Below are 115343 nucleotides of genomic sequence, written 5' to 3' on the forward strand. Positions count from 1 at the left end.
TATAATGGCGTTGGATAGTCACCATTAAAATACGCCATACAAAGTCCTGAATATGGAGCGTCATATTGTAAACCAATCGAATCTATCAATCCCTGCTCACTTAAAAAACTTAACGAATCTGCTTTAATGAGCTGTTCAATTTCAGAAACTGAATGATTGGCAGCAATTAATTCTTTTCTCGTTTGGATATCGATACCATAAAAACATGGAAATCTTAATGGTGGTGATGCAATTCTTACGTGCACTTCTTTTGCACCAGCATCTTTCAATAATCGGACGATTCGGCGACTTGTTGTCCCTCGAACAATTGAATCGTCGACCATAACTACTCGTTTTCCTTCTACCACACCACGTACTGCGGAAAGCTTCATCTTAACCCCTTGTTCTCTTAATTCTTGAGTAGGCTGAATAAAAGTTCGAGCAATATATTGATTCTTCACCAAACCCATTTCGTAAGGAATTCCACTAGCTTCTGCATAACCACTAGCCGCAGAAAGAGAAGAATTTGGTACACCCACCACTATATCTGCTTCAATCGGAGCTTCCTCAGCCAATCGTTTTCCCATATTCTTTCGGGCTGTATGCACATTTACTCCAGCTATATTTGAATCCGGTCTTGCAAAATAAATATATTCCATTGAACAAATCGAGTATTGCGTATCCTCAGTGTATTTTTCTACTGTATAGCCAGTATCATCAATTATGATTACTTCTCCAGGTGCTACGTCTCGAACAAATTCTGCTCCGATCACTTCTAATGCACATGTTTCACTGGCAATTACATACGCACCATTTTTCATTTGACCGATCGATAATGGTCGAAATGCGTTTGGATCAAGTGCTGCGATCATTGCTGTTTCTGTCATTAACAAATAGGCAAAACCACCCTTGATTGTCCGTAGACTTTCTTTTAATTGTTCTATAAAGGTCGGTTGCTTACTGCGTCGAATTAAATGCATCAAGATTTCCGTATCAGAGTTTGAATGGAAAATTGCACCGCCTTGTTCTAATTTTTTTCTCAAACTTTTGGCATTTGTCAAATTACCATTATGAGCTAAACCACATGCGCCATCGTAAAATTTAAATAAAAACGGCTGAATATTATCTACACTGCCATTTCCAGCCGTTGCATAACGCACATGACCGATCGCAGAATTTCCACTCAAAGAAGCGAACGAACGATCATCTTTAAACACTTCTGAAAGTAATCCCAAACCTCTATAGCCATTTAATTGACCTGCGTTATTAGAAACGATTCCAGCACCTTCTTGCCCTCGATGTTGTAAACTGTGTAAACCAAAGTAAACCACACGAGCCGCATCAGGATGGCCCCAAATACCAAAAACACCACATTCTTCATTTAAACTTCTCACTTCATAAGACATGGAATAGCTTCCTCCCACAACTCTTTAGCTGTTTGTGTCAAAACCTTGATTGTTTGATCGTTTGTTTGGATGCTGATTATTTCAGTCTCAGTTACTTTCCCAATAAGTTGGGCTTTATCTCTCATTAGTTCTTCAAATTTAAGCTGATTTTCTGACTTGATCGATAAAACAAACCTAGACTGCGTTTCAGAAAAGAGCCAAGAAACAGGCATACTTACTGTAATATCCAAGCCAACCGTATTTTTAAAAGCAGATTCTGCTAATGCAATACCTAAACCACCTTCGGAACAATCATGGGCACTTTCTATCAATCCTTCTTTAATTGCAGCTAACACCAATTGTTGGTTCTCTTTTTCAACAGCTAAATCAAAATCCATCAATTTCCCTTCAATGACTCCTAGCATCATTTTTTGTAACTCACTGCCGTTGAAATCAGCTTTGGTTTCCCCTAAAACATAAATTAAATCACCTACATTTTTAAACTCTTGTGTTGTAATATCTGACAAATTTTCTATCAGCCCCACCATTCCGATCACCGGCGTCGGATAGATAGACTTGCCATTCGTCTCATTGTATAAAGAAACATTGCCAGAAATCACTGGTGTTTCTAAAACTTCACAGGCCTTAGCGATTCCATCTGCTGACGTCCAAAGTTCCCAAAAGCTTTCTGGTTTGTCTGGAGAGCCATAATTTAAGCAATCCGTAATTGCCAAAGGCTGTCCACCACTGGCAACAATATTTCGCGCAGCTTCTGCTACAGCAATTTGACCACCAATTTCTGGATTTAAATACAGATAACGAGCATTACAATCCGTGGTCATAGCTAACGCTTTTTTAGTTCCACGAACCCTCAAAACCGCAGCATCACTACCAGGCAAAACAACTGTATTAGTTCGCACCTGAGAGTCATAAGTTTCATAGATCATTTTTTTAGAGGCGATCGTGGGTTGTTGAAGTAAACGTAATAAAGTTGCTTCAGAATCTGTTATTTCCGGTTTAAAATCTGCTAATGATTCAAACTCTTTGATCCTTGCTGGTTCTTTCCGTTCTTTATTGTAAACAGGCGCATCTTCTGCCAATGCATCAACTGGCAAATTAGCCACTTCCACACCTCTATGATTTAGGCGATAGAGCCCATCATCTGTGACCTGCCCAATCGTAACCGCATCTAGTTCATACTTTTTAAAAAGTTCAATCACTTCTGCTTCGTGCCCTTTTTCTACACAAATCAACATCCGTTCTTGAGACTCAGACAACATCATTTCATAAGGAGTCATTCCTGTTTCACGTTGCGGCACATCATCTAAATCCAAAATCAACCCTGAACCTGCTTTTGATGCCATTTCTGCACTAGAAGAGACTAATCCCGCAGCCCCCATATCCTGAATTCCTATCAAGATATCTGAATGCTCTAAAATCAATTCTAAACAAGCTTCAAGTAATAATTTTTCCATGAAAGGATCACCGACTTGCACAGCTGAACGTTGTTGTTCTTCTCCTTCAACAAATTCCTCTGAAGCAAATGTTGCACCATGTATGCCGTCACGTCCTGTTTTCGCACCAACATACATAATTGCATTACCGACCCCTTTAGCTTGTCCTTTTTGAATATCTTTATGATCAATCAACCCCACGCACATCGCATTTACTAATGGATTTCCTTCGTAGCATGGATCAAAAGAAACTTCACCGCCAACCGTAGGAATACCGATGCAATTTCCGTAGCCACTAATGCCAGCCACCACTTCTTCTAAAAGATATTTTGTCCGATCATTCGTTAATTCACCAAAACGTAATGAATCTAAAATAGCGATAGGTCTAGCCCCCATACTAAAAATATCTCTGATAATCCCGCCAACTCCTGTCGCTGCGCCTTCATAAGGTTCAATAGCAGAAGGGTGGTTATGGCTTTCAGCTTTGAAAACCACCGCCTGATCATCACCGATATCAACAATTCCTGCACCTTCGCCAGGACCTTGTAATACTCTATCCCCTGTTGTAGGAAACTTTCTTAAAACAGGCTTTGAGTTTTTATAAGAACAATGTTCACTCCACATTACAGAAAATAATCCTGTTTCTGTATAGTTTGGCATACGGCCTAGGATGTCTTCTGCAATCAGTCGATATTCTTCATCCGTCAATCCCCATTCAGCGTAAATTCGTTGATGTTTGATTTCTTCAGGAGTTGGTTCTTTCAATTTCATCATGCATTTGCCCTAGCCTTCCCATAATTTTTTACAATTGATCGAAATAAACGCACCCCATCCTCTGAGCCTAATAAGGCTTCTACTGCACGTTCTGGATGAGGCATCATCCCTAATACATTCCCTTTTTCATTGATGATTCCAGCAATATTTTCCAGACTACCATTGGGATTTTCATCAGCATAAGTAAAGACAATTTGTTGATTTTCTTTTAACGTTTCAAGAGTTGCTTCATCACAATAATAATTTCCTTCTCCATGAGCAATCGGTAACCGAATTAGGTCGTCTTTTTGATAGTCAGAAGTAAAGTTCGTCTGGTTATTCTCTACTTTTAATCTGACTGTTTTACAAACAAAATGTAGTGATTCATTGCGAAGCAACACACCTGGCAAAAGTCCAGCTTCAGTTAAAATTTGAAATCCATTACAAGTCCCAAACACTGGCTTTCCTTCATCAGCAAAACGGACAATTTCATTAATTATTTTCGAAAAACGTGCGATTGCACCACATCTAAGATAATCTCCATATGAAAACCCTCCTGGAATTAAAACACCATCAAACCCATCTAAACTATCTGCATCGTGTCGCACATACTCAGCGTCTTCACCCAAAATGTCTTTGACCGCCCATAGTAAATCCATATCACAATTAGAGCCTGGAAAAACAATCACCGCAAACTTCATGTTAGACTTCCTCCTGAATCTCATATCGATAAGTTTCCATATTAACGTTAGCCAATAACTTATCACAAATTTCCTCAATCACTGTTTCAATTGGACGATTTGAGCCGCTCACTTTAATTTCAAAATATTTTCCGATCCGTATCTCATCAATCTCGCTAAAGCCAAGACGATGAACCGCTCCTTTTATCGCTTCACCTTGAGGATCTAAAACAGAGTCTTTATAGGTAACATATACTTTTACAACATACATCGTTAACAAATCTCCTTTATTTTTAGTTAAATTTTTGTTTTAGGCGATCAAGCACTTCCTGGTACACAGGAACGATTTCCCCTAAATTCTTGCGATAAACGTCTTTGTCTAGATGGCTACTTGTTTTTTCGTCCCATAATCGGCAAGTATCAGGAGTAATTTCGTCCGCTAATAAAATTGTTCCGTCAGGTCGCCGACCAAACTCTATTTTAAAGTCAATCAAACGAATACCGATTTGTTTAAATAGGTCTAACAGCACCCTATTTACCTTGTGAGCCTCATGTTTTATGGTTGCGATTTCTTCTTCTGTTGCAATTTTTAAAAACTTAACATGATCATCGTTAATCATTGGATCATCAAGATGATCATCTTTGTAATAAAATTCTAAAATAGGGAATTCAAGTTGCTGACCTTCTGATATAGATAAACGTTTTGAAAAACTACCAGCTGATACATTCCTAATGACTACCTCTAGTGGAATGATTTTAAGTGACTCCACCAATTGTTCGTCTTTTGATATTTTTTTAATAAAATGGTTGAGGAGTCCTTTTTGGTTAAAATACTCGAAAATAATTGCTGTTATCTGATTGTTTAGTTCGGCTTTCCCTTGTATCATATCTTTTCTGACACCATTCAGAGCAGTTGCTTGATCTAGATACACAACTCTCAGCACTTGAGGATCCTCTGTTTCAAACAATCTTTTAGCTTTTCCTTCATATAGCAAGTTACTCTTTCCCACTATTACGACACATCCTTTTTTCCGTACATTATAAATGAAATGGAACAAAATATTTCGTCTTTATTCATTTATAGTTTAACAAGGTAAAGTATTACCGTCAAACTTTTATTAACATTTCGATCAACAAAACGACATATCGTTCGTGTTTAATACATAAAATACCACATATTAAGAAAATCTTGTAAGCATTTACAACTAATAAAAAAAGTGTTATGCTAAATGTAGTAGATCTTTGGAAAATTCACATTATTTTTATAGTGATGGTTTTAGGAGGGAACGCATAAATGGCTAGTGATTATGACTATTTAGCAGAGGATTTTTTGACTGGATTAATCCCAGAAGAAAAAACAAGATTATATAATGATTTATTGGCATTAGAAGAAGTCCACAAATTAAATCAGGATAGCTCTTACTACACATTCAAAAATTTAAAACGAATCGTCCATCGCCATTCAGAGCGAAGAAAACGAACATTTCGTTATATAAATAGTTATGATAAGGAATTAGTTATACACCAAGTACATGAGCAGCATTTTTTTAAAAACAATTACTGCATACATGTTTATTTCAATTCAAAAGAATGTACGTATCTATTTATTGAACAGTTACTCACCATGTTAAAAGCACCAAGCTCGCCAAGAATTCGTAATTTTCAAGAAATTACAATTTAAAAAAATAGTAGAAATCCCTCAGATAACTGCGAGATTTCTACTATTTTTTATTATCTATCCTAATCCAACACGATCAAAAATAATATCAACATTTTTCAAATGATAGTTATAGTCAAACGCATCATCTAATTCTTCTTTGGATAAAACAGAGGTAATTTTTTCATCTGCCTCCAGCAACGGTCTAAATGCTGTTTGGTGATCCCAAGCATACGCTGTTTTTGGTTGAACTAAATCATAAGCCGCTTCTCTAGCCATACCATGATCAATCAACTTTAACAACACACGTTGGCTATAGATAAGACCGTATGTTGCATCCATATTTCGTTTCATATTATCAGGAAATACAGTTAGATTTTTTACAATATTGGAAAAACGATTCAGCATATAATCTAATAAAATCGTTGTATCAGGAATAATGATTCGTTCTGCTGATGAATGTGAGATATCACGTTCATGCCACAATGTAACATTCTCATAAGCCGTTACCATATGACCACGAATGACACGAGCAAGTCCTGTCATGTTTTCCGAACCAATAGGATTACGCTTGTGAGGCATTGCAGAAGACCCTTTTTGACCTTTAGCAAAGAACTCTTCAACTTCTCGAGTTTCTGACTTTTGCAGTCCGCGAATTTCTGTAGCAAATTTTTCGATACTGGTAGCAACTAGTGCCATTGCTGATAAATATTCTGCATGTAGATCACGAGGTAGAACTTGGGTAGATATTTCTTGGGCACGAATACCTAAATGCCCACAAACATACTCTTCAACAAAAGGAGAAATATTCGCAAATGTGCCCACGGCTCCACTGATTTTCCCCGCTTCCACAGCTTTAGCTGCATGTTCAAAACGTTCTACATTACGTTTCATTTCTGAATACCACAAAGCTAACTTCAATCCAAACGTTGTCGGTTCAGCGTGAACACCATGTGTACGCCCCATCATTACCGTATGTTTATGTTCTTTGGCTTTTTCACCAATAATTGCAGTAAAATTCTTTAAATCTTCTCGTAAAATATCATTTGCTTGCTTCAATAAATAACCATAAGCCGTATCAACCACATCAGTACTGGTTAAGCCATAGTGAACCCACTTACGTTCTTCCCCTAAGGTTTCTGATACAGCACGAGTGAATGCAACCACATCGTGTCTAGTTTCAGCTTCGATTTCTAGAATACGCGCCACATCAAAAGAGGCATTGTCACGTATTTTTTGTACATCTTCTTTAGGAATATCGCCTAATTCTGCCCAAGCTTCATCTGCTAAAATTTCGACTTCTAACCATGCTTTGTAGCGGTTTTCATCTGTCCAAATAGCGCCCATTTCTGGTCGTGTATAACGATCTATCATTCGTTTATGTGCTCCTTTTTAATCCCAAATATTGGTTTGATAAATATCTTCTAATGTATCGAAAATATCCTCTGTTAAAATGGTTATATGTCCCATTTTTCTACCTTTTTTCGCTTCCGCTTTACCGTAATAATGAAAATGCCATTCTGGTTTTTCAGAGATCACATCCATCGTTTCATAGATCTCATTCCCTAAGACGTTGACCATCACAGCTTCTGATAACAGTTTTACTTCTGGCAGCGGCCAACCGCAGATACCACGAATATGAGCCTCAAATTGACTCATAGAACAAGCTTCGATTGAGTAGTGCCCTGAATTATGCGGTCTTGGAGCCAATTCATTTACATAGATACCTCCATCGACTGTCAAAAACATCTCCACAGCCAAGGTACCAGCTAAATCAACAGCCTCTGCAATCACTTGAGCAATCCGTTGCGCTTCAATCACTACCTCTTCATCCACTCTAGCTGAGGCAATCGTCTCGTGTAAAATATTATTTCGATGAATATTTTCAACCACAGGAAAAACCTTGATATCTCCTCGTCCATTCCCGCTAACTAATACGGAAATTTCTTTCTCATAAGGAATCCATGCTTCTAAAACACAGGTGCCTTCTCTAAGTAAGTTCATTGAAGGAGCTAAATCGGATGTACTGTATAACACAAATTGACCTTTCCCATCGTAGCCGCCTCGAGTCGTTTTCAGCACACAAGGGTAACCAATACCGTCAATCGCTTCTTGGATATCAGTCGGGCTGACAATAGTTGCAAACGGTGCAATAACAATGTTATTCGCTTCTAAAAAAGATTTTTCTAGCAAACGATCTTGTGTGATAGCTAAAAGATCTGTTCCTTGAGGAATATCTACTAAATCTTGAACTTGCATCAATGCTTCAACATCCACATTCTCAAATTCATACGTTAAAACCTGAGAGCGTTTTGCTAGCTCTTTTAAAGCTTCTATATCATCGTAATCAGCCAATAAATGCCAATCAGCGACTTGAGCGGCTGGACAATCAACGGTTGGATCCAAAACGCCTACACGAAAACCCATTTCCCGTGCACTAAGCGCCATCATTCTACCAAGTTGTCCGCCACCAATAATACCAATCATTTGTCCTGGTAATAAAGGTTTATTCAAGTTCATCACTACTTTCCATCAAAGTTTCTTCAAGAATCTTACGTTTTGCGTCTAATTTCTCCGCTAAGTCTCCATCATACATGGAAAGCATTTGAACTGCAAGCAGACCGGCATTAACAGCGCCTGCTTTTCCAATTGCTGTAGTCGCCACAGGGACACCTCCTGGCATCTGAACAATCGATAATAACGAATCCAAACCATTTAAAGCCTTAGACTGTATCGGAACACCTATGACTGGTAAAGTGGTTTTAGCTGCTACCATCCCAGGTAAATGAGCCGCACCACCAGCTCCTGCAATAATCACTTTAATACCACGATCACGAGCATGTTCAGCAAATTCAAACATATAATCTGGCGTCCGATGAGCGGATACTACTTTTTTTTCATAAGAGATATTGAATTCATCTAAACAATCACAGGTATGCTTCATTGTTGCCCAATCAGATGTACTTCCCATAATCACAGAAACCACGACAGACATAACATTCCCCTTTCCTTCTCTATTCTTTTTCATTTTATCAATGGAAATCCTACGTGTCAAAATTAAATCGAATATTATAGTTTTTTTTAATCTTAACGTTCGTATTACGGATGAAAAAAAAGAAAAACCGGAAAAACGTCCGGTTTTTTCAAAATTAAAGTTCATTGTTTTGTTCGTCACCTTTTAATCCATTAAATAATAAATTCAAAATGATCGCTGTTAAACTACTCATAACGATCCCATTTCCAGTGAACATTCTTACTGTTTCTGGCATTTGTTGAAATAACGTCGGAATCATATTAAATCCCAAACCAAATCCGATTGAAATCGCAATAATCAATAAATTTTTATCATTATTATAATCGACTTTTGACAACATACGCATGCCTTGTACAGCTACCATCCCAAACATCACCAGCATTCCGCCACCTAATACAGGCTCGGGAATAATCTGAGCTACTGCCCCAACTTTCGGCAATAAACCTAATGCAATGAGGAAAAAAGCAGAATAATAAATAGGACGGCGTGTCTTGATTCCAGAAAGTTGAACCAAACCAACATTTTGAGAAAAACCAGTGTACGGGAATGTGTTGAAAATCCCACCTAAAACAACGGCTAATCCTTCTGCCCGATAGCCTTTTTTCAACTCTTCTTCACCTACATGCTTACCAGTAATATCTCCTAAAGCGAAGTAAACACCTGTTGATTCAACCATACTGACTATGGAAATAATAATCATTAAAACAATAGAAGAAATATCAAAGGTCGGCGTCCCAAAATAAAACGGCTGTGGAAAGTGAAACCACGTTGCTTCACCTACTGGCGCCAAATTTACTTGCCCTAGCAAAGCAGAAAGAATCGTACCACCTACCAAACCGACTAATACAGCAATCGATTTTATAAAGCCTCTACCCCAAACTTGAACGACAATAATCAGACCAATCGTCACAAAAGCCAAAAGCAAGTTCGTTCCATCACCAAAATCAGGAGCACTAGCTAGCCCACCACCCATTTTTTCAACTGCGACTGGAATCAAGGTCAATCCAATAACCGTAATAACAGTACCTGTCACTAAAGGTGGAAATAATTTCTTGATTTTCGAAAAAATTCCTGACACCAAAACAACAAAAACTCCTGAAGCGATGATCGAACCATAAATTGCCCCTACACCTTTATCACTGCCGATCATAATCAATGGTGCTACTGCTTGAATCGCACACCCTAAAACTACAGGCAATCCAATGCCGAAAAATTTATTTACAGTCAACTGCAGTAATGTTGCGATACCACACATAAAAATATCGATTGAAATCAAATACGTCATTTGTTCTGAAGTGAAGTTCAATCCAGTACCAATCAACAAAGGTACCGCTACAGCTCCAGCATACATAGCTAGCAAGTGCTGCAACCCTAAAACTGCTGCCTTACCATTTTCAGTTTCTCTTTGATTCACGAGTCCTTTTTGATTTTCTTTGCTGTCCAAGTTTACGCATCCCCCTCAAGAAATTCGACTTCTCCATTTTTCAAAGAAGCAATACGAGCCAGTGAAACAACACGCATTCCCATCTCTTCTAGTAAATCTCGACCATCTTGGAAAGATTTTTCAATCACAATACCGATTCCATCTACTTGGGCACCCGCTTGCTGACATAATTCAACTAATCCTTTTGCTGCTTGTCCATTCGCTAAAAAATCATCAATAATCAGCACTTTATCTTCACTAGATAGAAATTTTCTTGAAATAGATATTTGGCTTGTTACTTGTTTAGTAAACGAATAAACAGAAGATGTTAATAACTCTTCATCCATCGTTAAGCTTTTTGCTTTGCGAGCAAAGATCATCGGCACATTCAATTTTTTTGCTGCGAAAAGTGCAGGAGCGATTCCTGAAGCTTCAATCGTCACTACTTTCGTGATACTAGCCTCTGCAAATACTTCAGCAAAACGGTAGCCGATTGCCTCCATTAAATTAGGATCCACTTGATGGGTTACAAAACTATCGACTTTCAAGACACCTTCTCCTAAAACTCGCCCGTCCTCTTTGATTCGTTGTACTAATTCTTCCATTCCATTCGACTCCCTCACCAATTTTTTCTATGTGACATCTTTTATAAAAACAAAAAAACCTTTTCTGCGTAAGCAAAAAAGGGTCTAAGACACTTTTTCACTTATAGACCAACATTTACGGTGTTGGGTAGAAACGGCCATCCTTATTATGACCATATATAAGCTTCTTGTATTAGTATACAATAGTACAAAACTCTGAAAATTTCAATGAAAATTAATTTTTTCATTGAAATTTTCAGAGTCCCTAATCAAATCTAAAGATTATTTGTTCCCAGTGAAGATCTAGATATCCTTCAAATCTGAGATATTTAAATGTCACTCTTTTTTTCTAAGTTTCTATATTTATTCATTTTATGACTAAACAGTTCTCCATTACTAGGAGGTGTGTATGTAATTGCATTGGCGCCAGCTTCAATCGTTTCCAAAATGGATGTATCTGTTGGTCCACCTGTAGCAATAATTGGCAGTTCTGGATATTTTTTGCGGAAAAATTTAACTGTATCCGCTGTATCTTTCCCTGCACTAATATTAATCATCGTGACTCCTGCAGCAATTTTTTCATCAATTGGAGTATGAACAGAAGTTACTGTACTCACAACAGGAATATCTACGACTTCACAAACCATTTCAACCGTTTCAATCGGGGTAGGACCATTCAAAACAACACCAATTGAACCTTGGGCTTCCGCAAACAAACTCATATAAGCGGATCGCTGACCTTGTGTTAATCCTCCACCTACTCCTGAAAAAACAGGAATATCTGCTGCTTCAATAATACTTTTCGTTATTGCGGGATGAGGGGTAAAAGGATATACTGCAATAACTGCATTTGCATCTGTATTTCGGATAATAGCAATATCTGTTGTAAAAATAATTGATTTAATCTTTTTGCCGAAAATTCGGATTCCACTTGCTTGCGCAATAACTTTAGGTACTTGAACAATATCCTGTTTTAAAGGCGTAACGATTTCCGGAACCCACTTTTCACTCATCCAATACACTCCTTTTCAGTGTTGTTTCTTAACGATCATATTGATTAAGATCATAACTTTCGATTACATGAATCACCTTATCAGCATATGTTGGATCCGTTGCATACCCAGCATCTTGCAATGCTTGCGCAGCTTGTTTATAGTTCTTTGCTAAAAGAACACGTTCATATAAACGAGGATTCCATGATACACCATTAACAAACAAACGCGTGTGATCATCCATCGATTCTTCCCAAGTTCCATAGACTCTAAAGTCTCCTTGGATAACAATCCATTCTTCATTAACATATTCTTTTGTTTCAAGGTTAACTTTTTTTTGATCACCATACGCTTTGATTCCAAACAAATTATTATACTTGGATGCTAATGTACTCTGTCCCCAATTTGATTCTAAGATGCCTTGTCCAATAATAATACTTGGTAATACACCATACGACGCTTGTAATTCTTTTGCGTGCGGACTAATTCTGTCAATAAAACCTTCTTTTGATACATTTTCCGCTTGTTGAATGGGTTCTTCCTCTATTTTTGAACTGTCTGACAATACATTGATTGAAAAAATAAATGCTACTCCAACAATCAACAACCCCGCAAAAAGCATCGGTAGATTTGTCTTTCTATTTTTTTTATTTTTATACCTTTGACTATTCATACATTCCCTACTTTGTCTTGTATTCGTTCCACCACTAAAAAATAATTAGTTTAGGACAATGGCTGACTGATTATATCAGTTTTCTTTTATACAATCAATCAACAGCTGTTGTAGTCGTAGTTGTCGATATTTCTGTTTGTACTTCAGATGTTGTTGAAGAAGTTATACTCGTTTCTTTTGTATCTTTACTAATATTTGTTGTTTTTTCTTTTGATGTTGCATGACCAAAAAAAACAAATATCACAGCTCCTAATACTATGATGACGGATAAAATCCCTAAAATCTGTTTCAAAAAAAAACTCCCTTACTTACTTATTCACCAACGTAAGTACCCATCAAATTTTCATTTACCCAATCTAGCAATTCTACTTTGGAACCTTCCAGTTGTCCTTGTAACGTAGCGGGTAATCGGAAATTCACAATGTCATCAAATCCCCACTCACCATATGAAACAGTCACTTTTAAATCAATAAAAGATTGTTCTTCACGGTTTACTTTAGATGGAACCAACTCAGCAATACCCGCTCCTGATTGCAGCCATTTTTTAGCTATCAATGTTTTTAATCTTTTATACTCTGAGACCGCTATATTTCGTTTTTCAGGAAATAGAATCGTTTGGCGTAAAACTTTCTGTGTAAGCATCCACTCATAGTCAGAAAACAAATTTTTCACTTTTTGCATTTCTTCGCTTGTCAGATTGATTCTGCCATCTTTCCAGTTCTCCCAATTTTCTTTTGAGGTTTGGAGATAGTCGGTATAAAATTTTTCTTCCGTTTCAAACTGCTCTATAATTGCATCAATAAGAATATCTATATACATTTGGTGCATGACTTTCGCCTCCTTTCTTTATTTTACTGAAAATATCAAAAAAATGCATCTCTTTCTATCGCTTATTTCTGTATTTTTAAGAAACATTCAGCCTTTTCCCATAAATGATAAGACAATTAAGCACTTCTGTCCAAAATAATCCATCATTTTGATCTTCTCATGTATAATAAGGTTATGAGAAGTTGGATTTCATATGTTCTAGATTCATAGACTAATTAGCTTGTCCACCTCTTGTATTCTTAACTTTCTGGGCTAAATGAGCCCAACCAGCTTTTATACTAAGGAGGAATTATCATGAAACAATACCAATGGGGTATCATCGGACTTGGAGATATTGCCAAGAGTTTTACTGAAAGTTTTCAACAAGAAAATAGTCGAATAGCGGCTGTTGCGTCACGAACATTAGCTAAAGCTGAAACTTTTGCTAGAGAATATGATATTCCTAATGCTTACGGATCGTTCGAAGAATTATTGGCAGATGAAGTGATTGATATTATCTATATTTCTGTTCCCAATCGCCAACATATTGAGCATATCTTAAAAGCACTGGACGCTGGAAAACATGTCCTTTGCGAAAAAGCTATTACAATGAACAGTGAAGAATTAGCTGATGCCATGAAATTAGCCGAAGCAAAAGGTTTAATTTTAGCTGAAGCAATGACTATTTTCAATATGCCTTTGTATCAAGAGATACGAAGCCAAATTGATTCTAATCGATTTGGAAAATTAAAAATGATTCAAGCACCATTTGGTAGTTACAAAGAACCTGACCCAAAGAATCGTTTCTTTAATCCTGATCTTGCTGGCGGTGCTCTTTTAGATATTGGGACGTATGCAGTATCATTTGCCCGTTGGTTTCTTACTTCACAGCCTCAAGTTATTGCGTCAGTGATGCAGCCCTTTTCAACAGGAGTGGATGAACAATCTGCAACTATCCTTCAAAATGAGGCTCAGGAAATGGCTACTATCTCTTTAAGTTTCCAAGCAAAAATGCCGAAACAAGGTATCGTTGCTTTTGAAGATGCATACATTGTTATAAACGAATATCCTCGAGCAGATGAAGCAAAAATATTTTTTAATGATGGTACTGTAGAAACGATTGTTTCTGGCGATAGCAATCAAGCGTTAAACTACGAAATTACTAATATGATTGAAATGATCGAAGGAAATTTACCTAACCGGTCACTCTTTTTGACAAAAGATGTTATTGATATATTAGACCAAATGCAACAGGCATGGAAAATTTAACGTGTAAAAAAGCTGAGATCAAAAACATTAGCGTTTTGATCTCAGCTTTTTGTATATTACATTTCGTTTGGTGCATGAAGACCTAATAAACGTAAATCTTCTTTAATAATTGTGGCCATAGCATAAACTAATGCTAAACGTGATTCTTTTTGTTCGTCATCCGTTAAAATCTTGACATGAGCATAATATTTATTGAACGCTTGAGCAACTTGAATCGCATGTTTTGCAATAACTGAAGGTTCATACTTTTCAGCAGCTTGAATAACAACTTCTGGGAATTTTTGTAACAACTTAATTACTTCCCAGCTGTCTTTATCATCTAATGCATATTCTTTTGTTTCATCAATGACAAAGTCTGCTTTTCTTAGAATACTCATTGCACGAGCATGCGTGTATTGTACGTAAGGTCCCGTCTCACCTTCAAAACGAACAACTTCTTCTAAGACAAAGTCAAAATTATTCAAACGGTCATTTTTCAAATCGTGGAAAATAACTGATCCGATCCCAACTTGTCTCGCGACTTCTTCACGATTTGGCAGATCAGGATTTTTTTCCATAATTTGTTTGTTCGCTAATTCTACCGCTTCGTTCAACACTTCTTCCAGAAGTACAATTTTCCCTTTACGAGTTGACAGCTTTTTACCACCTTGAGTGATCAACCCAAACGGAATGTGGTGCATATCAGCTGACCAATCAAATCCAAGTTCTTTTAGCACCGCTTTTAATTGTTTAAAGTGATTACTTTGCTCATTTCCAACGACATATAATGATTTTGCAAAGTTAAATGTCCGTTTACGATAAAGAGCTGCTGCTAGGTCACGAGTGATATATAGGGTCGCACCATCTGATTTTTTGATCAAAGCAGGATTTAAATCATAAGCTGATAGATCAACAATCTCTGCACCATCATTTTCTTTTAACAAATGCTTTTCTTCTAACAACGTTACGATTTCATCCATCTTATCATTATAGAAAGCTTCCCCGTTATAAGAATCAAAAGATACTTCAAGCATTGAATAGATTTTATCAAACTCTTTTAATGATTCTGTACGGAACCATTGCCATAGTTTCGTTGCTTCCTCATCGCCTTCTTCAAGCTTCTTAAACCATGCACGTGCCTCATCTTCTAACTCAGGCTGGGTTTCTGCTTCTTCATGAAATTGCACGTATAAACGTAACAGTTCATTGATAGGCGCATTTCTAACCGACTCCTCTGAGCCCCATTTTTTATAGGCAACAATCAATTTTCCAAACTGGGTACCCCAGTCACCTAAATGATTGATACGAACAGGTGCATAACCAATTTTCTCTAAAATAAACGCAATTGAATTTCCGATTACTGTTGATCGAAGGTGACCCATTGAGATTGGTTTAGCGATATTCGGTGAAGACATATCAATTGGCACATTGCCTTTTTCTCCGATTGTGCTGTCTCCGTAATGTCCTTTTTCTTTAGCGATTTGACCGATCACCGCTTGGCTGACCATTTTTTTGTTCATGAAAAAGTTTAGATAAGGACCGACTACTTCAATTTTTTCAAAATCTTCACTAGCAATTTTTTCTGCTAAATCTGCAGCTATTTGTTGAGGCGCTTTACGGTATACTTTAGCCAATGAAAAAGCTGGAAAAGCGACATCACCATGATCGACAGATTTGGGATTTTCCAATAACTGTGTAATTACTTCTAAAGATAGATCATCTTTGACTACGTCAAAAATAGCCTTTGCTACGATTTCTTTGTTATTCATATTATATATCCTCCTAAGAAATAATGGTTCGTTTGATTTTTTTAGAGTTACTACACGTTTATTGTCTTAAGACGACGTGCAGTAATCCAAAACAAAAAAGTCCCTGATGTCAAAAACACCAGAGACGAGATTTTCCCGCGGTACCACTCTAATTGTCCATTCTAAAAAGATGAACCTACTTAATCTTATAACGGTAGATAGCCGTCTGCTTATGCAGATTCTCCAAAGTACGTTTCCTTCATTCGATTATTTTCGGCTTTCACCTTCCCGAAATCGCTTGGTTAATTCATAATGAAGTACTCTCTTTTTCAATGAATCACTATTAAACTCGGTTTATTATAGCAAATATTTCTCTCTCTGCCTAGTCTTGTCCATTGACTTTATGTTTACATTGTCATAAAAGTTAAACTAGGATCTGCATTTAAGTTATAATCAGCGATATGATTTTTTTCCGCTTCTACAAATGCCGCTGCACCGATCATTGCTGCATTATCTCCACATAATCTAAGTGGTGGAACAATGAATGTTACACCAGGCAATTCTTTGGAAGTTTGCTTACTTAAGCGCTCCCTTAGGCCTCTATTAGCCGCTACACCACCAGCCATTACTAATTGTTTGACTGGGTATTCTTTACATGCTCGAATTGTTTTATCCACTAATACATCAATGACACTTGCTTGAAAACTCGCAGCCAAATCTTTGACTACTAATTTTTCATCACGTTGTTCCGCATTATGCACAGTATTGATAAATGAACTTTTCAATCCGCTAAAACTAAAATCATAATTCTCTTCTTTGATCATTGCACGAGGAAAATGATACGTATCTTCGCCTTGATGCGCTAACTCATCTATCTCTTTACCACTGGGATAGGTTAAACCTAAAACTCTACCCACTTTATCGTAGGCCTCACCGGCTGCATCATCTCTTGTTTCACCAATAATTTCAAAGGATCCAGTTTCTTTCATGTAAACAAGCTCCGTATGACCCCCACTTACTAATAATGCCATTAAAGGAAACTCTAGAGGTTCCTCAAAATGCGCTGCATAAATATGGCCAGCCATATGATTAACTGGAATCAAAGGCAAATCGTGTGCCCAAGCAAACGTTTTAGCCGCAGAAATTCCGATCAACAAAGCTCCTACTAAGCCCGGCCCATAAGTAACAGCTACACCACTTAACTCATTAGGCTCTATCCTAGACTCTTTTAAAGCATCATCAATACACAAAGTAATTTCTTCCACATGGTGACGACTAGCTACTTCTGGTACAACTCCACCGAAGCGCTGGTGACTTTTCACTTGAGAAGCCACAATATTTGATAAAATTTTATCACCATCTTCAACAACCGCAACACTGGTTTCATCACAGCTGCTTTCAATTGCTAAGATTAATTTTCTTTCTTTATTAAAAAAAGTCATTGATTCACTTCCTTAACTTTTAAACACATAACAACTCCGTCTTCTTTGGGATGATTGTAGTAATTTTTCCGACGGTTGATTGTTTTGAATCCTTTTTTTTCATATAATTTTTGAGCATTTAAATTAGAGACACGAACTTCTAAAAACGCCTGACTAATTTTTTTCTCCCCAATCTGTTTGATGAGTTGATCTATCATTTTGCTACCATACCCTTGTTGCTGAAACTCTTTATGGATTACAACATGGGTAATATCAACTTCATCCAAAACCCAGTGATAACTGATAAAACCAATCCATTGATTTTCTTCTATTAACACAAGATATTCACTTTTCTCTTGAGCTAAGTCAACCTCAAATTGTTTTAATGACCATGGTGATCCATGAAGGTATGACTCTTCGCTTAAACACCAAAGCGGGGCTGCAGGATCTTTTGATGGTATATTTCCCTTTAAATAATACATCGATTCACACTTCTTTTAAATATAAAATCATCTCTAGCGCATCTTCTTTATCTTCCGTATAATAATTAGGTTTAATCGTATTTGACAAGAACCCAAGTTGTCGATAAACACGCTGGGCATTTTTGTTACTTAGTCTAACTTCTAAAGAAATCGTCTCACAATTATTTGCTTTAGCAAATTGCTGGATTTCCCTTATTAAAAAACTGCCAATTCCTTTTCCCTGCTCCTTTGTCAAAACAGCAACATTTGTAATATGAGCATCACTACCAAAAATTCGGCAACCAATAAAACCAATTGTCTGATTATTTTTTTGAATCAATAAATATAGATGAGGATCTGGCGATTGAAGTTCTACTAGAAAAGCTGTTTTCGTCCATGGTAATTCTCCCGCATAGACTTCTCTTTCAATTGAAAGTAAATCCTTGATATCATCAAGGACAATTGCACGTACAGCATATTCTTGTTCTGAAATCTCTACCATTTTTTCATCATACGGTCGATTTTTAAAAAATATACCTAAAATACTATGAAAAAGATTAAATTTTTTCAACATAATTTTCTACCTCAGGTGTATGTTCTTTTAGCCAATTTTCTTCTGCTTCCACTCGTTTTAAATACATCGGTAAAAAGTGATGAGGATCCGCTTCTGGTTCGGCCAATCTACCTAGTTCCGCAAGAGTTGCTCCATTAGGTATTTGCCATTGAGGATACTCATTGATCTGAGCATTCGGTAATACTGATTCAATCAATTGGCGAAATTTCTCAACATCTTCTCCTACAAAATAAAGGCTTGAGTATTCTTTTAGTTGTTCAAGCCACTCTTCCATGGCTATATGACGATCTGATTTTATTGTTGTTAACACGCCATCTACATATTCATAAGCGCCAGTATAAACATTATTTCTTCTAGCGTCAAATACTGGAATAATCGGCCCATCCACAATGACACAATTTGCTGCCAACGCTTTTAAACTAGAGATGCCAACTAATTCTTTTTTTAAAGTATACGCCAATGTTTTTGCTGTTGTTACACCAATTCTTAGCCCTGTATAAGAACCTGGACCTTGAGCCACTACGATCCTATCAATATCATTTGGTATTAAGCCAACCTCTTTCACTAATTGCGTGATTGCTGGCATCAAAGTTAGACTGTGATTTCTTTTAACTGTGATTGTATGTTGTCCTATTATTTTTTTCTCTTCACAAACAGCAACTGTCAATGTCTGATTGGAGGTATCAATCGCTAATATCCGCACAAAAAAAATCCTTTCTTTCTTCATGTTAGTTGGTTTATTGTAGCATATTTTTATTCCTTCGTAAAAACACGAGAAGTTAAAACGAATAAAGAAGGACAAAAGCAATCACTATACTTTTGTCCCTTTTGTTACTTGATGTTCGCCTCTAAATAATCAATCAGAGGTTTACTAATATTTGTTGCAGTATCATTTTTTCTGGAATCCTCTACCATTATCATAGCTGAAAACTTATTATTACTTCGATCCATTGCTAAAAGGAAACTATTTTCTTTTCCAAGAGTATCTTGTTTATCCTTGATTTCAGCAGTTCCTGTTTTAGCTGCTAGTGAAAAGTCAGGATTGTACATGTTGTGAACATATCCTGATTCATCCTCCACACTTCCAAGTAAATCTGTTACGACCGTATTTGCCGCATTTGAGCTGATGACGTTTTCTTTCGTCTTCGTTTCTTTATTCAACTCAATTTTTGGATAGACTAATTTCCCTTCATTTTGGAATACAGTATACATTGTAGATTGTTGGATCGGCGTCACTAACAATTGCCCTTGCCCATACCCTGTATCTGCTAATAGTATTTCTGATTTAAATTTATCTTCATTAGAAAGTTGTGCTGGGTTCATTGGAATCGATAAATCTAATTTTTCATCAAAAATAAATTTATCCAACCCTTTTCTAAACGTATCTTCACCCATACGTAACGTTTGCTCCGCAAAATAAATATTATCAGAATTTACTAAAGCAGTTCTTAAATTAACTGGACTTGCTTCTTTCACACGGGTGACAAAATAATTTCCCCAAGAGGCATCTTTTTGCCATTTTAACCCATTAATTGCAATTTCTTCATCTGGTTTCAATGTGCCAGCGTCCAGACCAATGGCACCTGTAATTGTTTTAAAAGTAGAACCTGGCGCATATCCTGTCGCAAATCTTGCTGTGAACGGTAAATTCTCATTATTGGCATACGCATCATAATCCGCTTGTGAAATACCATTTGCCATTTTATTTGGATCAAAAGATGGCGAGCTGGCCGCTGCTAATAAATCTCCTTGTTGCGGGTTCATAATAACTGCACTACCAGGACGGTTATTAAAAATATTATATGCTTGGGACTGAACATTCTTATCTATAGTTAGTTGAATGTTTTCGCCATCTTTTTTATCCACTTTTTGAACAACCACTTTTGGAGCACCCTGTTCATCGGTAATTGTGATGTTCCCACCATCTTGTCCTCGAAGTTCCTTATCATAAGATTGTTCTAAACCTACTTTACCAATCACACCGGAACTACTTAACGTTGGATCCTTCTCGATATCTTCTGCAGTAATCATTCCTACATAACCAATTAATTGAGCAGATGCTTCTTTCAATGGATAGTAACGAATGGTCTTGTCTTGAGATGCTGCACCTGTGGGCAAGGTTGTTATTGGATCAAAAGAAATTTTCATTGGCACAAATGAATCTGGCTTAACCCAATTTTGTTTTAATTTTTGTTCAATTTCGTCTACCGGAATATTGAATTGATCGCTGAAAGCCTTGATATTATTTGCCTTATCTTGTCCATCACCAAGTTTTCCAGGAACAAGACCTACTTGATCAAATGCTTGATTAACTGCCAATCCCTCACCATTACGATCAACAATCTCTCCTCTAATAGCGGAATCTACACCAATTGATACCTTATCCTGACCTGACATACCAGGAAAAATTAAATTTGGCGCCCATTCAACTTTGTAACGATCTCCGTCTTTCTTGATCGTTGTTTTATACGCCAAGTTCTTCAAATTTCCTAAAGGCGTGGTCATTTCTAAAGTGTATGAAAATGTAAAGTTACCATCTTTTCCCTTAGTAATTTTTACATCTTTACTTTTGATTCCTTGTGCTTGAATCCCTGAAAAAACTGTTTGATATTTTTCGACAACTTGGGACTTGTCATAGCCACTTTGCTTAACAGATGAGTCACTTAATGAGTCAGAAAATTGATCAAATTCTTGTTTCGAAAAATGTTCTAAAAACATATCAGCAGATTTTTCAACTTTTTTTAATTCTTGCCCTTTCTGCCACATATCATAAGCAAAATAACCTCCAACTGCAGCAACTATTGTGATTCCACCAACAGCTATAATTAGCGGTTTTTTTGATTTTTTTCTCTCTCTTCTTTCCAATTCTTACTCCCCCAACTTTTCAATTCAATGTATTTATAATTTATTATACCTTATCCTTTACCCCCTAAGGTAGAAAAATGAAGCTTTTAGCAAAAATATAAAAATTTTGGCTATCCCAACCTGGTTTCACTCGCTACTTTCATTTCATAATCAGTCCTTAGCGGTATTTTTATTAAGGGATCATATGGTATACTATTTTTACTTATTACTTTTTATATTAGCTAGACGGGCAAACATTTCAGAAAAAGCCAACTATGCTTTCAATTTTAGGAGGAATTTAGGATGGGATTAATCAAAGCAGCAACAAGTGCACTAGGCGGCGGCTTAGCGGATCAATGGATTGAAGTTATTGAACCTGAAAACATGGGTGACACAACCGTCATGACAAAAGGTGTTTTTGTTCGTAAAAACGATAAACGCGGATCGAATCGTAAAGGAACAGAAGACGTTTTAACAGATGGTTCTGTTATCCATGTTTACCCTAATATGATGATGATTTTAGTCGATGGCGGAAAAATCATTGATTATACTGCCGAGGAAGGCTACTACACAGTCAAAAATGATTCTGCTCCTTCTGCTTTTAATGGCTCTTTAAAAGACGCAATTTCTGAAACTTTTGATCGTTTTAAATTTGGCGGTGTTACACCTCAAAAACAACAAGTTTTTTATATCAATTTACAAGAAATAAAAGGAATCAAATTTGGAACCTCTTCACCAATCAATTATTTTGATAATTTTTATAATGCTGAGTTATTTTTGCGCGCACACGGGAATTACTCAATCAAAATCACAGATCCATTGTTATTCTTCTCAAATGCGATTCCTAGAAATAAGAATCAAGTTGACATCAACGATATCAACGAACAATATTTATCTGAATTTTTAACAGCACTTCAATCAACCATCAATAAGATGTCTGCTGATGGTGAACGTATTTCTTATGTCCCATCTAAAAGTTTAGAATTGAGTAAATACATGGCCCAAGTTTTAGATGATGAATGGCGTGAATTACGTGGCATGGAAATCGTTTCTGTAGCTGTAGCCAGCATTTCATATACCGATGATTCGACTAAATTGATCAATATGCGAAATCAAGGTGCTATGCTTAGTGATCCAAGTGTTCGTGAGGGGTATGTTCAAGGATCTATGGCTCGTGGTATGGAAGCAGCTGGAAATAATGAAGCTGGTGCTATGAACGGCTTTATGGGCGTTGGCATGGGTATGAATACTAGCGGCAATTATTTTTCACAAGCATCACAAACCAATCAACAACAAATGCAAGAAAAACAACCGCAACAAAATGCTCAAGCCTCTACTGACAATTGGACATGCCCACAATGCGGAACAGAAAATACTGGTAAGTTTTGTTCTAATTGCGGTACACCAAAACCAACGAATGAAAAACCAAAATTAGAAATGAAATGCAGTGAATGCGAAGAAATAGTCGATTTATCAAATGGTATTCCAAAATTCTGTCCTCATTGTGGTAAACCATTCCAAGGCATTCCTTTATAAATCCAAAAAGACTAGGGCTTGGCAACTGCGTCTGGCCCTTTTTCTACATAACCAATAACAAAGGAATAACAAAAGTTGATACTTTCTGTATTTAATTATTTATCAAAAGAAAGGAAAAATCATGACGGATACTTTTACACATAAATGCCCAAATTGTGGTGGTCCTTTATTATTTGATCCAAAAGATCAAAAATTTCATTGTGAATACTGCTTAAGTATCTTTACAGAAGAGGAAGTTACCGCCTATGAGAACGCGCAACGAGACGCTCATTTAGAAGATGACTCCACTCAACTTAATAAAGAAGAACTCACCTTCACAGCTGAGTCCCAAGTCGATCAAATGACTGACGAAGAAAAATCCTCTTTCAAAGAAGCAACAGGTGCTAACGAAAACGCTGAAGATTCTTTGGAAGGTGTAATGGAAATATTCAATTGTCCAAGTTGCGGCGCTCAGATTGTCACTGAAGCAACAACTGCAGCTACTTATTGTTACTATTGTCATAACCCAGTTGTTTTATCTGGCCGATTAAGCGGACAATTTCTTCCCGAAAAAGTCTTGCCTTTCGCTGTTGAAAAAGAGGAAGCTATTGAAAAATTTTTAGCTTGGACAAAGAAAAAATGGTTTATTCCTAAAGACTTTTTCAATAAAGAACAAATTGATAAATTGACTGGTGTTTATTTCCCTTATTGGGTCGTAAATGCAGAAGTTGATGGTCAGATGAACGCTCTGGGAACGACTATTCGTATTTGGCGTATTGGTGACATTGAATATACTGAAACAAAACAATTTGATGTAGAACGTCAAGGGAAAATTGCCTTTAAAGAACTAATCAAAAATGCTCTTTCTAAAAATGTTCAGCAAAAAATGGTTGAAGCCGTTCAACCTTTCCAAATAGACAAAGCTGTACCTTTTAAAAGCCAATATTTAGCTGGCTTCCAAGCGGAAAAACGAGATATTGAATATGAAGCAATCAAAAATACTGTTGAAAGTGAGTTAAATGATTATTCAGAATCATTATTAAGAGACACTGCTTCCGGATACACCACATTAACTAATTTACGCACAGATATTTCTTTAGAAAGCGAAAAAAATCAATATATGCTGTTACCAATTTGGTTAGTGACCTATCGAAGCAACGAGCAGTCAAAAAAAGTTTATTACTATGCCATGAATGGACAAACTGGAAAAGTTAGTGGAATTTTACCTATTAGTTATAAACGATTAGGATTATTCACCTTTGGTATTTTCGCTGTATTGTTAGCTATTTTCCTGATTGGAGGCTGGTTTATGTGAGAAAAATTATTCTTAGTATATTATCAATTATTTTTCTACTTTTCGGCTTTTCTTTAAATGTTCAAGCGGCAGAAGATTCAATTGATGATCAAGCCTCTCTCTTTACATCAGAACAAATAATTCAATTAAAAGAATTAATCGCTCCGATTGAAAACAAAGCAAAAGCGAGAGTTTATATTGTATCAAATAATAACAACGATATTGATCCTAATCGATTTGCAGACTACTATATGTTAGACCGTATTGGAAAAGATCAAAATGGAATTACCTTCTATATAGATATGAATCAACGAAAATTTATTATTTCAACTTCTGGGAATATGATTGATTATATGGATAATAAACGAATTAATCGTACTTTGGATGACATTGAAGTTAGTATGAAAAACGGTAATTACTTCCAAGCATCCCAGAGTTTTCTAGAAAATATTAGCCATTATATCGATCAAGGCGTCCCTGGCGGACACTATCGTATTGACACTGAAACTGGCAAAATCACTCGTTTTAAATCTTTGACTACAACCGAAATAATCATTGCTTTTGTTGCTGCAATCATTTTAAGCGCCGTGTTCTTTATCGTAAACATTTCAAAATATCAATTAAAATTCGGCACATACCACTATCCATTTAGAGAAAAATCCAACTTGAACTTAACAAGGCGAAATGATACTTTAATCAATTCCTTTGTTACAACTCGCCGTATTCCTAGAAATAATTCTCGTAGTGGTGGTTCAGGAGGTGGAAGTAGCACTCATTCCACTGGAGGCGGAACGTTTGGCGGCGGCGGTCGCAGCTTTTAAAATATAACTAAAAAATCCCCATTTAAAAGAGAGACTTAAGTTCGGCTTTTAAATGGGGATTTTTTAATTAAATCATAATATTTAATAACTGCTGACGAAATTCTGGTCCATATGACACAGTACCAACTGGAATTTCATAACTCAATGCCTCACAAATTTTGGTCACCCAACTCGGACCAAATCCACCGCACAACTCAATCATTTGAACCCCTTCTGCTTTAAGTTTCTTAGCAACCTCAATAACACTACCATCTTCTTTTGCTTTAGGATCAAAACCTACAGTGATGAATGTACAAGATCCTAATTCATTTTTATTAATAACTGTATTTTGTTCAGGTGAAAAGTAAAAGAATGCCCATTTATTTAAGTTTTTCATGTTATTAATCCTCCGATATAAAAGATATTAGCTTATATATCAAAAACATTAGCCCTGTGCAACCGAAATGTTTTTACGTTATTTAATAGAAAAATTGTTCAATAAATCAAAACTAAAAGCAACGTATTTGTTAAACAGTCAGACCTGTCATTTCTATTTAACAATCACACAGATCGACTAAATCGGAAAGAACGATTCCTACTCATTATAAACTAGGATATGTAGTACATCCTTTAGTTCCAATCGGTTTTTACGTTCTTTTTATAATTTTTTTTTGATTTTCTTTCATTTTTAAGTTACAATCATTTTTATGAAATTATTTCAAACTAAAAAGAGCAATGATAAGCTGATAAGGTACACTTGTTTAGCTTGTGGTTACGTTCTGATCAAAACCAAACCCGACGAAAAAGACTTGAAATGCCCATTATGTGGTAATACACAGTCATTTGCTTACGTTGAGTTATAAGGAAGCCTTCGCAGGCTTTTTTGTAAGCAATGAAAAACCTATATCCTTTTCATTGCTTACAAAAACTCCCCTGCAGGAACATCAAAAACAAACCGTACAAAGTGATTGAAGCTCAAAATTTTATTATGCACTTGGGTTAGTTATACTGTAAACATTGAAAATTCTATTTGGGAGCGTATTATGAATAAAAATCTAATTATAAAAAGTCGAACTACTTCCTTTACGATCTTATTTTTAATTGTATGTATTGTTGGATTCATGCCTCTAATGATCAATAACTATACCTTAATTTGGAATATAGATGGTGTCGGACAATATTATCCAGCCTTTATGTATACTGGAAGATATTTGCAAAACTTCGTTTCTGGTTTACTTAGCGGCCAGTGGGTATTGCCTTCGTTCGATTTGTCCATAGGTATGGGAGAAGACATCATAGGATCATTAAATTATTATGGTTTTGGCGATCCACTAAATCTACTCTCTATATTTGTTACAAAAAACAATAGTGCATTTTTATTTTCAGCGATGATTATCTTAAGGATGTGGTTGTCTGGATTGTCTATTTTGTATTATTTTAACTATCTAAAATTTTCTAAATTCTCATCAATATTATCTGCTTTATGTTATACATTCAGCGGTTTCGCACTATATGGCGGGCTATGCTACATTGAATGGTTCTCTGTTTTAATCTATACCCCCTTAATTTTAATGGGTATTGAAAAGATTCTAAATGGAGAAAAATTTACTCTATTCGTCCTTGCTGTGTGTTACGCTGGCTTATGCGGTTTCTATTTTCTATTTATGTCTTCTCTTATCTTAGCTATCTATTTGCCCGTCAGATTACTTTTTCGAGGATTTAAAATACGATCTTTTATTAAAACTATATTGAAAACTTTTTATGCTTATATTTTAGGAATTTTTTTGTCTTCACCCTTTTTATTTCCAGCTATACAAGCCTACTTTAACAGTGAAAGACAAACACTTGATCCATTTCAAATTATTTTTAACAAACAAAATTATATACCTAAACTTGATTTTGATTTTTTCACCTACTTAACTCACCCTTTTTATAACAACTCACCCTACCTTAGCGGGGTCGTTATTTTGCAATTAGTATCTATCTTATTCCTTATATTTTTACCCAATAATAAGCAGAAGTATCAATGTATTGTCTTTTTAAGCATCGGACTATTTGCGTCTACTTTACCTATAACCGGGTATTTATTTAATGGATTTGGCCAAACTAATCAAAGATGGTACTATATCCTTCATATTCTTTTTGGCGGAATATTTGTCTACACTCTGGATAATTTTATGTATATGGTATCTAAACATTCTTTAAATATTGGGTCAAATCGCAAGAAGATTCATTTAATTTACGCATTAATTATGGTTTCAGTGATTGCCAATGTGTCTGTAAACCTTCTGTCAGCTTTTTCTGAGAGCGCATCAATCTCTCGCTCTGGTGGAAATGCTGCTAAAAATTGGCGTTCAGAGTTTATTCCATTTAAAAATGCTAAAGTCTATACCGACTCTCCTTACAACCAATTTAGCAATCATGATAACGATGCGGACCCATTTTTCAGAGTCTCTAACGATTCTTTAACAGGTATTAATTGGCGTCCAGAAAACGTTGCTATGCTGAATAATTACTATGGTTTAACGTATTGGTTCAGTATTATTAATAAAAATACCCAGACTTTGGTTGATAAATACAAAGGTGCCCAAGCTTTTTGGAGATCATACGGGTTCCAAACGAATGTTTCTCTCAATTCTTTATATGCTGTTAAATACTACATGACACCCAAAACTTTGGACAATTCAGATGATTATTCGCTAAAAGATACCACAACCTTTAACGATAAAAAATGGAACTTATATGAAAATAAAAATTTTTTAGGCTTTTCATACCTCGTGGATACTAAAACATTTAACGAAGCTACGACTAATAAACAAACATTCATTAACGATATGGACAAACTATATTCAAGTGCTAAAAAAGATTCCGTCGTTTCAAAATACGACATAGACAAAATAACTTTAACCACAAATGTTGAAAAAAACGAAACATTAATCTTGCCAATTTCTTATAATAAAAATTGGAAGGCTTCTGTTGATGGACAGAAAATAGAACTAGATAATATTGAACCTATTTTCATGTCGGTAAAATTAACAAAAGGCACCCACAAAGTACAATTTGTCTATAACAACATAATGATCAAACTTGGGTTGATTTGTTCTTTCTGCTCGATATTTCTTTTATTCTTGTTAAATCAAAAAAAACTTCAAAAGTAAATAAAGTGCCTCTAAAAGCTAGACTATGAAAGTTAGCTTTTAGAGGCACTTTATTTATCTTATTTTTTTAGTTTCAGACTAAATAAAAAAAGACCTATCAGTCTTCGTTATAATCATATTCAATTCAGACACATGGCGGCACTTATTTAGTGCTGCTTCCTTCCGGATCTGACACGCTTCATAAGCCCACCATTGTCCTAGCCTTTCGGCAAGATTTAGTATACCGCATTTTTTGATGCTTGGCTAGTCTTTCTGTTGATTTTTTAAAAGTTTCTTTTCATTCCTCAGTTTTCTAAAAAAATTTGAGAGTAAACTTCCGCACTCTTCTTCTAAAATTCCTGACTCTACATATGCTATATGATTAAATCGTTCATCTTCTAATAAATTCATCAATGTGCCGGCCGTTCCACCTTTTGGATCCTTCGCACCATAAAAGACCTCATCTACTCTTGAAAGAATCATAGCACCACTACACATGGGACAAGGTTCTAGTGTAACAAATAATTGAGCTCGTTCTAATCGCCAGTTATCAATCGCCTTACAGGCTTGCTTGATAGCAAACATCTCAGCATGTGCTGTTGCATCCTGACTTTCTTCTCTAAAATTTGATCCACGTCCAATAATTTGCCCATCTAATACAACAATTGCGCCAATCGGTACTTCTTTAATGGCTTCTGCCTTTTTCGCTTCTTTAATAGCTTCTAACATAAATCTTTCTTTTTCTTCTATAGTTAGACTTGTCGTCTTTCGATTCAAGCAATTTCCGCCTTTCATTCTTTATTATCATTAAACTATTATACCTACTTCATGGTACAATAGTTTAGTGAGGTGTGTCTATGACTATTGAGGAATTAATGGAATTATATCCTTTAGGAAAAATTCAGAAAACAGAATCAACAGGTGATGACCTTTCATTACGGATTGATGAAAAGTATTTTATCATTGCCAAAGAAACATTACAAGAAACAGAAATTCGTTTGTTAGAAAAAATGTTTCCGTCAAATGACTATTGTATCAATCAAAAAAAACACCCTTGGTTCGGTTACCTATTCAATCAAACGATCATTGAACTACAAGGTTCTTTCCGAATAATGCAAATGCAACTCAAAAAACCGAAAGCGTTTTTACAAACGGAATGGGAAAACAGCATTACAGAAATCTTTCCTAACTTGCAGGATTTCTTTTTCCTCAACGAAAACAATGGTATTTTAATTGAAAAATACACTAAAAAAAACTATACCTTGGAGGAATTACAAAGTATTTTTTTGACATTGGATGCTGATTTTGACACTTCAACAACTGTTTTTGTAGGAAATTTTTTTCCTGTTAATGAGCAGTTGCCCAAATTATTTCAAGAAGAACAGCAAATTTTTAAAGATGAAGCAGAAAACCTTCGTGGAAAATCAGCTTTTTCATTAAGTGATGTTGCCTTACATTATTTTACTAAAGATGCCTTAGATAAAAGTTTAATCATCCAAACGTTTGGAAAACAATTAGTTTTAACAACGGAAATTCAGCAAATTATCCTTTCTCTCTGGCATAATCAGGGAAACATCAGCTCTGCTGCTAAAGATCTATATATGCACCGCAATACCCTACATTATCGTCTAGAAAAGTTTTATGAACAAACAGGACTTTCTTTAAAACGAATGGATGATCTTGTATTTTGCTATTTATTAATCACAAAATAAAAACAAGTAAGTTAGCAACTTTTCAAAAATTGCTAGCTTACCTGTTTTTTTACATCATTTCTTCAACAAAACTGAACAAACAATCTTTTAAATTATCTGTATTATCTTTTATAGTCTCACCATAAGAAGAGATTTTTTTTCTACCATCTTTGACTTTCCCTAAAACATTCATCATAGAATCAAGCTCGTCATCAGATAAATCATCTACAATCCCTAGCAATTTTTCATTGCCGCCGAACTTATCATTTACGAATTTTTTTGCTTTTAAACGATTCGATACATGGTAAACTTTTTTAACGATTTTCTCAGACGCAATCACTGCAACTGAAATACCCGCTACTGCAGCTACACTTAAACCAATACTAATTTTTGTTGATGTTTTCATTCTTTTCAGCTCCCTTTTACTAACTATTTCTATGATACCACACTCTTAAAAATTGAGGTAATAAAACAAGATGCAACCTAGTTTTAGTTTCTGCGATTATTACCACTAAATAAAATAATGAGACGAAGCAATTGTAAAAATGTAGATAATGCTGCTGCCACATATGTTAATGCTGCCGCAAACAAAACTTTTCTAGCCATAGGTACTTCTTCTTCCGTTAAAATATTACCATCTGACAATATTTTCAACGCTCTACGAGATGCATTAAACTCAACTGGCAGTGTGACTAATTGAAAAAGTAAAGCCAATGAAAAAGCGAATATACCAATATTAATCAACGCCTGATTCCAACTCAAAAGCACCCCAACTAAAATAATTGGAAAGGATATGGCAGAACCAATATTGGCTATAGGTACAATCGCAGCACGTATTTTCAATGGATTATATCCTGTATGATCTTGCACTGCATGCCCACATTCATGTGCAGCTACACCAATCGCTGCAACCGAAGTAGATTGAGCCGTTGCTTCCGATAAACTTAAGATTTTATTTCCAGAATTATAATTATCCGTAAGATCACCTGCAATTTGCTGAACACCAACATCATTAATGTGTTCTGCTTGTAAAATATATTGCGCGGCTTTTGTGCCAGTTACGTTATTTCGACTTTGAATTTTATCGTATTTTCTAAAAGTACTATTTACATAAGATGATGCTGCCATTGATATCAGCAACCCTATGATAACTAAAATATATGTTGGATCAAAAATCCCATAAAAAGGCATCATTCTAACCCCTCCTATTCTTTTCTCCATTGTATCACGACTTTCTAAAAAAAGTGTACCCAGACTTTGACGAAATTATGAACGTTAAAAAAACAATCACTAACAAAATTGTCACATAATTTTAAGTCATTTAGATGGCATACTTTTAAAAAAAAAGGCATACTACAGCTAAGAGGTGAAGATATTGAAAAAAATACTAATTTACATTCTGCCATTTGTTCTTTTAACTGCTGGTATATGGTTTGGTTATGACTATTACTATGGGGGAAAAACTTATTATACCCGTGTCAATACACCTGATGGAACGAAGACAGGAAAGTTCTCTAACGGTGAGAAATATACAGAATATGATTATACGCAAACTGCTTTTAATAGTAAAGGTGAAAAAAATGTCCAAACATTGAGAGAAATTAGAGATAAACCATTGAGGATTAATGCTTATTTAAAATTAAAAGTAAATCCTAGAAAAGGTGTTCTAAGTTGGGAAGAAATTCCTGAAGAAAACGTTCCAAAAAAAGCTCTGGATCAATTAACTGATTAGATAGACTAAAAAAAGCTCTTCAAAAGAAGAGCTTTTTTTAGTCGTGTTAAGATTATAATTGATTACTAATTTTTTCAATATTTTTCAAAACAATAGATACCGTTCCATCCGGATTATTAACAAACTCAATCAGATCTCCATTACGATAAACATCAATCGGAACAATCAATTCAATCCCATTGCTCATCTTCAATTTTTGCTTACCAAATTTTTTCTCTGATATCTCTCTAGCTTCACGAACAGGTGGTGTTTTATCTACAAATTTCGATTCATTCACTTCATCTTGATAGGCCATCCGAGCTGAAATGTTTTCTTTAAAGACCAGTTCAGCTACTTGTTCATTATCGATCGTTCCAGTTTCTTCAATACTTTCATAAACCGCTTCTTTCACAGAAGCAATTAATTCAAATTCGTCTTCATTGAATTTTTTTCCAATACGTTTTACTGCTTTTTTGATTTCTTTCATATTTTCTTCTATAGAAGGTGCAGGTTCCGATTCGATCACTTTTTCTGAGAAGTACCAAACTTTTTCACCAGAAAACTCATAACGTTTTTCTAGCAGCTCATATGCCAAAGTATCTAGATTCACCGTCATTCCTTCATCTGGTTTTTGAGACTTCGATGGTAAAATAGCTCGGTTGATGATTAACTTATTGTAAACAGCTTCATCTTCATAATCTACATAATGCGTATAACTTTCTTTATAATTCAATTTAATCATTGCCAAATGCATTACAGTATCCAGTTCATACAAAATGAAAAGGACATCGGCACTTGGTGCATCCTCACTACCAGAATAAATATCATACCAATGCTGAGCCAACTGTTGACTCTTTTGAACAAAATCATTAGGAATTCCTCGCATCTTGTCCACAAAGCCACTTTCTTCTGCTAAAACACCTGTTTTTGTTTGAGCTGTTGAAAGTTTGGTGATTTTGCTCGTTAAATACACTCGTATGTATTCTGTTGTCAAATCCAATTCCTTCTCTGAAAATACTGGAGTCCCAGTTTCACGATCAATAATGTGTAAAATTGCACTTTTTAAATAAATATCCATCAATCATTCTCCCTTTTCTTAAGCCCTATTTAGTCTACCTGAAACAACAAAAAAAGCCAACTATTTTATTAGAAAAGTAGAACAAATCGATTAGCTATAGAAAAAATTAGACCTCTGAATAGACACCTCGTTTGTTCAGGTTGTGAGTGGATAAGAAAACTAATTTTAGCCACAAAAAAAGTGAGACAATCCTCTTATCTCACTTTTTCAGCTATAAAAATAATCATTACATCTCTTCTACAAATAATTTTCCTGTCACTTCATCAACTGGGTCTAGTTTATTAAAAATACCTTTCTTTCTGAAAATATACGTTAGAATAAATGGTACAACAACTGCTATCAACATCGCTCCGAAAAATGCTAAATAATATTGAGGAACAATAGATAAAATCCCTGGCAATCCGCCAACACCAATACTGATCGCTTTAACATCAAACAATGTTGCAAACAACCCTGCGCTAGCAGAACCAATCATGCCTGCGACAAAAGGATAAATGTACTTTAAATTGATTCCAAACATTGCAGGTTCCGTCACTCCTAGATAACAAGAAATCATAGCTGGAATCGATACCTGCTCTTCTTCTTTGTTTCCTCTGTGCATAAATACAACAGCTAACACCGCTGAACCTTGAGCAATATTTGACAAAGCAATCATCGGCCAAAGATTTGTCGAATGGAAATCAGCAATCAATTGAAGATCGATAGCATTTGTCATATGATGCAGACCTGTAATCACTAATGGCGCATACATGAAACCAAACACGGCACCAAATAACCAATTAAAGGAAGAAGTCAATCCCGCATTTACAATATCTGAAATCCAACTTCCAACAGCCCAACCAATCGGACCTAAAATCACATGAGCTGCTATAACAGTTGGCACTAAAGCAAATAGAGGCACAAAAATCATCGAAACAGCTTGAGGTATAACTTTCCTAAAGTAGATCTCCAAATATGCCAGTAAAAATCCTGCTAACATTGCTGGAATAACTTGCGCTTGATAACCAATCATATCCACTTGAGCAAATCCAAAATCCCAAAATGGAATATCAGCTGCTGCTGTACCTGCCACGGCATAAGCATTTAGTAATTGTGGTGAAACTAAAGTAATACCTAAAACGATACCCAGAATTTGTGTTGTTCCCATTTTTTTAGTAATACTCCACGTAATACCTACAGGCAAGAACTGGAAAATTGCTTCGCCAATCAGCCATAAAAATGAATTCACCCCACTCCAAAATTGTGAAACATCAACAATTTTTTGTCCATCTAAAAAACCAAAAGGAATACCTTCTAATACATTACGAAATCCTAAAATCAGTCCACCAATTACCAATGCAGGTATCAGTGGCGTAAAAATCTCTGCCAAAACTGAAATAGCCCGTTGAATCGGATTTAAATTTTGCTTTGCAGCCGCTTTTCCTTGTTCCTTGGAAACGCCTTCAACTCCTGAAATAGAAGAAAATTCATTATAAAATTGAGCTACCTCATTTCCAATAATAACTTGAAACTGCCCAGCATTTGTAAAAGTTCCCTTAACAGAAGGAATTTTTTCAATCTCTTTCGTATTCGCTTTACTTGGATCATTAAGAACAAAACGCATCCGAGTTGCACAATGTGAAACAGCAGCAATATTCTCTTTGCCCCCCACATCTTCTAATAACTTTTTAGCATCGTCTTGAAACTTAGCCATTTTATTCACGCCTCCCTTTCAACTTGTATATACAATTAGTTTGTATTTGTATAATACTTTATAATTTAAAATTTTACAAGCGTTTTCTTTTTTAAATTTAAATTTTTTATACTCTCTTATTCATTCAAAATAGTCTCGCCTCTCAAATTACTGGAAATTATTTCATAAAATGGTACACTTGAATTTATCAAATAAAATTGAAATATACTGCACAATCAAAGTATGTTGAACGAGGAATAGAATGAAAAAAAATAAATTGACTATCAAAATAAAAAAACGTTTATCAGCTGTTCAAGTTTTAGCTTTAGGTTTTATCGTCTTAATTTTTATCGGCGGATCGTTGTTAACTCTACCCTTCTTTTCACGAAGTGGTACAGCAACCCCTTTTATAGATGCCTTATTTACAGCTGTTTCTGCTGTTTGTGTTACTGGCTTAACTACACTAAACACTGCTCTACATTGGAATGCATACGGTCAATTAGTTATCATGCTTCTCATTGAACTAGGTGGCTTAGGTTTTATGACAATGCCAGTACTTTTATACTTTATCCTTCGCAAAAAGATTACACTTAGTACCCGCATTTTATTACGAGAAGCTCTTAATCTAGATGATATGTCAGGAGCCTTTCGACTAATGATGTATGTCGTTAAATTGGCAACAGTTATTCAATTAGTTGGAGCATTATTACTTTCATTCGAATTTGTACCTGAATTTGGCTGGAAGAAAGGTCTTTTCTTTGGTATTTTCCATTCTATATCTAGTTTTTGTAATGCTGGCTTTGATTTACTAGGAGACAGTTTGACTCCTTATCAGACAAATCCTTTCATTTTGTTAGTTGTGGGTGCTTTAATTATTTCTGGTGGTCTTGGTTTTATCGTTTGGCAAGATTTACTTCTTTATAAGAAAAGACGTAAGTTTTCTTTGCATACTAAAATCGCCCTTATTACAACTCTTTCTTTATTGATTGGCGGATTCATTATTTTTTTCGTCACAGAACACAACGCAAGCGATTTAACTACTGGTACTAATTTTTTTGATCGTTTAGCGAATACTTTCTTCATGTCTGTAACGCCGAGAACGGCAGGCTATTACTCTATCGACTACTTGCAGATGACAAATGCGGGTTTAATTACAACTATGTTTTTAATGTATATCGGCGGAACTTCTGGTTCTACAGCAGGTGGTCTAAAAACGACAACTTTTGCTGTATTAGTGATTCAAATTGTTTCAATCTTTAAAGGTCGTACTCGTGCTGAATTCCAAGGACGTACGATTCGCAATAGCACTGTCTTTCGTGCTTTAACCTTATTCTTTATCACATTGACGTTATGTGTACTTTCCATCATGCTTTTGACGATTACTGAAAACATCCCAGAATCCTCTGGCATAGAATATGTAGCATTTGAAGTATTTTCTGCATTCGGTACAGTTGGTCTGACTATGGGACTAACACCTGATCTGACAAATATAGGAAAAATAATTATCATGCTGTTAATGTATATTGGTCGTGTTGGCATCTATACTGTTGGTTTTTCACTACTAACGAAAGGTCAAAAACAACAAGCAAAATTTAAATACCCTGATGAAAGTGTAATGATTGGATAAGAAAAAGAAGCTTATGAATTTATATCCCATAAGCTTCTTTTTTATTTTTATCTTTTTTTAATTATGGATCAATAAAAGAACAAAAAATCCCACCCTCTAATGAAGGTGGGAAAAGGAGTTTTACTCTAAAGAGTAAAATGAAAAAATAAAAAGGGTTGTTGTTGGTATGAATTTATAATACTATTTTTTTAAATATTTATCAACTAATATCCCTTCAAAAACAATTATTATTTCAAAAAAAAGAAATCAATTTGTTTTTCGTCAATAAAATAAAGGATTATATAGAAGAAGTATTAGCAAATAATTTATTAAATTTGAATTTATGCTGATACATCAAATACATAACAAAAAAATCCCACCCTCTAATGAAGGTGGGAAAAGGAGTTTTACTCTAAAAGAGTAAAATGAAAAAATAAAAAGGGTTGTTGTTGGTATGTTTGTATAATAACTTCTAATTGAAAAAATATCAACAGATACGCTTTATTAAAATAAATAAATTTAGATGTACATTTTTAACTGCAGAAAAAATCTGAAACAAACTTTTTTCAAATAAGTGACTCACATCTTTCCGAACTTTATATTACTTCTAGTTAAAAAAACAAATAATAAGAGTCATTTTATAAAATAATTCCTGTGTTTTCCAGTATGTTTCGGACTTTTACGTCCATCTAAAGATTCTGCTGAATATGTTTACCGACTATCATTCTTCTACCCATAAGCAATAGCTTTTTTGAGCAACAAAAAAAGATCCGATAAAATCGAATCTTATAAATAATCTTAAATTAGTTTTTTACAATATTTACTGCTTGTGGTCCACGTTGACCTTCTTCGATATCAAATGATACGCTTTGGCCTTCGTCTAAAGATTTGAATCCGTCACCTTGGATTGCTGAAAAATGAGCAAACAAGTCTGTTCCGTTATCTTGAGTAATAAAACCAAAACCTTTATCTGCGTTAAACCATTTCACTGTACCTGTATTCATAAATGTGTTCCTCCTAGTGCTTTTAGCACGATTAATTTTTGCAATACCTTTGTGATAAAAAAAAGAGGAATTAAAACACCCTTACGAATGAAATGACCTATTAATTTAAATTACAATTATACTACAAATGTTATTATACGACCTTATTAACCAAAAGTACATATATATTTCCTATTATGAGAAAACACTCATTTTTATATTTAAAAACTGCAGAATAAAATCCCATCTCTGCTGAGATGGGATAAGGATAGTTATTTGTTAAGGTATTGATTTTTCAGACTTACTAAGTGTACTATATAAACTTCTTTCATGCAATCATATATTATTCAACTTATTAAATTAACTACTCTTCTTTTATATCTCTTCCTATAATCTAAAACAATCGTTATCAGTATAAAGATCTGTTCTCCTGAATACTATCCATGTCTCACTAATGATTTTATCTTTAAACGTATCAAGTAACACAGACCTATAAAGACTTAATATTACTTTTATAGAAAAAACCCAATACTAATTTATTTTATTATACGCATCAATCAACGCTGAATATGCATTTGATATTTCCTTCGTAGAATCGGTCAATGATTCTTCATCTTCAAAACTTGCAGAAAGTGTATTTGATAAACTTTTAAACTCTGATGCTTTATCTATAAAATTGTCAATATCGAAAGTTGAACTTGAAGAAAACCCTTCTTTTGCTATAGCGTTTGAATCTTTAGGAACTGCTTTAAGTTCATCTAATGCTTTAGAAATTTTAATGTTTACTTCAGCATATTCCTCAGGTATCAAATTTATCGTTCCATCCTCAGTTATACTGTCATTAACCAGATTTCTAGTTTCTTTTGCTACATCAATAAATTGTAGCATTCCTAATGAAATTTTATTTCCCTCTTTTTCATGCGATTTCCGTTCTTTTTTCTCTGTTTCACTCATTAAAGCTTGCATGTTATCGTGGAATTTTTTAAGTAGTTTATCTGCTTGTTTATAAACCGATAATAATTTTGTATTTAACTCTTTTCCTTTTTCATCATGATCATTCAAGAAATCTTTTTCATTATAATAGCTCTCAATTTCTTCTAAAATTGACATTTCTTTTTTTAGAACCGTTAGTAATGCTTCTACATCCTTATCAACATCCATTTTCGGTTTAGTAGAGATTGCTTTATCAGCTTCTTCAATCGCCCGTTGTACTGAACTAGTATCCCCTATAAATCCAAGTGCATTTTTATCGTCTGTTGGTGCAAAGTTACCAGCTTCATCTATATGATACTCAGCATAAGAACTTTCTATGGTTGTTAATTCATCTGATAGCACATTGAATAAGTCAACATATGCATTATACTTATCTCCTTCATCCATTTTTGAAGAATTAGAACCATAATTATCAATACTCTCTTTAGCCTTTTTCACTGTACCACACCCAGTCATAATAACTACCATACTGAATACTGACATTATCATAAACACTTTACTTTTATTTCTCATTTACTCCAATTCCCCTATTTTATTATTTATTAAAGAATTCGCCTGACACATTCATTGACTATACAATTATGTTAAATACTCTACTTTTAACTCACTATATATATTATTTTTCCCCTGTGCCACTGCCTATCTCTTCGTATAATAAATACGGTCCAAAGCTATTGTTGTTAGTAAGAAAGCTTTATGGTCATGAGCATCATCAATCTCGATATGGTACTCATCTCCACCTAAAGTCAATTTTCGTTTATCAATATCACAAATAATTTTATCCTGCAACGTAAACTGGTGGCTTCCTGTCATTCCATAACCTAATTTAACCTCTCCTATAGGTGAATCAATAGTAAATTTATAAGAGAAAATATTCAAAGAACGAGCCATAGAAAATACGGTCTTGCCATCAACTAAGATATGATATTTTTTGAAATTATATCTTAGAAACGATCCAATAATACTTAAAATATTTACTTTTGTTTCACACTTTGCCAAGCTTTGACCATTTAAGTCAGTAATTTCAAATTTTTCTCTTCCTAGAAAACTCCCTTTAACTTTGTATAATTGATTTCCTGATACATCTAAGATTTCATAAGTAGGTTTTAAAGCAACTAACTTTTGTTTGATAATATATTTCATATATAATTCTCCTTTTTTTGTTCTTCTATCTCTTGTTACTTAGATCACTTTATACTAAATCAAAATGATCTTATCCAAAACAACACAATAGTAAGGGGTTATTTATTTTGCTCCTGGTACTGATAGCTCTAGTGTATTTAACAAGTTATACTCATCGTCAAAAACATCCAAATAAACCTTTTCCTCTAAATCCAATAGTTTGAATGCTTCGTAATATAGCATTTCTTCACCTGGCTCTAACGTATCTCTATTAATCGCCTTAGAATCAAGTTGATTATTATTCACATTTAAAATTGTAGTTTCCAATCGTTTTTTCTTTTGACTGAAATAAAAATAATTCTTCAGCGGTGATACCGATCGATACCCTTTTTTATTCTTAAAATTGTAATAAACAACTAAGCTAGGATCTTCAAACGCATCCTGCAACAAATCAATAGCTGTAATTTCCACTTTATACTGATTCGTTTCGATCACTTTATCAGAAGAAACACTTTCATTTTTAACATTTACCACTTCTAAAGCGCTTGCTTTCATATCTAATAAATCAAGTCGTTCATTGTTATAACTAGTATAGAGATAACCAATTGGAGTTCCTTCAATTCGGAGGATATCATCATTTTTAGGCCAATTTTTTTTTTTAATATCGGAAAGATTTAAATAAATCGGAGTATTTTTATTTCTCATTAATAGTACTGATACGTACCATTCACCGTTTAACGAGTCGTCTTTTGACTTCACTTGTTTTGGCTCGCCTTCTACTTGAGCAACAAATGATATTTTTTGCTTAAACTGATCGGAATACTTAAGCATCTTTGGTGAATTAGCATTGCTAGCTAAATCATCATATAGCTTCTCTTTTTCTTTTAATGATCGCATAGCACTGTCGGAATTCACTTTTTTTTCTGTATGACTCGTTTCAGGTACGTTTTTTTTTACATTACTAAATGCTGAACAAGCAGCAAGCACACCAACACCCGTCAAAAGAAACAAAGCTAACAACCGCTTCCTTTTCAAATCGCCTCTCCTTTTCTTTTTAGTTTTGATATAGATAGCTTGAGTTCTAGAATTTATTGAAAGTACTTTCACAGTTTATACCTACATCGTGTAGTTATAATATCATGTACTTTTCTATTTTGTCAACAGTCGTGTTATAATTGGATTGTTGCTTCTATTCGATAACGAAATAATACTCAAAAAAAGACTTGATTCATTGAAAATGTTTTTATTATTCACAAAAGGAGGAGCTTTATGACACCAAAAATATCTGACTCAGAATTGGAAATATTGCGAGTGATTTGGTCTAACGATGGTCGTATGATGTTTTCTGAGATTGTTGAAGAACTGCATGCAAAAGAGTTCACATGGAAAAATAATACTATCTTGACCTTCCTTGCTCGTTTAACTGAAAAAAATATTTTAGATGTTCAAAAAAAAGGCCGAAGAAATGAGTACATTGCACTTTTAACCGAAAAGGACTATGTAGGGCAAGAAACGAAAGATTTTGTTGGGAAAATGTATGAGGGGGAAGTTAAAGGCTTGATTGCCACATTAGTTGAAAATAAATTGATTTCCAACAAAGAAATTGAAGAGTTGAAAGAATACTGGGAAAAAAATAAGGAATGATAATCGAAAAAACATTGAACTTACTTATTTCCCTCAGTATTTCAGGTTCAATTTTATTTGGTATTTGGTTAATAGGTAGACACTTCTTGAAAAAAAGGGGCGCTAGACGGTTTCAATACTATCTACTATTGCTTGTTCTACTCCGTTTTATTTTTCCGTTCTCTCCAAACAAAAGTATTTTGGGTACGATATTCTCCTCTATTGAATCATCTCCGTTTTACGAAATAATTTATGGCTCAAAGGAAGTAAGAAATCCTTCTGTTATTATTGGAGATAATGTCATTTTTAAGGACAATATCATTATGGGCAGCAAAGATACTCCTTTTGCACCTTATATTGTATATATATGGTTAGCCATTGCCGTTTGCTTGATTGTCCAAAAAATCACCAAATACCAAAGTTTTGCTAAGTATATCAAAGCAGATTGGCAGTCCGTAGATAATCCAGATGTTCTTGATCTTTTAAGTGAGATTTGTGAGGATAAAAAAATTACAACGCCTATTGATATATATACGACACCGCTTGTCTCATCACCTTTGTTATTAGGTGTGAGAAAAAACTATATCGTTTTACCACATGAAAATATGACTCAAGAGCAACTTTACAGCATTTTGTCACACGAAATTACACATTATCAAAATAAAGACATTCTCTATAAGTGGTTCATGCAATTCATTGTCTGTATTCATTGGTTTAATCCTGTTGTTTATTTTATTGAAAAAACGATGAATCGGGAATGTGAATACGCATGTGATGAAGCAACAACTCGTTACTTTTCTAAAGAAGAATGCTATAACTATGGCACCACATTGATTGAGATGACTAACAATCCAGGAACGTATAATGAAAAAGTTGCCTCCGTCACTCTTTATGAAAATACGAAAGAAATTAAAAATCGTTTAGACGCGATTATAACTTCTCAAACACACACACAACCCAAACGATCAACTGCTCTTTTATCCATCACTGTACTTATGTTTAGTGCGATTATTTTAGGAGCATACACTCCCACACCTTCAAAAGGAACACCTGATCAAAATAAACTGAATGAATCAATAACGAATACCTCTGACAGTAAACCTTTAGGTAGACCTTTTTCTTAGAGGCTCTTATGTGATTTGATTTATTCAAAAGAAATTAAAATAACACGATCTACATCTAGTCTGTCAAAAGCCTAGATGTAGATCGTGTTATTTTTTCTTGAATAATTTAGTTGGTACATCTCATGAAAAAGAATATGTTTTAAAATTCATTTCCATGTATTGCTATTTCTTCGGTTCATCCTCATCCATTTTCAGAACTGCCATGAAGGCTTCTTGTGGAACTTCCACAGAACCGACTTGTTTCATCCGTTTCTTACCATCTTTTTGTTTCTCTAATAACTTACGTTTACGTGAGATATCTCCACCGTAACATTTAGCTAAAACGTTTTTGCGCAAGGCTTTAATAGTAGAACGTGCAGTAATTTTTTGTCCAATTGCAGCTTGAATAGGCACTTCAAATTGTTGTCGAGGAATTAATTTTTTCAATTTCTCAACAATCACTTTTCCACGTTCAAAAGCAAAGTCTTTATGCACAATAAAGCTTAATGCGTCCACTTTTTCTGAGTTCAATAGAATATCCATCTTAGATAAGTTACTCTTACGATAGCCAATCATTTCATAATCTAATGAGGCATACCCCTTTGTACCAGATTTCAAGCGATCAAAGAAGTCGTAAACGATCTCTGATAAAGGCATATCGTAAATAACATTTACTCGATACTCATCTAAGTAATCCATTGTGACAAATTCGCCACGTTTTCGTTGAGAGATTTCCATAACAGCTCCAACATATTCATTTGGAACCATGATTGTTGCTTTAACATAAGGTTCTTCCACAAAATCAACGGTGCTTTGATCTGGAAATTCTGCTGGATTATCAACAACGATTTTTGTACCATCTGTTTTAGTTACATGGTAAATTACTGATGGAGCTGTTGTGATCAAATCAAGATTAAATTCACGCTCCAAACGTTCTTGGATAACATCCATATGCAATAATCCTAAGAAGCCACAACGATAACCGAATCCTAAAGCTTGAGATGATTCTGCTTCAAATTGCAATGCCGCATCATTTAACTGTAATTTTTCCAAAGCTTCACGTAATTCAACATAACGGGAATTATCGATTGGATACAATCCACAATAAACCATTGGATTCATTTTGCGATATCCTGCCAAAGCTTCTTTTGCAGGATTATTTGCTAACGTTACAGTATCTCCTACTTGGGTATCACGAACTGTTTTGATTGCTGCAGTAATGTAGCCAACATCACCAACCATCAAGAAATCTCGACTGATTGGTTTTGGTGAAAAGATACCAACATCTGTTACTTCAAATGTTTTATTGTTATTCATCATCATGATTTTATCGCCAGGTTTAACAACGCCATCCATGATTCGGACATTTAAAATAACCCCACGATAGCTGTCATACACTGAATCAAAAATCAACGCTTTTAAGGGTGCTTCTAGATCACCTGTAGGAGCTGGAACCAACTCTACGATTTGTTCTAGAATATCCTCAATTCCAATACCTGCTTTGGCACTTGCTAATACAGCCTCACTAGCGTCAATACCTATCACATCTTCGATTTCTGTACGTACTCTTTCTGGATCTGCTGCTGGTAAATCAATTTTATTAATGACTGGAATAATTTCCAAATCATTGTCTAATGCTAAATAAACATTCGCTAATGTTTGAGCTTCTATTCCTTGGGCTGCATCCACCACTAAGATGGCACCCTCACATGCTGCTAAACTTCTTGACACTTCATACGTAAAATCCACATGTCCTGGTGTATCGATTAAATGGAAAATATACTCATCACCATCTTTAGCAGTATAGCTTAATTCAACAGCATTCAATTTAATTGTTATTCCACGTTCACGTTCCAAATCCATCGCATCAAGTAATTGATCTTGCATTTCACGATCTGAAACAGTTTCCGTTTTTTGTAAAATTCGGTCAGCAAGGGTAGATTTCCCATGGTCAATATGAGCAATAATGGAAAAATTACGAATTTTTTCTTGTCGTTGCTTCATTTCATTTAGATTCATTAATAGTCCTCATTTCTTTTATGAAAAGCTGTACGAGCTTATATTTTTGATTTTATCAATCCAAACTAGCTCATTGCTCAAATCATTCTTAATCAGCACTTCCCATTATAGCAAGATTTCCGCCAGAATTAAAGAACTTTCCTATGTTTCCTTACCACACTCATCGATCCAATGATATCTCATAAAACCACATAGTTATTTGTTATAGAATCGAGTTTATTTTCAGCTCGCTAAATGCCGCTTTGGCTCAATCATCTCCATGTATTTTAAAGAGTTCACAATCACGAATACACCTTTACTACTTCCTAGCAGTCAAATACTCTATGTTATTGCCATTTTTTTGATATACTGGAGGTAGAAAAAATAATTGGAGATGGAAGAATGAACCAAAAAGCATTCAAAGATAGTTTAGAATTAAAAGCCGTGGATGAAAAATATGTAGATCAGTTCAATGAATTGTTGAGCTATGTCTTCCAATTTACGGAAGCTGATTTAGATGAAAGTGGCTATGAAAGTAAAAAAGAATTAATTAAATCAAAACAGCCGATTTTAGAACAGTCAAAAGTATTTGGTTGGTTTCATGAAGATCAACTGATTTCTCAGATTGCAATTTATCCATGTGAGGTAAATATTCACGGGACACTTTTCAAAATGGGCGGAATCACTGGTGTTGGAACTTATCCTGAATATGCCAATCATGGTTTGATGCAGGATTTGATTCATTTGGCTCTTAAAAACATGCGGGAAGATAAACAATGGATTTCTTATCTTTACCCTTATAGCATCCCCTACTACCGTCGAAAAGGCTGGGAAATCATGTCGGATAAATTATCCTTTAAAATTCGTGATACTCAATTGCCTAAACAAGTTGATGTCCCAGGTATGGTTGAGCGTGTTAGTGTGGATCATGAAGATGTCTTTACAGTATACGCAAAGTTTGCCCGCCAAAATCACGGAGCCTTGATCCGTAGCGAATTTAACTGGGAAGAATATTGGCGCTTTGAAAATGAAGACGAACGAACAGCAGCTGTTTATTATGGTGCTAACCACGAGCCTTTGGGCGTACTTTTCTACTGGGTAGCTGAAGAAGTTTTCCATATAAAAGAGATGTTCTACATCAATCAAGAAGCTCGAAACGGCTTATGGAATTTTATATCAGCACATTTTTCAATGGTTTATTGGGTTCAAGGAGATATCTATAAAAATGAACCACTAGCATTTTTACTAGACGACAGCCAAATTAAAGAGACGATTGAACCTTATTTTATGGCAAGAATCGTTGATGTAAAAGAAATGCTGTTGGCTTATCCTTATGCTAGTACAGCAAAACCATTTCATTTTGTAGTAACCGATCCAGTTGCAGAGTGGAACAATGGTATATTTAGCCTACTTTGGGATGAAGATGACCAAGTTTCTGTAACAGATGAACCATTAGGACAAGCTGTTCATATTGATATTCAAACATTAACATGTTTGTTAATGAATTACCGTCGCCCTACCTACCTTCATCGAATTGAGCGTTTAGATACAGATAAAGAAACCTTAAATTCTTTAGAGCGTATCTTTCCTGACCAAGAAGCTTACTTTAGTGATTATTTCTAATTACTATTTCATCAAAGTTATCACAAGACAGTTACTGGAGGAAAACGAACATGAAAATCTATTTTGCTGGTCCTATGTTTGCCAAAGCAGACCTATTATACAATGAGTACTTGGTTAAAAAAATTCGTGAACTTGACGATTCACTTGAAGTTTACTTACCACAAGAAAACGGAGCTATCAATGATAAAACCGCTTATGCAGATAGTAAAATGATTGCACTTGCTGATACTGAAAAGGTCCTTGAAAGCGACTTATTAGTGGCTGTTTTAGATGGAATCACGATAGATGCTGGTGTGGCTTATGCTAAAGATATTCCGATGATTGGACTATATACAGATACTCGTCAACAAGGAGCAGATAATCAAAAAAAGTTAGCTGCTTTGGGCGCCACTGCTGAAAATCAGTTTCACTATCTTAACTTATATACCGTCGGCTTAGTGAAATTAAACGGATCTATTGTCAGTCAAGAACAGGACTTTTTCTCCTTAATCGAGAAGCAGCTAAAAAAATATACACAGTTAGGAGGCTTTTAATGTGAAGTTAGAATTTGAAGATAAGCAAGAAAAAAATGCTTTTTATTTTTTACTTTTGTTTGGCTTTGCTACGTTGATCGTCAACATTATCAAAATTTTCATGGTACAGCCCACAGAACAATACGTATTACTCACATTTGAAATGATTGCTGGTATCGGGGTTATTTTTGTTCCTTTCATTTTCACAAAATTTACAGGGTTAATTTTCCCAAAAATGGTACGTTTATACTATTGGTTTTTCATTTGGATCGCAGTTTTTCTTGGAACTGGTTTGCGCTTGATTATTATTGTACCATTTTGGGATAAGATTCTTCATTCAGTCAGTCCAATTTTATTAGTCGCTGTTGGATATGCGATCATTGGCTATTGTTTGCGTGAGACTGATTTTTCTAAGATTAGTCCTTGGCTTTTTATTATTATGGGATTTGCCTTCGCTGGTTTATGTGGCGTTTTTTGGGAATTCTGGGAATTTGCATGTGATTCAATTGGTAATATGAATTTGCAACGCTATATGACTGAGGCAGGTCAGCCTTATATTGGACGTGCTGCGTTGATGGACACGATGGGCGATTTATTTACAAATACGATTGGTGCATTGATTTTAACTATTTATAGTTTTACTCAACGACATAAAGCTGATTATTTCAAATCTTATGCGTTTAGAAAAGTGAATAAGTAATATAAAAAGGGGCAACTTTAGAAATTCTAAAATTGCCCCTTTTTATATTATTCTACTTCTAGCTCAACCGAAATATTTCCTCTTGTCGCTTTTGAATAAGGACATACCTCATGTGCTGCTTTTACTAGTTCTTCTGCTTTCTCACGATCTACATCATCGATTTTAACAGAAAGAACAACACCCACTTGAAAGCCAGTTTGTTCATTACTGAATAGAGAAACCGTTGCTTTTACTGTACTTTTAGACGAGATCTTTTGATTAGACATCACAAGTTCCAATGCACTATTGAAACAAGAACTGTACGCTGCCGCAAATAATTGTTCTGGATTAGTCTTCCCTTCTTTATGTGGACCTGGTGAGGTCACTTCATAGCTAAATGACTTGTCAGGTGAAAATACTTCTCCTTCTCTTCCGCCTGTGTTGATGATTGTTGTTGAATAGATTTTTTTCATGATTCATTCCTCCACTTCTTGTCGTCACATACATACTACACAATTAAATTGTACACAACATTAATGAAAATGTACATCAGTTTGCTTCATAAAATTCACAAAAAAAAGACTCCTAAAAATTGAGGTTTTATACTCCTCTCTCCTTTTGAAGTCATTTTCCTATTTGAATTAACGGTTTATATCAGCAATTTGTTTACTTAAAATATTTATCTGATTGAGTAGCGAAAAATATTCTTTTTCATTAAAATCCAACTGAGCAAAACAGCCTTCCACCTGCTCATAAATTTCATTTTCCAATTGAATCGCTTTTTCTGAAAGCGAAATAATCACGATTCGTTCGTCATCTGGAAGTCTATTCCGATGAATATATCCATTTTTTTCCATTCTTTTTAGCATTGGTGTCAATGTACCAGAATCTAACTCAAGTTTATCACCAATATCAGAAATACGCTGATCCGAATATTCCCACAATACAAGTAAAACTAGATACTGAGGATAGGTTAAATGGAATGGCTTCAACACTTTAGCATACATTCTATTAAATTGTTTTGATGCGCTTTGTAAAGAAAAACATAATTGTTCTTCTAGTCTTCTGCTTTTTTTATCCACGTGATCCCTCTTTAGAAAAATTGATATAGATTAGATTTTACACAATGAAGTAGCCACAAGCAAGATTTATGGAAGTCAGCTTGAGTACTCTTCACTTTTTTATAAAAACTACTTTGATTTCTGATTTTTAATTGTCGCCATTGATACATACTCATCTATTTGACGTTTTTGACTTTCTAACTTTTCTCGTTTCTGATACAGATGATTTTTTTCAGACTCATCAGTTGTTTCAGAAAGTTTTTGATCAATTTGTTTTATTTTTCGATTCACTTCTTTTTGCCATTGCTGATTAAATTGATGCCACCACTCAGGATCTTTTTGAGCTCCTTGCGCATTATTCATAGATGATTTTAGCAGAGAGACATACTTTTGAATAGTATTTTCAAAGGTCTGATTTGAATCTTGTAAATAATAGTTCTTTTGCTCATCATTCATTTGTTCAACATAGATATTTTCTTCGTGACTTACAATGTTCTGTAGAAAATTAAAAATTGGTAAAGCTAAATAAACCACTAATCCAAATTCAGGGTAATAGTAGGCCAAAAAAAGAAGAAAAATTCTAAAAATAAAATTCCCACGATGTTTAAATCTAATCTTCTTTTGATATTCTGATTTTATTTTTTCAGTTTCTTCAATTTGTCTTTCAAGAGAATTGAGTAAAATTTGAAGAAAAATACTCACAATGAATGTTAAAATTCCGTACATAAAAACAATTTCTCTATTTGTATCTTCAATCAAAAGACGTGTAAATGCTGGAACTAAAGATAGAAAAAACATCAAAAACATATAAACTACAAAATCCTTATTTTTGATTTTTTTAACATGATTGAAAACTTGCGCTGTTTGGTACCATAAGTTTCCGACAAAACAAAAACTAATAAAATAAATTCCTATTGAACGCATCAACGTAATAATTTCAATGTTGCCTGAGTGAGTTAACTTTATCGGCAAATCCAAAACCATGATTGTAATAATAATCGCAATTATTGCATCTCCCAACATTACAACGCGATCCTTCATCTTTTCCATAGGAATCCTCCCAATCGTTTGCTCTCCTTTTATTTTATAACAAATTGATATTTTAGCAATTATTTCAAATTAAAAAGAGTGGAAAAACTAAATAATTCTAGTTTTTGCCACTCTATATACCTGAATAAAAACATGCAATGCCTTCGAAAGTTGCGGTTACTCTACTATTGGTTCATTTTCAAAAACCAATTGATCGTTTAATAAACTGATCGTTACTTTCGTTTTCGGCATTACTCTTCCTGAAACGATTTCTTTTGCTAGAGGAGTTTCAACTTCCTTTGTAATAAATCGTTTCAATGGACGAGCGCCATACGCTGGATCATAACCACTTTCTGCGATCCAAGTTTTTGCTTCTTCAGAAATTACCAGTTCGATTTCTTGATGTTCTAGACGTTTTGCTAATTGAGCGGTCATTTTCCCGATAATCCCTTTGACATTGCCTAGACTTAACGGTGTGAACAAAATGGTGTCGTCTATTCTGTTTAGGAATTCTGGCTTGAAGTTCCCTCGTAAAATCGTCATAACTTGTTCTTCAACTTCTTCTGGAATTGTGCCTTCTAAAGTCACTCCTTCAAGTAATAATTGAGAACCAATGTTACTTGTCATGATCAAGACTGTATTTTTAAAATCAACAACACGTCCCTTAGAATCAGTCAAGCGACCATCATCTAAAACTTGGAGTAAAATGTTAAATACATCTGGGTGAGCTTTTTCAATTTCATCCAACAAGACTATTGTATATGGATTACGACGGACTGCCTCTGTTAATTGACCGCCTTCTTCATAACCAACATAGCCTGGAGGGGCTCCAACTAGACGAGAAACGCTATGTTTTTCCATATATTCACTCATATCGATCCGAACCATATGATCTTCTGAGTCAAATAAGTCTTCCGCTAATGCTTTGGCCAGTTCAGTTTTACCAACACCTGTTGGACCTAGGAACAAGAATGAACCTAGCGGCCGGTTTGGATCTTGTAACCCTGCACGTGAACGAATGACAGCATCACTTACAGCATCTACTGCTTCATCTTGACCAATGACACGTTTATGAAGGGTTTCGTTTAATTTCATTAATTTTTCACGTTCACCTTCAACCAGTTTTGTTACTGGAATACCTGTTAAACGGCCGACAACTTGAGCTATTTCATTTTCAGTTACGGCTTCTTGTACCATTCTCACATTATCTTTGGCATTTTTTGCTTCAAGCTCTTTTAATTCTTCTTCTAATTGAGGAATCGTACCATGACGAAGAACAGCGGCTCTTTCTAGATCGTAATTATTTTCAGCGTCTTCTAGTTCATGCTTGGCTTTATCGATTTCTCCACGCTTGTTACTTACTGCGTTAACTTCTTCTTTTTCAGTTTCCCATTGCATCTTCATTGCATTGGCTTCTTCTCGAAGATCTGCTAACTCTTCTTGTAATGCACCTAAACGCTTTTTACTTGCGTCATCTGACTCTTTTTTCAACGCTGCTTCTTCGATTTCTAGTTGCATCAAACGACGTGTTACTTGATCAAGTTCAGTTGGCATTGAATTCATTTCAACACGAATCGTAGCACTTGCCTCATCAACTAAATCAATCGCTTTATCTGGTAAAAAACGATCCGTAATATAGCGATCTGATAATGTCGCCGCAGCAACTAAAGCATTATCGTGGATATTAACACTATGGTGAATTTCAAAACGTTCTTTTAAACCACGTAAAATACTGATTGTATCTTCAACAGTCGGTTCTTTCACTAATACTTTTTGGAAACGACGTTCTAATGCTTTATCTTTTTCCATGTATTGACGATATTCATCCAAGGTTGTCGCACCAATTAAATGCAATTCACCTCTAGCCAACATTGGTTTCAACAAGTTACCGGCATCCATACTGCCTTCGGTTTTTCCTGCGCCGACAATATTGTGGATTTCATCAATAAATAATATAATCCGACCTTCACTTTTTTTTACTTCTTTCAAGACTGCTTTTAGTCGTTCTTCAAATTCACCACGGAATTTGGCTCCAGCAATCAATGCACCCATATCTAACGAGAAAATAATTTTATCTTTTAAGTTTTCTGGCACATCTTTACGAACGATTCGTTGCGCTAGTCCTTCGATAATCGCTGTCTTACCAACACCTGGTTCACCAATTAAGACTGGATTATTTTTTGTTTTGCGAGAAAGAATTCGAATCACGTCACGAATTTCTTCATCTCGACCGATAATTGGGTCCTGGTTGCCACTTTTAACTTGTTGCACTAAATCTACACCATATTTTTCTAAAGCTTTGTACTGTTCTTCTTGGTTTTGAGAAGTCACACGATCTCCCCCTCTCATATCTTCAATATTTTTACGTAGTTCTTTTTCTGAGATCCCTTGGCTTGTTAAATATTTTGTCAAACGATAATTTTTTAACTTCATAAGAGCTAAAATAACAACTTCGGTTGCTAAAAACTCATCTCCAAATGATTCTCTGATCTTATCAGCTTCGCCTAATAAATTAAATAAATTTTGACTCATGCTTTGACCATATTGAATATTGCTACCTTGAATACTTGGATATTCATCAATCGCTTTATCAATCTCCTGCTCAAAAGCTTCTACATCTACTCCCGCATCTGTATAAAAATTACGTCCAAAATGATTTGGCTGTAAAAAAATCTTCCATAAATGAGCAATGTCGATTTCCTGATGATGACGAGTAACAGCTACCCGTTGCGCCTCTGCAATTGCTTCTTGTAACGTTGTTGTCATTTTTTCGATATTCATAAAATTACCTCCTAAATTTAAAAGCTTAACAGGTTTGTCCAGATCCGACTGAAAAATAAGAGATGTCGTCTGTCACATTTTTTTGTTACAATATATCGTTATCTTTTCTGAGGAACTAGGCCTGTGACGCTAGATAGTATTAAAGTGTAATGAACTCGATCTGTCTTAACTGAAAAATAAGGAAATATGACAATAGTACTTTTAGCCATAATCAACATTAATGTTTTTTCAGAGAGACTAGCTAATAAAATTAGCTACTATTAACATAGTATCGTTTATTAATCAAAAAGACATTACGTCCTTTGTACTATTTTTTCAAGGTCTAAAGTCTGATCATTTTTGACCTTGCAAAGCAATTATACACCTTTGGTCAGCAAAGGTCAAAACATACGCTATCCTTTTTTGATCAATTATTCTTCTATTTTTATGATAACCCAACTTACTATTTTAGCAAATGATATGGGTTATTTAGATAAAAAAAGACTGACTCTCCAATTAATGAGAACCAATCTTTTTTCAAATTATTTCGCTTAACATTTTTTTAATAATTAAATTTTTTCAACTTTAATTACTGAATTTCCAGCTACTTGCGGTGGGATTGACATAGTCATAGCAGGTAGGCCTACTAAAGTAAATTGAATTTTATCACCTGTTTTTAACTCTTCTTCAGTAATTCCACCAGCTAATTCCTCATTAGAAACGTTCAAAATAACACCTTCATTTTTCATCATATTGACTACTTTTTCAGGATCTTCAATCGCCTCTACTTGATTCAAAACAAGACGTATAGATTTATCTACGGTATCATTTTTCTTAGCATCTTCAACTAATACTGCTGTAAATACTGCTTGTTCTTGTTTTTGATCCTTACTATTTGAGGTTGTATTAGTGCTTTCATTTTTCTTGGTACTCATTGATGTCTCTTCACTTCCTTTAGAGGACTCTTTTTTATTTGCGTACATGCTCCCAAAGAAATCAAAGTAACAGCAGTTAATATAGTTATTGAGATTTTTTTCATTGATAGCTCCTCTTATATACTCATAATTACTGAAAAATACATGCATTAAATTTTTCTCTTTATAGGAATTGAAAGGCTGTCTAATAAATAGACCCTTCATTAACCATTTCTCCGATCATTGCCAGACATGGAAATCTCTTTTGCTAAATAGCGAATACGCTCCATAATTCGACGAGCTTTTAATGGTTCTTGTTCTCCTCTTTGCGTCACTGATAAATGTTTTTCTAATTCTTTTAAATCGAGATTTGATGAGAAGAAAGTCACTAATTGCTCTTGCATACGGTATTGTAAAATAACACTTAATACATCATCTCGAATCCAAGAAGTCATTGATTCAGCCCCTAAATCATCAATCATCAATACTGGTGATTTTTTGACAGCATCTAACTTTTCACCCACTAAATCTTTGGCAATCGCTTGCTTCATTTCAACTGTAAATGTTGGAAAGTGAACAATAGTCGTCACAAATCCTCGCTCTGCTAAATTATTAGCAATCGCTCCTAATAAAAAAGATTTACCTACACCAAATGTGCCTTTTAAATAAAGTCCCTTATGGAAATCTTTTGGTGCTTGAGAATATTCTTTTATAAATTTCATGGCACTAGCAAATGCTTCTTCTCTTCCATCAGAACTTAAGTCAAAATTATTTAAGCGCGCTTCACGAACATCTTTTGGCATATCCATAGCTTTGACACGTTTACGGATTTCGTCTTCACGCTGCTTAGCGATCAGTGCTTCGGTAGGTACATAAGTGACATCAATATAATGGAAGTTCAATGCTAATTTTGGCTCATAACCTGGAGCAATCATTGTTGGGTCATTCAGTTGATATTTTCTTTTTTCTTGAACAAATTCATATAATTTTGAGTAGCTTTTGCGTATGTCTTCGTCTGTTAAGCGTTCACGATTTTCTTCAATAAACCGTGTTACATCAGCATCCTTCATAACAACTTCAACTAGTTCATTATATCTTTCGTTCATATCTCGCTTTTGAATGATTTTTGACATTTCTTTCCCTACATCTTCCATTATCAATCACCTTCTTCGTTTAATAATTCTCGGAGTTCTTTTTCAAGTTCAGCCTGTCTTTCTGGCGAAAGTTTTTTTTCTTCGATTGGATTATCCACCCAATCTGGTAAAGTTTCTTGACGAATCGGCCGATTGTTTTGTCCGTAACGTTGTCTCGTTTGTTTTTGCTCTTTTCCTTTTTTAGCTATTTCTCGGACATGCTCAATTGCTTTCTCTGGTGAAAAAATACCGCTTTGCGCCCATTCATTGGCGATTCGATTGACGTAATCTGCTTTTAAAGTGGGCTGTTTTTGAATGTTATATACATAATTGATCAAAATATTAATTACACTATTCGGCAAACCAGACTTACTGACTAAATATTTAACTAAAGAGCGTTCTTGCGGCGTTGTATAGCCACCTCTTCCATTTTTTAAAGCTTCTAGATAATTTAATGGAAAATTCTTTTCGCTATCCATGATCATTTGGATATCTTGAGTTGAAAATCCATTCATTTTTAACGAATTGTAACGATACGTTTGTTGATCCTCATCGGATAACTCCGCAACTTCATTTTTTTGAAATTCACTTCTCTTTTGTTTTTTATCAGGATCATAGGCTCTATAAATTGCTCGTTCAAAGTCCTTCACATCGATTTTGCTCGTATAATAATCAAAAGATTTGGAACAAAAATCAATCATATCCAATTCTGTAATCCCAAATAAATTATGAAAGATAAATACTTCTTCTTTAAATCCGTCACCATTATCAGGAAGTTTGATTCCTAATCGTTCTATCCCTTGTATAAAGTAGGACCAATCAAAGCTTTTATCTACAGCACTTGGCTTTTTAGAGGGTCTCGGATCATTGAACGATTGCTCAATTTGACTTAACTGTTGATTTTGGGAAATGATTTGTTCTTCTTTAAACAAATAAACATCGTTAAATCTAGATGAGATATCTTCAAAACCAGTCAAGTTAACAAACTTAGGCTTGAACTGATTAAATAACTTATCTAATTTCCGTTGCCCTACACTATTTAAAAGAGTTAAGACCAGCACTTCATCTTTGAAAAATCGTTCAGCTGGCTCAGGATGATTTAAACGATATAAAAATTTGGGTCCGAGTTCAGAATCATTTTGGACGTATGTTGTTAACAATCCAATCCCTTCAAGTTTCCTTCTGGCTGATTGAATTTGTCTGATGCTTATATTCATCATAGTAATTAAATCCGCATGAAATAGTGATTCACTCATTCCTGACTCTTCAACTTCTGACAACAGTGTCAAATAAAGGCTAAATGCTTCTGCACCAATCATCGGTTGATATAGAAGAGTTAAAATCATCTGTTCTTGATCAGACAAAGGGGACGGAACAGTGACTTGAAAAATGCTTTTAGGATGTACTTCTTTCCAATTATCTTTCAAGGAAAGACCTCCTTATTCATTGGTTGTATCATTATTTGACGATTTTGCTTTATCTACAATCCCTTGTAGTTCTTTTAAGAAAACACTCATATCTTTAAACTGACGGTAGACACTAGCAAATCGAATATAAGCAATTTCATCCAGATTAACTAAATCTTCCATCACATATTCACCAACCAATGTGGTTGAGATTTCATTCTCTCCTAAACTACGTACACGATTTTCGACATTATCGACGATCTGTTCCATCTGTTCCATAGCGACTGGACGCTTTTCAGCAGAACGAATCAATCCACGTAATATTTTCTCTCTATTAAATTCTTCTCGATCGCCATTTTTCTTAATAACCAATAAAGGCGCCGCTTCAATTCGTTCAAATGTTGTAAAACGGTAATTGCAATTTTCACATTCCCGACGACGACGAATCGCACGACCATCATCTGCTTGACGACTGTCGATTACACGAGAATTATTATGATGACATCTTGGACAACGCATAGTGTTCACCTCATTTTATCTTGTATTTTTATTTTAATTTATTCATTTTTAGTCTACTACCAATAGTATAACATGAAATGGCTAAGAAACCATACATCTACGACGACTTCCTAAAGAAATTAATGGTCATTTAATATAAAAAAATCAAAGAAGAATATCCACTGCAAACTAAAAAAAGACAAGAGAAATTATCATCTCACTTGTCTTTTCACATCTTATTTTCTACCTCATTACCTATCAATTATTAAATAAGTTATCGGCTCAAATTCTCAAGGATAAAATAGTATATGAAACAAAAATATGCAATACATTACACTTTAAAAAAACCATTTTGAGAAATCCAATTCTCTACTTGTTTTTTTGTATCCTGGATATTTCCTTGATTGTCCCATACAATATCTGCCAACTTTTTTTTCTCTTCTATTGCTAATTGGCTTTCAATTCGATTCAAGGCTTCTTTTTCAGTTAAGTTATCTCGGTTCATCAAGCGGATTAATTGAATATTTTCTGGAACATAAACAACAGCTACTTGATCAACAAATTTATCATAACCGCCTTCATAAAGCAGAGGAATATCTACAATCACCAACGGAGATTCTTTTTTCTTGTCCTCAATTTCAGTTAAAATAGTTTTTTTTATAAATGGAGATAGGGTTTTATTCAGCAATTTTCTTTTCTGTTTATTAGAAAAAATAACCGTCCCCAACTTCTTTCTATTCAGTGAGTTATCTGAATTCAAAATGTCTGTTCCAAAGACAGAAACCACTTCAGATAAACCTGGTGTTCCAGGCTCAACGACTTCTCTTGCTATAACATCTGCATCTACTATTGGAAAACCCAAGCTTCTAAATACATTCACAACCGTACTCTTTCCTGTCGCTATGCCCCCAGTCACCCCTAAAACCATTCCCATCAATCAATTCCTCACTTTCAGAGTTTGACACTTAGGACAAAAATGTGTACCACGTTGGGCAACTTTTATTTTCTTTATTGGCGTAGCACATCTCGGACATGGTTTATCCGTTTGACCATATACATTCAATGAAACTTGAAAAGTTCCTGCTTCTCCCAACGCATTCAAATAACTACGAATCGTTGTCCCACCAGCTTCAACTGCTCGACCAAGCACATCAATAACAGCAAAGTACAATCTTTCAATTTCCTTTGGTTTTAAGGTATCCGCAGGCTGTTCAGGATGGATTTTCGCCTCCCATAATGCTTCATCTACATAGATATTACCTAAACCAGTTACTAATCGTTGATCCAGTAATAGCGGTTTGATCGCTTTATGATGTTTTTTTAGACCTTTACTAAACTCTGCTAGTTTAAATTCAGAAGGAATTGGTTCAGGTCCTAATGTCAAAATACCTTTATAATTTTTCCCTTGATCTTTTTCAACTAAAACCATTCGACCAAATTTACGAACATCAAGATATCTCAATTCAGTCCCGTCAGTAAATGTGAAAATCACATGCGTATGCTTTGTTCGTTCGTCACTTGGATGATTCGTTTCGTATTTCCCTTCCATCCTTAAATGAGAAATCATATCGTAATTCGTCATTTTAAAAATCAAAAACTTTCCACGACGTTCCATTTTTTCGATCTTTTGACCAATCAATTTCTGAGCAAAAACGTCTGCTTCAGGCGCCTCTATAATTCTTGGCCATAAGATAGTGACCTCTTCAATCGTCTTTCCGACAACTAATTTTTCCAAGCCTTTTCTAACTGTCTCAACTTCTGGCAATTCAGGCACTTTCCATCTCTCCTTAGCGTAAAGAGACTGACAAAGTGATTAAATAAACATCACCGTTCAAATCAGTCTCTTTTCATTATTAGTTAATTATTTTGCCTCATACCATGTTTTTCCCCAACTGCTGTCAGTAATCAACGGTACATGTAAGGCAACTGCATTCTCCATTACATCTTTAACTAATGCATTTAGTTTTTCTAACTCCGATTCTGGTGCTTCAAATACAAGCTCATCGTGTACTTGAAGTAACATTGTCGCCTGTAAATTTTCTTCTTTTAATCGCTGATCCATATTGATCATTGCAATTTTCAAGATATCTGCAGCACTCCCTTGAATAGGTGTATTAATTGCAGTACGTTCTGCAAAAGAGCGCAAATTGAAGTTTCGTGAATTAATATCAGGCAAATAACGACGACGATTATATAAAGTTTCCACAAATCCTTTATCTTTAGCATCTCGTACGATATCTTCCATATATTTTTTAACACCTGGATATTTTTCAAAATAGGTATCAATATATTCTTGTGCTTGTTTTCTAGTAATTCCTAGATTTTGAGACAACCCATAATCACTAATCCCATAAACAATACCAAAGTTTACTGCTTTCGCTTGACGACGCATATTTGATGTGACATCTTCTGGCTTTTCTATACCAAACACACGCATCGCAGTACTTGAGTGGATATCTTGACCTTCAATAAAGGCTTCTTTTAAATGTTGATCATCAGAAATATGAGCTAGGACACGCAATTCAATTTGAGAATAGTCAGATGAAAAAATCATCCAGTCTTTTTCTCTAGGTACAAACGCTTGACGTATTTTACGTCCTTCATCTAATCGAATCGGGATATTTTGTAGATTTGGATCAACTGAGCTTAAACGACCAGTCTGTGTCAATGTTTGTACATAGCGTGTATGAATTTTATCATCAGGTTGTATCACTTTAAGCAAGCCTTCAACATATGTGGATTGAATTTTTGCAATTTGGCGATACACTAAAATATCTTCAACGATTGGAGCTTGCTCTTTCAATTGTTCTAGTACATCTACTGCAGTTGAGTATCCCGTCTTCGTTTTTTTAATGACTGGCAGACCCATTTTTTCAAATAAAATCACACCTAATTGTTTAGGTGAATTCAAATTGAACTCTTCTCCAGCTTCAGCATAGATTTTTTGTTCAATCTCACGAAGACGATCTGAAAATTCAATTCGCATTTCTTTTAATCGATTCGCATCAACACGAATTCCTGTAATTTCCATATCACCTAAAATTTTCGAAAGAGGCAGTTCCATTTTATAAAATAAATCAGCTTGATTTTTTTCAACTAGTTCTGTGTCTAATTTTTCAGAAAGGAAATGAATGGCATTGATCTTACGAGCTAAATGACTGAAAAATACTTCATCCTCTTCAGGAAGCCCTTTTTTCGCCCCTTTACCATAAACAGTTTCATCAGAATGAATATCGGTATAGCCATAGTGTTGAGCTACCCCTTCGATATCTGCACTGTTATCATTTGTATCCAGTAAATAAGCTGCTAGTAATACATCAAAAGCGATCCCTTGCGTCTTACCAATATAACGGTTAAGTGAAACATAGGTACGTTTCGCATCATAAACAGTTTTCTTATATTTATCTGATAGTAACCAATCAATAAATGGTTTACTTTCGAATAATTCCAAACTATTAGTTGCATACACTTTTTTCTTGTTTCCCCATGCAACACCAACGATTGGAGAGGTATGATAATTATCTTCAAGCATCTCAACATACAATGCCATATCCTCGGTAAACATATCCTCAGTAAATTTATCAACTACATCAAAGTGAACATCTTCCAATTCAACAGTTTCTTCTTCAACATTTAGTTTACTTAAAATTTGTTTAAAATCCATCTCCTTGTAGAAAGGGATCAATTTTTCTAGATCTTTCCCCTCATACTTTAACTCTTCGATATTGATTTCAACTGGCGAATCTACATTGATTGTGGCTAAACGTTTAGACATAAAAGCTTGTTCTTTATCGTTGATTAAATTCTCTTTCATCTTGCTTTGTTTCAACTTATCGATGTTTTCATAAACACCTTCCACCGAACCATATTCTTTTAATAGTTTAATAGCTGTTTTTTCACCAATTTTCGTTACGCCTGGAATGTTATCTGACGTATCTCCTGCTAGACCTTTCATATCAATGATCTGATTCGGTGTGAGACCATCATATTTCTCTGCTACGTATTCTGGAGTATAAGTTTCTAAATCGCTGACTCCCTTAATTGTAATATCTACTTTGACAGAGCCTGTTGCTAATTGCGTCAAATCTCGATCACCCGACAGTACAACCACATCAAACTCTTCTTTTGGAACTCTTGTTGCTAAGGTTCCAATGATATCATCTGCTTCATAGTTATCTAATTCATAATACTTTACACCTAAACCAGTTAGCAATTCACGAATGTAAGGCATTTGTTCTTTAAATTCACCCGGTGTTTTCGAACGCCCTGCTTTATATTCTGGATAAAATTCAGTTCTAAAAGTTGTTTTACCTGCATCAAAAGCAACTAAAACATGTGTAGGTTTTTCTTTTGTCATAACGTTCTCAAACATATTATTAAACGCATAGATTGCATTGGTATGCAGTCCATTTTTATTTTTAAAACGCTCCAGGGAATTGTGTAAAGCAAAAAACGCACGGAAAGCTACACTATTTCCATCAACTAATAATAACTTATTTTTTGTCATTCTTTTTTCTCCTTATCTTCAGCAAACTGGTTTCCTTCCTATTCTAACAAAAATACGTCAACTTTGCAGTAGGAAGGAATTAAAGTTTCATTCAGATGGCTAAAAATAAGAAGTTACAAAAAAATTTTGCTCCATTCTTAAAACGATTCCTTACTGTGAATAAGGCAGAATCACTCGGAATTAATAGTAAAAAAATAACCCCTCCTCTGCACACTCAGAGGGGGGGAATTAGGAATACACACAAATGAAATTAATTTTTTGTAACAGCTATCTTTCTTTTATGTTTTTATAATACAAAAAATATGTGAACTATTTATGAACGAATAATTTCTAAAATGTAACTTTTTCTCTTCAAATTTATGTGTCTGCGATGTAAACTACAACCTCGCTTACCATCACCGATAGTAAAAAAATCCACTCTGCACACTCAGAATGGACTTATAACTATTGGAACTACACATAAAAATAAATTCTTTATGATATAAAGTAAGTGTGAATAATGTGTGAATAAAATCGTTAAAAATTGTAAATCAAGGTAAAATATTGCCTGCGGCACGATAAATTTCATACCATTCTTCTCTGCTCAACACAATCTCAGACGCTTTCGCAATTTCTTTGATTCGATCTTTATTCATGGTTCCAGCGATCACTTGCATATTGGCAGGATGTCTTAAAATCCATGCAGTAGCTAAACCAGTTGACGTACAATTATGGTTTTCTGCAATTTTATCTAACGTTGCGTTTAAGTCTGAAAATTTTTCGTTTCCAATAAAAACACCTTCAAAAAATCCGTATTGATAAGGTGACCATGCTTGAATAGTCATCTCGTTTAAACGAGAATAATCTAAAATACTTCCATCTCTATCTACACTTTGTTCATCCGTCATATTCACATGAATTCCTTGATCAATCATACCAGTATGTTTGATACCAAATTGAAGTTGATTAGCTAATAATGGTTGCTGTATTGTCTTCTTCAATAGTTCGATTTGCATGGGTTTTTGATTACTAACACCAAAGTATCTTACTTTTCCTTGCTTTTCTAATTGATCAAAAGCGGCAGCAACCTCGTCTGGTTCTACTAGTGTATCCGGTCGATGAAGTAATAAGGCATCAATATAATCAACACCTAAACGTTTTAAACTCCCCTCAACAGAGGAAACAATGTGTTCTTTTGAAAAGTCAAACATTCCCTTACGAATCCCGCATTTTGTCTGAATAATGATCTCTTCTCTTTTGATAGACGTTTCTTTCAAGGCTTTTCCAAATATCCTCTCACATTCTCCGCCACCATAGATATCAGCGTGATCAAAAAAATCAATGCCTTGCTCGTAAGCTGTTTCAATAATTTCTGTTGGATTCTCAGCGCCATTCATTCTCATGCACCCCAGAATAACGGATGCTACTTGTAACTCACTTGATCCAAATTGAATTTTCCTCACTAAAACCCCTCCTGAAATGTATTTACTATTATATTTTAACACAGTTGAATGAAAGGGTTTCATTATCAGATTTTTTTTAATAAATTTTCAATTTGAAAAAATATTTTCTCAGAAAAATTTTGTCCAATCAATAGGACGGGTTGTGAATGTTTTTGAATTAAATCTTGATAAAAAACTGTAGTTAAAATAACATCAGCATACATAATAGATTTAGTTTTTCTAGCATAAATAACTGTTAGATTATACCTTTCATAGAAAAAACTGGTTATTCTCTTACCAAGTTCTATTTCTTTTTCAAGTGATAAATCGGTCATTAAACAAATAAATATTCTTTTTTCACTATACACAGGAGAAATAAGTGAACTTAAAATCATAAAGTAGCGATAAAATAAAGCATCTTTAGGTATCCTCTGATAAATTGAACTATTTTTACTCAATCCAGATACACATTCATCCAGTTTACTAGTAAAATTAGGAAAAGCCTCTTGTAATACCTTGGCAGGTTGATTCCTTTCAAAGTAAAAATATGAAATTAGTTCATAATACAAATGAAATCCTAAAGATGCCACAATACTATCTTTTGAATGCTTAAATTTTTTCTCCCAAAAAACATGTCTGAATTTATTTGTCATCACTATTGTTCTTGAATAACAAGTGGTTTTCTTTATGTAATGTTCCTCTATAATATAGGCTTGCATACTTGAACCAAAGTATGGTAAAAAACGTGCCTGAATTATTAAGTAAAGGTATGCTACTTCCTCAATATCTATATATTGATAAGTTTCGTTGATTCTCATTGCCTCTTGAAGTTTAGCAAAAATGGAACTTTCATTAATATACTGCTGCCATTCTGCTTTTATTTTTATTGCCTTTCCCTTTTGATAACGCCAAATGGCTATTTGAATGATTCTAAACAGGGCTTCCTTTTGAATATCATTGATCTGCATATTAAAAAAATCAATCAGCAGTTGTGTCAATTGTCTACTTCCAGCTTTTTCCTGCAATAAAAAATTATTATTTGTTCCTTGATAAACAAACCAATAAAAGTGTAGAATCAACTCTCGAATCTGTTCTTCTTCTCCCGACAATTCATAGGTACCACGCCTCAAATAGACACCGAACTTTTTTAACCGATCATTAATTCTTTTTACTCGTCTTCTCAAGCAAGACTCACTAATCAACAGCTTTTCAGCTAAATTTTTCGTCAGAATCGTTTCCTCTTCAATAATAGCTTTTAAAAAAATAACTTCTGGTAAATTGCTTAAATATTGCACCAAAAAAATCTCTGAATATAAGTCATTATCTCGCTTTAAATAAAAGCTATTTTTTGATCGACTAACAATTGCTAAATGATTTTCTAACTGATAGATTTCAAATAATTTTTTCACTTTCTTGATATATCTCAATATCGTTTTTTGACTAACATCAATCTCAATAGAAAGCTGCTCTAGTGAGATACTGGTATCCACTGATTTTAATAATTTGAACAATTCAAACAATCTTCCTGATTCAAAATCAAAAATTTCTTTATATTCCATCTTCAACCTCCACTTTTAAAAATGAATACTCATTATATCAGTCTACTTTACAAAAAATACCACTTTTTTTGCGGGACTCAGTAATTTTAGAAAAAAAAATAATGAATATGCATATAAAATATACGTCATATTCACTACTTTTTATTTTTTTAATTGCGTATGCGTAATGTCATTGCATTTGCTGCAACAATTACTGTGCTCAGAGACATCAAAATCGCTCCTACCGCTGGATTTAATAAAATCCCCCAAGGTGCTAAAATACCAGCAGCAAGTGGAATCGCAATAATGTTATAGCCTGCTCCCCACCAAAGATTTTGGATCATTTTTCGCTTTGTTTGTTTACCTAAATCTAGAAAACGCAGAATATCTTCTGGATCACTATCCGTTAATACAACATCAGCTGAATCAATCGCTACATCTGTCCCAGCACCAATTGCAACGCCAATGGTTGCTCTGACTAAACTAGGAGCATCATTGATTCCATCACCTACCATCATCACTTTTTTTCCTTCGCTTACAAATGTTTGAATGAATTTTTCTTTATCTTCAGGTAATAACTCACCGTAATATTCATTAATTCCTAAATAATGTGCCACTGCCTCCGCTGCTACTTTATTATCCCCTGTCAACATTATTGGTGTGATCCCTTGTTCATCCAAATTAGTTATAAATTGTTTTGCTTCTGGTTTCACCTTGTCCCCTAAAGCAATCATAGCAACTAATTCGCCATCAATAATCAAGTAACTTATCGTATTGCCTTGTTCTTGATAACTTTGTTTCAATGAGCGATCAAATAGTATGTTTAAACGGTCTACCTCTTTCTCATTAACAATTTTAATTTCCATTTTATTGACTTTACCAGTAAGTCCTACACCAGAAATACTTTGAAGATTTTCAACTTTATCTGGTGAAATGTTTTTCTCTTCTAGATAATCCATGATGCCACTAGCTATGGGATGATTTGCATTTTTTTCCAAAGCCCCAATAATGCTCAGTATTTCTTCTTTCGTTCTGTCTTTGACAATCATTTCAAGCCCGGTTACAGAAAATTTACCTTCCGTCAGTGTACCTGTCTTATCTAACATAATATATTGAATATTATTTGCTTGTTCCAACGCATCCCGATTCTTTAATAATAATCCGTTTTTAGCAGCAATTGAAGTTGATCTAGCCACAACCAAAGGTATCGCTAAACCTAATGCATGAGGACATGCGATGACAAAGACTGTTACCATCCGTTCAAAAGCAATACCTATGTCCTTATCAACAATCAACCAAATTATAAACGATACAAGTCCAGCACCGAGAGCTATAAAAAATAACCACTTCGCTACTTGATCGGATAAAGATTCTAATTTTGATTTTTCAGTTTGTGCCTTTTTGACCATATCCATAACTTTTGAAAGGTAACCAGTTTCACCAGTTCCAGTCACTATTATTTCAATCATTCCATTGCCATTGATGGAACCACCAATCACTTTGTCATTTTTATTTTTTTCGATTGTTTTCGATTCCCCAGTAACCACTGATTCATCAACTAATGTATGCCCTTTGGTAATTACCCCATCAGCAGGAATTTTATCTCCCGCTGAAATGATTAAGCAATCATTTACTTGGACTTGATTCAATGGTATTTCCTCTGTAATACCATCATTATTCACTCTTTTAACTTTTTCAGGTAAAAGTTCAGCCATTTTCTGTAAAGCATCGCCTGCATTTGAAACAGCGTTCATCTCAATCCAATGTCCTAAGAGCATGATAACGATCAACGTAGCTAACTCCCAGAAAAAATCCATCACATGACTTTGAGGAAACAATTTATTCATAATAAATGCGTACAGACTGTAAAAATAAGAGACTGAAATTCCCATAGTAATTAAAGTCATCATTGCGGGATTTTTTTGTCTCAGTTCCATCTGCGCACCTTTTAAAAATGGTTCCCCACCATAAAAAAACAAAATCGAAGCTAAAATTAGAACTAACCACTCTGAACCTGTAAAAGTAAATTGAAAAGGTAAATCAACACCCATCATCGGTGATATAAAAATGATTGGTATCGCCAAAACAAGTGAAAACCAAAGCTTTTTCTTGAAGTTACCCATGTGCATAGAATGATCCTCACTAGACATTCGTAAATGCTTTCGGTTATCCCTTATACTTTGATCCGTAGTTTCTATTTCAGAGCTTTGATGATTTACATGTTTTTCTTCATCGTTGTTCATTCCAATTCCTTCTTTCCTTGTTTGACATTTAGCTATGCGCTAGACATCTTTTCGAACAATTCTTATTGAAGAAACGACTATTCTTTTTTAAGCATAGCACAACATATCCTTCTATTAAAACAAAGTCTCTTATTCATAGAAACGGTTATTCTTTGCGTATCTTAACTGTAGATATTCTTTTTCAATGCCAAGTATAACTTTTTAATAACCAAATTGCATAAGCTTTTTTTTCTTTGATCTTCCTATACTTTCGGCTAAAAGAATCCTTGATATATCTGTATACACTTTTCGCTGATTCCTGCTTTATTTCCATATACATTTGCTTTATAGCTTTTCGGTTTGCTCTATATTTTTTGCGATTGCCCCCGGTAAAACTATAAAAAATATCAATACCCTCTGAATTTTTCGTTATTGGCGAGTGAAGAAGCAGCTCATTTTGTGTCCTTTTTAAATTTTTAAGTAATTCCTCTGTTACTTGTTTATCTAGATTTTGCTTTATAATCATTTTGCATAGTCTCGTATACTCAATCTTAACAACATGATTATATACATGACTTGCGTAATCGACACCTTTATATAAAATGTTTGCACTAAAAGACATATTTACCAACAATTTATACTGCCGAATATACGTTTCTTCCATTTTTAAGTTGTTCTCTTGGTTAGGAATCTCTTTATTCAACTTTTCCAAAAACTGATACAGAAGATGATTTTTTTGTTCCTCAATCCTACTTATTTTTTTCATTTTCATTTCCTCCTTATTAATGAATGTTTTTCGGTATTTTTTATAGAAAATGATAGTGAAAATAAATATGTTCATATTTAAATATATAATTTTAAGTCAACTATAAAAAATAAACATGAATATCTGTCACTATCATTTAGAATACAACCTCTTTAAATCAAAAAAACAAAAAATCACAACACAACCAATTGAATATATTTCGGTATAAAAAACTATATCATCTTATGAAAAAAAACGCAAGAACAAAATGAAAAAAAAACGGTACACCTCTTCCTTAAAGAGTGATATAGTATAAGAAAGAATTTATAGGAGGAATTATTTTGGAAGTAGATTTAATTGCAGCTGGAAAAAGAATCAGGGAAATTAGAAATCACCATAAATATTCAATGGCGCGCTTTTCAAAATTAGTTGGAAATTCCAGTGCTAGTACAGTAAATAATTGGGAAAAAGGCAATAATTTACCCAACCAAGACAGGTTAGAAAAGCTCGCTATTCTCGGTAATACAACAATTGATTGGATTCGTTATGGAGAATTCGAAGACTATGTAGCTCGTTTATTGATAGAAGCAAATTTAAGAAAAAAACTTGATAAAAAACAGTTCCAACAATTAATTCAGACGCTTAAAAAACAAAAAATCACCTACTCTCAAGATTTGAAGATTCTGACTGTGGCAAATGAGCTATTTCCAGATTTATTTGAAACAAATTATAAAGCTATATTCTCAGAGGAAAGTGATAGTCTTATTTCAGAAGATTCTACAACGTATAGAATTGAGCAAAATGATCGTTACAGAAACGATTTTCTGCCCAGAATAGAAGAACTATTGCATGATTCTAGCCAAAAAGAAATAAATGCTACTGTATTATTTCGTACTTTCGATATGCTAAAGCGAACGGAATCAAATAAACACTTTCCAGCAATTCCTCAAATTTTTACTATATTATCAGATATTGTAACTAATGACGTATCTTATAGAAATAAACCTACTTCAAAAGTAGTTGATTATGCTGAGCTTACAAAAAATAATCACAAAGGAAAACAACTATCTGAAAATACGGTGAAAAAAAAATATGCACAAGCAAAAAAAGACTTAGCCGATTTACTAGATGATTTTTATTCCGAATACAATGATAAATGATGTATTTATCCATTCCTGATCTGCCTGAAAACTGCTCTCTCTCATTAACTATAAGTATCATATATTACAATTAGATGATAAGTTTGTTTCCAGATTTTAAATTTCAACTTTTTTCATTACGCTTGTACTTAAGATATGATTATTCTTCACCCCCTATGTTATACTTTATCTTGTGTAATTGAAGATTACTGACGATGATTTTTTATAATATCATGCGTTCAAATACGATTAATAAAAAGCGGGGAATATTCTTTGAAGAAAAAAATACTAGTTACACTTTCATTTATTTTATTAGTAAATGTTGCACCCATAAGTGTCTTAGCAGAAGATGTTGATCAAAAAATTAACAATCAAAATAAAAAAATAGAAGATATCGTGAAAAATGAAAAAGATGCTAAAGCTTACTTGGCAACTTTAGAAAATGAAATAACCACCATCGAAACCGAATATCAAACTGTTCTTTCTGAAAAGCAAAAGCATGAAAAAGAAATGAATAAACTAAATACTGATATCTTAAATTTAGAAACAAAAATCAAAAAAAGAAATGAACAACTACAAGCCCAAGCTAGAGTTACTCAAACCAATCGTGAACAAGAATCTGTACTGACAGTTATACTAAGTGCAAATTCGATTTCCGATGCGGTTTCAAAAGCTATAGCTGTTAACACCATAATAACAGCCAACAACGATATTTTAACAGCCCAAAAAAACGACAAAAAAGACCTTGATCAGTTAAAAGTTTCATTAACACAAACCCTGAAAACACTTGAAAAGAAAACAGGAGAACTTGAACAAAAAGAAGCTGCCTTAGCAGAAGCAAAACTTGAACAAAATGTAAAAATCAACGAAATTGCTGCAAGTCTTGCTACTGAAACAGCTGAAAAAAATAAGTTCGTTAAACAAAAAGAAGAAGCCGTTAAAAGAAAAGAAGCTCAATTAAAAGCGATTGCTGAAGAAAAGAAAAAAGAAGCCGAAGCTAAGTCTTTAGCTGAAAAACAAGCAAAAGCAGCACAAGAACAGGCAGCTTCTAACCAATCAACAGAAAAAGAACAATCAGCAACTGTTCCAGATACAAATATTGGTGCTGACAACAACCAACAAATCCCTACTCCTCCAACATCATCTGGCGGTTGGTCTGCTCCTGTAGCAGGTATGAATATTACTAGTGGATTTGGCGGACGAGAAGATCCTACTGGTATTTCCGGATCATTCCATGATGGTATTGATTTTAGCGGAGCAAGTGGTACACCGATTATGGCAGCTCGATCTGGTGAAGTTGTCAGCGCAAATTACAGCGGTATGGCTGGAAATCATGTTGTAATCAAACACGATAATGGTTACTATTCATATTATCTACACATGAGCAGTTTAAGTGTTTCAGCTGGACAATCAGTTAGCGCCGGTCAAAATTTAGGTGGCATGGGAACAACAGGTAATTCAACTGGTGTTCACTTACACTTTAGTATTTCAACAGGATTGTGGAGCGGTTTTGTTAATCCAGCACCATTTCTTGGTCTATAAAGAAAGAATAAACGATAAGAATTCCGCACTCTGTTGAATTCTTATCGTTTTTTTATTATGTTATTGATATCTTTTATCCATTTCAATTCGTTTAACCTCTTTCATGGAACGTGTTATAATGAGGATAGATAAAGAAAGGTGCTGATTGAAATGTTCGATAACTACTCAAACATCTTAGTTGCTATGGATGGTTCAAAAAATTCTGAGTTGGCTTTACAGTATGGTGTGGCTATTGCAAAAGAAAAAAATGCTACCTTATATTTATTATCAGTCGTAGATGAAAACGCAATTAGCCATAGCTCATATGCTTACTCAAAAGTACTTGCTGAAGAAAAAGAAGCCATCGAAAAAGAGCTACTAAAAAATATTTATTATGCTACCCAAGAAGGTTTAAATGATGTGATTCCGATTGTTGAGATAGGTAATCCAAAGGAAATGATTTCAACAGTTGTGCCTAGAGATCAAGCAATCGATTTGATTATTGTTGGTTCTACAGGTAAAGGCATGATTCAATCTAATCAACTTGGAACCACAACAAGTTATGTCGTTCAATATGCGCCTTGTAATGTTCTTGTTGTGAAATAGTCTCTTGTCTATTAAAAATAGGCATATAAAAAAGTCGTAGTTACTTTTTATATGCCCTATCAACGAAATAATTGAATGAAGCTGAAAATATATCTAGCTTCATTCAGTTATTTTTTTAGTCCATTCTTATTTACTTACCTCTAAACAATCCAATGGCAATTCCCAAAACACTGGAAGCTTTCACTAGTATACTGACTAAAACCATTAACGTTGTTCGCTCTATGTAATTCCTGCTCAAAAAAACTCAAGCATCAAATCCAAAATTAGAAAAGAATTTTATAAGATACTTGATCTATTTATTTATTATCAGATTAATTGACATAACCATTTTCTGCGTTACTTTATATTCATAGCAGTGTGTTGATTATTTAGATTTTTATTCAGGCAATTTCCAACTTAAAATATTCAAGTAAATTAATAATATGTGACAACCCATTCTCCTTATGCTTTCATATATTAAATCGGCATTATAAACAGCTAGTTCTTTTTTATTCAGACATTTTTTCACTCATTAATTGATCTATTTTATAAATGGCTTTTTGCCGACTTTCTAACAATGAATCCGCATACGTATCCAAAGTCATCTTAGCAGAAGTATGACCAAGCAACTTACTAAGACTTGAAATGTCCACACCATTTTCTAAACATCTAGTTGCAAAAGTATGTCGCAAGGAGTGAAAACGAATATTTTGTATTCCTGCTGCTTTTACAACTTTTTTAAAACGATATCTGATAACTCTAGGTTCCGTCATTTTATTTTTACATGAAACGACATAACTAGACATTGAAATGACTTTTTTCGTAAGTAAGTATTTTTTTAAATTTTCGGCCAACGGTACAATTCGATAAGAATTATCAGTTTTAGGTATACCGACAAACACTTCCGTTTTATTGCCCTCTTTTTTTTTGCTATTTACTCTATAAATTGTTCGATTTACATAAATAATACCTGTTTCAAAATCGATATCCGACCATTTTAGACCGCTTATTTCACCAATTCGAAGCCCCGAATACAATGCTAATATAATTGCAGAGCAACCCTTCTCCTGAAAAGCAAACTGTTCCAACTTTTTTTGCTCACTACTTGTTAAAGATGTTTTTCGTGACTTACATTTCTTATATGGGATTTTGATATTTTGACAGGGATTGGATGCAATAATATTTTGAGTATTTGCCTCTTCAAGTATCTTTTTTAATAAAATGAAAACATTGTTCATTGTACCATATGATAAGTTTAACTCTTTCAAAAATTTAACATAGGACCTGATATCCTCACTATCTAAATCGAATAATCTTTTTTCTCCAAAATAAGATAAGATATATTTATCTATTAACCATTCATAATTAAAAAAAGTAGATTGTTTTACTGTGTTTTTTTTATGATGATACAACCAATAGGTCGTCCATTCTTTCATATCCCTATCGAATAATTTTTTGTTTTTTGATTCTGCATACTGTGCTTTCAAAACAATCAATTTAGATTTCACCTCTAAATAACGTTTACCATAAGTATATCCATAAATAATTCTACCTTTACTATCTCTGTTTTTTATATATCTCCCTTCCCATCTACCATCTTTTCTTTTATAAATGTTCTCTCCTTTTTTTGGCATTAAATACTCCTCTCTACTCATCAATATTTTCAGTATTACTCATTTAATCAACGATCAATCGCCATATAAAATGATTAGAAATACAAAACCATCCAACATCCACACCAATAAAATAACATTATAAATAAATAGACCAAACTAAATATACCTTATATTTTGGATTAAAAAAACCAATTATTGATATTTATTTATCATTTAAAGTAAACTAAACGTTTTATATACCTATTTAATTCCCAGATCACAAAAGAATTTTAACTGTTTTTGTGTTATATTTATACAAAAAAAACACTAGACAACTTTATTAAATAAAGATAAAAAAACGAACGAAATGAATTGACATCCATTTCGTTCGTTATTTTTTTATATAATAATAGTTTTCAAACGGGCACTCATAGTTAATTAGTTAATTTTTATTTGTTTGTTTTACAACCGCAGAACTTATACACATGTAAATAATTTCCTGTTGCATTTCCTTTTGCATCATATTCTGGTGTTGATGAGATTAATTTTGAACAACAGTCATAGTACTTCAAACCATTATGTTTTACGTAAATTTTTGCATATTTTGTAGTAGTTTCACTATCTGTAACAACTGTTACTTCACCTTTAAGTAATACTTTATTGGCTTTTTTTACTGATGTTACTGTTGTTTGATCATCGCTAAATCTATTTTTTGATGTAGCTTCTGCACTTTGACCTCCAAATCCTAACATGATGAATAGTCCCATTGCTAATGAAATAGCAATTACAATTTTCTTTTTCAAATTACAACATCTCCTTATAGTATAGATTACTTTTGAGCGACCGTTTATAAAACTAAAACTATCAAATGATATAGAAAGATTACTAGAATAATCCTGACCGTACTAGATTTCCTGAGAATAATATTCTAAGCTCTTTCTTTAATATGTGGACTATTTATCCTATGAAAAACATCCCAACATATGTAGCGAATTGCCCTGTTTGTTTATAACTACTATGTCTTTTTTATCAAGCCAATATTTATTGGCTCGGATAGTTATCGATTAAATTTTTCCATCAAGTGCAGTGGTAAAATCCTCATTTCAACAACCCCGATGATGTCATTTTTATGAATAAACCCATAATACCGACTGTCTGTCGAATAAGGTCTGTTGTCTCCAAGTACCAAATAGAAATCCTTGGGAATTATTTGTTGATTATTTTTTAATTTTGTTATGTCGAAATTTTCCGTGAATAACAGGCCCATACTCTTTGCTTTTGTAACATCTTGTTTATCAATAAACTTTTCTTCTATTTTCTCGTTGTTGATATATAATTCATCATCTTTATATTCTACAAACTCTCCTGGTAGACCGATTACACGACGAATCGCTTTCTCCTGTTGATCGGGCGTTTCAAAATACACCAACTTAAATCGACCTATATTGGTTCTTTTATTAATGTAAACAAGATCATCTTCCCAAAGTGATGACAACATGCTATATCCTTCAACTTTAGCAAAAGTAAAGAAGAAAATAGAAAGTATCCAAATAAAAACACCTGCAATAAGAACCGAACAACCTATTTCAATCCCCATCCGTTTTAATTTACGTTGCTTTTTATTTTTTGAATAACCGATATTTCCTTTCTTTTTTTTTGTTTGCTTTTTTTTTAGGTTATTACTCTTAGTCCCATGGGTCACTTTATTTTTCTTACGGCTTTTTTTTTCATCTTTTCTTTTAAAAGGTTTCTGCGTATTTCTGATCTTTTTTGATTGATGAGTTTTATTAGCCATAATCGCCTAACTCCATTGTCTTGTTGTTATTTTTTTGCTGCTAGTGACCTTTCATTGATTTTAAATTGATCAATTACGGCTTTTTCATTCTTTTTGACTTTCTCAATGTCATTTTTGAAAGATTCTGTTAAGGTTGAATCTTTATAAAACTCTTTTTCTTGTGAAGATAAGTTGATTCCTAACTCTTTCATTGAGGAATAATAACGATTGATACAAACTTGCCCATCACCACTGATACGGTAATCTGCTTTATTTAAAGCAAATGCGGCTAAACGTAAAGACAGATTTTTCAAATTTTGTTCTGCTCGTTGCCCATCACCAGACTCTGCTAAGTTTAGCTGTTCCTCAATATCACGAAGATTATAATATCCAGAAACAATTGATTTTTTATCTGATTCACTTAAATTTGTTGATTGATAATAGACTACATACATTGAGGTTCCTGCTCCTAAAAACATCATGATAAAACACAGGACGCTTCCCCAAATGCATTTTTTTTTCTTTTTTTGTAATCCTCTTTTTTTTCTTGCAATCATTTTTCTCTTGCGTTTATTCTTTGTTCGAATAGAAAATAATTTTTTTTGCTCTTTTCCAGTTTTAAAAATACCAACAAACAACAGAAGAACAAAAAGTAGAAAGAGAATTGCTACCGCTAAACTAATGACTGCAATCCAGTCTAATAATGTCATTTTATTCCTCCCAACTTTCTACTCTACCTTTTTTTGCTTGGCCCTTTTTTTCTTCTTTTTCTCTTTTTTCTTGTAGCAAGACGAATAATTAAAAAGACAATCAAGACTAGGCCTATAACACCGCCTACAATCATACCAACTAATTTAAAATCAATTCCCCGATCTTGATCAATACCAATATCTTCCCTATTAAATTTATCAGCTTCTTCTTTAGTTATTTTGAACGACTCGTTCCATTCCCATTTTTTTTCTTTGGAAGTAGCAATAATGTGCGCTCTATAAGTTCCAGGAACCATTGCTTGGCCTTCCATACTGATTGGATAATTTAAAACAGTATTTGGCGCCATCCTCATTTTTGTCTTTTTAGACTCATAAAGGACTTCGTCTTTTTTTTCAGGCATAATTTGAACTTCCACTGTAAGATCATCCAGTAAATCAGCTGCTTCATTACCTAAATCAACCGTGATCGAATTACGTCCATTTTGTTGTGTCGCATATGTTTTTAAATACCCCATCTTAGGTTCAATCTTAGTATCCGTTTCTCTTAATAACATCGCAATCGTATATGCATATTCATTGATAATCATTGTACCGCTTGGTTCTTTTTGGGATTCGTCTTCTTGAATTTTTTGAAGTTGAATTCCACCTAAAATGATGCCATCATAACCCGTTTCCGGCATTTTTATTTCTAATTCTAGATCTTTATCAGATTCAGGCGGTATTGTGATTGTTTCTGGTCCTTTTACAATTTCAGCAAAATCAAATTTCATTGTAGAATCTTTTTCTAGCTTTGTTTCACCATATTCTAATACACCATTTGAATTTGTTCTGCTTCCATTTATTTTCACTCCAACAGTAACCTCTTTTTTACCAAGATTTGTAAGAGTGATTGAAACTTTTTGATTTTGACCAGGAGTCATTTTTAGATTGAAATAACCAGCATCATCTATTTGATTATCTGGATGATTTGTCTTATATAAAAAACCGACAGCTCCTGAAGCTTCCGACTCAGCATGTATTACTTGTGCGTTAAAAGAAAAAAGAAAAATAATTGAAAAGATACCCATAAGTAACGGTTGAATTTTTTTCTTCATAAACAGAAACATTTCCTTTCATTCAAAGGCAAGTTCCCCAATTACTAAGAGTAATAATAATTAGCGAACTTGCCTACTAGACACTTGCGTTTTATTTTATCTTAAATTTTTAAAGTACGTCAGCAAGTTCCCATAGAACTTTTGCTACGTGTGCTTCTTTCGTTTTTACTGTCTTACCTGGTACAAATAATGCAACAGAACCATTTTCAATTTTATTTGCATCAGTTGCATTAGGTGTTCCTGTGGAATCTTCTTCCGTTCCTTTTCCAGTTGCAGTGTTGTAGGCTTTTGTATTACCAAAAGCTACTGTATACGTACCAAAACCATCTTTAGCAGCTTTCGTTTCTAAAACGTCAACTATATTTTGAGATTCATCTAAAGTAAACGTTGAACCAGTTGATGATAATACTGCATGAGGACTCACACTTGCATCAGTATCTGTTTCAACAATTGGATTTTTAAAACTAATCGTTGAATTGCTTAAAACATTTCCTGAAGCTGCTTTAAACTGTTGTGTCATTTTTGCTCTTAACACCCATTTTTTACGCTCATCAATACGTTTATCTGTTAACTGTAAATAAACACCACGATTTTCTTTTGATCCATCAGCTTGCGTAACTTTAACTTGTTCAGCAAAATAAGTTTCATCTGTTAAGACCGCTTTTTGTTGTTTAAAGTTCATTGTTGAAACACCATCAATTTTTAGTGGACCATTATCTGGGTTTGGCACATAAGGTGGGTCAACTGGTTTTTTAGGATCTTCCGGATCTTTGTCGGTATTTTTTCCAGAATCTTCCACATAGTCGATTGATCCTTCTCCTGATTGCTTTCTTGCTTCTCCACCCTCAGCGTTTGCTGCTGCTGGTAATACTAAACTTGCACCTAATACTGTTAGTAATGCGATAGAACATAATGTTCTTTTTTTCATTTTTGTTTCCTCCTAGTTAATTTAAATTAATTTATGGTAACTCAGATAATATCCAAGTCAGCACCGTTTGGTATTTTCCAGCTACTCTATCAGAAGAGCCTGGAACAAAAAATGTTACTGCATCATTTTTGTGAATTTGTTTATTATTAAAGTTTGGATCAAGTACTGGCTGACCTGTTTCGTCAACTAAAGGAGTCAATGTAGAATCTTGTCCACTCTCATTTTCATCAGAGGCTCCAAATTCGACACTCCAGATTCCTTGTCCTTTGCCTTTATCAGCTTTAGCTAAATCGTACGTTGTCTTAATTTTGTCGATTTTTATTACATCATTTATTAATGAAGGTGCGTATTTTTTGTCCATCGTTGAATTTGTCCAAGTTTTATCCAATGAAATATAGGAACCTTTCAATTGCGACTTTTCATCTTTAGCAATCATAAAATCAGTTTCTTGTCGAACTTGTAATGTCCACCCTGCACTATTTGCACGACTGTCAGTTATTTGAACAAAATTCCCACGAGGACCTGTTTCATCCTCAAATAATTGTGCATTAGCATGATAGTACTGATCTTTGACCGATAGTCGATTACGCCCAAAATCTAGTTTAGGTACAAAATCAATTCTAAGAAAACCTTCAGTCAACGGACTTGGTCCTGGGTTAACTGGTTTTACAGGCTTTTCAGGATCAACTACTTGAGGTGGAATCAATGCAGCATCAAACCCTATTGTGCCTTCTTGCTCGATGGACTTCGCCAGAACATCAACATTAGAAGTTATAAGAAAAAGATAAGAGAGGCAAAAAGCAATCGTCAATTTTATTTTCACAGCTTGTTCTCTCCCTTTTGTTCTTTTTTTCGCTTCTTCATGTATGCAACTATAGCTAGTAAAACTACTATTGCTCCACTAAGTGTCAATGATTTTTTTATAATTTCCCCTGTTTGAGGATAGCGTCCAACAGGTTTAGTGCTAGTTGGTTTTACACTGTCCTTTGGTTCATCAACTGATTCTTTTTCTGGTTGGTCATCACTGTAAAACTCTATTACTGCTTCATGTCCCACCTGACCACCGTCAACAGCAAAATGTCTCACAGGTTTTAAGAAAAGCGTTAGACCTAAGATAGAGACAGCTATTGTGCTGAGTATCAGCTTCTTTTTTTTCATGCTATTCCCCTCTCTATGGTCCATCAAGCAATTCCCACTCAATAATTCCAACATAACTGCCCGATTCTTTGACAGCTCCGATTTCTGTTTTTAACTTGAAGCCGTCTCCTTTAGCTGACCACTTATCGCTAACTTTATTCGGCGAACCATCTACATTTGTTCCTACAGCAATATCTTGCATACCCGAATTCAACTTCACTTCGTTACCGCTATACATGTATCGAATAGCATTGGTAACCACCTGATTATTACTGTTGGTTAGTTCTTGTTTCATACGTGCCTGAAGTTTCCAAGGTTTTTTAGTTGCTCGACTATCCTGAATAACTAAAGCACCGTCAATTCTCACTGGTTCTTCAATCAAGCTTTCTTGGGCCTTAACAATTTGAGTACCAAAATAGATTTCTTTCGGTGCAGAAATCAGAGCGATTCCTCCTTTAAATCGATAAGTTACCTTTAATCCATTCTCTAAAACTTCAATCGCATCTTCTGGTGTGGGTCTACTAACGATCTCATACACTTCATCCAATTTATCTTTTACAACCTTAGCTACAGCTGGTTCTTTCGTTAAATAAACAAAGCTACCAACATCTCTTACTAAAGTAATGTCTGGATTAATATTTCTATTCTCTTCATCTAAAAATTCGACTGTAAGAGTCGCTTTTCCTGATTTAATTGTTAAGTTTAAGATTTTTTCTTCAGAAGTGTGACCTTCACTGTCCACTGCATAAACTTTAATCACTCTTTTTCCTATAGTTAAAGCTGAACTAGGCAGAGTAAACTTCCAGTCCATTTTTTTCCCTGGATTTGCCATGTCATTTGGCACTTTGCTGCCAAATTTCACTGCTTCCCCATCATCAAGCGTATAGAATAAGTCAACAAATTTACTTTCCGAATCACTCCATTGACCCGTTACATCAAAGTCAGATTTTCCTTGAATTAATTCTTGATCTTTTTGATCAATGAAAACTTCTGGTGGATTCCCTGAAAGACCGATTGTTACATCGTATGTCATCTTTGTTCCTTGATTTACGTCAAGTGATGTTGGTTGATTTTTCATGAAGATTGCTGTATCCATTTTATTAATATCATTTGTAACATAGACCAACTTATCTGCAGGGTGATTTTCTACTTCATAACCTGTTGAATTTAAAGCAGAGAACCCTGAATCATCAAAGTTAAAGAATAGATTTAAGAAATAATCTCTTGGGAACGCACTTGTTCCCTGTATCCAGTGTTTTCCGGTCCAGTTCAGAGCATGGTCTGGTCCGTCAAAGAGATACTGAAGCTTATACCCATTATCTCCATCATCTTTTATATAAACCCCTTTGTTATTACCAATTGCATAAACTGGTACTTGGTCATTCTTATTCAACTCCGTATCAATCATTGAACCGATAACAAAGTCAGCAGCTTTTTCCGAGCCAATATTGGTTATAGTGTAGTCTACATTAACAGTTCCGGTTGTCTTCCCAGTCATAATAATTTCAACGTGGAATTTTTTCGAATCGAATACTGAATCATACGTCAATTTGTAGATTATCATTCCATTTGGCAATTCTCGCTTATAGTATTTATAACCCTCACTAGTAATATGACTTCCTGTATTAAACACTTTCGGATTTGTATTGTTCCCATAAGCGTATATCAAACCATAGCTTGTCCATAGTGACTGTCCAGCCTCTTCAGGCTTAGCCACTGCGCTTGGCGTATGATATATATGCTGAACTCGTTTATTATTATCCATAAAAGTTACATTAGGAATTGCAAATTGTTTTTGTCTGTTTCCTGAAATACTCGTCTTCCCTAGTGCATCTGTAGGTCCAAACCCATAGCGTAGTTCTTTTCCCACACCCGCGGGTATTATAGCCTCTTCAGCCGTAAAAATTTCTGTCCATTCATCACTGTATGAAGCAGCCGATTTAGATCGTGATTTTGGAACTTCTTTTTTCTCTGATAAACTCGTTGATGTTTCAGGTATCGTTGACTCTTTTTTTCCTATTTCTAATTTGTTTGAACGATTTTGTTCTGAAATAGCTTGAATCGTTTGAATTTCTTCAGAGTTGGTTGTTCCTTGTAAGTAGAGCGTTGTTTTTTCAGACTCTTTTTCAAGGATTAGTTCCATTTGAGATTTTTCGTGATCGATTTGAATAAAAGTTATCTTTCCTTTATTCATCTCGAGTAATTTTTCCTTTTTAAAGGAAAGACTATCAGGATAGTTTAGGAAAATTCGTTGATTTTTTTTGGCAGAAGTTATGTTTAATGAGAAATATACATTATCCCCAGTGGTTTCTTCCACTTGTGTTGTTGTTTGCTCCAAAAATATTGGGTCATCTTTAGTTTCTGTAGCCTTAATTGAAGAACCCTTAACAAAAAAAATAGATACAACCAACAACAAAATCCCGAAAATCCCAATAACATAAGCTTTTTTTCCGATCTTCATTTTTTCAACTCCTTTCTTAACCTTAGTTCTTGCTTATGGTGCTCAACATAAGCAAGAATCTATGTCATTCTTTTATTCACTTTATTTAAATAGTAGATTTTTGTATAGCTTTAGAGGCTAAGCCGATAGCCGATTGAACGAACTGTCTTAATGAATTGCGGATTATCTTTATCTTTTTCCACTTTTTTTCTTAGATGAAAAATCAAATTTGCAACACGATACTGTTTATTGCCAATATCATCTTTCCATACGGTCTCATAGATTTCTTTATAAGAAACGGCTTGATTTCTGTTCCTATATAAAATTTCTAATGTTCTATATTCAAGACGCGTAAGACATATTTCTTTTTCTCCATTGATAATGACACTTAAATTACTAGGGAAAAGTTCAAACAATGGAAATTCATCCGAAATTCTCTCTTCTAAAGAGATACTTCCCATTTGCGTATCATGATTCAGTCCATTTTTCTGACGATGTAAAGCATTCTCCATGACTAATGAAAATTCTTCTGGAAAATCATTAATAGGTAAAACACCATCCACTCCTAGTTTTAAAAAAACTAAATTTTTGATACTATTGGTTTCTTTCGTTAACACCCAAACTAATTTATTTGTTTGGGCTTTGATTTCAATGATTGCTTTCAAAACCACACTCATTCTATTATCATCATCACTGTCATCAGGAATAACAATGCAGTCGACTTCTTTGATCATTAACTGAATATTTTCTTGATGAATTAAATGTACTTGTCCAATTTCATTGACTTTTTTCATATATTCTTTAGAAAGTGTTCCTAAAAATGAAGCAACTCCTATGTTATACATTAACAATCCTTCCTTTTCTAATTATTCATTTTATTGACAGTTATAACTCTTTTGTGTTTATATACAAATCATAATAATTTTTTTAAATTTTCTATTATGTTATAATCAACGAAAGTTTGATGTTATATGGTAAAAAGTTTCCTCATTGTTGTACAAAGAAGAAAAGAAGCTGAAACTACTATCACAATTATCTTTCTAAGAGACGTTGACGGCGGAGTGACGGCGTGAAAAATAAAAAAACTTGAAATGTTAGCTTTAACTAACGTTTCAAGTTTTTGTTTTATCTGCATCACAAAAGGGAATCAACTATCTTGAAAGTACTCAGGAGTTGTTGCTATTGATTCATCAATCATTAACTGATCCAGTCGTTGGACTATTTTTTTACGACTTTCTAACATTGAATCAGTGTAGATATCCAGTGTCATTTTAACAGAAGTATGCCCTAATAATCGACTAAGACTAGCGATATCTGTCCCCATTTCAATACACCTCGTTGCGAACGTATGCCTGAGAATATGAAAATGTACATCTGGAATACCCGCTTTTTTTACAGCGCTTTTGAAACGATAACGAATAACTCTAGGTTCTGCTAAATTACTTCTACAAGCAACAACATATTCGCTATCACTATTTTTTTTCTTCTCAATTAGATAATAAAGTATCTTTTTTGATAATGGTACGATACGATAAGATTGTTCTGTTTTGGGAGAACTTATGATTATATTTGTTTTATTTTCAGTTTTTAATGATGTTTTTACACGAGAGACTGTCCGTTTGATATAGACAATTTCATTTTTAAAATCGATATCTGACCATTTTAAACCACTGACTTCACCGATTCGTAGACCTAAATATAATGATAAAATAATTGGAGAACAGCCTTTTTCCTTCAAAGCAACTATTTCTAATTTACGTTGATCTGATCTGGATAAAGCCGAAAGCATTTTCTTTTTTTTATGTGGTAATCGAATCTTTTTATATGGGCTTCCCTTTAATAAATCATTATTTTTTGCTGAAATTAGAATTTTTTTCAATAAAGTAAAGATATTTCTGATCGTTCCAGACGCTAAATTTTGTTTTTCTAGTGAATTTATAAACCGTTGAATATCATCCTTTGTTACATTATGTAGGTAGCAGTTTTCAAAAAAAGGATATATGTAAGCCAGACATAGCCACTGATATTGAGCATACGTAGAGCTTTTAACGGCGGGCTTCACTTCATATTCAAACCAAAAATCACACCACTCTTTCAACAATTTTTCTTCAGATTTTTGATTCTCTTTTTCAATAAGACCTGCTTTCATGACAATTAACTTTGTTTTAACCTCTTTATATTTTTTTGCATATACATAACCATACTTTATTGATCCTGTTTTGCTCCTTCCTTTTATATAGCGCCCCTCCCATCGTCCATCTTTTCTTTTATAGATATTTTCGCCTTTTTTAGCTATTTTACTCAGTCCTTTGCTTAGTATTTTGACCATTATTTTGACGGCTGATAAAAAGCATCCAAAAAAAAGAAAACCCTGTGAAAATAGATATAATTCGTTTAGAAAAAAACTATTTCGCATTAATTTCTCATTTTTTTTCGTTTTTAGATAAAAGAATGAGAAAAATAGAAATAAAATCATGTTGACTTCTTATAATTTTCCAATTAAACTGAAATACAGATAGGAAATACCGCTGTTCTTCTTCTTTGTACAACAATGAGGAAAAATTATTATGGTATGTTTTGAATTGTAAAGTGACTGAAATTGACAATTTTTAAAATCTACTTTCCATAATGAGAGGCTTCATAAGCATATTAATTACACATCACCTCAAATAAAGAACTACATAAAAAAAGCCCCTGCTAGCAGAAACTAGCAGGGGCTTTTCTAATTCATTATGTTAAAACTTCGTATTCAGCGATTTTGCTTGAAATAATTCCAGATCGTTTCTTTTCCTTTGAATCATCATTTGTTGTTTGTTTTCTTTGATGCATCTGCTTAAATGATGCGCTTTGTACCCAATTTTTTTGTTGCTCTTTTGATACCCAACGACTTAGAACTACCAACTCTGTAATTTCAGGATTCTCAGGCAACGTGCGATGCATGAGCTGAAAGTTTAAAAATCCGTCTACTAATTCCATACTTTCTTTTGTATGTCCAGCTGTAAACTGTTGAATAATTTTTTGTGATTGAGCGGTTTCAGTTTGAATCGTATTCGTTACAATGTACATATTTATTCCCTCCATTATTCTTTCATAGTTGTTTCAATAAAATAATCTTGAATGATTTGACCTTGATCAAAATGAAGAACTCGCTGACAAGTTCTAGTAAGAAACTCTTTGTCATGAGTAATAACTAAAACTAAAATCTGTTCTTGATGCAGCCAACGGATGGTATTACTAACTTCTTCCATATGTAATAAGTCTAATCCACTGGTAGGCTCATCAAAAATGATTAGTTTTTTACCTGATAGTAATGCACTTGCAATTGCTACTCTCTGCTTTTCACCACCAGATAGAGTTTGGGGATGCCTCCACAAAAGTGACTCTAAATGAAGCATTTCAACAATTTTATTAAAGTCTTTGGTATTTTTTGCATTCAAACTTATTTCTTTTTCAACCGTTTCAAAAAACAATTGTAAATTAACATCCTGCATAACCACAAAGCTTTCTTCAATCAAATGCTTTGGTCTCATTATCTGTTCGTTTCGCCTTATAGTCCCCTGTCTTGGTTTGATCAATCCAGATAAAAGTTTTGAAAAAGTTGATTTACCTGCGCCATTATGACCAACAATCCCTGTTATAAAGCTACTATTTAACGTAAGCGAAGGAATCTTTAACACTGAAGGTTGTTTATGATAATGGAAATCAATATCTTCGCATGATATAACAATTTCTCCTGAACTATTTTCTTCCTTTTCTACTCTTTTCAGATTTGTTTGCTCAAGTGAGCGTAAACCCATTGATTGAATTTGTGTTGGTGTTTGTTCTTTCATTTCTTGATTTGTATAATTTTCAATGATAGTACCATTTTCCATTACTAAATATCTGTCCGCAAGCTCACTTAAATAATACAAGCGATGCTCTGAAACAATTATTGTCATGCCTTGATCTTTTAGTACTTGTAGGTAAGATTTCAGTTGTTCAATGGTAGATTCGTCTAAATTACTTGAAGGTTCATCTAATAAAAACAACCGATGCTTCAACATACTAGCAGAGGCAAAGGCAATCAATTGTTTTTGCCCCCCCGATAAATGAAACATGCTTCGTTCTAAAAATGCCTCTAAAGAAAATAAATGAGTGATTTCATTGATTCTATCAATCATTTCCTCCCTAGGTATACCATAATTCTCCAGAGCGAAAGCCAGTTCTGAATAGACATCACTCGTAAAAAACTGAGTTTTAGGATTTTGAAATACAACCCCAATGTCACGAACGTATTCATTAAACTCTTTTGTTAACAGTTCTTGGTCTAAAACAGTTCCTTTTCCCATCAACTCACCAGTATACAATTCAGGAATCAAGCCATTTAAGATTCTCAATAAAGTTGATTTACCACAGCCGCTTTTACCGCACAAAACAATAAACTCTCCTGTTTTGACTTCTAAATCTACTTGTCGAATAACTTTTTCTTGATCTTCATAAGAAAATGCTACATCTTGTAAATCAATCATTAAATAAACCTCCCAACAATACCACTAAGCAATAAAATACCAATCAATAAATAGTCTTGGATTTTTAAACGAGTCTCATAAACACTCGTATGTTCTTTAGGATTTGCTAAACCACGAACTAAGGCCGCTGAAGATAGGTCTAACGAGGTATTTTCAGCAGACATTAAAATCGGAACAACAATATACTCCATTGTTTGAAATGGATGTAAAAACAAATCAACTGTTGAAACAGCAATTCCCCGATATTTCATTGCATTGCGAATACTTTTAAAATCTTGAAAAAGTGTAGGGAAGAATCGAAACAATACTGTCAATGGAATAATTAAACCTAAAGGAACACGACATTTTTTCAAAGCAGCAATCCATTCGCTGATTTTCGTCCGATTCATAGCAAAAAACGCGGCCATAATGGTGGGCAACATTCTACGGTTCCCCACAAAGAGAAAATCAAAAAATGCGGCAAAAGAATTATCTATATAAGGAAATAACAAATAGTCCCCTAAAACAAGCAGCCAAAAGATACCATAGAAGATCGTCCCTTTTTTCAAGCTACCATTTAAAATAAATAATACATAAAGCAATGTCACAAACAATATTTCTGCCTTAAAAGGTAATGGAAACATCAACAAAAAACTTGCGAATAAAATTGTACATAGTTTACTTCTTGGATCAAACGTTACGTATGTTTTTTCCATAATTTTTCCCTTTAGCTTTATCGAAATGCTTCACATAAATTTTTTGACCGATCAAAATTCCTAAAATACTACATATAATTACTGCAGCTACACAAAAATAAAATGTCGTTGTCGTAATTGGTGCAAATACTTTGTCAATATAAACTGCGTCTTTTCCACGAGCAATTAATGAATCGATATAAGCATTTTTCATAAACCACAATGGCAATACTGGTCCCATCAAGCCAAAGCTAAATACTGTATAACTGACCATTGTTCGAATTTTTTCCGATAATTTTGTATAGTATTGAATCCAATCCGCCGCTACTGCACACAGAATATTTGGTAAAAAAGATAATGGAAAATGACCGGAAACTAAGAAAAACAGCCCCATAACACTTCCCATAATGGTAATTGCCCCGAAACGAGGAATGCGCTGGATAACCAATAAATAAACAATTCCTGCAAAAAGTGCTGTAGCACTTGGAATAAGAACTGAATTAAATGCTGGAATGGTGAAACGTAAAATAACCATTGCAATCGTTACAACTAAAAAATAGATTGCAGTATAAATGCCAATTGAAATATAATCTTGTATTTTTAACTTTTTCATTCCTGTCTTGACTCCTCTTGTTTTATTGAAAATAATAATAATAGCTGTCCGTATACCTCACTTAAGATCTTCAATTGATAGCGTCCTGTTTTCTCAAATTGTGCACTTGGCAGTAATAGTTGATCCTCTACCAAAACATAGTCTAAGGTATAGCCATCATAGGAGGTCTTTTTTGATTTAACCAATTCAAAAATAGCTTTTTGTTGCGCTAACTCTTGGACTACACCTGGATCGATTGACAAAGTAATCGTTTCACCTTTGGTATATTCTGATTTTGATAGCTTGGGTGGAAAGATCATTGGTTGTTTTAATCTCGTTTCAAAATGAACATCCTCAAATCCATCTGCCAAAATATCGATTGTTACCTTATCATTTTTTTCCCATTGATCAAACAGGCGATATCTACTATGATCTGTGTTAGCTAAAAGACCAAACTCTAAATGATTTTCCGGTTTGTGATATAAATAATCTGGCCACAAAAGCGGCACCGTTTCACCATTTTTAGTGATTGTAAAACTATAAATGTATTTTCCGTATGCTTCATGAAATTGATCATAAGTCATAATATCATACTCAGTTGAAAACTGAACCATTGCCGCATAACTATAATGAGCAAAGGAATACATCTCACTCACATATTCTAACTTATTTTGAATCATTTGAACATTTTTTTCTTGATTAGCTTCAAGTAATTCTCTAATTCCATACGTCCCATCTATAAAAAGTCGCTTACGTTTATAACTGATTACATTTGATACTTCTTCTTCAAACACAGGAGTCAACGACTGAATGCTCATTATTTTACTATTGCACTTCGGATATGATCCTGGTTGAGCTAAGGCTAAAATGTAATCTTTTACTTTGATATAAATAGGTACGTTTTTGATACTATAACTGCCTTCATCATTTAACACAATCTTTTTCTGATTTGTATGAGGAAATCTGCTAATGATTTGCTTAAACTTTTCTGACAAACGGTAGTCGATCTCCTGCAAACCAGAACAATCTGCTTCGTAAAATTCAAAAAAAGTCAATGTTGTTTCACCAATAAAATAACAGGGTAAATCTTTATTCTCAATATATATATAGTCATTAATCCTCACTGGACATTGTTCTGTTTCTCTTGTGTCATATTTAATTGAAAATCTATCCACTATTAACTCATTCATTAAAACACCCCTCCTCTTATTTGATTAGTATATCACAATTAACTGATAATGAGAATCATTATCAGTTAATTTGTTTTATCTTTTGAATCATATTTAATAACAAAACTATTATACAACTACCTACTTTATCTCATATCAGATAGATAAGTGAATGGGGAAAATTTTACAATCTTATCCTTCCCCGAATAAACACCATAAAAATTAGAACTTTTTGGAACTTCAAAAAAAAGCGTACAATGCAAAAAGTGCATTGTACGGTTCTCATACTAACTACTCAAGTTTAAACATCTTTTTACTTACTATCTATTTTAGTGAGTTGTTCCTGTATTTTCTTCAATATCTTCTTCCGTTGTCACAGCAGCTTCGATTGCATAAATCAATGAGTCTGCAATCGTTTGAATTGGCATTGATGGTGTTCCAACAGGGCGATCAATTACTTGCGTTGGTTCAAATGGTACATGAATAAAACCACCTTTAATACCAGCATACTTTTTATCTATCATATATAACAGACGATACATAATATCGTTACAAACAAATGTACCTGCTGTATATGAAATATACGCGGGCATTCCATTCTCTTGAACATTTTTCATCATTGCTTTGATTGGTAATGACGTAAAATAAGCTGTTTCCCCATCTTCTTCTAACTTTACTCCGATTGGTTGATTCCCTTTATTATCAGGAATTCTTGCTTCAGCTAAGTTGATGGCAACACGCTCAAACGAAACCGCACTGCGTCCACCTGCTTGTCCTACACAAATTACTATGTCTGGATTATGTTCTTTCATTGCAGTTTCAAGTACCTCACTGCTTTCTTTAAAAACAGTTGGTATTTCTAGTTTGATTACCTTAGCTCCTGATACTTCATCAGGAATCATCTTTACCGCTTCATACGCTGGATTAACAGAGTCACCGCCAAAAGGATCAAAACCTGTTACTAAAACTTTCATTATAAATAGCCTCCTAAAATTTAAAAGCTGAACGAGCTTTTTTACTATTGATTGAAGAAAAGCAAAAATGACGATAATACTTTTAATTACATTACATTTTTGATTTTCCAAAGAGATTACCCTTTAAAGCTGGCTGAGAAATTATTTGAATAATATCATATAGACAATTTGGAATACAAGCATAAAAATTGCAATGAACCATTGATTCTTGATTACGCCATATTTATCTTTCATCTCTAACATTGCAACTGGGACAACATTAAAGTTCGCTGCCATAGGTGTTAACAATGTTCCACAATAACCACAGGTCAGAGCCAACATACCAATTAATGCTGGATTAGCCCCATATGCAAAGACAAATGGCGCTCCAATTCCTACAGTCATCACTGTAATTGCCGCAAAAGCATTTCCCATAATAATTGTAAATGCCATCATCCCCAAGGCATAAATAATAATACCTATAGTTACATTGCCTTTTGGAACGACTGTACTTACTGCAGATGAAATCACGGTTCCAACTCCCGCACTGGTAAATACCGCACCAAGAGACGCTAGAAGCATCGGCAACATACTCAATGGCCCAACGGTTCCAAGCATATCAGCTGCATCATCTAAAAACGTTGTTGGTTTATTATTTTTAGAATAGAACATCAAGATCAAAATTGCTACTAAAACGCCAATCCCTACACCTACTAGTGCCCCTAGTTTTGTGAACAATGCAAAAATAATAGCAAATACCCCAATACTTAAAGCTGGAACAAAAATTTTCATTCCTAATTTATCTGACATTTGTTGCATATACTCTTTAGACGGTAACTTACTTTTCCCTTTACCTACTTTTTTGAAAATAGCTGGAAGGGTCATAGAAAAAATCAAAATCCCACTGATCATTGATGGAATAAAACGTCCACCACCAATAACAATTCCTAACGCACACCAGAAATAAGCAGTTCCATATCGATGTTGATTTGTTTTATCTAATAAGTTCTTAATACCCGTATAAATTAAAATCAAGCCCATCAAAATATATAAGACTTCCAATAACTTTTCACCAAGTAAGACTTCTGAATTCATAAAATAACTCATGATTGATCTCCTTTACTCTCAGTAACTCCGTAATATTTCTTCATCAAATGACGATCTTTTGTATAGAAGTAAATACTAGCTACAATTAGAGCAACGAGTGCCACGGGGATTTCGACTGCTGCTAATTGTACCAAAGTAACTTCATAACCTAATTCTTTTAAAGTTGATTGGACTAACAAACCGCCTGAACCGCCAATAAATAATACTTGACCAAAGAACCAGCAAATATTTTCCATTGCTGAAGCCATCCCTTTTAATTCTTCTTCATATTCTTTATTTAATTCTAAATTTTTAGATTCTACTGCACCAATTGACATTGGTAAAATGATCGGTCGAACAAATCCTGCAACACCACCAAAGCTTACATTAAATGCTGCAAAAATCATCCGAAAAACACCATAAATATCGATGATTACACCTGCTGAAACTTTTTTAAAATGACGAATTAAAGAAGCCGCTGATTCTTTCAATCCGTTTCTTTCTAAAGTACCGGTTGCCAACATAATAATGACAAAAATAGCCATTCCCCTATTACTTACAAAGCTCGTACCTAGAATGTCTAACATTCCTTCTAAACCAATTCCTCCAACTAAAGCTGTAACAACTAAGGCAATCATTACAATCAAAATTGAGTCTAACTTCATTGCGAAACCGACGATAACAATTAACACGCCTAATAAACTGAGAATATTTTCCACTGCTTACACTTCTTTCCTTATCTTTGTCTGAACCATGTTTTAAAAATAATAAATGAATAACAATTAACTATAGCAAAAAGGATACTTGTCAACATTTAATCAAACCACTACTTTAATTCCATTCGGTTGATTAGACGAGTACTAATTAAATTACGTTTAAAACAATGATCACTTTATTATACACAAATTTTTAATTTTTTTCTTTTTTTAGATAAAACCTATTTTTTATACAAACAAATGGGCTATGTCTAAATAGCTTAAAGTTGTTATTACACCACTAAAACAAGTTGTCTCAATCCGTTATCAAATATAATTAAAAACTGCCAAACGATCGATGTAATCTATCGTTTGACAGTCTCTTCTTTATTTTTTTGTTAACGTAATTACTTGAGTTGCAATTTTCTCCAAAAACGCTTGATCGTGTTCTACGATAAGCATGGTTGGTTTAACCGATAGAATCAATTTTTCCAATTGTTCATGATTGAAAACATCTAGATAATTTAATGGTTCGTCCCAAACATATAGTTCTGCTGGTTGGGCTAAAGACTTGGCCAATTCGACCTTTTTACGCTGTCCCATACTCATTTGCTCGATTCGATTTTGAAAGACTTCTCTTTCTATTCCTAATTTGTGTAAATTATTCAGAAACTCTTGGTGATTCAAACCTTGATCTTCCGAAAACTCTAACAATGTACCATGATTATCCTCATAATTCTGACGAACACAACTGATTTTTAATTTATCTGGTCCAAATAAATCACCTTTACTTTCACCATCAAATTGATTAAGTAAAAATTGAATGATCGATGATTTCCCTGAACCGTTGGCGCCTGCTAAAGCAACTCTTTGTCCATGATTTAGCTCAAAGGAAATGTTTTGAAATAAGTTTTCTTCTTGATAACTCAAAGTTAGATTTTCAACTGTCAACAATCGTTTATGATGCCCTGGTTGGTAATTCATTGTCAATGGATCAATGTATTCAACATCTTTTAAGAGGCTTTCTTTTTCTGTTAATTGTGCTTCCATCCGATTAACGATCGTTTTAGAACGTTTCATGGTACGAGCTGCCCGAGCACCTATAAAACCCGTATCGAAAATAGCTCCGCTGCCTTTATCCGAAGCCTTTCCATATTTATCTTGTTCCTTAGAACGAGACCATTCCGCTTTTTCAGCGGCTGTTTTTTTCAAACGGCTAACTTCTTTTTTTAATTTTTCATTTTGAGCAAGCTCAAACTCATCCCGGATTTTTTTTTGTTCTTCATAGACTGAAAAATCCCCTTGATACAACTCCAGTTGGCTTTTTTCGATAGATAATACATGATCTACCACCTCATCTACGAATATACGATCATGGCTGACCACAATAAATCCTTGACGTTTCTTTTTCAAATAATCTGCTACCTGTCTCCTTCCAAGAATATCCAAATGATTTGTTGGTTCATCAATCAGAGGAAAATAATGATCCTCAATGAATAGTAATGATAAAAGTGCCTTTGTTTGCTCCCCACCAGAAAGTGTTTCAAATGCACGCCACAAAATGTCTGGATTCACTTGCAGAAGATTTAGCTCACGCTCAATTTCCCATTGTTCAAAATTACTTATTTCCTGTAGCGCATAATAAGTTAATTGTTTTTTATCTTTGATTGGTTGGGGAAAATAAAGAAACTCCAATTGCTGAAGAACTTGACCACTATAGGCCAACTGGTTCTGTAAAATCTTTAACAATGTGGTTTTTCCACGACCATTTCTGCCAATCAAGCCTAATTTCCATTGGGTATCAACGTTTAAACTTGCTTGATCGAATAATATAGTTCCCTGATTATCATAGCCGAATGTTAGATTTTTAATTTCAATTTTAGACATAGTCTCACCTCAATATGAAAAGCGGAAGGATTTATTCCTTCGGTTCTTTTCAGAATTGACAATGCGTCTACGAGTACACAAAAAGACCCTAACGCTGAAAAATCATGCCAATCCTGAAAATCTACACACTGCTCCCTTAATGATTTATCAAGGTACAGTCTGAATGCAGCTTCAACAAATTGACTTAATTTTTCAACGCACGGATCCCTCACTTCGTTTTTATTGGGTTCACTATATCATGATGATTTACTCATTGTCAAGCAGTCAATTTCGTTACTCCTTCAACGGGAATAGCATATGGAAATAATTTTTCATATTTATAGTGTCTTTTGACTTATTTTTGATAATATTCTATCAACATTTAATGTTTCCCCCATTATGAACAGTCTTTGATTTATACTAAATTTATAAATAATTAAACCGAGGTAGAAAACAGATTAAGAATGAACATCAGCTTATTGTAAATATTCGATGTATTTCATAGCAAGGGAGATCATATCATGAAAATTGAACATATTGGTTTATGGGTCAAGGATTTAGAAAAAATGCGTACGTTTTATGAAACTTATTTCAACGCTCAATCATCTGATCTTTACCACAATAAGAAAACAGGTTTTCGTTCTTACTTTTTAACGTTTTCCGATGGAGCAAGACTTGAGATCATGCAGCGTGAAGATGTTAGTCATCTAAGTTCTAGTTTTGATCACGAGGTTCTTGGTTTTGCTCATTTAGCAATTGCTTTAGGCAGTAAAGAAAGCGTTGATAATCTCACCAATATTCTAGTACTGGAAGGTTATAATCTATTGAGTCCTTCTCGTATCACAGGTGATGGTTATTATGAATCTGTGATTGCTGACCCAGAAGGAAATCGTTTGGAATTAACTATTTAGTTTTGATCGAATAAATAAAATACGGAGGATATGAAATGACTATAAAAGCAATTGTTTTAGATATAGATGGAACACTTTTGAATGATGAAAAACAACTGACAAAAGAAACGAAAGCAGCGTTGATCAATGCTCAAAAAAGCGGTATTAAAGTTATTTTAGCATCTGGTAGACCAACTACTGGGATGCTAAAATATGTTGACGAGCTAGAAATGGAGCGATATAACGGATTGATTGTTTCTTACAATGGAGCACATGTTCTGGACGTTGGCTCACAAAAGGTACTATTCAGCCAGCCACTTTCAATTGAAAACAGCAAGGATATTTTAGAACATCTTAAACAATTTGAAGTAAAACCTATGATCGCTCAAGGAGATTATATGTATGTAAATAATGTTTATGATTGTATGGTGAACTTAGATGCGCCCCATGGCTCTTTAAACATCATTGAATATGAATCTCGAGGCGGAAATTTCCAATTGTGCGAAAAAAATGATTTGGCGGCATTCGTCGATTTCCCTTTGCATAAAATTTTAGTTGCTGGTCATCCTGATTACTTACAAAAGAACTGGCAAAATATTTTAGGACCATTTAAAGAAAAAGTCAGTGGTGTCTTTTCTGCCCCAATGTATTTTGAATTCACTGATCAAGGTATCGACAAAGCTAATGCTTTAGAAAAGACGCTGAAACCTTTAGGTATTCAAAGAGAACACATTGTTTCTTTCGGTGATGGACATAATGACGTATCTTTAATCAATTATGCGGGAATCGGGATTGCCATGGGAAATGCTGTAGATGAGTTAAAAAATGTTGCAAATAAAGTTACAGCTTCAAATAATGATGACGGGATTGCTCAAGCTTTAGCCAAATTGCTTTAATAGAAAAAATAGATTAGGGTTAAAAATCCTGATCTATTTTTCTATATTCGTCACATCATACGTAATAATCAGTTATAATTCACTTATACGAAGCTGACTGAAAGGTGTTTTATGCGATGAATTTAATTTTAAAATTAAAAAACTTAGATAAACTTACAACAAGCGAAGAAGTTCTTGTCACTTATATTCTGGATTTCCCAGAAAAAGTTATTCATTTTTCTCCAAAAGAATTGGCTGAACATTCTTATGTATCAATTTCAACAATTTACCGCCTGATTAACAAACTAGATCTCGATGGTCTAAATGAGCTCAAGTTGTCTTTGGTAAATTATTTGAATGAACATACGACTGAACAAATTATTAATATTGATTATCCAATTTCTGCTGAAGATAATCACTATGCCATGACTAGAAAATTAAAAACAGTTTATGATCAAACTGTTCAATCCACCATTGATACTAGCAATTTTGATCGGATGTCTTTCAATGGTGAGCTGTTAAATAAAGCAGAATTTATTGATATTTATGCAGCATCTGCAAATATTTATTTTGCTCAGAACTTCCAGTTCCAAATGCAAGAAATCGGTAAACGAATCAATGTACCCATTGATGATTATATGCAAAATCTTTCTGCTGCTAACAGTACGCCAGAACACTTGGCAATTGTTGTTTCTTACGAAGGTCGTAGTTCTAGTGTGAAGAAGATTCTAGAGACTTTAAAGAAAAATAAAAGTAAAATTTTACTGATTACATCTAAGAATAGTCCTCTACTAAATGAAACTTTCGATGGTGTTTTTCTGTTTTCTTCGCTTGAAAATCATTACAATAAAATTTCTTCTTTTTCTACAAGATTGTCTTTAATGTATATTTTTGATAGTTTGTATCTAAGCTTTTTTAATCAAGACTATGAAAAAAATTTAGCTTATAAATTGGAAAATTATCAAAAAATGAATCCTAATTTAATTTGACCTAGGACAATATAAAAGGCCTATCAGTATATAAAACATACTGATAGGCCTTTTTGTCATTTTAGTAAACCTAAATCGTTTTTCATTTTTAATACACGATAGACAGATTGATTCAATGCCTCTTCAGAATAAGCACCTTGCTCTATCCCTTGCAAAACATATGGGATTTGATCTTGAAAAGAAGAAGATAAAATAAGATCATTTCCTGCTTGCAATGCAGCTAGTCCTGCCTCTTCTTGGGATGTAAAATCAGCTAGTCCTGCCATATCCATATCATCTGTCATAATAACGCCTTGAAACCCTAACTCTTTCCTTAATACGTCATGAACTGGCTGAGAAATTGACGCAGGAGCTGTATCATCAATACTTGTCACAATATTATGAGAAACCATTATACTATCAGCACCTGCTGAAATTCCTGCTTTAAAGGGTAAAAAATCACTCTTCCGTAAAGTTTCAAGGCTTCTAGTATCATAAACAATCTCTACATGAGAATCACGGTTATTCCCATAGCCAGGGAAATGTTTTAGTGTTGAAGCAATTTTTTGTTTCTTTAATTCTTCCACACTTACCTTGATATATTCACTTGTTTTTTCAGCATCTAAACCTAATGTTCGATCGTAAATAAAAGCTTCTGGATCAGTAGCAACATCTGCATCAGGAAATAAACCGCCTTGAATGCCATAGGAATGAAGTACTTTTGACTTCTTTTGAATATCAGAACGAATCCCTGTCAATCCGGCTTCTTGATAAATCTCCATTGGTGATTTAAAGGCTTCTGCTACTAAACCATTGCCATTACTTAAACGAGAAACTGTCCCGCCTTCTTCATCAGATGCAATAAAAAGAGGGAGCTTACTTACAGCTTGATACGAAGCTATTTTGTCCTTTAAAGTAGTCGGCGTTTGTTCTTCAATATCTCTCCCAAATAAAAGATAACCGCCTAAATGATAGTTCTGTATATTTGCTTGTTGTTCTTCGATCGGTACTCGAGCAAGAAATAACTGCCCGACTTTTTCCTCCAGACTCATTGAATCTATTAAATCTTTAATTTTCTGTTCTGGATTCTTTAAAGGCCTTTGCTGATTGCTTTCTTCAGTCTCATTTTCTTTCGTTATTTCTGAGCTTGATGCTTTTGTATTTTTTTCTAGCTCAGTGCTATTATTTTTGTTAACTAGCCACATTACACCAAAACTAATACCAAAAATGAAGAGTAAAATGGTCACTGCACTAGTTATCATCGTTTTATTATTGATTGTTCTTCCTCCTTACTAAGGTGTACTACTATAGTTCCATTATAATTAGAATCACGTATAACAGTCAATTTTTTTCACCTGATTAAGCATTTACTTTTGACAAAAAAATAGACTCGTGAGATGCTTTAGATGTTACAAACAAAAAAAGAGAGAAGGTTAGATTTATATGTCAACGATGGTTTTTGTAAATTTTCCAGTTACTGACGTAAAGCGTTCTACAGAGTTCTATGAAAAGTTGGGTTTTACTAAAAATGAAGAGTTTTCTGGTGAAGAATCAAGTTCGATGGTTTGGGATGATAATTTTTGGATTATGCTATTGAATCATGATTTTTACAGTAAATTTATTAATGATAAAAAAATTGCGGATACGAAAACTACTAGCGGAGTTTTGGTTTCATTTAGCATGGAAAGTGCCGATGCTGTTAAGAAATTTGGAGAGACTGCTAAAGCCAATGGCGGCGATTTTTATCGCGTGGATATGGGCATGCCGGAAGACCAAATGTTCGGTCTTGAAGTTCAAGATCCAGATGGGAATTCATTAGAACCTACTTGGATGAATATGTAAATCTCCAACCAGACGTAACGGTTTATCAATGATGTTTATAGCTAAAAAGTTAAATCAAAAAAAGGGTCAGGGACATAACTCGAAGAGTTATGCCCCTGACCCTTAAATTCTGAATAAATAGTGAAACGAAGTCAGCTTATTATTATTTCTAGAGTTAAACATCTTCGTCCCAACAAACTATTTTATTCAGAGTATTTATTTTTAAAGAACTTTCCGAAAAATGCTAAAATCAAGCTTAGTAAACCAATACTTATTACCTCAGCATTGTTGCTCTCACCTGTATTTGGAAGCTTATTTTTAGTTGTAGGTGTTGCTCCAGTATTAGAATAATTTGATTTAGTGTTTGCTTTTGAAGTTGTATCATTATTCTCCAAATCTTTTGTCGACAAAGGAATTACCTTCCCAACACCTGAATCTGAAGTAGCACCAGTTAATGGATCAAGAGTGACAGCTGGAAGTTTTTCCCCTGCTTTTAATTCCAGACCTTCTGGAACAGCAGCAATCCACTTTCCATCTTTATCGACATCTACAGTTACTTTCTCTCCATTTGGAAATGTAATAACAACCTTTGAATTCGGCATTCCCGTACCTGAGACTTCTTTGGCACCTTCCATTACGTCGTTCACTAATGGGGCTTCGATTTTTTTGTACACATAAGTCACATCAGTTGGATCAACGGCATGATTTCCTGAAGCATTATTTGGGACTGCTACTAAAATATACCCTGGGATTTGTTTCGATTTTGTTTCATAAGGATCATTAAAAAGTCCGTTAATCAACTCACTGTCAGCTAATGGTTTGCCTTTTTCATCTACATAATTAACGGTTACTTTTGTTGCTTTCTTTTTGTATTCGTATCTCACTGTTTGATCTTTATCATTATGTTTTCCATCAGCATTTGTCGGTACAACTACTAGATCATATCCTGGAATCTCTTTCGGAGTTGTTTTATAGTCGTTACCGTATTCGCCAGGAACTTTCTCACCGGTTGCAATAGGATTACCATTTTCATCTACGTATTCAACATTGATGTTGGTTTTGATTTTTGAATAAACATAGGTTACTTCTGTTGTTTCAACCACATGCTTGCCTGAAGCATTGGTTGGTACAATGATCACTGTGTAACCTGGAATTTCTTTAGGTGCTGTTTTATAAGGATCGTCAAAAAGACCATTGATCAACTCACTGTCAGCTAAAGAAACACCCTTTTCATCCACATAGTTCACATTCACTTTTGTTGCTTTCTTTTTATACACATAACTCACGGTTTGATCCTTGTCAGTGTGCTTCCCAACTGCATTTGTCGGTTTAGAGACTAAATCATACCCTGGAATATCTTTGGATTTTGTAGAGTACTCTTCTTCATATTCACCCAAAATTTTGTCACCTGTAGTTAACGGGTTCCCGTTTTCATCTACGTATTCAACATTTATATTAGTTTTGATTTTTCTGTAGTAATATTTAACCGTCTGTTCTGTTTTTTCGTATTGTCCATTTTGGTTATCTGGCAATGTTTCTTTTATCAGTTCGTAACCCGGAATATCAATTGGAGCTGTTTCATAATTTGAACCGATCTTACCATTTTGGTTAGTTGTAGTATGAATTTTTACATCTTTGCCAGATGAATCAACTAAAATATGTTCTACAATGACTTTTCCGCCTGTGATTTTAAATTTTCCTGTTGTCGTATCTGTAATGGTTGTATTATTGACGTACCCCTCTGGAAGCTCTTCTGTTACCGTATTAGTGATAACATACTCTCCTGGTTCCAAACTAGCGATTTCTTCTGGTGTTGGCTGACGATTACTTCCAGTAATAGTCACGCTATTTCCATTAATATCTGTCCCAGTTATTATCCACTCAAAACTGTACTCACCATAAGTGTCGTTTTTATCTCTCCCCACCTTGATTGATGATGGGTTTTCAACAACTGATTCAGGTTCATTAACTACACCATCAATATCTACCGATGACACAGTTCGTTGAATATTATTAAAGAAATAACCAGTATCAAAACCGCCAAAACCATCAAGCCCTTGTAGTCGTACCATGTAAATTCCTTCTGGACCATTTAAATAGCTTGTCATGTCTACTTGATTTCCACTTTGTACTCCACCAGCTGAAAGAATCTCATACTGATAACCTTTACTATAAAAATCTTTGGGATTTGTGCGTATAAATTCTATTGTAGCAGCATTTGTATATTGGTAGTTTTCCTCTTGAGTAGGAAGAATGACACCATTCACAGTTATTGTAAAATCTCCTATATTTCTCGGTGTGATTCGATTGCTATTTTCAGTTTTCTCACTTGGGGATTCCAATACTTCTGGTGATTGATCTAATATTTCTTCTTCTGGAGCTGCAGGTTCTAAAAGCGCTTGCTCTGAATCTGATTGATTTTCTGCTACTTGCTCTACTCCCATTTCTCTATTGCTTTCGGCTACCTCCGAGTGCACGGTTATCTTTTCCTGTTTTTCAGCTGTAGCACTTTTCTCTATACCAACCGCTTCTGCTGAAATCGACGAATTTATAGCACTGTACGGTACTGTACCTAAAACCATCGTAGAAACTAATAATGTGTGTGTCCATTTTTTCATGTTTACCCTTCCTTTTAACAACATTTATATATATATTTTTTTACAATAGTTATTATATCTCATTTACACTTGTTATTTTTCCATTTTTTTTAGTGATCGTCTAAAAAAAAGAAAATTATTCACCTCCAAGTAAACAATGTAGTTTCATTAGTTTAACCTTCTTTCCAAAATGCTCATCTTTTCAATTCAGTTATTTCATTTTCAAAACATAATCATGACGATTATTTTATTTAACTAAAAAAAAAATAAAATTATATAAATAAGATACTAAAATGTAAAAAAATGAACGATAGAAACTCTAGTGAGTTGTCTATCGTTCATTTGTTATTTCCATAAATATTAAAAGGACTTTCTAAATTTTCAACAAAAATTACTTATTATCATGTTTATGGAATTTTTCTTTGATATCTTCAAAACCTTCTTTGATTTTGTCGCCCAATTTTTCAGCGCCTTCTTTGATATCATCACCGGCATCACGAGCTTTTTCTTTTACATCGCCAAATGCTGATTGTACTTTTCCTTCAAGCTCTTTGCCTTTATCATCTGTTACTTTACCTTGAACTTCTTTAGCCGTACCTTCAACTTTGTCTTTTGCATCATTTACGCGTTCATTTAAATCTGCCATGTGAAAATCCCTCCTAATAATATTTGTTACAAATTTACAATAACACCCTTTTTTAGCTTATACAAATATTTCGCTTTTTTCCTTAATATACTGATTCAAACGTCCATTAACCATTTTTTAGCACTATTCACTTCATCTATAGTTATTTGATGACCAGAAACAGTTCTCTCAACTGAAACGTTCGCGCCGCGATTTTCTAATTGAGAAATCAGTTGATCTGCTGCGTCTTTTGATACAATAGGATCGTTTATTCCAAAAGATAACCAAACTTTATGGTGACTAAGAGCATGTTGTTTAGTATCTACGCCAAGTGACATTGGATGAAAAAGAATCCCCTTTTGCAACTGGCTCTCTCTTTCCAACATTGCATGAGCAGCGATGTTGGCTCCGTTAGAATAACCAACAATTACCCAGTCTTCAACAGCAATTTGTTTTTCCTTGCTAATAGAAATAATTTCCGTTAGAAGATGATCAGTCTCTTCTTCTAAACTCTCAAAATCAAATTGATTTAGACCGTTTCGTTTAAAATAACGATTCATGCCATCCTCTTGAATCCGTCCACGAATAGAAAGAATCGTTGCATTTGGATCTAGCAACTGAGCAATTTCCAATAGAGAGTTTTCATCTCCCCCTGTTCCGTGAAGTAATAATAATTTTTTTCCTTGAGCTTTTCCTTCTTCAAAAATGTAATGCATCACATTCACCTATTTCTTTTTATTTTCATAATAATAGTTATCACAATTAAAATACTTACTTTTAGTAAGCTTCTATACATCATAATAACACCTTTCTGTTTATTTGTCACTTAGGATAGTATTTTTCAAGTATAAAAAATGGGTCTGAAGTATAACTCAAAGAGTTATGTTCCAGGCCCTTAATATCAAAATAAACGGTGAATCAAAAGTAACTTATTTCTCGAAGCTAACGCCTTTGATACCAACCATACTCATCCTAATCTTGGTGCTAAGATACAATTTTCTACAGTTTCTCTTTTTCATAAGTATTGATCGATTTTTTAAATTCATAACAAAGCTTCATCATCAGATAATAATAAGGCATAAACTGTCTGACTATAAAAATCTTTTCCAGGGCGTAAAATAATATCTCCAAATCCTTCAAATTCTACAGCGCCTGGACTTGTTTGCGTCTCAAAGGTTATTCCCCCATGATGAACGACTTGGTTTCCATGAACTTCAGGACCTGAATTACCAAATTGAGCTGTAAAAATAACCACAGTGTCCCTATCAGTGTATACATTCACAGTAATGTCTGACTCTGGTGAAACCAATACAGCTTGAGGTGTTTCCTTCGTCTTATGATTGAGTATAAAAGGATGATCTAATCCATCCACTAATACATTTTGTTCATAGTTTGTTTGAAATACTTCATTGACCTTTTTAATCGTTCTAAAATCAAAAGGTGTATTTGCAACTGACCTTTTCTCTCCTGTTGCATTAGTGTCACTGTCGACAACAACAAATTTATCAGCGTCTATCAGTAATTGATGATCGGCAACCGTTTTGGTCGGATCTCCAGTCAGATTAAAATAAACATGATTCGTTGGATTGAAGAGTGTACTCTCATTAGTGCTAGCCTGATAGGTTATTTTCCATTCATTTTGGTTACTTAAGGAATACGTAACACTCACTGTTATTGTTCCTGGAAAACCATTTTCATTAGCTGGACTAGTATGCGTAAAAACAACTGAAAGTTCTTCATCATTTTCTTTGATTGCTGTCTCCCATATTTTTTCTTCAAAACTATGAGGTCCACCATGGAGGCAATGATGAGTGTTTGGGTCAACAAAAACTTGGTAATTTTTTTTATCAATTGAAAACTGTCCATTTTTAATTCTGCCTGCAACTCGCCCAATCGTTGCGCCAAAGTATAAATCTTTTTCAACATATTCTTTTTCAGAATCAAATCCTAAAACAATATTTTTTCTACCAACAGCTGTTGGTACATATAAGTTAACAATCCGAGCACCTAAGTTTGTCGCTTCTAGAGTAACACCATTATTATTAGTAAGCGAATACAAAAATGCATGCTCTCCAAATTTTTTCTCTGTAACTTTCATTAGCTCTCCACTCCTTATTCATTCTGCTTCCTTAATAAAAAGGAACACTCATTATCATTTTAGCATGTTTTTTTCTATATTTTCTTCTAATTGGCACTTTCAACTATTTTTGTTTGATTTTACAATATCCTTGTCAACTTGCACTTTAAAAAAGAAAAGGGATAAAATTATACAAAAATTCTTTTATTTGTAACAAAATAAGACCTCTCTCATACTCGAGAAAGGTCTTATAAACATTGCTGTTTGAATTATGCGTCTGGATTTGCGTTGGCATCTTTGATACCATACTTTTTGTTGAAACGGTCCACACGTCCGTCTGCTTGTGTAAATTTTTGACGTCCAGTGTAAAATGGATGAGAGTCAGATGTAACTTCGACACGGATTACTGGATAAGTATTTCCGTCTTCCCACTCAACAGTTTCCTCAGAGTGCTTAGTAGAACCTGATAAGAATTTAAAACCTGTTGTTGAGTCCATAAATATAACTGGGTGATATTCTGGATGGATATCTTGTTTCATAGTCTTTTCGCTCCTTTGCCCTGATACATTTGCTGTATCAGAGTTATTTTGTCGATATACAACAGTACTATAATAGCATGATTCTTTTATTGATGCAATTATCTTTTTATATTTCTTTTTGCTTGTTTACCAAATGAAACATCATGGAAATCTTCAAAGAAATTTTGATTGTTTTTAGTTTTGCGTAAAAATTTGATGAACTGCTCTGTATATTCCAAAGAATCCCCTGTCATATGATTGCGCAACTTCCATGTTTCTTCCAATTGTTCTGATGACATCAGCAACTCTTCTTTACGAGTACCCGATTTCTTGATATCAATCGCAGGGAAAATACGACGATCTGCCAAGTCACGAGACAAGTGCATCTCCATATTTCCAGTTCCTTTGAATTCTTCAAAAATCACATCATCCATACGGCTGCCCGTATCCACTAAAGCTGTTGCAAGTATCGTCAAGCTTCCGCCTTCTTCAATATTTCTAGCAGCACCAAAGAAACGCTTTGGTTTATAAAATGCTGCAGGATCAATCCCTCCGCTTAATGTTCGTCCGCTTGCAGGGATTACTAAATTATAAGCACGAGCTAAACGAGTAATACTATCCATCAAAATAACGACATCTCGTTTATCTTCCACTAAACGCATCGCACGTTCCAAGACTAACTCAGAAACTCGTGTATGGTTTTGCGGTTGCTGATCGAATGTTGAAGAAACTACGTCTCCTTTAACACTGCGCTCTAAATCAGTCACTTCTTCTGGACGTTCATCAATCAAAAGTAAAATCAATTCTACATCTGGAAAATTCTCAGTGATGCCATTAGCAATTTCTTTCAAGACACTTGTCTTACCTGCTTTTGGCGGGGCAACGATTAAACCACGTTGACCAAATCCAACTGGTGAAAAAATATCAATCATCCGTGTAGATAATCGGCCTGAAGTTGTTTCTAATTTGATTTGTCTTTCGGGGTAAAGTGGTGTCAGTGCAGGGAAATGCGGACGTTGTTTTGCTTCTTCCGGATCTTTTCCGTTAACACTTTCAACATGCATTAAACCATAGTAACGCTCTGATTCTTTAGGAGGACGAGCTTTCCCCGCAACTTTATCACCATTACGTAGACCGAAACGGCGAATTTGAGAAGATGAAATATAAATATCTTCTGCACTTGGTCCATAATTGATTGGCCTTAAAAAACCGTAGCCATCCTGAGAAACAATATCTAGAACCCCTTCCATTAAGAAGAATCCTTGTTTCTCAGCTTGAGCTCTAATTACTGCTAACGATAATTCTTTTTTGTTCATTTGGCTATAATAAGGAATTTTAAACTCTTTTGCATAAGCATAAATATCTTTTAATGTACTATTTTCAAGCTCTGCCATCGTTAAATAGTCACTCATTTAGCCACCTCAATTTCTTCTTCTGTCTCAATCATTTCAATATCTGCACCAAGTGCTGTTAATTTTTCAATAATGTGGTCATATCCACGTAAAATGTATTCTACGTTATATATAGTAGTTGTACCTGTTGCCATTAATCCAGCAATGACTAAACAAGCACCTGCTCTAAGATCAGAGGCAACAACTTCTGCACCATGTAATTGTGTTGGTCCATTGATAACGATCATATTTCCTTCAATCGAGGCATCCGCACCCATACGAACTAATTCTGGGATATGCTTTGTCCGTTGTGCGTAGATACTATCAATAACTTCCCCTGTTCCTTTGGCTTTTAACATTAATGGTGTGATCGGCTGTTGTAAATCTGTTGCAAAGCCTGGGTATGGATACGTTTTAACTGTAGTCATTTTTAAGTCATGAGAAGGATGCACTTCGATCATATCTTCTTCGATCGTCATGTTGACACCCATTTCTTGTAACTTTGCTATAAAGCTTTCTAGGTGTTCATAGATTACATTGCGTACTTTTACGCCTTCCCCCATCGCTGCAGCTAAAGCTAAATAGGTACCTGCCTCAATTCGATCAGGAATAATCGAATGACGACAACCATGTAATTTTTCAACACCTTCGATTCGAATAATGTCCGTTCCCGCACCACGAATATTTGCACCCATATTATTCAATAAAGTCGCAACATCAATAATTTCTGGTTCACGAGCAGCATTTTCAATGATTGTCTTTCCTTCTGCTTTGACCGCAGCCAACATTACATTAATCGTCGCGCCAATTGATACCATGTCCATAAATATTCTAGTGCCGCGAAGTCCATCATCTGTTCTTAAATACATTGCGCCATGTTCATTCGTTACATTGGCACCAAGTGCTTCGAATCCCTTGATATGAAGATCAATAGGACGAGGTCCTAGATAACAGCCACCAGGTAAACCGACAACTCCCTCACCAAACTTACCCAACAATGAACCCATAAAATAATAAGACGCACGAAGACTATTGATCTTGCCTTTTGGCATTGGAACTGAAACAATCTCTGTTGGATCGATAACAAGTGTATTATCACTAAATGTAGTTTTAGCACCCATGATTTCTAGAATTTCAATTAATGAGTGGACATCTTGAATATCTGGTACACCATCTAGAGTTACTGGTGAATCAGCTAAGATAGCTGCTGGTATCAATGCCACTGCACTGTTTTTTGCTCCGCTGATAGATACTTCTCCAGTTAATGGACGATTGCCGTTGATTACGATTTTTTTCATTTTTTATTCTCACCTATCTATGTAAAACAATAGTTTTATTTTTTTATAATATACCCAAACTATTCTAACACATTAAAGAATAATAAAAAAGGCAACAGCTGACCCATTTAGTTTATTTTCATAATTCATTTCTTTTTTCTCAGTATTTTAACGAATATCGAACAACAGAAGCTAATACATAAAATTGGAAATAATAAAAAACTGAAACAACGGCAAATGCGTCATTCCAGTTTTAATCAGTTATAAAAAATAATTATGCTTTATTAGCAGAACCGAACCATTCGATACGTTGTTCAACTAACTCAGTAACAGCTTTTGTTCCTGGTGCTAATAATTTACGAGGGTCAAAGCCTTTACCTTCAAGATCTTTGCCTTCTTCGATGTATTTACGTGTTGCAGCTGCAAATACTTCTTGACACTCAGTATTAACGTTGATTTTAGAAACGCCCATTGAGATTGCTTTTTGAACTTGCTCTAAAGGAATACCTGATCCACCGTGTAATACTAATGGAATGTCACCAACAGCGTCAGCGATTGCTTGTAAGTGATCAAATGCTAATCCAGTCCAGTTTTCTGGATAAGAACCATGGATGTTACCGATCCCGCAAGCTAGGTAATCAATACCAGTTGCTACCATTTGTACACACTCTTGAATGTCAGCTAATTCGCCAGAACCGATGATTCCGTCTTCTTCTCCGCCGATTGAACCAACTTCACATTCCACAGAAACGCCTTTAGCGTGTGCTTTAGCAACAACATCTTTAGCTTTTTCGATGTTTTCTTCAAATGGTAAGTGAGAACCATCAAACATTACTGAAGTGTAGCCGATTTCGATACATTCTAATGCATCTTCATAATTACCGTGATCTAAGTGAAGAGCTACTGGTACAGTAATTCCCATTGAATCAATCAAGTCTTTTACTAAATCGTAACATACTTGGTATCCACCCATGTATTTAGCCGCACCCATAGAAGTTTGGATCAAAACTGGCGCTTTTTTAGCTTCTGCAGCTTCAAGAATCGCTTTTGTCCATTCTAGGTTGTTTGTATTGAATCCTCCAACACCGTAGCCGCTTTTGCGAGCTGCTTTAAGAAATTCAGTTCCTGATACTAATGGCATAATAAAATTCCTCCTAAGTTTTAAAAAAACTTTATTTGTTAAGGACACCCTTAACCAACAGTTATATTTTAGCAGACTTTTTAGTACTTTTCTACTAAAATTACCTTTTTCAGAAAAGTTTTGTCTAAACTTTCACAAAACTAAAGACACTTTCTTCTTTTTGTCTAAAAAAGAATGAATCAGTCTATGAATTTTTTCTCGATATATCCAAAACATTTCTATCTTTTTTTTATTAATTAAGTAGTTAAAACTATAAAAATCCGCCAAACTGCTGAACAAATCCAGACACTTTGACGAACTTAACTGTAACACTTCTATTTTTGTTTCATCTTGCGTTTTTTTACTTCTGGAAAACTACCCGTACTTTTGAAAATCCGCTGCTCATCTTCATTAGCAAATCTCCCAAGCACTGAATGAGTTGGAATGATATTCATAAAGGCATTTTCATCTACTTCATAAACAATTTGTTCCAAATCATATAATTCATAGCGAGTAATTACCATCATAATCATCCGCCCTTCAACACCAGAATACCCTCCCATCGACGGAAGCAGTGTCATCCCACGAATCATTTGTTTTGAAATCGCCTGAGTAACGACTTCGGGTTGAACTGTCACAATCATAGCAGTTATTTTTTGATGACTTGTATGTATCGTATCTACAACTTGTGTCATACAATAAATTGAAATAATCGTGTATAAAGCACTTTCCCAATCAAAAACAAACCCCGCAATAACAACAATGATCCCATTTAACATAAACATATAATTACCTACGGTCTTACCCGTTGTCTTAGATAAAACCAGTGAGATGATATCCATACCACCAGTCGTAAAACCCATTTTTAATGATAACCCTGCGCCGATACCAATCAATACACCACCCACGATTGCATTCATCAATGGATTCGTTGTCACCACTTCAATAGGAAGTAAAATCGTAGTTAGCGAAACCCATGCCACGTTTAAAAAGCTGTAAATCGTTGACTCTTTCCCTAATTTTAAAAAACCTAAAACAAAAATTGGAATATTTAATAGTAAAATAAAAAGACCTGTATCCATCGTAATCGACAAGTGAGTATATAGTAATGTTGCAATAACCTGCGCAACACCATTCATTCCTGCAGAAAAAACTTTTGCTGGAATCAAAAAAAAGTTTAAACTAATTGCTACTAAAATACCCGTAACAAAAATAACAGCAAACTTTTTTAGCATCTCACTTTGTTTGTATGTAATAATCCATTTGCTCATCGGTATCCTCCTAATTTAAGAGCCTAGTTAGCTCTTTTCACTCTGTCTGAAAAATCATTATGCTTACTATCATAAAGCCAACCTGACTTGTAAATGATAATAGATAAACTGACTCCTCAATTCTTGTTCTTTACTACCTTGAACAAAAATGCCCCGATTTAGAATAACAGTTCCCTCAAAAAAAGAAAAGAGAAATTGATTAAAATGAGGATTATTTTAGCTTATTTCCGTCTACTTTTCCTTCACAATAAGCTTTGTCAGGAAAAACGACTTTTTCACTTGTTTCTTACCTATTTAATGGTACTATAAAAGTACGAAATAGCGGGAGGAGATTATCAAATGGCAGCAAAAGAAGCAAGCTTTGATGTAACATCTGAAATGAACATGGAAGAAGTAAAAAATTCGATTCAGATTGCGTTGAAAGAAATCAAAAATCGTTTTGACTTTAAAGGATCGATTGCTGATATTAAGTTAGAAAATGACAAACTTGTAGTCGTTGCAGAGGACGACTACAAAATAGAACAAGTTAAAGATGTCTTATTCAGTAAACTGGTTAAACGTGGAGTACCTATCAAAAATATCCACTTCTCAGCAAGTGAAAAAGCACTTGGTGGTTCTGCCCGTCAATATGGCGACTTGATTAGTGGAATCGACAAAGACAATGCAAAGAAAATCAACGTTGCTATTAAGAATTCCGGCATTAAAGTGAAATCACAAATTCAAGAAGACAAAATCAGAGTAACTGGAAAAAGTCGGGATGATTTACAAAAAGTGATTACTTTGCTTAGAAACTTAGAGTTACCAGTAGAATTACAATTTACAAATTATCGCTAAAATAAAGTCGAAATAAGAAACATCAGTTTGTTAAAAAAACTCTGATGTTTCTTTTCTACTTTATCTATTCACTCAAAAAATCAGCCAATTCTTGGGATTTTTTTCCACTATTTAATCCTACAATTAAGCGAATCCGAGCTTTCGGTCCGTTTAAACCTCTAGAAAAAATAATGCCCATTTTCTTTAAATTAACACCGCCGCCTTCATAATCATAAATATCTTCAGCGATACCGTTAGAACAGCGAGAAACTAGAACAATTGGAATGTTTCTAGCTAAAAGTTTCTCTATTGCAGGGAGTGTTTCTGGTGGAAGATTTCCTGCTCCTAACGCTTCAATCACGATACCTTGGGTTTGGTTATTATCTACTAAATCAAATAAACTACCATCCATACCGGCATAGGCTTTAATCACATAAACTTCTCCCCCAACCGTTTGGATATCACATACTTCCTGAGAACACACTTCACTAGCAAAAAAAGTCCGTTCTTTTGCAATCATCCCAATAGGGCCAAAGGTCGGTGTACGAAATGTTGCAACGTTCGTTGTGTGGGTTTTAGTTACATAACGAGCCGTATGAATTTCATCGTTCATCACAACGAGTACACCTTTACCGTAAGATTCATCTGAGCATGCTGTCCAAACTGCACTTATAAAATTATATAACCCATCTGTTCCAATTTCATTACTTGAACGCATCGCACCTGTTAGAACTACAGGGATTTTATTTTCCAACGTAATATCTAAAAAGTACGCCGTTTCTTCCAGTGTATCTGTTCCATGAGTAATCACTACACCATCAATATTTTCAGAATATGCTTTTTGGATACGTTGTTTTAACTCTAGCATCCGTTCCAAAGTCATATGAGGGGAAGGAATATTAAAAATTGCCTCTACGATTAAATTTACTTTTCCTGCTAACAATTCTTCTTGGTTCAGTAAAGGATTCATTTGGTTTGTCGTGACATTTCCATCTACCTCTTTAGACATCGAAATAGTACCGCCAGTATGTAAAACTAATATAGTTTTCATTTTTAGTCTCCTTATTGTTTTTTTATTTAGATAAGTCAGTGAACGTTCTACTTAAAAAAGAGCCGAATATCTGATGATCGGCTTTTTCAAGTAATTATGATGACACTTTTTGAAAGATTAACGCTAATTTTTAAAAATCAATTTCGTCTTTTCTTATAATCTTTTTTTAGTATACCAGTTAGAGCTACTTTTTTCTATCGTCGATTGATTGGTTTAACTGCCAAAATTGATGCAGAAGTTGCTTCGTTCCGTCAGGTGAAAACGCAGTTTGTACTCCATTCCAATGAGCTGGAAAGAAACGTTGAACAGCATTGGTTGTAAAGCGCTGATCTAAAAGAAGAACAATCCCTTTATCATCCGTATCTCTGATGACTCTTCCTGCCGCTTGCAAAACCTTATTCATTCCAGGTATTTGATAAGCAAATTGAAATCCTTGATTTTTTTTCTGATCGTAATAATCTTTGATTAGTTCTTGCTCATGATTGATTTGAGGTAACCCAACACCAACAATTGCAGTGCCAATCAATCTTGTACCTTTTAAATCAATACCTTCAGAAAAAATACCCCCTAAGACACAAAAACCAACTAATGTTTCTTTTGGTTCTGAAATAAACTCCGCTAAAAAAGCTTCTCGTTCAGCTTCGTTCATCGATGTTTCTTGAATCTTCGTTTTTATCACGGGATTTTTATGTCGGAATAAATCATAAACGATATCCATATATGAATAAGATGGAAAAAACACAAAATAATTACCTTTTTTGTGTTGGACCATATTGGTTAAACTTTCAACTATTTTTCCATAACTACTTTCACGTTCTTTATACGTTGTTTGAATATAATTTTCGATTACTAATAATTGGTTTTCTTTCGGAAAGGGACTGGGAATTCTATATCGTAAACTCTGAACACCACCACCTAGAATTTCTTGATAGTAATCCAGTGGTGTTAAACTTGCAGAAAATAAGATACTTGCTTTACCTTTTTCTAATTTTTGTTGTAATAGAAATGATGGATCAATACAAAATTGCTTAACAACAATATCATAGTTTTGACAGTTTACATAGGTGCAATAATGGGTATCATATCCTTCACTGATTTTAGTGTAATTCAACAAGTCAAAATAAACACTTAACACTTGATTTAGTTCAGTAAAATCTTGATTTTCTGGCAACCATTCTTTGATTTTTTCAGAGAGAGAGTACACTGATTTGACAAGGGAGTCGAGGGGCTCGCTTTGCTGTATAAATTCTCTTTCCTCCTCATCACAAACAAGCTTAATCTTATCTAACTCTTCTTCAACTTTATCAATTCCTTGAATCAATTTTTTCTGTTTCTTATCAAGAACCTCTTTTAGAACAATTAGTTTATTTTTGGATAAAACTGCCGAGTACATCTCTCTCGAGCGATTCACTAAATTATGAACCTCGTCCACCAAAAAGATATTTTCTTTTTCCTCTGTTTGCTCATCAAAAAATCGCCTTAAGTACACAACTGGATCAAATAAATAATTATAATCGCAAATGACTAAATCACACCATAGGCTAACATCCAAAGATAATTCAAAAGGACATAATGTATGTTTACGTGCATATGATTCAATCACTTCACGAGTAAATTGATTTTCATTATTTAATAAATCCCATAAGCCTTCATTTAAACGATCATAATAACCATTTGCAAATATACATGCCTCTGGAGTGCAGTTTCGTTCTGTTAAAAAACAAATTTTATCTTTAGCAGTTAAAGTAACACTCTTAAGTTCCAGATTTTTTCGTTTCATTGCCTCCACAGCATCTTCCGCTACTTGCCTGGTGATAGTTTTGGCTGTTAAATAAAAAATTCTTTCTGCCTGTTCTTCACCAATTGCTTTTAATGTTGGAAACAGGGTAGAGATCGTTTTACCTGTTCCAGTCGGCGCTTCAACAAAGAGTTTTTGATCACTTAAAATCGTTTTATAAACTGCTGTCGCCAATTCTCTTTGACCTGCTCGAAAGTCTCCGTAAGGGAATGTAAGTTGTTTTAATGATTGGTTGCGGGTTATACGCCAATTTGCTTTAAAAATCAGCCATTGTTCATATTTTTGTGTTAAGTCATTAAAAAAATCTTTTAGTTCCTCTCTCGTAAATTCTTTTTGTTGACGAGTGATTTCGTTGGTTGTTGTTTGATAATAGGTCAACTGTAAAGTAATTTTTTCTAAGTTTTCCTGCTGGCAATAGATGTGTCCATAACACATCACTTGATACCAATACATATCTAGTTGTTCTTCTAACAACTCTGAAAATGCTGGTTCTGATGTTTTGATTTCATCGATGACTGTCCGTTTGTTTTCATCAATAAAAATACCGTCAGCACGGCCTTCAATTATGTAGTTTTGTTGGTTTAACTCTATGTCTATTGCTAGTTTGATTTCCTTTTTGTACTCTTCACCAGCTACTTTTTGAAGCTTACGATGAATTTTCGCTCCCTCTAAAGCTGTATGTTCACTGGTGTGCCTAGTATCAATACTGCCTCGGCGTAAAATAAACTCCACTAACCTACGAACTGCGATTCTTTGAGTATTCTGCATGTTCAATCCCACCTGTCATTTACTTATTATAGAACATACATTCGTAAATTAAAAGAGGCGAGAATTAAAAATAGGAAAATCTAAATGAGGTTTTCTTTGTCTCATTTAGATTTTAGCTTTTTATGAAAAGTTAGATAGTAAAGCTCACTCTGCTGACCTTTTGTTTTTCACCATTACGTTGAATAGTCACTATTTATTTTGACATACTCATAACTCAAATCACAACCAATCACCTGAAAACTTTCTAATCCTTGGTGAAGGTCTACGGTTATATAAATATCTTCATTTTTTTCGATGTACATTGCGATCTTACTGCTATTTTGTTTTTCTTCTCGATTTTTTGAAAAAATAAGATATTCGCCGTAATAGATATCTACTTTATTTTGGTTAAATATTAATCCTTCTGTTTTACCAAGGGCCATTGCGATACGCCCCCAATTAGGATCATGTCCAAATAATGCAGTCTTTACTAAAGGCGAGTTAATAATTGATTTGCCAGCTCTTTTTGCTTGCTCCTGACTTTCAGCATTTTTAACAGTGACAAACATTGTTTTTGTTGCGCCTTCTGCATCTTTGATAACGTCTAATGCTAATTCTTTACAAATTTGATTCAGCGATTCTTGTAACTCTTCTTGTTTAAATTCATGATGTCCACTAGCTAATAAAGCTACTGTATCACTTGTGCTAGTATCTGAGTCAATACTCATTGTATTAAATGATTGATCCACTGCTATTTTCAGCATAGGGTAAATCGCTTGTTTACTTATTTTAGCATCCGTTAAGATATATGCTAACATCGTCGCCATATTTGGCTCAATCATACCAGAACCTTTGACAATTCCTAAAATTTTTACATCTCCGATTTTTAAACTACGTACTTTGATTCGTTGATCCGTTGTTAAGATAGCATGGGCAAAATTTTCATAATTGACTTCTAATTCAAGAGGATGATTCTCAAAAAAACCTTCTATAATCTCAATTGGTAGCTGAGGTCCGATTAGACCTGTAGATGAAGGTAAGATATTTTCTTTTTCAATCTTTAGTTTGTTGGATATTTTCTTTAATATCTTATATTCATTTTCTCTGCCGGTTTTTCCTGTTGCAACATTCGCTATACCACTAGTCACAACAATAGCTTGTAACTCGTTATTTTTAATATGCTCTTTTCCGATTGGAATGCATTCTCCACAAAATGCATTCTTTGTAAATACTGCTGCAGCGTGACATACTTTGTCAGCTATGATCAACCCGAAATCTTTTTTTCTTTTTTTTATTCCAACATGTGTCCCATAAAATTTAAATCCCTCAGGTACTTCTTCATACTCTTTCATCGTTCACACCATCCCGTATTAGTAATCATATATAATTCTCTAATTTCATAAAAGTATAAATCAAAGCCCAAAGATAGTCAATGAATTTTTAATCATTCCCAAAACTTGAAATGAATTTTAATTCACATTAAACTGTATATTACGTATAAGAAAACAAAAAAACAGTACTCAGATTTCTCTGAATACTGTTCATGAAATATTTTTTTATTAATTATTTTTACCAAAAATACGTAAAAATGCTAAGAATAAGTTGATAAAATCAAGATATAGTTGTAAAGCAAAGAATACTGCAATACCTGTTCCTGCTTGCCCACCTGTTTGATTGTATACTTGACGAATTCTTTGGTTATCGTAAGCTGTAATCCCAGCAAAAATCAACACCATCAAAATTGAAATGAAAAATGATACAGCGCTACTTTTCAAGAAAAAGAAGTTAATGACCATCGCAATAATAATTCCAATCAATGCGCTATAAGCTGCATGACCCATTGCTGATAGATCTTTTTTCGTAAACATTCCGACTAATGACATCGCTCCAAAAGTCGCAGCTGCACTTACAAATGCACTGACCACTGTTGCCTGAGCGTACATTAGCAAAGTCGCAGAAATCGTCACACCATTTATAATGGAATATGCTACAAAACCGCTGATTGCTAAAGTTGGATTTTTTTGTGCTTTGAATCCTAAAAATAGTACCAGTCCAATTTCAACTAGCCATAAACCGAAAAATAAACCGGGTGATTTAATTAGTGCGATTAAGACACCTGGAAAAACAGTCAAAATCAGATAGGATACTAACGCACTTACTCCAATTCCCATCGCCAAAAATGCATAGATTTTTGAATAAAATTTGTTTATTCCGGCATTTACTACTGCTCCGTTATTCATTTATTTTTCCCTCTTTCTCTTCTAATTCTGCTAATGTGACTTGTGGCGGTTGAACCATCACGACTGCATCAAGTACTCGAGCTTCTTCCTCGTTGACAGCTTCAATTGAAATCGTCACAACATCTTTCATTTTATCCACTTTGATCACTTCAAATTGAAACGTGAGTGTTTCGTAGTGAAAAACTGGTTCAACAAAGTTCACCGAAAAATTGACTACATGAGAGCCAGGTCCTGGTAAATGCTTTGAAATTGCACTAGTAATGATTCCCATCAGCATAATTGATGGTACGATTGGTTTGCCATATTCCGTTTTTTGGGCATAATCATGTTGGATATATAAAGGATTGGCATCGTTGGTTAAGCCCAAATAAAGAAGTAAATCTTTATCTTCGATCGACTCAGTTAAAGACAGCGAATCGCCTTCCTCAATATCTTCGATGGTTTTGCCTAATTTTCTCGGTTTTCCGATATTCAAATTAGTACACCTCCACTAATGATAAGATAATTGTACCAAAATGACAATAAAAGGCAAGTTAAAAAGAAGCCTTAAGCAAACTGTTAAGACTTCTTTTTGGAAAAATTATATATTTTTAGCGTTATATGCTCTTTTTATAGAACATTTCTAGTTGTATTACTCAATAATGTCTCATAAGCTTGTTCGAACTTTTGAACATCTCCTGCGCCCATAAAAACAATTACAGCATTCTCGTGATCTAAGAGAGGCGAAACATTATCCTCTTTAATCACTTGTCCGCCTTTTTCGATTTTATTGCCAAGATCTTCGATTTTTACATCACCTTGTTTTTCTCTAGCAGAACCAAAAATATCACAAAGGTAAACTTGATCTGCTAAATCTAAAGCTTCAGCAAATTCATCCATCAGCGCAATTGTGCGTGTAAATGTATGAGGTTGGAAAACAGCAATAATTTCTTTGTCTGGGTATTTTTGACGAGCACCATCAATCGTTGCGATGATTTCAGTTGGATGATGTGCGTAATCATCTACAATAATCATATCAGAAACTTTTTTCTCTGTGAAACGGCGTTTTACCCCTTCGAAGGTTAACATCTCTTCAGTTACTTTTTCCATGTCTAAATCTTCAAAGTAAGCTACAGCAATCACACCTAATGCATTCATGATATTATGCTGGCCAAAAGCAGGTAACACAAAGTGGCCAACAAATTTCTCATCGTGATAAACATCAAATGAAGAGCCTTGCGTTGTCCGTTCGATATTTTTAGCTTGAATATCATCATCATCTGCTAATCCATAATAATAAACTGGAACATCAGACTTTAATTGACGTAAGTATTTATCATCACCGTAGGCAAAAATACCTTTTTTCACTTGATTAGCCATTGTTTGGAAGGCTGAGAAGACGTCTTCAATACTCTTATAATAATCTGGATGATCAAAATCAATATTCGTCATGATTGCATAGTCTGGAGAATAAGCAAGAAAATGACGACGATATTCACACGCTTCAAAAGCAAAAAACTCAGCTTTCGGATCACCATGCCCTGTCCCATCACCAATCAAATAGCTCGTTGGTGCAATTCCAGTCAATACGTGAGATAGTAAACCTGTTGTGCTCGTTTTCCCATGAGAACCTGTTACTGCAACACTTGTATACGGCTCAATAAAACGTCCAATAAAATCATGATAACGAATGACTTCTGCACCTAATTCTTTGGCGCGTACTAGTTCTTCATGTGTATCAGGAAATGCATTTCCTGCTATAACGATCATTTCTTTTGAGATATTTTCTTTATTAAAAGGTAAAATAGTAATACCAGCTTTTTCTAAATCACGTTGTGTAAAGAAATATTCTTCGACATCAGAACCTTGTACATTTAATCCTTTTTCAAATAATACAAGTGCTAACGAACTCATCCCAGAACCTTTAATTCCCACAAAATGATACAATACGTTTTCTGTTTTTTCCATGATAATCCTCTTCTCTTACTGGCTATATGTAAAAAATAAATTTGTCATTTTTGTAAAATTGTACGTTCTCCATTATCGTATAAATCAAAAAAATAATCAACCCAAAACAGCTAGATAATTACATAAGAAATAGAACGCTATAATTTAGATATCAGTCATAAGAGGCATAGATAGCTGACCTGAAAAATGCTTACTTACTTAAATAGTCGTATTGTTGTAATTTCCGGCCTTATTGTTGATTTATTCAATTTTTTATTACTTGTAAAAAACTCATTAGCCATTAGTTTTCATAATTAATCCCCTAAACCAAAAAAAATTTTAGCTTAGGGGAAATTTAAAAACAAATTCAATCTTTCATTTTTAATAATTATGGACCAGTCTCAACTGTCCATATGATTTGTGCAGTATATACTTTGTCTTTTAATAGACTCCCTGGCACCATTTTTAATAAGAATGTTTGGTTATTGTTTTTACCAAAATCAAATTCTTTGATACGCTCACTAGATGGTCCTTTTTGCCTATATATTTCAATATCTGCTAATTCTGTCATATATTTGATATCCTGATTGTCTTGAAAAACAATATCAGATGCCGTTATTATACCATCCTCTGTTTGAAGTACTTTTTTAAATCTTGATTTCAATGCCCATCCTGTTTGGTAATATTGCGTGTTTTTGATGATCATTTTCATATTACTTTCTAATGGAATGTAAGTTGTATTTGATTGTATAGTAGGCGTGCCAAATGAAATGTCTGTTGG

105 protein-coding genes, 1 other RNA gene, 1 riboswitch and 1 other annotated feature (2 of these 108 cut by a window edge) are annotated in these 115343 nt (G+C 34.2%); of the genes, 22 read left to right on the forward strand and 84 right to left on the reverse strand.

Translation table 11 applies throughout. The features are described 5' to 3' along the window. The 5 genes in view from purF to purC are tightly spaced (at most 22 nt apart) and all read right to left on the reverse strand, a layout consistent with a single transcriptional unit that may run on beyond the window. Nucleotides 1-1385 carry the 5' portion of an amidophosphoribosyltransferase gene (purF, locus tag BCR23_RS00515; RefSeq protein ID WP_069633551.1) on the reverse strand. It extends 43 nt beyond the left edge of the window, so only the first 1385 of its 1428 coding nucleotides appear in the window; its start codon is at nt 1383-1385; the stop codon falls past the left edge of the window. Then, nucleotides 1370-3592 carry a phosphoribosylformylglycinamidine synthase subunit PurL gene (gene purL, locus BCR23_RS00520; protein ID WP_069633552.1) on the reverse strand — a complete coding sequence of 741 codons (2223 nt, stop codon included), beginning with the start codon at nt 3590-3592 and terminating at the stop codon, nt 1370-1372. Before purL ends, purF begins: the two co-directional genes overlap by 16 nt. After that, entirely contained in the window at nt 3589-4272 is a 684-nt protein-coding gene (gene purQ / locus BCR23_RS00525) for a phosphoribosylformylglycinamidine synthase subunit PurQ (protein WP_069633553.1), read from the reverse strand. Before purQ ends, purL begins: the two co-directional genes overlap by 4 nt. Nucleotide 4273: 1 nt before the next feature. Continuing rightward, nucleotides 4274-4522, reverse strand: coding sequence for a phosphoribosylformylglycinamidine synthase subunit PurS (purS, locus tag BCR23_RS00530; protein WP_069633554.1), 249 nt, complete (start codon nt 4520-4522; stop codon nt 4274-4276). Nucleotides 4523-4544: 22 nt separating this feature from the next. Beyond that, nucleotides 4545-5261: a phosphoribosylaminoimidazolesuccinocarboxamide synthase gene (gene purC, locus BCR23_RS00535; RefSeq protein ID WP_069633555.1), complete on the reverse strand. Its 717-nt coding sequence runs from the start codon at nt 5259-5261 to the stop codon at nt 4545-4547. 284 nt (nt 5262-5545) lie between these two features. Between purC and BCR23_RS00540 the strand changes: the two genes are divergently transcribed. Beyond that, nucleotides 5546-5932 carry a hypothetical protein gene (locus tag BCR23_RS00540; RefSeq protein ID WP_069633556.1) on the forward strand — a complete coding sequence of 129 codons (387 nt, stop codon included), beginning with the start codon at nt 5546-5548 and terminating at the stop codon, nt 5930-5932. A 54-nt stretch (nt 5933-5986) separates the two neighbouring features. Here BCR23_RS00540 and purB read toward each other — a convergent pair whose 3' ends face one another. The 9 genes from purB to BCR23_RS00585 form a co-directional block, all read right to left on the reverse strand. Further along, complete coding sequence (gene purB, locus BCR23_RS00545; RefSeq protein ID WP_069633557.1) at nt 5987-7282, reverse strand: adenylosuccinate lyase; 1296 nt, start codon at nt 7280-7282, stop codon at nt 5987-5989. Nucleotides 7283-7300: 18 nt separating this feature from the next. After that, nucleotides 7301-8431 carry a 5-(carboxyamino)imidazole ribonucleotide synthase gene (gene purK / locus BCR23_RS00550; protein WP_069633558.1) on the reverse strand — a complete coding sequence of 377 codons (1131 nt, stop codon included), beginning with the start codon at nt 8429-8431 and terminating at the stop codon, nt 7301-7303. Continuing rightward, complete coding sequence (gene purE, locus BCR23_RS00555; protein ID WP_069633981.1) at nt 8415-8903, reverse strand: 5-(carboxyamino)imidazole ribonucleotide mutase; 489 nt, start codon at nt 8901-8903, stop codon at nt 8415-8417. Before purE ends, purK begins: the two co-directional genes overlap by 17 nt. A 154-nt stretch (nt 8904-9057) precedes the next feature. Next, nucleotides 9058-10386, reverse strand: coding sequence for a nucleobase:cation symporter-2 family protein (locus BCR23_RS00560; RefSeq protein WP_071870044.1), 1329 nt, complete (start codon nt 10384-10386; stop codon nt 9058-9060). A gap of 2 nt (nt 10387-10388) precedes the next feature. After that, nucleotides 10389-10970: a xanthine phosphoribosyltransferase gene (locus BCR23_RS00565; RefSeq protein ID WP_069633559.1), complete on the reverse strand. Its 582-nt coding sequence runs from the start codon at nt 10968-10970 to the stop codon at nt 10389-10391. An 84-nt stretch (nt 10971-11054) separates the two neighbouring features. Beyond that, a riboswitch (purine riboswitch) is annotated at nt 11055-11152 on the reverse strand. A 126-nt stretch (nt 11153-11278) separates the two neighbouring features. Further along, on the reverse strand, nt 11279-11962 hold the full coding sequence (locus BCR23_RS00570) for a beta/alpha barrel domain-containing protein (RefSeq protein WP_069633560.1): 684 nt from the start codon (nt 11960-11962) through the stop codon (nt 11279-11281). Between the two features lie 28 nt (nt 11963-11990). After that, complete coding sequence (locus BCR23_RS00575) at nt 11991-12614, reverse strand: glycoside hydrolase family 73 protein (protein WP_069633561.1); 624 nt, start codon at nt 12612-12614, stop codon at nt 11991-11993. Between the two features lie 94 nt (nt 12615-12708). Next, the gene (locus BCR23_RS00580) at nt 12709-12906 is read right to left on the reverse strand and encodes a hypothetical protein (protein WP_069633562.1); all 198 of its coding nucleotides are present in this window, start codon (nt 12904-12906) and stop codon (nt 12709-12711) included. 20 nt (nt 12907-12926) lie between these two features. After that, nucleotides 12927-13442 carry a hypothetical protein gene (locus BCR23_RS00585; protein ID WP_069633563.1) on the reverse strand — a complete coding sequence of 172 codons (516 nt, stop codon included), beginning with the start codon at nt 13440-13442 and terminating at the stop codon, nt 12927-12929. Nucleotides 13443-13736: 294 nt separating this feature from the next. On the opposite strand from BCR23_RS00585, the gene BCR23_RS00590 reads away from it, so the two are divergent. Then, a complete protein-coding gene (locus BCR23_RS00590; RefSeq protein WP_069633564.1) occupies nt 13737-14690 on the forward strand; it encodes a Gfo/Idh/MocA family protein in 954 nt (317 codons plus the stop codon). A gap of 56 nt (nt 14691-14746) precedes the next feature. Here the strand turns inward: BCR23_RS00590 and argS are convergent, their stop codons facing one another. From argS to pbp4, 6 genes are all read right to left on the reverse strand, one after another. Beyond that, entirely contained in the window at nt 14747-16438 is a 1692-nt protein-coding gene (gene argS / locus BCR23_RS00595; RefSeq protein ID WP_069633565.1) for an arginine--tRNA ligase, read from the reverse strand. 117 nt (nt 16439-16555) lie between these two features. Next, nucleotides 16556-16759 (reverse strand) — a binding site (T-box leader). A gap of 65 nt (nt 16760-16824) precedes the next feature. Continuing rightward, a complete protein-coding gene (gene tsaD, locus BCR23_RS00600) occupies nt 16825-17859 on the reverse strand; it encodes a tRNA (adenosine(37)-N6)-threonylcarbamoyltransferase complex transferase subunit TsaD (RefSeq protein ID WP_069633566.1) in 1035 nt (344 codons plus the stop codon). Beyond that, nucleotides 17856-18320 (reverse strand): ribosomal protein S18-alanine N-acetyltransferase, encoded by a 465-nt coding sequence (gene rimI, locus BCR23_RS00605; RefSeq protein WP_069633567.1) that lies wholly within the window; start codon nt 18318-18320, stop codon nt 17856-17858. The genes tsaD and rimI (BCR23_RS00605) overlap by 4 nt, the downstream gene beginning before the upstream one ends. Before the next feature lie 4 nt (nt 18321-18324). Next, a complete protein-coding gene (gene rimI / locus BCR23_RS00610) occupies nt 18325-18873 on the reverse strand; it encodes a ribosomal protein S18-alanine N-acetyltransferase (RefSeq protein WP_069633568.1) in 549 nt (182 codons plus the stop codon). Next, nucleotides 18857-19576 (reverse strand): tRNA (adenosine(37)-N6)-threonylcarbamoyltransferase complex dimerization subunit type 1 TsaB, encoded by a 720-nt coding sequence (gene tsaB, locus BCR23_RS00615; RefSeq protein WP_069633569.1) that lies wholly within the window; start codon nt 19574-19576, stop codon nt 18857-18859. The genes rimI (BCR23_RS00610) and tsaB overlap by 17 nt, the downstream gene beginning before the upstream one ends. 128 nt (nt 19577-19704) lie before the next feature. Beyond that, complete coding sequence (gene pbp4 / locus BCR23_RS00620; protein WP_069633570.1) at nt 19705-21738, reverse strand: penicillin-binding protein PBP4(5); 2034 nt, start codon at nt 21736-21738, stop codon at nt 19705-19707. A gap of 282 nt (nt 21739-22020) precedes the next feature. Between pbp4 and BCR23_RS00625 the strand changes: the two genes are divergently transcribed. The 3 genes from BCR23_RS00625 (at nt 22021) to BCR23_RS00635 (ending at nt 25347) form a co-directional block, all read left to right on the forward strand. After that, nucleotides 22021-23253 (forward strand): SPFH domain-containing protein, encoded by a 1233-nt coding sequence (locus BCR23_RS00625; protein WP_069633571.1) that lies wholly within the window; start codon nt 22021-22023, stop codon nt 23251-23253. Between the two features lie 121 nt (nt 23254-23374). Then, a complete protein-coding gene (locus tag BCR23_RS00630) occupies nt 23375-24547 on the forward strand; it encodes a TFIIB-type zinc ribbon-containing protein (protein WP_069633572.1) in 1173 nt (390 codons plus the stop codon). After that, nucleotides 24544-25347 carry a TPM domain-containing protein gene (locus BCR23_RS00635; RefSeq protein WP_069633573.1) on the forward strand — a complete coding sequence of 268 codons (804 nt, stop codon included), beginning with the start codon at nt 24544-24546 and terminating at the stop codon, nt 25345-25347. Before BCR23_RS00630 ends, BCR23_RS00635 begins: the two co-directional genes overlap by 4 nt. Nucleotides 25348-25414: 67 nt before the next feature. Here the strand turns inward: BCR23_RS00635 and BCR23_RS00640 are convergent, their stop codons facing one another. After that, nucleotides 25415-25723, reverse strand: a complete 309-nt coding sequence (locus BCR23_RS00640; protein WP_069633574.1) for a DUF6506 family protein — start codon at nt 25721-25723, stop codon at nt 25415-25417. A gap of 646 nt (nt 25724-26369) precedes the next feature. Here BCR23_RS00640 and BCR23_RS00645 point away from each other — a divergent pair. Then, on the forward strand, nt 26370-28484 hold the full coding sequence (locus BCR23_RS00645) for a YfhO family protein (RefSeq protein ID WP_069633575.1): 2115 nt from the start codon (nt 26370-26372) through the stop codon (nt 28482-28484). 118 nt (nt 28485-28602) lie between these two features. Here BCR23_RS00645 and ffs read toward each other — a convergent pair. Both ffs and tadA read right to left on the reverse strand, forming a co-directional pair. Continuing rightward, nucleotides 28603-28687: signal recognition particle sRNA small type (gene ffs / locus BCR23_RS00650), an RNA gene on the reverse strand. Nucleotides 28688-28727: 40 nt separating this feature from the next. Then, complete coding sequence (tadA, locus tag BCR23_RS00655; RefSeq protein ID WP_141706662.1) at nt 28728-29240, reverse strand: tRNA adenosine(34) deaminase TadA; 513 nt, start codon at nt 29238-29240, stop codon at nt 28728-28730. Between the two features lie 80 nt (nt 29241-29320). Here tadA and BCR23_RS00660 point away from each other — a divergent pair, with 80 nt between their 5' ends. After that, nucleotides 29321-30175: a helix-turn-helix domain-containing protein gene (locus BCR23_RS00660; RefSeq protein ID WP_069633577.1), complete on the forward strand. Its 855-nt coding sequence runs from the start codon at nt 29321-29323 to the stop codon at nt 30173-30175. A 49-nt stretch (nt 30176-30224) separates the two neighbouring features. Here the strand turns inward: BCR23_RS00660 and BCR23_RS00665 are convergent, their stop codons facing one another. After that, a complete protein-coding gene (locus tag BCR23_RS00665) occupies nt 30225-30560 on the reverse strand; it encodes a hypothetical protein (protein WP_069633578.1) in 336 nt (111 codons plus the stop codon). Nucleotides 30561-30643: 83 nt separating this feature from the next. Continuing rightward, nucleotides 30644-31348 carry a zinc metallopeptidase gene (locus BCR23_RS00670; RefSeq protein ID WP_069633579.1) on the reverse strand — a complete coding sequence of 235 codons (705 nt, stop codon included), beginning with the start codon at nt 31346-31348 and terminating at the stop codon, nt 30644-30646. Nucleotides 31349-31529: 181 nt separating this feature from the next. Here BCR23_RS00670 and BCR23_RS00675 point away from each other — a divergent pair, with 181 nt between their 5' ends. Then, nucleotides 31530-31886 carry a YxeA family protein gene (locus BCR23_RS00675; RefSeq protein WP_069633580.1) on the forward strand — a complete coding sequence of 119 codons (357 nt, stop codon included), beginning with the start codon at nt 31530-31532 and terminating at the stop codon, nt 31884-31886. Nucleotides 31887-31938: 52 nt separating this feature from the next. On the opposite strand, the gene BCR23_RS00680 is transcribed toward BCR23_RS00675, so the two are convergent. Together BCR23_RS00680 and treP are read right to left on the reverse strand one after the other, a co-directional pair. Next, on the reverse strand, nt 31939-32943 hold the full coding sequence (locus BCR23_RS00680) for a nucleoid-associated protein (RefSeq protein ID WP_069633581.1): 1005 nt from the start codon (nt 32941-32943) through the stop codon (nt 31939-31941). A gap of 226 nt (nt 32944-33169) precedes the next feature. Further along, a complete protein-coding gene (treP, locus tag BCR23_RS00685; protein WP_069633582.1) occupies nt 33170-34636 on the reverse strand; it encodes a PTS system trehalose-specific EIIBC component in 1467 nt (488 codons plus the stop codon). 241 nt (nt 34637-34877) lie between these two features. Here treP and BCR23_RS00690 point away from each other — a divergent pair, with 241 nt between their 5' ends. Continuing rightward, the gene (locus BCR23_RS00690) at nt 34878-36242 is read left to right on the forward strand and encodes a TrkH family potassium uptake protein (protein WP_069633583.1); all 1365 of its coding nucleotides are present in this window, start codon (nt 34878-34880) and stop codon (nt 36240-36242) included. Between the two features lie 782 nt (nt 36243-37024). On the opposite strand, the gene BCR23_RS00695 is transcribed toward BCR23_RS00690, so the two are convergent. The 4 genes from BCR23_RS00695 to BCR23_RS00710 form a co-directional block, all read right to left on the reverse strand. Beyond that, nucleotides 37025-37225 carry a cold-shock protein gene (locus BCR23_RS00695; protein WP_010761095.1) on the reverse strand — a complete coding sequence of 67 codons (201 nt, stop codon included), beginning with the start codon at nt 37223-37225 and terminating at the stop codon, nt 37025-37027. A 510-nt stretch (nt 37226-37735) separates the two neighbouring features. Further along, the gene (locus BCR23_RS00700) at nt 37736-38710 is read right to left on the reverse strand and encodes a DUF3829 domain-containing protein (protein WP_069633584.1); all 975 of its coding nucleotides are present in this window, start codon (nt 38708-38710) and stop codon (nt 37736-37738) included. A gap of 126 nt (nt 38711-38836) precedes the next feature. Then, on the reverse strand, nt 38837-39340 hold the full coding sequence (locus BCR23_RS00705; RefSeq protein ID WP_069633585.1) for an LURP-one-related/scramblase family protein: 504 nt from the start codon (nt 39338-39340) through the stop codon (nt 38837-38839). Between the two features lie 102 nt (nt 39341-39442). Further along, nucleotides 39443-40354 carry a DUF5067 domain-containing protein gene (locus BCR23_RS00710; RefSeq protein WP_069633586.1) on the reverse strand — a complete coding sequence of 304 codons (912 nt, stop codon included), beginning with the start codon at nt 40352-40354 and terminating at the stop codon, nt 39443-39445. A gap of 234 nt (nt 40355-40588) precedes the next feature. On the opposite strand from BCR23_RS00710, the gene BCR23_RS00715 reads away from it, so the two are divergent. Together BCR23_RS00715 and BCR23_RS00720 are read left to right on the forward strand one after the other, a co-directional pair. After that, nucleotides 40589-40963, forward strand: a complete 375-nt coding sequence (locus BCR23_RS00715; protein ID WP_069633587.1) for a BlaI/MecI/CopY family transcriptional regulator — start codon at nt 40589-40591, stop codon at nt 40961-40963. Beyond that, a complete protein-coding gene (locus BCR23_RS00720) occupies nt 40960-42066 on the forward strand; it encodes a M56 family metallopeptidase (protein ID WP_071870043.1) in 1107 nt (368 codons plus the stop codon). Before BCR23_RS00715 ends, BCR23_RS00720 begins: the two co-directional genes overlap by 4 nt. Before the next feature lie 162 nt (nt 42067-42228). Here the strand turns inward: BCR23_RS00720 and lepA are convergent, their stop codons facing one another. Further along, a complete protein-coding gene (gene lepA, locus BCR23_RS00725) occupies nt 42229-44064 on the reverse strand; it encodes a translation elongation factor 4 (RefSeq protein WP_069633589.1) in 1836 nt (611 codons plus the stop codon). A 381-nt stretch (nt 44065-44445) separates the two neighbouring features. Between lepA and BCR23_RS00730 the strand changes: the two genes are divergently transcribed. Genes BCR23_RS00730 through BCR23_RS00740 form a run of 3 tightly spaced genes read left to right on the forward strand, consistent with a single transcriptional unit; the run spans nt 44446 to nt 46878 of the window. Continuing rightward, entirely contained in the window at nt 44446-45666 is a 1221-nt protein-coding gene (locus BCR23_RS00730; RefSeq protein ID WP_069633590.1) for a GNAT family N-acetyltransferase, read from the forward strand. Between the two features lie 50 nt (nt 45667-45716). Next, a complete protein-coding gene (locus BCR23_RS00735) occupies nt 45717-46199 on the forward strand; it encodes a nucleoside 2-deoxyribosyltransferase (protein ID WP_069633591.1) in 483 nt (160 codons plus the stop codon). A 1-nt stretch (nt 46200) separates the two neighbouring features. Beyond that, nucleotides 46201-46878, forward strand: coding sequence for a DUF2238 domain-containing protein (locus tag BCR23_RS00740; RefSeq protein WP_069633592.1), 678 nt, complete (start codon nt 46201-46203; stop codon nt 46876-46878). A gap of 47 nt (nt 46879-46925) precedes the next feature. Here the strand turns inward: BCR23_RS00740 and BCR23_RS00745 are convergent, their stop codons facing one another. The 15 genes from BCR23_RS00745 to BCR23_RS00815 form a co-directional block, all read right to left on the reverse strand. Beyond that, nucleotides 46926-47330, reverse strand: a complete 405-nt coding sequence (locus BCR23_RS00745) for an organic hydroperoxide resistance protein (RefSeq protein WP_069633593.1) — start codon at nt 47328-47330, stop codon at nt 46926-46928. 168 nt (nt 47331-47498) lie between these two features. Next, nucleotides 47499-47939, reverse strand: coding sequence for a MarR family winged helix-turn-helix transcriptional regulator (locus BCR23_RS00750; protein ID WP_069633594.1), 441 nt, complete (start codon nt 47937-47939; stop codon nt 47499-47501). A gap of 108 nt (nt 47940-48047) precedes the next feature. After that, nucleotides 48048-48968, reverse strand: a complete 921-nt coding sequence (locus tag BCR23_RS00755) for a TMEM175 family protein (RefSeq protein WP_083241853.1) — start codon at nt 48966-48968, stop codon at nt 48048-48050. A gap of 156 nt (nt 48969-49124) precedes the next feature. After that, nucleotides 49125-51728: an ATP-dependent chaperone ClpB gene (gene clpB / locus BCR23_RS00760; protein ID WP_069633595.1), complete on the reverse strand. Its 2604-nt coding sequence runs from the start codon at nt 51726-51728 to the stop codon at nt 49125-49127. Between the two features lie 548 nt (nt 51729-52276). Then, nucleotides 52277-52642, reverse strand: coding sequence for a hypothetical protein (locus tag BCR23_RS00765; RefSeq protein WP_240482508.1), 366 nt, complete (start codon nt 52640-52642; stop codon nt 52277-52279). Nucleotides 52643-52845: 203 nt separating this feature from the next. Further along, nucleotides 52846-53775 carry a primosomal protein DnaI gene (gene dnaI, locus BCR23_RS00770; protein ID WP_069633596.1) on the reverse strand — a complete coding sequence of 310 codons (930 nt, stop codon included), beginning with the start codon at nt 53773-53775 and terminating at the stop codon, nt 52846-52848. A gap of 2 nt (nt 53776-53777) precedes the next feature. Beyond that, nucleotides 53778-55181, reverse strand: a complete 1404-nt coding sequence (locus BCR23_RS00775; protein ID WP_069633597.1) for a replication initiation and membrane attachment family protein — start codon at nt 55179-55181, stop codon at nt 53778-53780. Nucleotides 55182-55193: 12 nt separating this feature from the next. Next, nucleotides 55194-55679: a transcriptional regulator NrdR gene (gene nrdR, locus BCR23_RS00780; RefSeq protein ID WP_069633598.1), complete on the reverse strand. Its 486-nt coding sequence runs from the start codon at nt 55677-55679 to the stop codon at nt 55194-55196. A gap of 310 nt (nt 55680-55989) precedes the next feature. Further along, the gene (gene coaE / locus BCR23_RS00785; RefSeq protein ID WP_069633599.1) at nt 55990-56592 is read right to left on the reverse strand and encodes a dephospho-CoA kinase; all 603 of its coding nucleotides are present in this window, start codon (nt 56590-56592) and stop codon (nt 55990-55992) included. A 3-nt stretch (nt 56593-56595) separates the two neighbouring features. After that, on the reverse strand, nt 56596-57432 hold the full coding sequence (mutM, locus tag BCR23_RS00790) for a DNA-formamidopyrimidine glycosylase (RefSeq protein ID WP_069633600.1): 837 nt from the start codon (nt 57430-57432) through the stop codon (nt 56596-56598). An 87-nt stretch (nt 57433-57519) separates the two neighbouring features. Further along, nucleotides 57520-60165: a DNA polymerase I gene (polA, locus tag BCR23_RS00795; protein ID WP_069633601.1), complete on the reverse strand. Its 2646-nt coding sequence runs from the start codon at nt 60163-60165 to the stop codon at nt 57520-57522. Nucleotides 60166-60695: 530 nt separating this feature from the next. After that, nucleotides 60696-61607: an aldo/keto reductase gene (locus BCR23_RS00800; RefSeq protein WP_069633602.1), complete on the reverse strand. Its 912-nt coding sequence runs from the start codon at nt 61605-61607 to the stop codon at nt 60696-60698. A 65-nt stretch (nt 61608-61672) separates the two neighbouring features. Continuing rightward, on the reverse strand, nt 61673-63145 hold the full coding sequence (locus BCR23_RS00805; RefSeq protein ID WP_069633603.1) for a helix-turn-helix domain-containing protein: 1473 nt from the start codon (nt 63143-63145) through the stop codon (nt 61673-61675). 149 nt (nt 63146-63294) lie between these two features. Further along, nucleotides 63295-65367 (reverse strand): heavy metal translocating P-type ATPase, encoded by a 2073-nt coding sequence (locus BCR23_RS00810; protein WP_069633604.1) that lies wholly within the window; start codon nt 65365-65367, stop codon nt 63295-63297. 181 nt (nt 65368-65548) lie between these two features. Next, nucleotides 65549-66112: a hypothetical protein gene (locus tag BCR23_RS00815; RefSeq protein ID WP_069633605.1), complete on the reverse strand. Its 564-nt coding sequence runs from the start codon at nt 66110-66112 to the stop codon at nt 65549-65551. 320 nt (nt 66113-66432) lie between these two features. Here BCR23_RS00815 and BCR23_RS00820 point away from each other — a divergent pair, with 320 nt between their 5' ends. The 3 genes from BCR23_RS00820 to BCR23_RS00830 all read left to right on the forward strand — a co-directional run bounded on the left by BCR23_RS00820 (nt 66433) and on the right by BCR23_RS00830 (nt 69357). Beyond that, entirely contained in the window at nt 66433-67251 is an 819-nt protein-coding gene (locus BCR23_RS00820) for a helix-turn-helix domain-containing protein (RefSeq protein WP_069633606.1), read from the forward strand. 252 nt (nt 67252-67503) lie between these two features. Continuing rightward, nucleotides 67504-68772 carry a murein hydrolase activator EnvC family protein gene (locus BCR23_RS00825; RefSeq protein WP_069633607.1) on the forward strand — a complete coding sequence of 423 codons (1269 nt, stop codon included), beginning with the start codon at nt 67504-67506 and terminating at the stop codon, nt 68770-68772. A gap of 150 nt (nt 68773-68922) precedes the next feature. Further along, nucleotides 68923-69357: a universal stress protein gene (locus tag BCR23_RS00830; protein ID WP_069633608.1), complete on the forward strand. Its 435-nt coding sequence runs from the start codon at nt 68923-68925 to the stop codon at nt 69355-69357. 488 nt (nt 69358-69845) lie between these two features. On the opposite strand, the gene BCR23_RS00835 is transcribed toward BCR23_RS00830, so the two are convergent. From BCR23_RS00835 to BCR23_RS00930, 20 genes are all read right to left on the reverse strand, one after another. Beyond that, on the reverse strand, nt 69846-70970 hold the full coding sequence (locus BCR23_RS00835) for a tyrosine-type recombinase/integrase (protein WP_069633609.1): 1125 nt from the start codon (nt 70968-70970) through the stop codon (nt 69846-69848). A gap of 410 nt (nt 70971-71380) precedes the next feature. After that, entirely contained in the window at nt 71381-71734 is a 354-nt protein-coding gene (locus tag BCR23_RS00840; RefSeq protein WP_069633610.1) for a hypothetical protein, read from the reverse strand. A gap of 254 nt (nt 71735-71988) precedes the next feature. Further along, the gene (gene lepB, locus BCR23_RS00845) at nt 71989-72726 is read right to left on the reverse strand and encodes a signal peptidase I (RefSeq protein WP_240482509.1); all 738 of its coding nucleotides are present in this window, start codon (nt 72724-72726) and stop codon (nt 71989-71991) included. A gap of 26 nt (nt 72727-72752) precedes the next feature. Beyond that, the gene (locus tag BCR23_RS00850; protein ID WP_069633611.1) at nt 72753-73415 is read right to left on the reverse strand and encodes a hypothetical protein; all 663 of its coding nucleotides are present in this window, start codon (nt 73413-73415) and stop codon (nt 72753-72755) included. Between the two features lie 23 nt (nt 73416-73438). Then, a complete protein-coding gene (locus tag BCR23_RS00855) occupies nt 73439-74509 on the reverse strand; it encodes a WxLIP family cell surface protein (RefSeq protein WP_069633612.1) in 1071 nt (356 codons plus the stop codon). Nucleotides 74510-74618: 109 nt separating this feature from the next. After that, entirely contained in the window at nt 74619-75437 is an 819-nt protein-coding gene (locus BCR23_RS00860) for a WxL domain-containing protein (protein ID WP_069633613.1), read from the reverse strand. Nucleotides 75438-75468: 31 nt separating this feature from the next. Next, complete coding sequence (locus BCR23_RS00865) at nt 75469-76260, reverse strand: WxL domain-containing protein (protein ID WP_069633614.1); 792 nt, start codon at nt 76258-76260, stop codon at nt 75469-75471. Beyond that, entirely contained in the window at nt 76257-76595 is a 339-nt protein-coding gene (locus BCR23_RS00870) for an LPXTG cell wall anchor domain-containing protein (protein WP_069633615.1), read from the reverse strand. The genes BCR23_RS00865 and BCR23_RS00870 overlap by 4 nt, the downstream gene beginning before the upstream one ends. A gap of 13 nt (nt 76596-76608) precedes the next feature. Continuing rightward, nucleotides 76609-79035, reverse strand: a complete 2427-nt coding sequence (locus BCR23_RS00875; RefSeq protein ID WP_069633616.1) for a hypothetical protein — start codon at nt 79033-79035, stop codon at nt 76609-76611. A gap of 110 nt (nt 79036-79145) precedes the next feature. Beyond that, nucleotides 79146-79859 (reverse strand): winged helix-turn-helix domain-containing protein, encoded by a 714-nt coding sequence (locus tag BCR23_RS00880; protein ID WP_069633617.1) that lies wholly within the window; start codon nt 79857-79859, stop codon nt 79146-79148. A gap of 302 nt (nt 79860-80161) precedes the next feature. Next, a complete protein-coding gene (locus tag BCR23_RS00885; RefSeq protein WP_240482510.1) occupies nt 80162-81163 on the reverse strand; it encodes a tyrosine-type recombinase/integrase in 1002 nt (333 codons plus the stop codon). 581 nt (nt 81164-81744) lie between these two features. Then, the gene (locus BCR23_RS00890) at nt 81745-82080 is read right to left on the reverse strand and encodes an antibiotic biosynthesis monooxygenase (protein ID WP_069633618.1); all 336 of its coding nucleotides are present in this window, start codon (nt 82078-82080) and stop codon (nt 81745-81747) included. A gap of 14 nt (nt 82081-82094) precedes the next feature. Further along, the gene (locus tag BCR23_RS00895; RefSeq protein ID WP_069633619.1) at nt 82095-83522 is read right to left on the reverse strand and encodes an ABC transporter ATP-binding protein; all 1428 of its coding nucleotides are present in this window, start codon (nt 83520-83522) and stop codon (nt 82095-82097) included. Then, nucleotides 83522-84217, reverse strand: a complete 696-nt coding sequence (locus tag BCR23_RS00900; protein WP_069633620.1) for an energy-coupling factor transporter transmembrane component T — start codon at nt 84215-84217, stop codon at nt 83522-83524. Before BCR23_RS00900 ends, BCR23_RS00895 begins: the two co-directional genes overlap by 1 nt. After that, complete coding sequence (locus BCR23_RS00905) at nt 84192-84809, reverse strand: MptD family putative ECF transporter S component (protein WP_069633621.1); 618 nt, start codon at nt 84807-84809, stop codon at nt 84192-84194. Before BCR23_RS00905 ends, BCR23_RS00900 begins: the two co-directional genes overlap by 26 nt. Beyond that, nucleotides 84806-85978 carry a hypothetical protein gene (locus BCR23_RS00910; protein WP_069633622.1) on the reverse strand — a complete coding sequence of 391 codons (1173 nt, stop codon included), beginning with the start codon at nt 85976-85978 and terminating at the stop codon, nt 84806-84808. Before BCR23_RS00910 ends, BCR23_RS00905 begins: the two co-directional genes overlap by 4 nt. 308 nt (nt 85979-86286) lie before the next feature. Next, the gene (gene pcp / locus BCR23_RS00915; RefSeq protein ID WP_069633623.1) at nt 86287-86931 is read right to left on the reverse strand and encodes a pyroglutamyl-peptidase I; all 645 of its coding nucleotides are present in this window, start codon (nt 86929-86931) and stop codon (nt 86287-86289) included. Between the two features lie 141 nt (nt 86932-87072). Then, nucleotides 87073-88017, reverse strand: coding sequence for a DUF979 domain-containing protein (locus BCR23_RS00920; protein WP_069633624.1), 945 nt, complete (start codon nt 88015-88017; stop codon nt 87073-87075). Beyond that, entirely contained in the window at nt 88014-88715 is a 702-nt protein-coding gene (locus BCR23_RS00925; protein WP_069633625.1) for a DUF969 domain-containing protein, read from the reverse strand. Before BCR23_RS00925 ends, BCR23_RS00920 begins: the two co-directional genes overlap by 4 nt. Before the next feature lie 363 nt (nt 88716-89078). Further along, nucleotides 89079-90578, reverse strand: coding sequence for an Lsa family ABC-F type ribosomal protection protein (locus BCR23_RS00930; protein ID WP_069633626.1), 1500 nt, complete (start codon nt 90576-90578; stop codon nt 89079-89081). Nucleotides 90579-91078: 500 nt separating this feature from the next. Here BCR23_RS00930 and BCR23_RS00935 point away from each other — a divergent pair, with 500 nt between their 5' ends. The 3 genes from BCR23_RS00935 (at nt 91079) to BCR23_RS00945 (ending at nt 93311) form a co-directional block, all read left to right on the forward strand. Continuing rightward, nucleotides 91079-91468, forward strand: a complete 390-nt coding sequence (locus BCR23_RS00935) for a VOC family protein (protein WP_069633627.1) — start codon at nt 91079-91081, stop codon at nt 91466-91468. 35 nt (nt 91469-91503) lie between these two features. Then, nucleotides 91504-92343, forward strand: coding sequence for a Cof-type HAD-IIB family hydrolase (locus BCR23_RS00940; protein WP_069633628.1), 840 nt, complete (start codon nt 91504-91506; stop codon nt 92341-92343). 116 nt (nt 92344-92459) lie between these two features. Beyond that, on the forward strand, nt 92460-93311 hold the full coding sequence (locus tag BCR23_RS00945; RefSeq protein WP_069633629.1) for a MurR/RpiR family transcriptional regulator: 852 nt from the start codon (nt 92460-92462) through the stop codon (nt 93309-93311). A gap of 56 nt (nt 93312-93367) precedes the next feature. On the opposite strand, the gene BCR23_RS00950 is transcribed toward BCR23_RS00945, so the two are convergent. Further along, nucleotides 93368-94552 (reverse strand): glycoside hydrolase family 3 protein, encoded by a 1185-nt coding sequence (locus BCR23_RS00950; protein ID WP_069633630.1) that lies wholly within the window; start codon nt 94550-94552, stop codon nt 93368-93370. A 181-nt stretch (nt 94553-94733) separates the two neighbouring features. Between BCR23_RS00950 and BCR23_RS00955 the strand changes: the two genes are divergently transcribed. Further along, nucleotides 94734-95132, forward strand: a complete 399-nt coding sequence (locus tag BCR23_RS00955; RefSeq protein WP_069633631.1) for a VOC family protein — start codon at nt 94734-94736, stop codon at nt 95130-95132. A gap of 182 nt (nt 95133-95314) precedes the next feature. Here the strand turns inward: BCR23_RS00955 and BCR23_RS00960 are convergent, their stop codons facing one another. From BCR23_RS00960 to BCR23_RS01000, 9 genes are all read right to left on the reverse strand, one after another. Beyond that, nucleotides 95315-97729 (reverse strand): MucBP domain-containing protein, encoded by a 2415-nt coding sequence (locus BCR23_RS00960; protein ID WP_069633632.1) that lies wholly within the window; start codon nt 97727-97729, stop codon nt 95315-95317. 370 nt (nt 97730-98099) lie between these two features. Next, a complete protein-coding gene (locus BCR23_RS00965) occupies nt 98100-98354 on the reverse strand; it encodes a YtxH domain-containing protein (protein ID WP_069633633.1) in 255 nt (84 codons plus the stop codon). Between the two features lie 95 nt (nt 98355-98449). Next, entirely contained in the window at nt 98450-99049 is a 600-nt protein-coding gene (locus BCR23_RS00970; protein ID WP_069633634.1) for an alpha/beta hydrolase, read from the reverse strand. Between the two features lie 326 nt (nt 99050-99375). Further along, nucleotides 99376-100431: an aldose epimerase family protein gene (locus tag BCR23_RS00975; protein WP_069633635.1), complete on the reverse strand. Its 1056-nt coding sequence runs from the start codon at nt 100429-100431 to the stop codon at nt 99376-99378. A 248-nt stretch (nt 100432-100679) separates the two neighbouring features. Then, a complete protein-coding gene (locus BCR23_RS00980; protein WP_069633636.1) occupies nt 100680-100949 on the reverse strand; it encodes a type B 50S ribosomal protein L31 in 270 nt (89 codons plus the stop codon). Between the two features lie 98 nt (nt 100950-101047). Then, nucleotides 101048-102340, reverse strand: a complete 1293-nt coding sequence (gene rho, locus BCR23_RS00985) for a transcription termination factor Rho (protein ID WP_069633637.1) — start codon at nt 102338-102340, stop codon at nt 101048-101050. Continuing rightward, nucleotides 102337-103617, reverse strand: coding sequence for a UDP-N-acetylglucosamine 1-carboxyvinyltransferase (locus BCR23_RS00990; RefSeq protein WP_069633638.1), 1281 nt, complete (start codon nt 103615-103617; stop codon nt 102337-102339). The genes rho and BCR23_RS00990 overlap by 4 nt, the downstream gene beginning before the upstream one ends. A 253-nt stretch (nt 103618-103870) precedes the next feature. Then, entirely contained in the window at nt 103871-104737 is an 867-nt protein-coding gene (locus BCR23_RS00995; RefSeq protein WP_069633639.1) for a class II fructose-bisphosphate aldolase, read from the reverse strand. 314 nt (nt 104738-105051) lie between these two features. After that, nucleotides 105052-105987: a YitT family protein gene (locus tag BCR23_RS01000; RefSeq protein ID WP_069633640.1), complete on the reverse strand. Its 936-nt coding sequence runs from the start codon at nt 105985-105987 to the stop codon at nt 105052-105054. 339 nt (nt 105988-106326) lie between these two features. Between BCR23_RS01000 and BCR23_RS01005 the strand changes: the two genes are divergently transcribed. Next, nucleotides 106327-106821, forward strand: a complete 495-nt coding sequence (locus BCR23_RS01005) for a YajQ family cyclic di-GMP-binding protein (protein ID WP_069633641.1) — start codon at nt 106327-106329, stop codon at nt 106819-106821. Between the two features lie 64 nt (nt 106822-106885). Here the strand turns inward: BCR23_RS01005 and BCR23_RS01010 are convergent, their stop codons facing one another. The 7 genes from BCR23_RS01010 to BCR23_RS01040 form a co-directional block, all read right to left on the reverse strand. Beyond that, nucleotides 106886-107851, reverse strand: coding sequence for an asparaginase (locus BCR23_RS01010; RefSeq protein WP_069633642.1), 966 nt, complete (start codon nt 107849-107851; stop codon nt 106886-106888). Nucleotides 107852-108035: 184 nt separating this feature from the next. Continuing rightward, nucleotides 108036-110417 carry an ATP-dependent DNA helicase gene (locus tag BCR23_RS01015; RefSeq protein WP_069633643.1) on the reverse strand — a complete coding sequence of 794 codons (2382 nt, stop codon included), beginning with the start codon at nt 110415-110417 and terminating at the stop codon, nt 108036-108038. 173 nt (nt 110418-110590) lie between these two features. Further along, nucleotides 110591-111748, reverse strand: coding sequence for a bifunctional glutamate N-acetyltransferase/amino-acid acetyltransferase ArgJ (argJ, locus tag BCR23_RS01020; protein ID WP_069633644.1), 1158 nt, complete (start codon nt 111746-111748; stop codon nt 110591-110593). Nucleotides 111749-111955: 207 nt separating this feature from the next. Then, a complete protein-coding gene (locus BCR23_RS01025; RefSeq protein WP_069633645.1) occupies nt 111956-112636 on the reverse strand; it encodes a Bax inhibitor-1/YccA family protein in 681 nt (226 codons plus the stop codon). Next, a complete protein-coding gene (locus BCR23_RS01030) occupies nt 112629-113111 on the reverse strand; it encodes a MaoC family dehydratase (protein WP_069633646.1) in 483 nt (160 codons plus the stop codon). The genes BCR23_RS01025 and BCR23_RS01030 overlap by 8 nt, the downstream gene beginning before the upstream one ends. A gap of 134 nt (nt 113112-113245) precedes the next feature. After that, nucleotides 113246-114583 (reverse strand): UDP-N-acetylmuramate--L-alanine ligase, encoded by a 1338-nt coding sequence (gene murC, locus BCR23_RS01035; protein ID WP_069633647.1) that lies wholly within the window; start codon nt 114581-114583, stop codon nt 113246-113248. Nucleotides 114584-114950: 367 nt separating this feature from the next. Further along, nucleotides 114951-115343, reverse strand: the 3' portion of a protein-coding gene (locus BCR23_RS01040) for a toxin Cry1Ac domain D-VI-related protein (protein WP_069633648.1). The gene runs 1929 nt beyond the window's last position; the window shows 393 of its 2322 coding nt (coding positions 1930-2322); its start codon lies off the right edge, out of view; it ends in the stop codon at nt 114951-114953.

The organism is Enterococcus quebecensis (assembly GCF_001730365.1).
GTDB lineage: Bacteria > Bacillota > Bacilli > Lactobacillales > Enterococcaceae > Enterococcus_L > Enterococcus_L quebecensis.

Bases quoted from the DNA above. Each gene is read 5' to 3' on its own strand.
- BCR23_RS00690 (WP_069633583.1), top strand. From the start codon at position 34,878: ATGAAAAAAAATAAATTGACTATCAAAATAAAAAAACGTTTATCAGCT.
- BCR23_RS00645 (WP_069633575.1), top strand. From the start codon at position 26,370: ATGAATAAAAATCTAATTATAAAAAGTCGAACTACTTCCTTTACGATC.
- BCR23_RS00705 (WP_069633585.1), bottom strand. From the start codon at position 39,340: ATGAAATATATTATCAAACAAAAGTTAGTTGCTTTAAAACCTACTTAT.
- BCR23_RS00625 (WP_069633571.1), top strand. From the start codon at position 22,021: ATGGGATTAATCAAAGCAGCAACAAGTGCACTAGGCGGCGGCTTAGCG.
- BCR23_RS00805 (WP_069633603.1), bottom strand. From the start codon at position 63,145: ATGGAATATAAAGAAATTTTTGATTTTGAATCAGGAAGATTGTTTGAA.
- BCR23_RS01000 (WP_069633640.1), bottom strand. From the start codon at position 105,987: ATGAGCAAATGGATTATTACATACAAACAAAGTGAGATGCTAAAAAAG.
- BCR23_RS01005 (WP_069633641.1), top strand. From the start codon at position 106,327: ATGGCAGCAAAAGAAGCAAGCTTTGATGTAACATCTGAAATGAACATG.
- BCR23_RS00735 (WP_069633591.1), top strand. From the start codon at position 45,717: ATGAAAATCTATTTTGCTGGTCCTATGTTTGCCAAAGCAGACCTATTA.
- BCR23_RS00880 (WP_069633617.1), bottom strand. From the start codon at position 79,859: ATGTATAACATAGGAGTTGCTTCATTTTTAGGAACACTTTCTAAAGAA.
- BCR23_RS00575 (WP_069633561.1), bottom strand. From the start codon at position 12,614: ATGAATAGTCAAAGGTATAAAAATAAAAAAAATAGAAAGACAAATCTA.
- nrdR (WP_069633598.1), bottom strand. From the start codon at position 55,679: ATGCGTTGTCCAAGATGTCATCATAATAATTCTCGTGTAATCGACAGT.
- polA (WP_069633601.1), bottom strand. From the start codon at position 60,165: ATGACAAAAAATAAGTTATTATTAGTTGATGGAAATAGTGTAGCTTTC.
- BCR23_RS01010 (WP_069633642.1), bottom strand. From the start codon at position 107,851: ATGAAAACTATATTAGTTTTACATACTGGCGGTACTATTTCGATGTCT.
- coaE (WP_069633599.1), bottom strand. From the start codon at position 56,592: ATGGGAATGGTTTTAGGGGTGACTGGGGGCATAGCGACAGGAAAGAGT.
- BCR23_RS00640 (WP_069633574.1), bottom strand. From the start codon at position 25,723: ATGAAAAACTTAAATAAATGGGCATTCTTTTACTTTTCACCTGAACAA.
- BCR23_RS00935 (WP_069633627.1), top strand. From the start codon at position 91,079: ATGAAAATTGAACATATTGGTTTATGGGTCAAGGATTTAGAAAAAATG.
- BCR23_RS00630 (WP_069633572.1), top strand. From the start codon at position 23,375: ATGACGGATACTTTTACACATAAATGCCCAAATTGTGGTGGTCCTTTA.
- BCR23_RS00680 (WP_069633581.1), bottom strand. From the start codon at position 32,943: ATGGATATTTATTTAAAAAGTGCAATTTTACACATTATTGATCGTGAA.
- BCR23_RS01025 (WP_069633645.1), bottom strand. From the start codon at position 112,636: ATGAATAACGGAGCAGTAGTAAATGCCGGAATAAACAAATTTTATTCA.
- BCR23_RS00920 (WP_069633624.1), bottom strand. From the start codon at position 88,017: ATGAGTTATTTTATGAATTCAGAAGTCTTACTTGGTGAAAAGTTATTG.
- BCR23_RS00755 (WP_083241853.1), bottom strand. From the start codon at position 48,968: ATGGAAAAGATGAAGGATCGCGTTGTAATGTTGGGAGATGCAATAATT.
- BCR23_RS00860 (WP_069633613.1), bottom strand. From the start codon at position 75,437: ATGAAAAAAAGAACATTATGTTCTATCGCATTACTAACAGTATTAGGT.
- BCR23_RS00945 (WP_069633629.1), top strand. From the start codon at position 92,460: ATGAATTTAATTTTAAAATTAAAAAACTTAGATAAACTTACAACAAGC.
- BCR23_RS00990 (WP_069633638.1), bottom strand. From the start codon at position 103,617: ATGAAAAAAATCGTAATCAACGGCAATCGTCCATTAACTGGAGAAGTA.
- BCR23_RS00730 (WP_069633590.1), top strand. From the start codon at position 44,446: ATGAACCAAAAAGCATTCAAAGATAGTTTAGAATTAAAAGCCGTGGAT.
- BCR23_RS00930 (WP_069633626.1), bottom strand. From the start codon at position 90,578: ATGTCTAAAATTGAAATTAAAAATCTAACATTCGGCTATGATAATCAG.
- rimI (WP_069633567.1), bottom strand. From the start codon at position 18,320: ATGTATTATTTAAAGGGAAATATACCATCAAAAGATCCTGCAGCCCCG.
- dnaI (WP_069633596.1), bottom strand. From the start codon at position 53,775: ATGGAAGATGTAGGGAAAGAAATGTCAAAAATCATTCAAAAGCGAGAT.
- BCR23_RS00830 (WP_069633608.1), top strand. From the start codon at position 68,923: ATGTTCGATAACTACTCAAACATCTTAGTTGCTATGGATGGTTCAAAA.
- purB (WP_069633557.1), bottom strand. From the start codon at position 7,282: ATGATAGATCGTTATACACGACCAGAAATGGGCGCTATTTGGACAGAT.
- BCR23_RS00975 (WP_069633635.1), bottom strand. From the start codon at position 100,431: ATGAAAGTTACAGAGAAAAAATTTGGAGAGCATGCATTTTTGTATTCG.
- BCR23_RS00905 (WP_069633621.1), bottom strand. From the start codon at position 84,809: ATGAAAAAGTTAAAAATACAAGATTATATTTCAATTGGCATTTATACT.
- BCR23_RS01015 (WP_069633643.1), bottom strand. From the start codon at position 110,417: ATGCAGAATACTCAAAGAATCGCAGTTCGTAGGTTAGTGGAGTTTATT.
- rimI (WP_069633568.1), bottom strand. From the start codon at position 18,873: ATGTTGAAAAAATTTAATCTTTTTCATAGTATTTTAGGTATATTTTTT.
- BCR23_RS00895 (WP_069633619.1), bottom strand. From the start codon at position 83,522: ATGATTGATTTACAAGATGTAGCATTTTCTTATGAAGATCAAGAAAAA.
- BCR23_RS00810 (WP_069633604.1), bottom strand. From the start codon at position 65,367: ATGAACAACGATGAAGAAAAACATGTAAATCATCAAAGCTCTGAAATA.
- lepA (WP_069633589.1), bottom strand. From the start codon at position 44,064: ATGAATCTAAATGAAATGAAGCAACGACAAGAAAAAATTCGTAATTTT.
- BCR23_RS00875 (WP_069633616.1), bottom strand. From the start codon at position 79,035: ATGAAGATCGGAAAAAAAGCTTATGTTATTGGGATTTTCGGGATTTTG.
- BCR23_RS00850 (WP_069633611.1), bottom strand. From the start codon at position 73,415: ATGACATTATTAGACTGGATTGCAGTCATTAGTTTAGCGGTAGCAATT.
- BCR23_RS00890 (WP_069633618.1), bottom strand. From the start codon at position 82,080: ATGTACATTGTAACGAATACGATTCAAACTGAAACCGCTCAATCACAA.
- BCR23_RS00970 (WP_069633634.1), bottom strand. From the start codon at position 99,049: ATGCATTACATTTTTGAAGAAGGAAAAGCTCAAGGAAAAAAATTATTA.
- BCR23_RS00700 (WP_069633584.1), bottom strand. From the start codon at position 38,710: ATGAGAAATAAAAGTAAAGTGTTTATGATAATGTCAGTATTCAGTATG.
- BCR23_RS00665 (WP_069633578.1), bottom strand. From the start codon at position 30,560: ATGAAAACATCAACAAAAATTAGTATTGGTTTAAGTGTAGCTGCAGTA.
- argJ (WP_069633644.1), bottom strand. From the start codon at position 111,748: ATGAAAGAGTATGAAGAAGTACCTGAGGGATTTAAATTTTATGGGACA.
- BCR23_RS00950 (WP_069633630.1), bottom strand. From the start codon at position 94,552: ATGATAACTAGTGCAGTGACCATTTTACTCTTCATTTTTGGTATTAGT.
- BCR23_RS00995 (WP_069633639.1), bottom strand. From the start codon at position 104,737: ATGCCATTAGTATCAGGAACTGAATTTCTTAAAGCAGCTCGCAAAAGC.
- BCR23_RS00585 (WP_069633563.1), bottom strand. From the start codon at position 13,442: ATGCACCAAATGTATATAGATATTCTTATTGATGCAATTATAGAGCAG.
- BCR23_RS00955 (WP_069633631.1), top strand. From the start codon at position 94,734: ATGTCAACGATGGTTTTTGTAAATTTTCCAGTTACTGACGTAAAGCGT.
- tsaD (WP_069633566.1), bottom strand. From the start codon at position 17,859: ATGACTTTTTTTAATAAAGAAAGAAAATTAATCTTAGCAATTGAAAGC.
- BCR23_RS00570 (WP_069633560.1), bottom strand. From the start codon at position 11,962: ATGAGTGAAAAGTGGGTTCCGGAAATCGTTACGCCTTTAAAACAGGAT.
- BCR23_RS00745 (WP_069633593.1), bottom strand. From the start codon at position 47,330: ATGAAAAAAATCTATTCAACAACAATCATCAACACAGGCGGAAGAGAA.
- BCR23_RS00670 (WP_069633579.1), bottom strand. From the start codon at position 31,348: ATGATGCCTTTTTATGGGATTTTTGATCCAACATATATTTTAGTTATC.
- murC (WP_069633647.1), bottom strand. From the start codon at position 114,583: ATGGAAAAAACAGAAAACGTATTGTATCATTTTGTGGGAATTAAAGGT.
- lepB (WP_240482509.1), bottom strand. From the start codon at position 72,726: ATGGCTAATAAAACTCATCAATCAAAAAAGATCAGAAATACGCAGAAA.
- BCR23_RS00855 (WP_069633612.1), bottom strand. From the start codon at position 74,509: ATGAAGAAAAAAATTCAACCGTTACTTATGGGTATCTTTTCAATTATT.
- BCR23_RS00960 (WP_069633632.1), bottom strand. From the start codon at position 97,729: ATGAAAAAATGGACACACACATTATTAGTTTCTACGATGGTTTTAGGT.
- BCR23_RS00965 (WP_069633633.1), bottom strand. From the start codon at position 98,354: ATGGCAGATTTAAATGAACGCGTAAATGATGCAAAAGACAAAGTTGAA.
- BCR23_RS00885 (WP_240482510.1), bottom strand. From the start codon at position 81,163: ATGAAAGCAGGTCTTATTGAAAAAGAGAATCAAAAATCTGAAGAAAAA.
- BCR23_RS00695 (WP_010761095.1), bottom strand. From the start codon at position 37,225: ATGAATACAGGTACAGTGAAATGGTTTAACGCAGATAAAGGTTTTGGT.
- BCR23_RS00835 (WP_069633609.1), bottom strand. From the start codon at position 70,970: ATGCCAAAAAAAGGAGAGAACATTTATAAAAGAAAAGATGGTAGATGG.
- BCR23_RS00765 (WP_240482508.1), bottom strand. From the start codon at position 52,642: ATGAGTACCAAGAAAAATGAAAGCACTAATACAACCTCAAATAGTAAG.
- argS (WP_069633565.1), bottom strand. From the start codon at position 16,438: ATGAATAACAAAGAAATCGTAGCAAAGGCTATTTTTGACGTAGTCAAA.
- BCR23_RS00660 (WP_069633577.1), top strand. From the start codon at position 29,321: ATGACTATTGAGGAATTAATGGAATTATATCCTTTAGGAAAAATTCAG.
- BCR23_RS00940 (WP_069633628.1), top strand. From the start codon at position 91,504: ATGACTATAAAAGCAATTGTTTTAGATATAGATGGAACACTTTTGAAT.
- BCR23_RS00590 (WP_069633564.1), top strand. From the start codon at position 13,737: ATGAAACAATACCAATGGGGTATCATCGGACTTGGAGATATTGCCAAG.
- pcp (WP_069633623.1), bottom strand. From the start codon at position 86,931: ATGAAAGTTTTAGTAACAGGTTTTGATCCTTTTGGCGGTGACTCTGTT.
- BCR23_RS00900 (WP_069633620.1), bottom strand. From the start codon at position 84,217: ATGGAAAAAACATACGTAACGTTTGATCCAAGAAGTAAACTATGTACA.
- BCR23_RS00980 (WP_069633636.1), bottom strand. From the start codon at position 100,949: ATGAAACAAGATATCCATCCAGAATATCACCCAGTTATATTTATGGAC.
- BCR23_RS00540 (WP_069633556.1), top strand. From the start codon at position 5,546: ATGGCTAGTGATTATGACTATTTAGCAGAGGATTTTTTGACTGGATTA.
- purL (WP_069633552.1), bottom strand. From the start codon at position 3,592: ATGATGAAATTGAAAGAACCAACTCCTGAAGAAATCAAACATCAACGA.
- purS (WP_069633554.1), bottom strand. From the start codon at position 4,522: ATGTATGTTGTAAAAGTATATGTTACCTATAAAGACTCTGTTTTAGAT.
- BCR23_RS00720 (WP_071870043.1), top strand. From the start codon at position 40,960: ATGATAATCGAAAAAACATTGAACTTACTTATTTCCCTCAGTATTTCA.
- BCR23_RS00565 (WP_069633559.1), bottom strand. From the start codon at position 10,970: ATGGAAGAATTAGTACAACGAATCAAAGAGGACGGGCGAGTTTTAGGA.
- BCR23_RS00870 (WP_069633615.1), bottom strand. From the start codon at position 76,595: ATGAAAAAAAAGAAGCTGATACTCAGCACAATAGCTGTCTCTATCTTA.
- purE (WP_069633981.1), bottom strand. From the start codon at position 8,903: ATGTCTGTCGTGGTTTCTGTGATTATGGGAAGTACATCTGATTGGGCA.
- purQ (WP_069633553.1), bottom strand. From the start codon at position 4,272: ATGAAGTTTGCGGTGATTGTTTTTCCAGGCTCTAATTGTGATATGGAT.
- BCR23_RS00910 (WP_069633622.1), bottom strand. From the start codon at position 85,978: ATGAATGAGTTAATAGTGGATAGATTTTCAATTAAATATGACACAAGA.
- BCR23_RS00815 (WP_069633605.1), bottom strand. From the start codon at position 66,112: ATGAAAAAAATAAGTAGGATTGAGGAACAAAAAAATCATCTTCTGTAT.
- rho (WP_069633637.1), bottom strand. From the start codon at position 102,340: ATGAGTGACTATTTAACGATGGCAGAGCTTGAAAATAGTACATTAAAA.
- treP (WP_069633582.1), bottom strand. From the start codon at position 34,636: ATGGCTAAGTTTCAAGACGATGCTAAAAAGTTATTAGAAGATGTGGGG.
- clpB (WP_069633595.1), bottom strand. From the start codon at position 51,728: ATGAATATCGAAAAAATGACAACAACGTTACAAGAAGCAATTGCAGAG.
- BCR23_RS00715 (WP_069633587.1), top strand. From the start codon at position 40,589: ATGACACCAAAAATATCTGACTCAGAATTGGAAATATTGCGAGTGATT.